Genomic DNA, 115,343 nt, shown 5'->3' with positions numbered 1-115,343 from the left:
CGCCGCAGCGCGCGGCGGGTGCGGACGAGCCGTACAAGGAGCACGACGGCCACCACCAGCGTCGCGACCACCAAGACCGCGGCCACGGCCAGCAGCACCATGACTTCCGTCTTCACCGCACCAGCACTCCGATCAAATTGAAGGGCGCTGCCGGCGCGGCCACCGGCATGATGGCCCCATGAACACCGACAGCCGTCCCGAGCCCGTCGCGGCCACGCCCGCCGGGTCCCTGGACTCCCCGGCTTCAAACGCCGGTACACGTACCCGCACTGTCGACCCCGTGCACGCATTGATCGTGGTGGACATGCAGTCTGCCTTCGTCACCGGTGCGGACAGCGTGCCCCACGCCGCCACCGTCCTCGCCCGCACCGAACAGCTCATCGCCGGGGCCCGCGCGGCCGGTGCCCTCGTCGTGCAGTTGCAGAACGACGGCCCCGAGGGCGCGCCGGACGAGGTGGGCACGCCCAACTGGGAAGTCCGACTGCCGGTGGACACCGAACGCGGTGAGGTACTGCTGCGCAAGACCGTGGACGACGGCTTCGAGGAGACCGGACTCGAGGAACTGCTGCGGGGCAGGGGTGTGACCGCGCTCGCCGTCTGCGGCGTCATGTCGGAGATGTGCGTCAGCGCCACCGCGCGCACGGCCCTCGACCTCGACTTCCGCGTGGTACTCCCGCACGACGCCCATGGCACGTACGACATACCGGCGGCCGCGGGCATCAGCGACGCCGTCCCCGCGGCAACGGTGTCACGCGTCGCCGAGTGGGCACTCGGCGACGAGGTCGAGATCGTGCCGAGCGCCGACGACGTGAGCTTCGTGGTGCCGTAGCGGGGCGGATTCGGCCACTCCTGCTACGGGCGTGACCGGGGCCTTCGCGCCGGGAATCCGCGCGCCGCGCTCCTCACAACGGCAGCGCGCACACCGCGACCGGCGCCTCGAACGGCCTGCCCGCCGGGCTGAGCGCCCCGGTCCGCCCGTCCACGCGGAACACACTCACCGACCCCGAGCGCTGGTTCGCGGTGAACAGGAGCCGGCCCGACGGGGAGAGCGCGAGGTGGCGCGGGAAGTCGCCGTCCACCGGCACCGTGCCGAGCAGCCGCAGGTGTGCGCCGCCACGCTCGACCGCGTACCGGGTCAGGGTGTTGTCCCCGCGGTTGGCGAGGTAGGCGAAGGCTCCGTCGCCGGTCACGACGAGCTGCGCGGGATAGCTCGTGACGCCGGGGCGGGTGCCCGTGGGCTGCGGATCACCCGGCGTGAGCCGCCCGCTCGCCAGGTCGTAGGCGCAGACGACGACCGTGTTGTCCAGCTCGTCGGCGAGGTACGCGAAGCGCCCCGCGGGGTGGAAGGTGAGGTGCCGCGGCCCGGCCCCCGGCCGCACCGTCGCACTGGAGACGCGGCTCAGCTTTCCGGCGGTCGTGTCGAGTCGGTACGTGTAGACCGTGTCGGTGCCGAGGTCGACGGCGAGGACGTGGCGGCCGTCCGGCGCGGTGACGATCTGGTGGGCGTGCGGCCCCTGCTGACCGGGCCCGGGCGGTGGCGTGGAGTGCGTGACGAGATCGGTGCGCTCGCCCAGGGCGCCCGATGCGTCGATGGGGTGCACGGCCACGCTGCCGGAGGTGTAGTGGGCGCTCAGCAGCCAGCGGCCACCGGGGTGCACGGACAGATGGCAGGGTCCGGCACCGCCGCTGTCGCGCGTGCCGAGCACCTGCGGGCTGCCGCCGGGCGGCAGGTCGACCGCCGTCACTCCGCCCTGCTCACGCTCGTTGACGGCGTACAGCGACCGCCCCGAAGGGTGCACCGCGAGATAGGAGGGGTCCGGCACGCCACCGATGGTGCCCGCGGCGGTCACGGTGCCCGTCGCCTCGTCGTAGGTGGCGATCCCGATGCCGGTTCCGCCACCCGGCTGCGAGGTGTACGTGCCGAGGAACAGGCGCCGTTGTCCGCGTGCGCCTCCACCGGCCGGAGCCCCGACCGCCGCCGGAGCCGCGCCGGCCGGAGCCGCGCCGGTCACGGCCGCCGTGGTCACGGCGAGAGACGTACCGATGAACCGCCTTCTGTTCATGACTGCACCTCATGAGACGGGAGTGACGGATATGACAGCCACAGTGGCCCCAGAAGTCCCAACAGACAAGACCCGCAACATGAGTTGCATTCTCTGCAACGCGCTGCCTGCGCCCTGCGGTGGGTCAGCCCTCGGGGGCGATGAGGCCGCGCTCGTATGCCTTGACCAGGCGCTGCGGGACCATCCGGGTGACGCCGTCGACCGTCACCGGCACGAGCTGGGGGGTGGTGGCCTTCCACTGGGCGCGGCGGTGACGCGTGTTGCTGCGGGACATCTTCCGCTTCGGGACGGCCATCGGATCCTCCTGGTGCGAGGGGTGCGGGGACGGCCCGAGGCTATATGAAAATGGATCCCATTAGCAAAAGGTGGCCCGAGCTGACGGCACGGCGCCGTCACGGACGTCCCGACGCCGCGACCTCCTCCCCTTCCGGCACCGGCCCGGGTGCCGTCCCCTCGCCGAACGGGCTGCCGCCGAGCTCCTCGCGGTGATGCGGTGTCAGCCAACCCGCCAGGTCGGGGCCGAGGGGGACGACGGCGGTGGGGTTGATGCCCGTGTGCACTTGGTAGTAGTGGCGCTTGATGTGGTCGAAGTCGACCGTGTCGCCGAAGCCCGGGGTCTGGTAGAGGTCACGGGCGTAGGCCCACAGGACGGGGTCCTCGGTCAGCTTCCTGCGGTTGCACTTGAAGTGGCCGTGGTACACCGCGTCGAAGCGCACGAGCGTCGTGAACAGCCGGATGTCGGCCTCCGTGATGCTGTCGCCCACCAGATAGCGCCGCCCGGCGAGCCGTCGCGACGTCTCCTCCAGGCGCCGGAACACATCCTCGTACGCGGACTCGTACTCGCTCTGGGAGGAGGCGAAGCCCGCGCGGTACACGCCGTTGTTGACGTCGTGGTAGATGCCCTCCATCACCTCGTCGATCTCCGCCCGCAGCGGCTCTGGATACAGATCGGGGGCGCCGGGGCGGTGCAGGTCCTGCCACTCCGTGGCGAGGTCCAGGGTGATCTGCTGGTAGTCGTTCGTGACGAGCTGACCGCTCGGGACGTCCACGATCGCGGGCACGCTCACGCCGCCGGGGTAGTCCGACTCGCGTGCGTCGTAGGCCTCGCTGAGGTGGTGGATGCCGAGGACGGGGTCGCGGCCGTCCGGGTCGAGGGTGAAGCGCCAGCTCCGGTCGTCCTGGATCGGGTCGGTGACGGCGAGGGAGAGCGCGTCCTCCAGGCCGAGCAGTCTGCGGGAGACGAGGGCGCGGCTCGCCCACGGGCAGGCCCTGCTCACCACCAGGCGATAGCGTCCCGCTTCCACGGGCCAGCCGTCCCGGCCGTCCGCCGTCACACGGTCGGCGAAGTGGCTCCGCGAGCGCTTGAACGGCTTCTTGCCCAGCGCGGCGTTGCCGGACGCCTGCGCCACGCCGGACGTCCCGCCGTCCTCGGTCTTCCGCTCGCCACCGCCGCTCATCGCAGGCTCCCCTCGCGGCGCGGGGCCGGAGCGGTCGCGGGGGCCGACGCCGCGTCCGGCCCGATAGGTCGGCGGCCGTCCGGTGACGGTTCGTCGGCGGGGCGGCGGTCGGCGTCGGCGGGCCCCGGTGCCGGGGCGTGCGGTGCGAGATCGTAGATCCTCTCCAGGAGCCAGGCCTCGTTGCCCGCGAGGCCCGCACGCCGCAGCGCCTCGTCGGCGTCCGCGATCGGCACGGCGAGCAGCGCCGCGGTCTGTGCCGTCGCGGGGGCGGACAGGGCGGCGCGTGCGGTGTGCAGCAGCCGCAAGCACGCCTGCGCCGCGGCCAGTTCGGGATACGTCGTGCCGGTCATGTCGGTTGGCTCCTTAACGCGCGGTTCCCATGGTCGAAGGTGCAACCCCCACTCTTGCGCACGGGTCTGACAATTGCCCTTCAACCGCCACGCGAGCCGCCGCCCGGCGCCACGTCACGCGGTCGGCGGCGCCGGGTCACCCGGACCGGCGTACCAGTCCCGATCACCCGGACCGGCGTACCGGCACGGTTCACCCGGACCGGCGTACGAGCCGCAGCCGCAGCCCCTGCGGCATCAGCGTCAGCCGCTCCGCGACCCGCAGCCGGTAGCCCGGGTCCGGCACCAGGTCGTAGCGGCGAAGGAGCAGCGCGAGCACCAGCGTCGCCTCGTGCAGCGCGAACTGACGGCCGATGCAGGCACGCGCGCCGGTGCCGAACGGCTTGAAGACGTGCGCGGGCCGCGACCGCACCGCGGCGGGCGCGAACCGGTCGGGGGTGAACTCCTCCGGCCGCGGACCCCACGCCTCCGGATCCCGGTGCAGGAGCATCGTGAGCACCAGCGCCCACGCGCCACGGCGCATCGGGTGCACCCCGCCGAGCACCGTGTCCGCCAGGGCCTCCCGTGCGAACGCGGGGGCGGTCGGCCACAGGCGCAGCGACTCGTCGAGGACGCGGCGTACGTAACGGAGCTTGGCCACCTGTTCGTACGCGGGCACCTCCGTGGCCCCCCACACCTGGTCGACCTCGTCCCGCGCGCGGGAGAGCACCTCGGGGTGGGTGGCGAGGTAGTGCAGCGCGAACGACAGGGCGCCCGACGTCGTCTCGTGCCCGGCCACCAGGAAGGTGATGACCTGTCGGCGGATGTTCTCCGGAGACAGGCGTTCGCCGGTGTCGGGGTGGGCGACGTCCAGCATCCGGTCCAGAAGGTCGCCGCGGGAGCCCGAGGCGTCGGCGGCACGCCGGGCGGCGATCACCCCGTCGACGGTGTGGTTCAGGTACGCCATGTCGGCGGCGTTGCGCCGCTCGGCCCGGCGCAGCAGCACGGGTGCGAGCGCGGGTGGCAGGACGTTGCGCCGCTGCGCGTGCGAGAGCGTGCCGACCATGGCGCTCACGAAGGGGTGCGGCCTGGCCCGTTCGAAGGAGCCGAAGTCGTGCCCGAACCCGGTGCGGGAGATGGTCTCCAGGGTCAGCTTCGTCATGTCGCCCGGCACGTCCACGGCCCGCCCGGCGGCCGCCGAGGCGTCCCAGCGGGCCATGAGCTGCCCGGCCACGTCCAGCATCAGCGGGTGATAGCCCGCCATCGCCTCCCGGCTGAAGCCGGGCGCCAGTATGTCGTGCGCCAACTGCCAGTTGGGCTCGTGGTTGTACGCCGTGAACAGGCCGTCGCCCGCCACCGGCCGCAGATTGGCCACGCCGAGCCCCACGTGCTTGGCGAACCGCGCCTCGTCGGCGAGCTCGGCCGCGAGCCGTGCGCCCCAGACGAAGACGATCTCCTTGCCGAAGGCCTTGCGGCGGAAGACGGGACCGAGGCGGCGCCCGATGGCCATCGAGTCCTGCACGGGCGTGCGGACGTTCGCGCCGAGCACGTCGCCGATCAGCGGAACACGGCGGGACGGGTGCGGTATCCGGTCGAGCCGTGGCCAGCCGGCCTCCGCGCTGCGAAACCCCTTCGGCAGGCCCTCGGGCGGTGGCCCGGCGCTCCCCGTCGGCTGTGTGGTCTGCGCCATGGCCGCCATCTCCCTTGTGCACAGGGCTCCTTGGCGTGGCCAGAGCCTGTTGTACGTGGATTCAACAAGGGCTTCCAGTCTGGTGCTGTTGTTGAACCGACGTCAAGTAAGGTGCTGCCATGGCCGCGAACCCGCAGCACAGCCCCCGGCGCAGGCTGAGTACCCAGGAGCGCAGGGAGCAACTGCTCACGGTGGGGGCGCGGCTGTTCGCACAGAACCCCTACGACGACGTCTGGATCGAGCGGGTCGCCGAGATCGCGGGTGTCTCCCGCGGGCTGCTGTACCACTACTTCCCGACGAAACGGGACTTCTTCGCCGCGGTCGTCCAGCGCGAGAGCGACCGCATGCTGCGCCTGACGACCGCCGAACCGGGTCTGCCGGTGCGCGAGCAGCTCGGGGTCGGCCTCGACGCCTTCCTGGGCTACGTGGAGGGCCACGCCCAGGGGTTCCGTGCCTTCCACCGCGCCAAGGAGGCGGGCGATCCCACGGTGCGGGCGGTGTACGGCGAAGGGCTCGCCGCGCAGGAGCGGCAGATCCTCGCCGCCCTCACCGCGGACCCCGAGACCGCCCCGCTGGCCGCCGAGCTGCCCGCCCTGAAGCTGGCCGTGCGCGGCTGGCTGGCCTTCATGGTGGCGGTCTGTCTGGAGTGGCTCGATGGGCCGGAACTGACGCGCGCGCAGGTGCGGGACCTGTGCGCGCGGGCCCTCCTCGGAGCGATCCTGCCCTGGCCGGACAGCGGGCCCCAAAGCGGGGCCCTGACCTCGCCGGACATCTTCAGTCGGGCAGGAAGCCGGCGCCGAAGTGCTCCGTGAGGGTGTGCCGGGAGCTGCCGCCTTCGTCCCCGAGCCGCTCGGCGGCCCACAGGAAGAAGTCGTCCGCGACGGTGTCGATCCAGTCGTACGCCGGGTCGAAGGGGCCGGGGTCCGGCGCCGGGTAGCGGAGTTCGAGCTCAGGGCCGCCCGTCCCGAACACCGTGAAAAGACGGTGGCCGTCCCCCTCGGACGCCTGCCGTACGGCCACCCGTGAGCAGTCCCACCGCGTCGGCCCGTACTGCAGCCAGAGCGTGCCCGACCCCGGACCGTCGGCGTACAGGGCGGCGGCCACGGCGACGTCGCCCTGCCGGGAGGCGTCCGTGAGGTGCACGAATCCATGACAGCGCCCGGAGCCGGGGGAGAGCACGCCCGTCGTGATGTCGAGCGACCAGATCCGCCCGTGCCGGTCGTAGTCCTGCAGCACGACCTCGCGGGTCGGGACGGCGGGTTCGTCTATGGCAGGCATCAGCGGCGCCGCTCGAGGCCGGGTTCCCGGTCGACGGCGGCGCTGCTGCGGGTGGCCGCCGCGATCACCGCCGCCCAACTGCCGTACCTGGCGAACTGCTGGTCCGCTGTCGGGCCCAGTGGATTGCCGTACTTCTTCATCTTGCGGGCTTCCAGCTCCTTCACCGCCTCCGGGGACATACCGGCCCGGGTGATGTCCTTGGCCTCGTTGCGCATGTCGACCAGGCGCCGGGCGATCTCCTCGTCGGAGCGCCCGTCGGCGCGCATCTCTTCGGCGACATCCTCCATGGCGTCGAGCAGTTGGTGGTAGCGGATATGGATCTCCCGCGCCTCGGCCCTGTGTTCACCCGGCGCGCTCCCCAGCGCGTGCGCAGGGGCGAGCAGAGTGCCGCTGACCACCGTCATGAGGGGGAGCAGGGCGAGGACGACGATGCGGCGCAGGAGGGGTGCGGAGTGCGCTGAGTGCGCCGGATGTGCTGAACGCGCTGGGTGCGCGGACGGTACGGACGGTGCGGGCAGGGGCACGAAAGCTCACTTTCGGCGGTGCGGTGGGCGCCCCACGCGGCGGGCAGGTGTGGCTCACGGCGGAACGCCCGGGACGAGCCGGACGTTACGGCCGCGCGCACAGGTGAGGGCCCTGTGGCGTCGGCGCGTCAGGGTGACGTACGGGTTCCCTGGGAGCGGTGGGGCACACCAGGACGTTGACCGCCGCCCGCTCCCGACAGCGCCACGAAGCCGAGGGCCGCGAGGATTTCGAAGCCCGCGGCCACGAGGAGCGAGCCGGAGAGGGACCAGGTGGCCAGCGGGCCGCCGAGGCCCGCGCCGATCGCGTAACCGGTGATCTTCAGGCTGGCTCCGGTGGTGAAGATCTGCCCGCGCAGGTGCGCGGGGGCCTCCCGGTGCCGCACCGCGAACAGGGCCGTGAGCTGCGGGCCCGCCCCGGCGCCCGCGACCGCCATGGCCGCGAACAGCCCGAGGGGCGACAGGGTCGCGGCCAGGAGCAGCGCCCCGGCGAGGGTGAGCGTGCTGCCCAGGATCGTCGCGTCGGGCCGCAGCACGCCGGGGTACCGGGCCAGCAGGGCGTTGGCGGCCAGGGAGGCGGCGGCGAGGGCGGCCAGGAGGAAGGTGCCCGAGTCGGTGGTGCCCAGGGCCCGTTCGCCGAGCAGGGGTGTGCAGGTCACCAGGATGCCGACGCCCGCGTAGGAGATGACGGAGGTCAGCGTGGCGCGCGCGAGGGGGCGGATGCGGCCGATGGCTGCGAAGCCCGACCGCAGATCGGCGAGGACGGACGAGCGCGGAGGTGTGGTCGGGGGCGCGGAGGCGGGCGGCGGGGGAGGAGCGGCGGCGTCCGTGCGGGAAGGAGCGGCGTCGGACGTCGGGGAGGGCGCGGGGGTGGACGTGGGGGAGGGCGCGCGAGCAGACGTGAGGGAAGGCGCGGGTGCGGTCGCGGGGGAGCGGTCGGGCAGTGTCCATGCCGCGGGCAGCGCGAGGACTATCAGGGCCAGGGACACCACGACGCCCACCGGAGCCCCCGCCGCCATGGCGACCGCGCCGGCGAGTGCCGGTCCCGCCAAGGCCGCGAAGTTGTAGGTCAGGGCGTCCAGTGCGGTGGCGCGCGGCAGGTTCTCCGGGTCGGTCACCTGCGGCAGTTGCGAGGTCCAGCCACCGGCCAGGGCGGGGCCGAGCAGGCCGCCGCACAGGGCGGTGGCGTGGACGAGCGGCAGCGGCAGACGGCCGAGGCTCAGCAGGATGGCGAGCAGCGCCAGGGAGTACGCGGCCAGCGCGGCGGTGAGCAGCCGCCCCGGCCGTACGGCCCGGTCGAGCAGCGCCCCGAAGACGGGCCCGCCCACGGCAGCGGAGAGCGTGACCGCCGACAGGAGCGCCGAGGCCGTCGACGCCGAACCCGTCACCGAGAGCCCCACCAGGAGCAGGGCGGGACCTGTCATCTCGTCACCGGTGCGCGCGGCGGTGGCACCCGTGAGGTACCGCCCGATGTTGTAACGCTTTGGCATGGCTGCGACGTTACAAGGTAACGGGTGGGCTGGCTATGGGCGTTACTCTGGCTCTCGTGGAGAAGCCGAAGGGTGAAAAGGGTGCGGCCGCACAACCGCGCGACGACGCAGGGGCGTCCGAGGGCGAGTGGTCCACGCGCCATTCCGTCCTGCGCTCGGCGCAGCGCGCCGCAGCACTGGTCAACGTCCTGAGCGCGGACGGACCCGACGCGCCCGGCGTCGCGTCGGTCACCGCGGTGCTGCGCGAGTACGGGGAACAGGGCCCGCTGGACGTGACCGCCCAGGACGTGGCGGACATGCGCACCGTGTCCGACCGCCTCCGCGACGTCTTCGCCGCTCCCGGTGTCGGCGCCGCGGCGGCCCGCCTGAACAAACTCCTCGCCGAGGGGTGCGGACCGGTCCGGCTCACCGCGCACGGCGGCGGCACGCCCTGGCACATCCACCTGGACGGCGACGACTCCGCGCCCTGGGCGGAATGGTTCCTGGCCTCGTCCTGCATGGCCCTGGCCGTGCTGCTCTGGGACCGCCAGCGGGCACCCGGCGGGCTGTGCGCGTCACCGCGGTGCGACTCCGTGTACATCACCGGCGGCAGCGGTACGGCGCGCCGCTACTGTTCGCCGCGGTGCGCGACCCGTGAGCGGGTGGCGAGCCACCGGCGCGCCAAGGAGGGCAGGGACACCGCGGGTTGAGGGGCTCTCGTGCAGTGCTTCTCCGGGTTCCACGAAGTACTTCACCGGGTTCCGGGAGGCGTACACCCGCGCGAACCCTTCCTATGCTGGCCTCATGAGGCGTACTTCCTTTGCGAATTGGCCCTGTTCCATCGCGCGCACGATGGATCTGCTCGGCGACTGGTGGACGCCGCTCGTGCTGCGTGAGGCCTTCTACGGGGTCACGCGGTTCGACGCGTTCCAGCAGCAGCTCGGCATCGCGCGCAACACCCTCGCCGACCGGCTGCGCCGTCTCGTCGACGAAGGCCTCCTGGAGAAGCGCCCGTATCAGAGCGAGCCGGTGCGGCACGACTACGTGCTCACCGAGAAGGGCCGCGACTTCTTCGGCGTGCTCGCCGCCATGAACAGTTGGGGCAACCGCTGGCTCAGCGGCGACGACGGCGCGCCGGTCGTCTTCCGGCACGAGCCGTGCGGCCACGAGAGCACCGCCGAAGTGGTGTGCGGCCACTGCAAGGCGCCGATGACGTCGGAGGACACCAGGCCGCGCATGGGCCCGGGCTTCCCCGCCGGGCTCGCCGAACGGGCCGAGGTGCGCAGGCGGTTCGCCCAGGGCCGGTCCGGCCCTGGGCGATAGGCCACCAGCGACCTGACCCGGCAGTGCCGTTCTCAGACCGCCGGACGCGGTGACTCGCCGACGCGCGGAAACAGTGGCCGTGCCCGCGGGAGTCGCCCGTCGGCGGTGGGTGTGCACTGCGCGGTCACCCGGGACGCCGACTCCGGTACGAACGGGCCGAGTTGGTCCGCGACCGTGCGACACGCGCCGACCAGGGCGGCGAGCACCCCGTCGAGGCGGTCGCCCGCCGCCACATCGCCCGCGCGCTCGGCCTTGGCCAGCTCCCAGGGCCGGGTGCCTTCGACACAGCGGTCGGCCTCCGCGACCACCCGCCAGACGGCGTCCACCGCCCGCCGGAAGTCGAAGCCCGCCAGCGCGTCGTCGACCTGTGCCGGAACCTCCCGGCAGGCGGCCACGAGCCGCTCCGTGCCCACGGCCGGAGCGCCGGGCACCGGCACCCGGCCGTCGCGGAAGCGGTGCGCCATCGTCACGACCCGGTTGACGAGGTTCCCCAGGCCACCCGCGAAGTCGGCGTCCGCCCGGGCGACGAGCCGCTCCCGGGTGAAGTCCGCGTCGCCGACGCGCGGCACGTCACGCAGCAGCCACCACCGCACCGCGTCCGTCCCGAACTCCGCGACGAGTTCCGTCGGATCGACGGTCGCGCCGGCCGACTTGCTGATCTTGCGGCCGTCCACGGTGAGGTAGTCGTGCACCAGGACGTCCGTGGGCAGCGGCAGTCCGGCCGACAGGAGCATGGCAGGCCAGTACACCGCGTGGAAGCGGACGACGCCCTTGCCGACGAGGTGGGTGCGGCGCGTCGCACCGCTCCACCACTGCTCGTACGCGGGGTCGCCGGTGCCGTAACCGAGGCTGGTGACGTAGTTGCCGAGGGCGTCCCACCAGACGTAGACGACCTGCTCGGGGTCGTCGGGCACGGGGATGCCCCAGCCGCGCGCCCGCGTGTGCGAGCGTGACACCGAGAAGTCGTGCAGGCCGCCCTCGATGAGCGCGAGCACCTCGTTGCGGCGCACGGCGGGCTCGATGCGCAGGCGCCCGGACGAGATCAGCTCGTGCAGATGGTCCCCGTACCGGGAGAGCCGGAAGAACCAGTTCTCCTCGGCGACGGGCCGGGGTCGCGTGCCGTGCTCGGCGCAGCGCCCTTCGACGAGTTCGGCCGGTGTGTAGAACTGCTCGCAGCCGACGCAGTACAGGCCCTCGTAGTGCTTGCGGTACAGGTCGCCCGACTCCGCGCACCGCCGCCACAGGCGTTCCACGCCCACCCGGTGGCGCGGGTCGCGGCTGGTGCGGATGAAGTCGTCGAAGGAAAGGGCCAGGGGTCCGCGCAGCGCGGCGAACGCCTCCGCGTTGCGGTCCACCAGTTCCTGTACGGGGACGCCGGCCGCCTCGGCGGCGAGGACGTTCTTCAGCGAGTTGTCGTCCGTGCCGCTGAGGAAGCGGACCCGGTCGCCGCGGTGCCTGCGGTGCCGGGCGAGAACGTCCGCCTGGACGATCTCCAGGGCGAAGCCCAGGTGCGGGCGGGCGTTGACGTAGGGAATGGTCGTGGTCACGTACGTGGTACGCGGGGTGGTCATGGGAGCCTCCAGGATCTCCAGGGGGAGAGGCGGGGCTCCGTGACCGCAACGCGACGAGGCCCCGTCTCGGGGCCTCGGAACACGCGTGCGTCCGAAGTCAGCGGCCCCGTCGGCGGGGCATCATGACGCTACGGAACTCGGGCGTGATCATGCCGGGATGTTAGCACCGGGCCCACGGGCGGGGCCCGGGATTTTCACGCGGGTGCCGGTCCGCGCGGCGGTGGGGCCGCGGGCCGCCGGGTCCTCCACTACGGCGTCGATTACCTGCCAGACCACGGGCCGCGCCCTTGGTGAACTGAGCCGTGCCTCGAACCGGCACCCGTGACCGGCACGCCGCGGACGCCGAGTACCCCGCGGACGCCGAGTACCCCGCGGACGCCGAGTACCCCGCGGACGCCGGGCACCCCGAGTACCGCGCGCACCCCGCGCACCCCCTGATTCCCGCCAGGACGGACCCATGCCCCAGCTCAGAACCGCCACGCCCACCCCGGCCTCCCGCACGCCATTGCGCGGATGGCTCGCCGTAGGCTCGGTGACGGCGGGCCTCTTCGCCATCGTCACCGTGGAGATCCTGCCCATCGGCCTGCTCCCGTCGATCGGGCGGAGCTTCGACGTCACGGACGGCACGGCCGGTCTGACGATGACGATGCCCGGCTTCCTCGCGGCCCTGTCCGCGCCCCTGGTGACCACGGCCACCGCCCGCGTGGACCGGCGCACCATGCTGTGCGCCTTCACGGCCCTGCTCGCGGCGGCGAACCTCCTCGCCGCGGCCGCGCCCGCCTACTGGCTCGTGCTCGTGTCCCGGGTCCTGGTGGGCGTCACCATCGGCGGGTTCTGGTCGATCGGGGCCGGGCTCGCGGTGCGTCTCGTAGCGCCGGACTCGGCCGCGCGGGCGACGGCGGTGATCTTCTCCGCGGTACCGCTCGGATCGGTGCTCGGGGTGCCCGCCGGTACGTTCGTCGGCGAGGCCGCGGGCTGGCGAACCGCCTTCGGGCTCTTGGGAGTTCTGACGCTGTGCGTCTGGGGCGTCATGCTCGCGGTGATCCCGCCGCTGCCGCCGGAACAGGCGCTGCGAGTGGCCGTGCTGCGGAAGGCGGTGCGCGGGCGGGGCGTCCGCGGGGCGCTCTGGATGACCGTCATCGTCGTCCTGGCGCACTTCGGCGCGTACACGTACGTGACGCCCTTCCTCCGGCACGTGACGGAGGTGGGCCCGGACCAGGTCACCGTGTTCCTGCTGGCGTACGGCGCGGCCGGGATCGCCGGGAACTTCGTGGGCGGCGCGGCGGTGGCGCGCAGGCCGCGGGCCGCGTTCGTGACGGCCGCGGGCCTGATCGCCTGTGCCACGCTGCTGCTGCCCGTCCTCGGTGACCGGCCGGGCGGTGCGGTCGTGCTTCTCGTGGTCTGGGGAGTCGCCTACGGGGCCGTGCCGGTGTGTTCGCAGGCCTGGTTCGCGGCGGCGGTGCCGCGCGCACCGGAGGCGGCGTCGGTGCTGTTCACCGCCTCGTTCCAGGCGACGCTCTCGCTCGGGGCGCTGGCGGGCGGCGCCGTGCTCGACCGGACCTCGTCCTCGACGGTGATGGTGCTCGGCGGGCTCACGGCGGTGCTCGCGGTGGCGGTGGGAGCGCGCCGAGGGCCCCGCCCTGCCAACTGACCGCGAAGGCGCCGGTGCGCACCGTCGGGTGAGCACCGGCGCCTTCGCCCCGCGGGACCTGGTGCCCCGCGGGACCTGGTGCCCCGCGGGACCTGGTTCAGACGGCGGCGGCGAGCGCCTCGAACTGGGCGTCGTTCAGGGTGATGCCCGCGGCGGCGACGTTCTGCTCCAGGTGCGCGACGCGCGACGTGCCGGGGATGGGCAGCATGACCGGCGAACGGCGCAACAGCCAGGCGAGGGCGAGCTGGGACGGGCTCGCGCCGTGGTTCTCGGCGGCGGCGTCGAGCGGGCCGCCGGGGCGGGCCAGCTCACCGGTGGCCATCGGGAACCACGGGATGAACGCGATGTTCTCCTGCTCGGCGTACGCGAGCACGTCCTCGGAGCTGCGGTCGACCAGGTTGTACCGGTTCTGCACGGAGACGATCTCGGCGTGCTCGCGGGCCTCCTTGAGCTGCTCGAGGGTCACCTCGGAGACACCGATGTGGCGGATCTTGCCCTCCTTCTGCAGCAGGGCGAGCTCGCCCAACTGGTCGGCGAGCGGGACCTGCTGGTCGATGCGGTGCAACTGGTACAGGTCGATGCGCTCCACACCCAGGTGCCGCAGGCTCAGCTCGGTCTGCTGGCGCAGGTACTCGGGGCGGCCGACCGCGCTCCAGGCGTCGGGCCCGGAGCGGGTGAAACCGCCCTTGGTGGCGATGACGAGGTCGTCGGCATAGGGCTTGAGGGCCTCCTGGATGAGGACCTCGTTGACGAACGGGCCGTAGGAGTCGGCGGTGTCGATGAAGTTCACGCCGAGTTCCACGGCGCGGCGCAGCACACGAACGGCCTCGTCCCGGTCCTTGGGTTCGCCCCACACACCCGGTCCGGTGAGCTGCATGGCCCCGTAACCGAGACGGTTGACGGGCAGGTCGCCGCCGAGGGCGAAGGTGCCCGAGGCGTCGGCGGGGCGCGAGGTGTTCGAGGTGCTCATGGGAGCGGTCCTTTCACGACGTACGTACAACAAGATGTGTGACGGCTACGAACCTATGCGCAAGAACGCCCGAACGGCGGATACGGGCATGCAGCGACAGCCTTGCGGCCGGGCCCGGGCGGGCGGCGCGGCACGACGGTTCCCACGTCACGTCGGACAGGACAGCGCGGAAACGTACGGGGCGGCCTCAGCCCAGCTTCTTGAGGAGCTCGGCGGCCAGCGGTGCCGATGAGGCGGGGTTCTGGCCGGTGACGAGGTTCCGGTCGACGACCACGTGCGGTGCCCACGGCTCGCCCTCCTGGAAGTCGGCGCCCGCCGCGACGAGGCGGTCCTGGAGCAGCCACGCGGCCCGGTCGGCCAGGCCTGCCTGGGCCTCCTCGGTATTGGTGAAGCCGGTGAGCCGGTAGCCCGCGAAGGGGTTCGAGCCGTCGGGACCGGTGGCGGCGAGCAGCGCGGCCGGCGCGTGGCACACGACCCCGAGCGGCTTGCCGGACGCCAGCGCCCGCGTGAGCAGCCGCCCGGACGCGGCATCGGCGGACAGGTCCTCCATCGGGCCGTGACCGCCCGGGTAGTAGACCGCGGCGTAGTCGTCCAGGTCCACGTCCGCCAGGTCGACCGGCGCCCGCAGCTCGGTGAAGGACGCGAGCGCGGCGGCGACCCGGTCGGCGCCGTCCTGCCCGCCGTTCGCCTCCGGCGTCAGGCTGCCTTGGTCCACCGTCGGCACCACGCCGCCCGGCGTCGCGACCACGATCTCGTGTCCGGCGGCGCGGAACGCCTCGTACGGGGCGACGGCCTCCTCGGCCCAGAAGCCCGTGGGGTGCGGTGTGCCGTCCGCGAGCGTCCAGGACGTGGCACCGGTCAGCACAAAGAGAATCTTCGACATGCCCCGAACCTAGGCCGCCACAGCCATCGGAATCCAATAGGCAAACGAGTGACAGCCATGGAATATCCGATGGGAGGAAAGGGAATACCCGACTGCCGAATATTCCCTTGAGCAGGCGGAAATAGCCTCCGCCGGCACCGGGGTTGGAGGCATACATGAGGCAGCGGCACCCGGTCGCGGCACCCCACCGGAGGACTCCATGAAGATCGGCATCATTGGCGCGGGCAACATCGGCGGCAACCTCACCCGGCGCCTGACCGCACTCGGCCACGACGTATCCGTGGCCAACTCCAGAGGCCCGCAGACCCTCACCGCCCTCGCCGATGAGACCGGTGCCACGCCCGTCACCGTCGACGAGGCCGCACGCGGCGCCGAGGTCGTCGTGGTGACCATCCCGCTGAAGAACGTCCCCGACCTGCCGTCCGGTCTGTTCGACGGGGCCGCGGAGGGCTTCGCGGTGATCGACACGGGCAACTACTACCCCCAGCAGCGCGACGGCAGGATCGACGCCATCGAGGCCGGTCTGACGGAGAGCCGCTGGACCGAGCAGCACATCGGGCACCCCGTCATCAAGGCGTTCAACGGCACGTACGCGGACGACATCCTCGACAAGCCGCTCCCCAAGGGCGCCCCCGAGCGGATGGCGCTGCCCGTGGCCGGGGACGACGAGGCCGCCAAGAAGGTGGTCCGCGAGCTGATCGACGAGCTGGGCTTCGACACCGTCGACGCGGGCGGCATCGACGAGTCGTGGCGTCAGCAGCCCGACACCCCTGTGTACGGGCTGCGCGGTGGCGTCGCCGAGGTCACCCGGGCCCTCGCGGACGCGAGCCCGGAACGCCCCGCGGCGTTCCGGGCCTGAGCACCCGGCGGCGCCCGCTTCGGGTGGCCGGTCAGGCTCCGAGGCCGCCCCGCTTCAAGTGGAGCAGGGTGCCGTAGTCGTCGCTCAGCCAGATGCGGGCCTCGTCGGTGTGCATGCCCCCGAGCCGCGGGTTCGAGAACTGGTGCCGGACCGGTCCCTGCGGGTCGACCGCGACACACACCTGCTCCAGGCACCAGCCCGGATCGTCCCCCTCGGCGCGCAGCCGGATGTAGACGGGGTAGAGGTCGAGGTCGTCGGTGTCGAGCTGGGGCCTGCGCGGGTCGTTGTAGTACGCGTTGGCGACGTTGCCGCCCTCGCCGAGGACGAACTGGTTGTCGCCGTTGCGCGCGATCCTGTCCGAGTTCGCCAGCAGGAACTCACGTCCGGCGATGCCCAGGTAGATCCGCCCCTGCGTGGCCGCCCCCGCGACGTCGGCGGTGACGAGGGCGACGGTGATCTGGGTGATGGCGGTCATGGTGCGCTTTCTCCCCGGGGCGATCGTCGGAATGGCCGGTGTGCCGCACGGCGGGCACGCGGGAGGCGGCATGCGGCATGCGGCATGCGGCATGCGGCATGCGGGGCGGGAGGCGCGACGGACTGCGCGCGTACCTTCCGCCAGCACCGTCCTCCCCTGCCCCGTCCGGAATAACCGGGAGCGCGATCACATGCTGGGGGCGCTCGGTGCAATCCGGGGGCCTATGCGGTTGATCGGACTGCTACGCCGTACGATCCCGGTGCTCCCTCGCCCTCCGGGTGGCGGACCGTGGCGTCGCCCCGGATTCCCCGGGCGCGCTCAGGCGGAACGCGCCCTGACGCGTCCTGTCGTGCGTGACCCACTCAGAACCCGTGTTCGACGAACAACCGCAAGTCAAGACAGACCCCGCGGAGGCCGGGCCGCCGCTCTCCGCCCGGGAGACCTGGGCCGTCCTGTACCGCCACTTCCGCCCGCACCGCGGGGTGGTGGCGCTCGGCGCCCTGTTCACCCTGATCGGCGCGGCCACAGGTCTCGCCCAGCCGGTCGCCGTCGAGGCGTTGGTGAACCGGCTCTCCGACGACGAGTCGGTCACCTCGATCCTCGTCTTCCTGACGTGTCTGCTCGTGATCGGCACGGCGGTCGAGTCCGTGGGCAGCTACATCCTCGAACGCACCGCGCAGTCCGTCGTGCTCGACTCGCGGCGCTCCCTCATCGGCCGCCTGCTGCGGCTGAAGGTCACCGAGCTCGAGCGCGTACAGCCCGGCGACCTGATGTCCCGCGTCACCTCGGACACGACCCTGCTCCAGGCCGTCACCACGCAGGCCGTGGTGTCCGCCTTCTCCGGCGGCCTCACCGTCGTCGCCACCATCGTGATGATGGCCTTCATGGACCCGGTGCTGCTCGGTGTCACCCTGGGCGTGATCGTACTCATCGGCGCCGCCACCGCCCTGGTCATGCCGAAGATCTCCAAGGCCACGCGGCAGGCGCAGGAAGCCGTCGGCTCGATCTCGACCGCCCTGGAGCGGGCCTTCGGCGCGTTCCGCACCCTCAAGGCCTCCGGCGCCGAGGAGCGCGAGGTGGCGAAGGTCGAGGAGGCGGCCCGTGAGGCGTGGCGGCACGGCGTGAAGTCGGCCAAGTGGCAGGCCGTGGCGTGGAGTTCCATGGGCTTCGCCATCCAGGTGTCGTTCCTCGCGGTGCTCGGCGTGGGCGGGGCGCGGGTCGCCTCGGAGGCGATCTCGGTCGCGACGCTCGTGGCGTTCCTGATGCTGCTCTTCTACCTGATCGACCCGGTGACCCGCCTCGTCGACGCCGTCACGCAGTACCAGGTCGGCTCCGCCGCGGTGGCCCGCATCGTGCAGGCGGAGCGGATGGAGACGGAGGAATTCGATGCCTCTCCGCCGTGGGGGACGCAGGAGTCCGACGCGACGCCGTCGTCGGGGGAATCGGGGACACCGGGGACACCGGGGACACCGGGGACATCGAGGGCATCGAGGGCATCGGGGGCATCAAGAGCAAAGGATGCCGCCGTGCCGTCGCTCGCGCCGCGGGCGCCCGCCCCCGACGGCGCCCGCCCCGCCTCCGTCACCTTCGACGATGTCACCTTCCGCTACCGGCCCGACCTCCCGTACGTCCATCACGGTGTGAGCTTCACCGTCCCAGGACCCGGCATGACCGCGTTCGTCGGCCCCTCGGGCGCCGGCAAGACCACCGTCTTCGGGCTCATCGAGCGCTTCTACGAGGCCACGGGCGGCCGCGTCCTCGTCGACGGCGAGGACGTGCTCCGCAGGCCCCTCGCCGAACTGCGCGCCGCCATCGGGTACGTCGAGCAGGACGCCCCCGTCCTCGCGGGCACCCTGCGCGAGAACCTGCTGTTCGCCGCGCCCGACGCCACCGCCTCCGACATCCGCGACGTCCTCGTGCGCGCCCGGCTCGACACCCTCGTGGACACGCTGCCCGACGGCCTGGACACCGTGGTCGGGCACCGCGGCTCCAAGCTCTCCGGCGGTGAACGCCAGCGCGTGGCGATCGCCCGCGCGCTGCTGCGCAAGCCCCGGCTGCTGCTGCTCGACGAGGCGACGTCCCAGTTGGACGCCGTCAACGAACTCGCGCTGCGCGACGTCGTCGCCGAGGTGTCCAAGCAGGTCACGGTCCTCGTCGTCGCGCACCGCCTGTCGACGGTCACGCTCGCCGACCGGATCGTCGTCATGGACGCGGGCCGGGTCCGCGCGGTGGGCACGCACGACGAACTGGTGGTGGCGGATCCGCTGTACGGGGAGCTGGCCGCGACGCAGTTCCTGGCGTCGTCGTGAGCCAGGTGCGCCGAGAGGGTGCGCGGCCCCGGGTGGCGGGCCCCGGGCGGGGGCTCCAGGAACGGGGAAAACTCCGTCGAGGGGGCACTGGCACGTCGCCTAATGTGACGTCATGACCTTCATGCCCCTGGATCGGTACGCCGCCCAAATCATCACGCAGACAGGCCGGTTGACGGATCAGATCAAGGGCGCCGACCTCGCCCTGCCGGTGCCGACCTGCCCCGGCTGGAGCCTCGGCGACCTGCTGCGGCACGTGGGCGGTGCGCACCGCTGGGCCGAGGAGATCGTGCGCACCAGGGCGACGGGCCCGGTGTCGGACGACCAGGTGAACGACGTGTCCGGCGACGACCGCGCCGACGCCGCCGCCCTCACGGACTGGCTCCGCGAGGGCGCGGCCCTGCTCGCCGCCGCCCTCCGCGACGCGGGACCGGACGTACAGGTCTGGACGGTGGCGCCGAACGGTACCCCGTTGTTCTGGGCACGCCGCATGATGCACGAGTCGGCGCTCCACCGCGCCGACGCGGCCGTCGCCGTCGGCGGCACGTACACCCTGGACCGGGAGGTCGCCGTGGACGGCCTCCACGAGTGGCGGGGCTTCACCGAACTGCCGCAGGCCTACCCGTCGCCGGAGGCGGTGCGCGCCCTCCTCGCCCCCGGCCGCACGGTGCGCATGGAGGTGAGCGAGGCGGACGCCGCCCCCGGCGCGTCGTGGCTGGTCGACCTCACCGGCGAGGCACCCGTCGCACGGGACGCCGAGGACCCGGAGCAGGCGGGCGAGAGCGCCGCCGTGACCGTACGCGGGTCTGCCGCCGCGCTGCTGCTGCTCATGTACCAGCGGCAGGACGTCCTGGACGAAACAGTGGAGTTCACCGGGGACCGCGAGCTGTTCGCGCGGTGGCGGGAAGCGGTGACGCACTGGCTCCGCAAGTCCTGAGGCGTCAGCCCCCGCTCCGTCCTGCCCGGTACGTCCGGCCGCCGCGGCGCGGAAGCGCTGCCGGTACGTCGTCGGGCGTGGCGGTGGTCTCGACGGCCAGGTGCAGCTCCGCCCTGGTCGTCGCCGACGACAGTTCCAGGTCGAGGGCCTTGCCGCACTCACCGAGCCAGGCGGTGAGGGTGCTGCGGTGCAGGCCGAGTTCGACGGCGGCGGGAGCGGTCCTGCCGCGCTGCCGCAGCCAGCACCGCAGCGCGATCCGCAGCCGGGTGTCCAGCGGTTCGAGGAGCGCGGCCGCCCAGCGCTCCGCGTCCTCGGCGGGTATCAGGTCGGCGGGCAGCGGGGGATCGGGTCGGAGCCGGGCCGTCGCCGCCGCGGGCCGGGGAGCGGCCGGCGCACGCAGGGACAGGAGGAGCTGCGCCTGGACCGTGGGGTGGTCGAGGTCGGCGCCCAGGAGGGTGGCGATGCCGCGCAGCCGCGCCCGGACCGTGCCCTCGGACACGTCAAGGGCCGGCGCGGCGGTCTGCACCGACCCCGACCGCAGCCACGCCTCCAGGGTCCGGCGCCGGTCCCGGTCAAGGGGCCGCAGCACCGTCGCGGCCCAGGCGCGCAGGCGCTCCGCGGGGACGACGCGGAGCAGACCGTGGGCGCCGAGGCCGCCCGCGGCGGACAGACAGCCGACGGTGGCGCCGGTGCGCGCGGTCCCGGCCTCCGCCCACGCGGTGGCGAACATGTCGAGGGGCGCGGGGTCGGCCGCGCCCCCGGAAAGCTCGTGCCGGTCGGCGATGCGGGCGATGAGCGAACGCACCGCGGCATGGTCGCCGTGGGCGGCGCCGTGCAGGGCGACGACCACCAGTTCGGTGCCGTCCAGGCAGACCAGCATGCGGGTGCCGCCGAGCGTGGTGCCCGGCTGCGCCGCCCGCCAGAGGGTCTGGTGGGCGGCGTGCACGGCCCGCCCGGTGAGCCGGTGGACGGTGGCGTGCGTGGCGGCGGCGCCCAGGACGTCGGCGGCCAGCTCGGGCCGGCCCTCCTTGAGCAGGCGGAGGACCGCGGTGTGCAGCCGCTGCTCGGCGCCGCGCACGTCGTCCGCCCGCCGGGCCCGTACCCGCAGCAGGTCCGCGGTGGCCTGGGCGATCAGGGCGGCGGGGGCGACGGGAGCCCTGCCGGGGCCGATGACGAGGACGGTGCCGTCGCTGTCGGCCACCTGGTGGACGGTGAGGTGCGCGGCGGCCCCCGGGTGCGCGGCGGCGCGCTCGGCCTCGCTCCCCGCACCGCGCGGCGTGCTGTGGACCGCGCCGGCCACGGGGTCCACCAGGGCCGCCCAGCCGTCGGCGAGCGCGGCCGCCTCGGCGACGAGGGAGGCGCCGGAGTGGGCCGCGGACCGCGTCAGGCGCCGCACCCAGGGGCACGACACCTCCTGCGCGGCGCCGGGCACGGGCACCGCGGGCCCCGGCGCCTTGCCGGGGGGAACCGCGGACCCCCACAACTGCGCCGGGCGACCCGCGGGACCGCCCGTGGCACCACTGCCGGTCCCGCCGCTGCCCGTCACGCCACTCTCCGCCACGCCACTCTCCGCCACGCCGCTCCCCGTCATGAGATCCGTGCGACGCCGCCCCACCCTGCCCGCTCCGTGACGCGGCCGGTGGTCGCGTCGGGCCGCCAGTCGGGCCAGCAGACATATCCGGGGTCGACGAGTTCGAGGCCGTCGAAGAACGCGACGGTCTGCTCGGGCTCACGGAAGATGTAGGGAATGGCGCCGGAGCTGTTGTACTCCTCCTGGACCTCGCGGTGCTTGTCGTCGGCGGCGGTGGAGTGGCTCAGGGACACATAGCTGCCGGAGGGCAGCCGGTCCACGATCCGGCGTACCAGGGCCAGGGCCTCGTCCCAGTCCACGATGTGGCCGAGCACATCGTTGATCACCAGCGCGACGGGCCGGCTCATGTCGAGGGTCTTGGCGGCGCCCTCCAGGACCGCTTCCGTGTCCCGCATGTCCGCGAGCACATAGTCCATCGCGCCCTCGGGCGTGCTCTTGCGCATCGCGTGCACGTGCAGCAGGACGAGCGGGTCGTGGTCGACGTACACCACCCGGCACTCGGGGGCGATGCGCTGGGCCACCTCGTGGGTGTTGTTGGCCGTGGGCAGACCGGCGCCCACGTCGAGGAACTGACGGATACCGGCCTCCCGAGCCAGCCAGGTGACGCTGCGCACCAGGAAGCCCCGTGACTCCTGGGCCATGGGCTCGATCAGCGGATACTTGTCGCGGTAGGCGTCGCCGGCGGCCTGGTCCGCGGGGAACCAGTCCTTGCCGCCCAGCCAGTAGTTCCACACCCGGGCGCTGTGGGCGACGGAGGTGTCTATCTGCTGGGGGTCTGTCGGCTCGGTCATGCCAAGGCCTCTCTCGACTTGTCGGGATGGAAAGCGGTGGCGCAGGAGTAGTCCAGGAGGAGCCGGTAGTCCGTCACGGTCGCGGTCGCGTCCCACACGTCGGCGGCCCCCGCCGGACCGCACTCGCGGACCACACGGTCGGGGATCTCCGGCGCCTCCACCCGGTACACAGTGATCGCGGGGGTACCGGTCAGGGCGTGCGGCGGCCCGTCCAGGGGATGGATCTGCAGGGTCACGTCGGGACCGTCGACGGCCGCCCGCAACGCCGCCACCTGCTCCGCCATGACCCCCTCACCCCCTACGCGGGTGTGCAGGGCCACGGCCGACATCACCGCCCAGATCCTGGTCTGCTGTGTACGCAACCGCTCTTGACGTGCCATCAGGAGATCCGTACGGGCGTCCTTGTCGGCCGCGGACAGGTCGGGGCGCAGGGCGTCGTCGACGGCACGCGCGTAGGCCCGGGTGCGCAGCAGGGCGGGGACGAGGGCCGGTTCCCAGGCGCGGATCATGCTGGCCGCCGACTCCACGCTCATCAGGTCGAGCTGCCAGGGGTCCATGACGGAACGCCAGGGGTGCCACCAGCCGGGCAGGTTGGCGGTGGCGAGCTTGCCGAGGAACTCCTCTATCTCGGCGGGCGGCGCCCCGTACGCCCGGAGCAGCGCCCGGACCTGGCCCTCGTCGAGGGATGTCTGGGCCTGTTCGATCCGGCGCACGGTGACGGGGTGGGCGCCGAGGTCGTCCGCGGCCTCCTTGCGGGAGAGTCCTGCCGCCTCGCGCAGGATTCTGAGCCGGGTGGCCAGAACGAGATGCGCGAGTGTCGGGCCTGACCGTTCGCGCGCCACGCGCCCTCCTTCCGGCACTCACCTCAACTTGCTGATAGTGCATACCTTGTCGCTTGCAATCTCTGTGCGCAACCCGTTGAGTATGTCCATGGCGGCGGACGGCGGGAAGCCCGCCCAAGTCGCCTCGCACTGCCTGAGCTTGCATCGGCCAGAGGTGATGTGCCGGCGAGCCCGAGGGCGCGCCCCGGCGCACCCCGCGGCCGTGAATGCCGTCGCAGGACAGGACCAACACCTCGGGCAGAAGGGGGAGATGACGTGCTGACGCTGGGCACGCTGGTCGGCAGGGCCGAGTTGGAGCTGGACTTCGCCGCAGGTGTCGACGCTGCCCGGTACGAGGCGGTGGGGGTCGCCACCCTGACGACCCTGACCCTGCCGCAGCTCCTGGAGGGCGAGCCACAACGGCGTCTGGAGCCCGGATCCCTCGTCCTGATCACCGGTCTGGAGTCGCGGCTCCGGGGGCGGGCGGAAGTCGCCCTGGAAACACTCATGGAGCAGCTCGCCCTGGACCGGTGCGCGGGCCTGGTCGTGCACGCGACCCCTGAGGCGCCGCGGTCACTGTCCGCGTCCCGAGGCGCCTACGAGCCGTCCCGAGGCGCCTACGAGCCGTCCCGAAGCGCCCACGGCCTCTCCCGAGTGGCCCACGACCCCTCCCGGGCCGCCCACGGCCTGTCCCGGGCCGTCATCGACCTGTCCCACACGCTCGCCGTCCCGCTCCTGATCACCTCCGCGGCGCCGCCGATGTGGGCCAGGACGCGTCACCTCCTCAGGGACAGCAGGCTCGCCGGCGCGGAGCGCCACGTCACGCAACTCACCACGCTTGTCCAGCAGGTGCCGACCGAGCTGGCCGACCCGCAGGCGATGCAGCGCATCGCGGACTGGCTGGCCCGGTCCCTGCGCGTACAGGTCCTCGTCAGCGATCCGCAACGCGTCCTCGCGGCCTCTCCGGCCACCGCGGCCGAGACCCTGGCACCGGCGATCATCCACCGGTCCATGGCCGAGTCCGCATACCCAGTGAGCCCGCACACCCGGCTCATCACCCTCGCCCCGGCCCGCGGGGCCGACACGGTCCTGGCCGTCGCGCGCAGCTCCGCCCCGTTCGACGACGCCGAGCTGCGGCTGCTCGGCCATGCCGCGAGGCTCCTCGGGCTCCTGGACCAGGCGCGCCGCGAGCACCGCGCGGCCGCCGACGCCTCCCGTGCCGCCCGCAGGGCCGCGATGGAACTCCTCCTGGACGGCGAGGTGGACAAGGCGCGCCGCGTCATGGCGCCGCAGGCCCCCGGTCTGCTGGAGACGGACACGGCCCGCGTCTTCGTGGTCGACGTGCCGCGCACCCACCGGGACACCGCGGTGCGCCGGTGCGAGGCCGCCACGGCAGGCCGCGCCCTGGTGATCGCGGACCCGCGTACGGACCGCCGGATCCTGCTGGTCCAGCCGGTACGGGCGGGACGGCCCACGGACGGCGTGGGCACCGAGCTGACCCGGCTGATCGCGGCCCTGGGAATAGGTTCCGTGGGCGGCAGCGGCGTCTACTCGATCTCCCTGCTCGCCGAAGCGCTGCGGGAGGCGACCGCCGCCCAGGGGTTCGCGCTGCAACAGCCGGACTCCGTCGCCCTCTCGGCCCACCACACCGACCTGATCAGCCTGCTCCCGGCGCGCGAAGCACAACTGTGGGCCAGGCAGTTGCTGTCCCCGCTGATGCGCAACGACGCCCAGTGGGAGCAGATGCGGGAAACGTTGCTCATGGCCCTCGCCCACCCGTACACCGTCGCGGCACGGCGCCTGAACCTGCACCGCAACACCGTCACGCGCCGCGTGGCCCGGGCGGCGGAGGCCCTGCACGTGGACTTCGCCTACGTCTCCGACCGCATCGCCGTCGGCCTTGCCCTCGAACTGGTCACCCACCGGGAGCAGCCCGGCGGCCCCGTGCCGTCCGGTGAACTGCCCCCGACGCTCCGCTCGTTGCTTGCTTCGCCCCAGGTGACGGCCTGGGCCGACACGCTGCTGCTCGCCGCCCGCGGCGACCGCAGGGACCTGCTCACCACGGCGACGGTCTGGCTCACCCACGACGCGCACATCGAACCGACCGCGCGGGCCCTCGGCCTGTCCGAAGCCACCGTGCGCTCCCATCTGCGCGCCCTCGAACAGCATCTGGCCCGTGACCTCGGCTCCCTCGGCGGCCTGCGCGACCTGCAGTTCTCCCTGCACGTCGTGACCGGCGAGGTCGAGGTGGGGGAGCGCTGCGACGCTCTGTGCCCGGCGGCGACCTGACCGGAACCGGTTCGCCGGGCACTTCGCACACTTCGCTGAGTACGTTGTATGCCGTTCTTTTACTGGGTACGCTGTACGCGATTTCTGCCGCAGAGCAGCGCGCCGTACGCAGGGCCAGGGCCGTGCGAGCCACCCAAGGAGCACCCGTGAACGTCACCCCCGCCGACAGCCACACCGTGATCCAGGTCCGTGGAGCGCGTGCGAACAACCTCAAGAACGTCTCGCTCGACCTGCCCAAGCGGCGGCTGACCGTGTTCACCGGCGTCTCCGGATCCGGCAAGTCCTCGCTGGTGTTCGCCACCATCGCCGCGGAGTCGCAGCGCCTGATCAACGAGACGTACACCGCCTTCGTGCAGTCGTTTCTGCCGAGCGTCGGCCGCCCCGACGTCGACGAGCTGCGCAACCTGAGCGCCGCGATCGTCGTCGACCAGGAGCGGATGGGCGCCAACTCCCGTTCCACGGTGGGCACGGCCACGGACGCGTACACGATGCTGCGCATCATCTTCAGCCGCCTCGGCGAGCCGCACATCGGCACCTCCGGCGCCTTCAGCTTCAACCTGCCGGACGGCATGTGCCCCGAGTGTGAGGGCGCCGGCGAGGTCTCCACCGTCGATGTCGACCAGCTCCTGGACCGTGAACTCTCCCTCAACGAAGGCGCTCTCACGCTGCCGTACCACGCGGTGGACTCCTGGAGCTGGCAGGTCGTGGTCAACGCCGGTTTCCACGACCCCGACAAGAAGCTGAGGGACTACACCGAGCAGGAGTGGGCGGATCTGCTGCACAAGGATCCGGTGAAGGTGAAGGCCGGCTCCAACGGCTTCACGTACGAGGGTCTGGTCAGCAAGATGCGGCGCACCTGGCTCGCCAAGGACCGCGAGGGGCTGCAGCCGCACATCAGGGCCTTCGTCGAGCGCGCCGTGGTCTTCGCCCGGTGCCCGCTGTGCGAGGGCACCCGGCTCAACCGGGCGGCACTCTCCTCGAAGATCGACGGCAGGAACATAGCCGAGTGCTCCGCCCTCCAGATCGACGAGCTCGCCGACTTCATCCGCTCCATCGAGGACACCGGCACGGCCCCGCTGCTCGCCAACCTCCTCGACCTCCTCGACTCGCTGACCGAGATCGGCCTCGGCTACCTCAGCCTCGACCGCCCCTCCGGCACCCTGTCCGGCGGTGAGGCGCAGCGCGTGAAGATGGTGCGCCATCTCGGCTCCAGCATCACCGACGTCACCTACGTCTTCGACGAGCCCACCGTCGGGCTGCACCCCCATGACATCCAGCGCATGAACGACTTGCTGCTCCGCCTGCGCGACAAGGGCAACACGGTGCTCGTCGTGGAGCACAAGCCGGAGGTCGTCGCCATCGCCGACCACGTGGTGGACATCGGCCCCGGCGCGGGCGCCGCGGGGGGCGAGATCTGCTACACCGGTGACGTGGCGGGACTGCGCGCCTCCGGCACCCTCACCGGCCGCCACCTCGGCCACCGCGCCAGGCTCCGTGAGCAGCCGCGTACGCCCAGGGGGCAGGTGTCCATCAAGGACGCGGGACTGCACAACCTCAAGGACGTCTCGGTCGACGTGCCGCTCGGCGTCCTCACGGTCGTCACCGGCGTCGCCGGTTCCGGCAAGAGCTCGCTGATCCACGGCCATCTGTCCGGGCAGGACGGCGTCGTTGTCGCCGACCAGTCCCCGATCCGCGGTTCACGCCGCTCGAACCCGGCGACGTACACGAACCTGCTCGGACCGATCCGCAACGCCTTCGCCAAGGCCAACGGTGTCAAGGCGGCCCTGTTCAGCGCCAATTCGGAGGGCGCCTGCCACAAGTGCAACGGCCTCGGCCTGGTCTACACGGACCTGGCGATGATGCAGGGCGTCGCCTCCGTGTGCGAGCAGTGCGACGGCAAACGCTTCACGCCGGAGGTCCTCACCTACCAACTGGACGGCAAGGACATCAGCGAGGTACTCGGCATGTCGATCGCCGAGGCGTACGACTTCTTCCCGACGGGCCGGCCGCACACCATCCTCGGCCGCCTCTCCGACGTCGGCCTCGGCTATCTGCGCCTCGGCCAGCCCCTGAACACCCTCTCCGGTGGCGAGCGCCAGCGCCTCAAGCTCGCCATCCACATGGCCGAGAAGTCCTCCACGTACGTCCTCGACGAGCCGACCACCGGCCTGCACCTCGCCGACGTCGACAAACTCCTCGCGCTCCTCGACCGCCTGGTCGACGACGGCAACTCCGTCGTCGTCATCGAACACCACCAGGCCGTCATGGCCCACGCCGACTGGATCATCGACCTGGGCCCCGGCGGCGGCCACGACGGCGGCGAGATCGTCTTCACGGGTACGCCGAGGGAACTGATCGAGACCGCGGACACGCTGACGGCACGCCACCTGCGCGAGTACGTCGGCTCCTGACCGCTGCGCGGCCTCGTTCGGGGCCGACGTCAAGGCGGCGGTGGGGGTGAGCCGGGACGGTGGTCGGCGTGATCACGCCATTCGCGTCAGCAACTGACGCAAGTGGGCGCACGTGGAGCAGCACACCCTGTGAGGTCGGACGGGGTGACGGCCGCGGGCCGACGTAGCAATTCGGCCACGGCGTCACACTCGGGGCCGACCGTGGCGAAGTTGGCCGAACCGGTCATGGTCCGGCTAGGTGCATGGGGCATGAAGTGAGGAGCGGGACACCGTACGACCCGTACATCCCGTCCGAGCACTTCGGAGGACGCCATGGCGCAATCCGCCCCCTTCCCTCAGGACCGCACCTGCCCCTATCACCCGCCCACCGGATACCGGCCGTTGAACGCACGCGCGCCGCTCAACCGCGTCACCCTCTACGACGACAGTCAGGCCTGGCTCGTCACCGGGCACGCCGAGGCCCAGGCCCTGCTCACCGATCCGAGGCTCTCCGCCGACCGGCAGAATCCCGCCTTCCCGTTGACCGCACCGCGCTTCGAGCTCTCCCGGCACGTGCAGACCGCACTGCTCGGCGTCGACGATCCGCTGCACAACAAGCAGCGCCGCATGCTGATCCCCACGTTCGGGGTGAAGCGGGTGGCGGCGATGCGGCCCCGCATCCAGCGCGTCGTCGACGAACTCCTCGACGCCGTCGTGGCCCAGGGGCCGCCCGTCGAGCTCATCTCCGCGTTCGCCCTGCCCGTGCCGTCCATCGTGATCAGTGAACTGCTCGGTGTTCCGTACGCCGACCACGACTTCTTCGAGGGGGCGTCGCGCAGGCTCCTGCGGTCCGACACCCCGGAGGAGGCGGAGGCGGGCCGCCGGGAACTGATGGACTACCTGGGCCAGTTGGTCGACCGCAAGCGCAAGACGGCCGACGCCGGGGCAGCCCCGAGCGCCAACCCCCTGGCCTCCGAAGGGTTGCGCGAAGCCCGTGAGCCCCGGCACGGCAGCCCCCAGGTCCTGCGAGAAGCCCGCGACGTACAGCGCGACGCCCCCGAAGGCCATCGCGGCACCGATGAGGCACCGCTCGACACCCCCGAAGGCCTGCTCGACGAGCTGATCCGTGATCGCCTCGCGGACGGCTCCCTCGATCGCGACGAACTCGTACGCGTCGCCCTCATCCTGCTCGTCGCCGGGCACGAGACCACCGCCAACATGATCTCGCTCGGCATGTTCACGCTCCTCGAACACCCCGACCAGTTGGCGGCGCTGCGCGCCGAACCGGAACTGACGCGTGACGCCGTCGAGGAACTGCTGCGCTTCCTGTCCATCGCGGACGGACTGCTGCGCGTGGCCACCGAGGACATCGAGGTGGCCGGGCAGACCATCCGCGCCGACGAGGGCGTGGTCCTCGCCGCCTCCACCATCAACCGTGACACCGCCGTCTACGCGGACGCGGACGATCTCGACGTGCGCCGCAGCGCCCGGCACCACCTCGCCTTCGGCTTCGGCATCCACCAGTGCCTCGGCCAGAACCTCGCCCGCCTGGAACTCGACATCGCCTTCCGGACCTTGCTCGCCCGCATCCCCGACCTGCGCCTCGCCGTGCCCGCCGACGCGATCCGGATGAAGCCCGGCGACACCATCCAGGGCCTGATGGAACTGCCGGTCACCTGGGGGCCCCGCTGATGCGCGTCACCATCGACACGGACGTGTGCATCGGCGCGGGTCAGTGTGTCCTGACCGCGCCGAAGGTCTTCACACAGGACGACGACGGCTTCAGTGAGTTGCTTGCCGGGTGCGCGGACGGGGTGGACGATCCGATGCTGCGGGAGGCGGCACGGGCCTGCCCGGTGCGGGCCATCACGTTGCACGAGGAGGGATGACGGGGGGTGTCGGGGCTGCCCGGGGGCTGCCCGGGGAATGCCCGGGGGATGCTGGGGGATGACGCGGCGGCCCCGCGGGTCCGCCCGGGCCTCCCCGCGGCACGTCGGCCCGCCCCCGCGCCGACGTGCCGCAGGGGCCGCGGGACAATGGCCCGATGCGCATCCGACCAGCCCACAGCGACGAGTTGCCGCGTCTTCAGGACATCGAGCGGGCCGCGGGCCACTGCTTCCGGGACATCGGCATGCCGGAGATCGCCGACGACGAGCCGCCCGCCCTGGAGGTGCTCGCACGCCACCTGCGTGCGGGGCTCGCCTGGGTCGCCGTGGACCCGTCTGCCGCCATCGACGTGGCTGCCGTCGCCCCGTCTCCCGCCGTCGACCTGGCTGCCGTCGACTCGTCCGCCGTCGACGTGGCTGCCGTCGACTCGTCCGCCGTCGACTCGTCCGCCCCCGCCCCGGCTGCCGTCGACCCGTCCGCCCCCGCCCCGGCCGCCGTCGACCCGTCCGCCCCCGCCCCGGCTGCCGTCGCCCCCTCCGCCCTCGACCCGTCCACTGCCGACGTGCCGGTGGCCTACCTCATCGCCGACCGCGTCGACGGCAACCTGCACGTCGAGCAGGTGTCCGTGCATCCCGGGTACGCTCGCCGGGGCATCGGCAGGTCCCTCCTCGACCACCTCGCGGACCGGGCCGCGGCCGATGCGGTCCCCGCGCTGACCCTGACGACGTTCAGGGACGTGCCGTGGAACGCGCCGTACTACGCGCGCTGCGGCTTCGCGGTCCTGGGCGACGAAGCCGTGGGCCCGGAGCTGCGGGCCGTCCGCGAGGAGGAGGCCGCGCTCGGCCTGAACCGCTGGCCGCGGGTGTGCATGTGGCGCCCCGTGCGGTGCCGGGCTTCCCCCGGTGCGCCGTCGTCGGCGACCCCGTTGTCGGCCACCCCGGCGGCGGTCCGGCACGACAGGGGGCCCGTCGGCCAGGAGTGAAATCCGGCCTCAGTGTGTCCGACGGGGTCCTGTGTGCGTCGGAGGGGTTCAGTCCGGCGTTGGTCTGGACCTATCATCCGTTGTCATGAGCGGGCCAGCATTCCCCCTCCGCGGTGCCGCCCTCGGGCTCGGGCCGGGGCTTCCGCCCCGGCTCCCGAAGGGCTGCCCCGCGAGGGGGCGGGCCGTAAGCGCTTCCGGGGCCGGGTACGCCCCGTGGCTGCTGGTCGCTCTGCTCTGCCTGGTCACGGCGCTCGGCGCGTCGGCTGCGGTCTTCCCCGAAAGTTCCGCTCACAGGAGTGACGACGCAGCCGCGACGGCTCCGTTCGGACCTCCGGCCGACGCGCTCGCAGCGGGCGGTGAAGCAGGCGACGCAGCGCACAGTGAGGCGGGCGGCGTAGCGCACAGTGCAGCAGGCGGTGCAGCACGCAGCGAAACAGGCGGCGCGGCGGGCAGCCAAGCAGACGGCGAAGCGCCCGGCGGAGGCGGCGGCGGCGGTAGCGGCTGCCACGGTGGCGACGACGGCGACGCCTCCCGCGCCGCCGTGCTCCCCGTACCCGAACAGCCCGGCGGTGGTCAGGGCCAGCGGCCCGCCTCCGTCCGGCACGACTCCGGCCAGGGCCTGGCCCCGCTCGGCCGCACGGCCGCGCCCGACGTCAGCGCGGTCGACCTGTACAGCACCCGGGTGATCAGAACGTAGCGGGACTCTCTCCTCCCGCTCGCGCACGCCGACCCACCCCGGACGGACGCCCGCACGGCGTCCCCCTCACATCCCCACGGCTCAAGGAGAGATCCAGCATGTCCTCCCCCTCCCTTCCCCCGCACTCCGCCGACCCCCAGTTCCCGCCACCGTCCGCCTCCACCCGTACCCAGGCGAATCCCGCCCACCGTCACGCGTCCGCGGCACAGGACCAGCAACTCGCGCTCGACAGTGGTGTGTTGGTGGTGCGTCTCGCGGTCGGGCTCATCATGGCCGCCCACGGTTCGCAGAAGCTCTTCCGCTGGTTCGACGGCTCCGGCCTGAGCGGCACCACCGACTTCTTCGCCTCCGAGGGCTACAAGGCCGCCAGGGCCATGGCGTGGATCGCCGCGCTCACGGAGACCTTCTGCGGTCTCGGCCTCGCCGTCGGCCTCTTCACCCCGCTGGCGGCCGCGGGCGTCCTGGGCGTCATGCTCAACGCCATCGCCGTCACCTGGGACGGGGGCTTCTTCGCCCCCGAAGGCATCGAGTACCAACTCGTGCTGCTTTCCGGCGCGGTGGCGGTCGCCCTGACCGGCCCCGGCCGGCTCGCCGCCGACCAGCTCCTGCCAGGACTCCGCGACCACCGGTTCCCCCGGGGCGTCGCGGCCGTGGCACTGGGAGTGGTCTCCGCCGTGTTCGTCCTCGTGGTGCTGCGGGACTGACGTCCGGGCCCGCTCCGGGCCGCCGGTGCCGACGGGTCCGCCCGCCGGCACCGGCGGCCCGGCGGCTCGACGGCAGGAGAGTGGTCGAGGGCATCCTGCGAGGGGCGTGACCGCTCCGGTCAGGGCACCTGCCGGGGCACCGGCACCTCCGTGGCCCGACCGGAAGCCGCCCTGGCGTGCTGTCCGTCGCCCCGCGCCGTCGACCGGGGGGCGCTGGACTCCCGTACCACGAGGTCCGGCGCGAGCCGCACCGCCCGCTGTGGGCCGTCGTCACCGGCAAGGCGGTGGTTCAGCAACCGCGTGGCCTCCGCGGCCAGTTCGGGCACCGGCTGGCGGACGGTGGTGATGCCGGGGGCGGCGAGGGCCGCCATCGGGATGTCGTCGAAGCCGGTGACGGCGACGTCACCGGGCACGTCCGCGCCGAGTTCCCTGAGCCGCTGCAGCGCGCCCACCGCGATGAGGTCGTTGGCGCACACCAGGGCGTCGGGCCGCGCCTCCCACACCAGGTCGACGGCCGCGCGGCCCCAGGCCACGGAGAAGTCACCGAGCGCGATCCGCCCCGCCGCCCCCTCGTCGAGCGCGGCGGCCCCGGCCGCGTACGCCGCGCGGCGCTCGGCCGCGGTCGACGCCGTCCCGTCGGCTCCGACGAACCAGACGCGCCGACGGCCGGTGGCGGCGAGATGGCCGAGTACGAGGGCCATGCCCGCGGAGTTGTCGACGGCCACGGAGTCCGCGACGCCCGGGCCGCAGTCGCGGTCCATCAGGACGAGCGGCACCTGTGCGGCGGCCGCGGCGACCGCGTCCCGGCTGCGGCGCTCGTCGGCCGGAATGACCAGGAGGGCGTCGACGCGCCGGGCAAGGAGATCGTCGATGTACTCGGCCTCGGCCACCGGGTCGTCGTCGCAGTCGGCGAGGAGCACGGCGCGGCCCTCGGCGTGCAGGGCGTGGGTGAGCTCGCGTACGAGGGCCGGGTAGAAGGGGTTGGTGATCTGCGGCAGGACCAGGCCGACGGTGCCGGTGGCGCGGCCGCGCAGGGCGCGGGCGGCGTGGTTGGGCCGGTAGCCGAGCTTTTCGGCGGCCGCGCGGACCCGGCGGGCGGTGTCCGCGCCGACCGGGCGGGTGCCGGCCAGGACCCGCGAGACGGTGGCGACGGAACAGCCGGAGGCACGGGCCACATCCCGCAGAGTCACATCAGCCACGCCTGAGCCCACCCCTCCGGTGCATTTCGGCAAACGTTATCAACGGGCATGTTCCCCGAACAGAGCCGTGCACAGAGTCGTGCGCAGAGCCGTGAACAGCGCTGTGACGAGGAACGCACAGCTCGGGCGTGGTGCAGGTCATTGACAGAATTCACCCTCCTGCACAATGTCCTCGGAGAACGTTTTCCCGAGCGTCACCCGGCGGTGGCGGCTCGCCGAACAAAGAGGTTCCGCGATGGCCAAGAAGATCATCCTCGACTGCGACCCCGGGCATGACGACGCGATCGCCATGCTCCTGGCGCACGGCAATCCCGACGTCGAGCTGGTCGCGGTCACCACGGTCGTCGGCAACCAGACCCTGGAGAAGGTCACCCGCAACGCCCTCTCCGTGGCCCGGATCGCGGACATCACCGGGGTGCCCTTCGCCGCCGGTTGCCCCCGCCCGCTGGTCCGTACCGTCGAGACGGCCCCCGAGATCCACGGCGAGAGCGGCATCGACGGCCCGGTCATGCCCGAGCCGGTCCTCGCCCTCGACGACCGCCACGCCGTCGACCTCATCATCGACACGGTCATGGCCCACGAGCCCGGCGAGATCACCATCGTGCCCACGGCGGGCCTGACCAACATCGCCCTCGCCGCGCGCAAGGAGCCCCGCATCGTCGAGCGCGTACGCGAGGTCGTCCTGATGGGCGGCGGCTACCACACGGGCAACTGGAGTCCGGTCGCCGAGTTCAACATCAAGATCGACCCCGAGGCCGCGCACATCGTCTTCAACGCGGGCTGGCCCGTCACCATGGTCGGCCTCGACCTGACGCACCAGGCCCTCGCCACCCCCGAGGTCGTGGAGCGCATCGCCCGGGTCGGCACGAGGCCCGCCGTCTTCGTGAACGAGCTCCTCGACTTCTTCGGCGCCATGTACCTCCAGGCCCAGGGCTTCCAGGCGCCGCCGGTGCACGACCCGTGCGCCGTCGCGTACGTCATCGACCCGAGCGTCATGACCGTACGCAAGGCCCCCGTGGACATCGAGCTCACCGGCACGCTCACCCTCGGCATGACCGTCACCGACTTCCGCGCGCCCGCCCCCGCCGACTGCCGCACCCAGGTGGCCGTCGACCTGGATCACGGACGATTCTGGGACCTGGTCGTGGATGCCCTCGAGCGGATCGGTGACGTGGCCGCGTGAACACCTCCATCGCTGAACCCGCACACCCCGCCGCATCGCCGGGCGGCCGCCCCGTCCGCGTATGGGTCCTTGTCACCGCCCTCCTGGTGGCCTGCTTCGCCTTCCAGTTGAACGCGAGCATGCTCAGCCCCGCCCTCAAGAGCGTCGAGGACTCCCTCGACGCGACCTCCGCCGAGGTCGGCCTGACCCAGACGGCGTTCTTCACCTCCGCCGCCCTCTTCTCGCTGTTCCTGCCGCGCCTCGGCGACCTCGTCGGACGCCGCCGCGTCCTCGCCGCGATGATGGCGCTCATGGCCGTCGGCTGCGTCGTGGCCGCGCTCGCGCAGAGCGTGCCCATGCTGTTCGCGGGACGCGTCATCCAGGGCGTGTCAGGGCCCACCGTGCCGCTGTGCCTGATCATGCTGCGCAACGAGGTGCACGAGCCGAAGCGGTACGGCACCCTGCTCGGCGTCATCACCGCCGTCAACGGCGGCATCGCGGGCGTCGACTCCATCGCGGGCGGCTCCCTCGCCGACCACTACGGCTTCCAGTCGGTGTTCTGGGTGATGGCCGTGGTCGCCGGACTCGCCATGGTCCTGGTCGCCACGCTCACCCCGGAGTCCACCGCCCGCGCCACCGGCTCCGACAACCGCATGGACTGGCCCGGCGTGGCGCTTCTCGTCGTCTCCGTCGGCGCGGCCCTCATCGCCCTGAACGAGGCCGGCAAGCTCGGCGCCGCGAACTGGCCGCTCGTCGCCGGGCTCGCCGTCGTCTCCGCCCTCGCCTTCGCCGCCTTCTGGCGTGCCGAGGACCGCAGCAAGCACCCCTTGGTCGCCACCCGGCACCTGCGGCAGCGCTCCACCTGGGCGCTGCTCCTCACCACCGTCCTGACCATGACGGGCGTCTTCGCCGTCATGAACGGCATGATCCCGGCGTTCGCCCAGAACGCGGACGCGGGCTTCGGAATGAGCGCCGAGCAGTCGGCCTGGTGGACCCTCACCCCGTACGCCCTCGCGGGCCTGGCCATGGGCCCGATCGCGGGCCGGCTCGCCGCCACGCACGGCTACGGCCGCATCCTGCGCCTCGGCCTCGTCGGCTCCGCCGTCACCGTCGCCCTGATGCTGTTCACCCTCCAGGCCGACTCGCGCCCGCTCCTGCTCGTCTCGTCGGTCCTCATCGGCGTCACCTACGCGGGCGTCGGCAACATCGTTCTGAACGGCCTCGGCATCGTGCTGTCCCCGAAGGAGAACCCCGGCTTCCTGCCGGGCCTGAACGCGGGCGCCTTCAACCTCGGCGCGGGCCTGAGCTTCGCCCTCCTGTACGCGGTCCAGACCGCGGCGGAACCGGCGGACAAGACCTCGGCCGCGGGCTACTCGGCAGGCATGATCGCCGGCGTGGTCCTCATCGCGGCCGCCTTCGTCACGTCCTTCCTCATCCCGAAGCCGGTGGCGGCGGAGGCTCAGGAGTAAGGGCAGGCCGGACCCGTCCCGATGAGGTGGGCGCCCCTTCCGCACGGCGGGCGGGGCGCCCCCGCGCGTGCGGGGGAGCGGGCACGCTCAGCGCTCCTTGCGGTGCGCGCCCCGGCCGACGGCGGCGGCCGCCACGGCGACCAGCGGCACGAGCGCCGGCGCCGCCCCGGCACCTCCGGTGACCGCGGCCTGGGCGAACAGCGCCGCCCCCGCCGCACCCCCGGCCAGGTCGCAGGTGTTCAGCCACGACATCGTCTCGGTGAGGCGGCCCTCGGGTGCGAGGTCGCCGCCCGCCGTCCGCAGCGCCGCGAACACGGACCCGACGGCGAACCCCGCCACCGGGCAGAGGAGCAGCACCGCCGTCGGTGAGAGCGGCACCGTGCAGGCGAGCACGCAGGCCCCGGCCGCGAACGCGCACAGGAGCAGCGGGACCCGGTGCCACCGCGCGGACACGACCGTCAGGGCCGTCAGGGCGGGCACGGTGCCCAGGGCGAGACTGCCCAGGACGCTGCCGAGGGACAGCGCGCCGAGGTACAAGCCCGCGTACGCGGCGACGCCGTGTTCCTGTGCGTACCGCGGCAGCACCACGTCCATGCCGGTCACGGCGCACACGAACAGGGCGTCCGCGGCGAGGAGCCGGCGCAGCGGCCCGCTCCGTGCCTGCCGCGCACGCCGGAACAGCCGAGGCCGGGGCCCGCCGGAGGCCGCGGGGCCGAGCGTGGTCGGCAGCCCGGCCAGGAGCCATACGGACCCGGTCGAGAGCACCGCGACGGCCAGGAACGGCGCGAGCGGCGAGACCGACACGCCGAGCCGGCCCGCGAGCGCCGGACCGACGACCAGCGCGGCACCCGTCATCGCCGAGTCGAGTGCCATGGCCGGTCCCAGAGCGGCGGGCCCCGCGGCCCGGTGCCAGACCGCGCGCATCATGACGGCGACCGGTGGGGCGACGGCCCCCGAGAGCGCCGCGAGTGCGAGCAGTCAGGGCCAGCGCGTTCCCGGGGCGCGGGCGGTGACGACGAGGAGCGCCAGGGCAGGCACGTACGCGCCGAGACAGCACAGCAGCACCGGCCGGTGCGCGTACCGGTCGACAAGCCGCCCCCGCGCCGGAGCCGTGAGCCCCTGCCCGATCGCCGCGCAGCTCACCGCGAGCCCCGCCGTGCCGTACGAGTGATGACGGCTGATCAGGAGCAGGAGGGCGAGGCCTGTCATGCTCGACGGCAGTTTCGAGACAAGCCCCGTCACCGCGACGCGCCAGAACCCGGGCACCGCCCCGAGCGCGCGGTATCCGGACGGCGGCGGGTGCTCCGGAGCGCCGGTCAGCTCCTCGGGCCGCACGGTCATCGGGCGCGGAGCGCGGCGACGACCCAGTCGAGGGCCGGCGCGAGGCGGTCCGGCGGCGGCCAGCCGTTGACCACGGCGAGCAGTTCCAGATACCGGTCGCGCCGCGGGTCTTTCATGGACTCCAGGCGGGACAGCAGTCGGGGGCGCGAGGCGGACGTGTCGGAGCCTTCGCCGAGGATGCGCGCGTAGTGGGCGGCGAGGTCGTCGACGACGCGCCCTGCTTCGGGCGACGCCGGGGCGACGCCCGCCGCCAGGGCCGGTGTGACACGGGCGCGCACGGCCTCGGCGAGGATACGGGGGAGCCCCGAGGGGCCGTCGGGGGCCCGGTCGGCCGCCATGTCGTGGGCCATCCCGTGCATGCTGGAGCAGAAGTCCGGGTCCCGGAACAGCTCCGCCAACTCCACCCAGGCCACGATCTGTTCGGGGCTCGGATCGCGGGGCAGCTCCGGCGTCATCGAGCGCATGACGCCCGCGAACGCGGGGTGGCCGTGCAGACCGTCGAAGACGGCGGCGAGGAAGTCGTCGACGAGGCGGCGCCGTTGCGTACCGGAGAGCTTCGCGAGCCGGTGCACGAGCTCCAGGTCCGCGGGCGTCGAGTTCCGCCCGGACACCGCCGTCAGCACCGCCCGGCGCAGCCGCAGGGCACGGATCTGCACGTCAAGCGCCTCGGCATGGGCCGCCGTGACCTCGGCGAGCGAGACCTCCCGCGTCACCACCTTGCGGATCGTGTCCAGGTCGAGACCGAGGTCCCGCAGGGTCCGCACCAGTTCCACGCGGGCGACCGCCTCGGTGCCGTAGCGGCGGTACCCGGCCGGGGTGCGGTCCGTCGGCTCGACGAGGCCCCGGTCCGAGTAGAACCGGATCGTCTTGACCGTCAGCCCGGTACGCCGGGCCAGCTCACCGATCGAGCAGAGGGTGTCGTCGTTCATGGGCACACCCTGACGTCTCCCCTCACGGGAGACACAAGCGGTACCGCCCCCTGCGGAAGGCCGCCGTCAGCCCGGCTACGCCGACACTCCACCAACGGGCGAACAGCCCCATTCTCCGGGCATTGGTGGATGTACTGGCCTCTTCTGGTCAACCGAACGTTTCGTACCGGAGTGACAGTCGACGCCAATGTGGGCTCCCTCGTCGGCCTGGTCAACATCGCCGCCCAGGACATCCCGATCCAGGCTGACCGGGTCGCTCTGGTCGCCGGGCACCGAGACGACGATCGCACTCAGCTCCTTGCCGGTGTCGGCGTCGGTGGTCTTGGGGTTCACCCCGGCGTAGGCGGTGGCGGCACCGCTCAGCTCCACCGGCTCACCGACGGACTGCTCCGCCGGACTCGCCTCGGTGCCGTCCGAGCCGAACGCCACTGACGGGAGTCCGGCGGGGAGCGTGCAGGTGATGCCGGCCCTCGCCTTCACCGAGATGAGGATGTAGCCCCCGGCCTGGGTCTCGGAACTGGCACTCCACGCCAGGTCGTTGGTGCCGCAGACCTGCCCGTAGCCCTCCGTTCCCGTCGGCTCGGCGCCAAGCAGCCGCCCCGTCCGGCGGGAACGAGGTTTCCGGGGAGCGCCCCGACTCCGCAACGATCTACGCGGAAGACGGGACGCTGGAACAGCAGAGCAGGCCCTGACCTGTGAAGACCCCATCCCCTTGGGACAGCGGCCTGGGACGGCGAGACGGGACCCCGGCCCTGTCGCCGGGGTCCCGGGAGCTCAGCGTTTGAGCGTGAAGGTGAAGTCGCCGGTGAGCTTGCCGCTCAGGCGGACCGCCGAGACGAGGTGCCCCTCGGCCAGCAGTCTTTCGACCTCGGCGCGCGAAAGGCCGAGACCCTCAGCGATCAGCCGCACCGGGCGGACAGGGATGCGCGCCGCGAAGCGGACCGACACCTCGATCGCCTCGCCCTCCGGCCGGTCCGGCTCGCCGGTGGCCAGGCGCCAGGCGTCGTCCCAGTCGAGGGCTATGTGATTACGGCGCCGCACAACCGGGTCCTGGAGCAGTTCGGCTGCCAGGCCGGGGTCGTTGCCGTGCATCAGGTCCAGGACCTCGGGACGTACGGAGCGCACGTTCACCCGTTCCAGGACGGTGATCTTGGTGGTCTCCCCGCACCTGGTGCACAGCGCGAGAAGCCAGGCGTCGATGAGCTTGTGGTGGGCGTTGACGCGGAATTTGCCGTGTGCCCGGAAGCGCTCGGAGGCGCAGGTGTGGCAACGGCGGAGGACGAGAGGCAGGCAGGTGGGAACGACCACCCAGGTTTCGGACACAGTGATGCACCGGTTCCAGTGAGAAGTCCGCAGCGAAAAGGGGCACGTCGCACAGGTGCGACGCGCGACAGATCAGCGCTCAGGAGGTCTCACTTGGTGTACAACGGCACGTCCTAGGCAGGGCGACAGGGGCGGGAGCACGGTAACGGCCCACCGAACTGCGGTTCCACTGGTTTTCCGGTGGGCGGCGGTGCCCGGACGGCCGGGCCGACAGGGTCTATTGGCTGTCGGTGGGGATGCCGAGGCGGGTGGCCACGGTGGTGAGGGCCGCGCCCAGGGGGAGTGCGACCCGGGTGCGGGCGTGCTGGTCGCCCCGGGTCGGGTCCCGGTTGACGATCAGTACGGGCTTTCCGGCCCGGGCGGCCTGGCGGACGAACCGGAGCCCGGACATCACCGTCAGCGAGGAGCCGAGGACCAGCAGCGAGGCCGCTTCGCGGACGAGTCGGCGGCAGTGCTCGACCCGCTGCGGCGGCACGGTCTCACCGAAGAACACCACGTCCGGTTTGAGGATGCCGCCGCAGTTCGCGCAGGGCAGCACGCGGAAGTCCGCGACCTGTTCGTCGGAGAGGTCGGCGTCACCGTCCGGGTTGATTCCGGCGGCCACCGGCTCGAAGCCCGGGTTGGCGGCATCGAGGCGCCGGGCGAGCTCGCGGCGCGGGCTGAGGGTGCCGCAGGAAAGACAGCGAACCCGGTCCAGGCTTCCGTGGAGTTCCACGACGCCCTCGCTGCCCGCGGCCTGGTGCAGGCCGTCGACGTTCTGGGTGATCACACCCGAGAGCAGGCCGTGCTCCCCGAAAGCGGCCACGGCCCGGTGCCCGGCGTTGGGCAGGGCACGGCCGAAGGTGCGCCAGCCGAGGTGGCTGCGCGCCCAGTACCGGCGCCGGGCGGCGGCGTCCGCGGTGAAGTCCTGGTACGTCATCGGGGTGTGCCGGCTCAGGCTGCCGCCCTCGCCCCGGTAGTCGGGGATGCCCGACTCCGTGGAGAGGCCCGCTCCGCTGAGCACAAGGACACCGCCGGTGCCCAGGGCGTCGGCGACCGGCTTGAGGTCCGTGGTGCCCGGCGGGAGGTCCCCGGTGGGGGACCAGCTCAGGGTGGGGCGCGTGCGCATGCCGCCAGGGTACGGAAACAGGCCGCGACACGTCGTTGTACGGGTCAGCCCTTCCGGTCGGCCCTACCGGTCGGCCCTACCGGTCAGCTCTGCCGGTCGGCCCTACCGGTTCAGCGGGGTGGCCGTGAGCAGGAAGCCGACGGCACCCGCTTGTGCCCTACAGCGGCATCCTGATCGCCGTAAATCGTCTTTCCTGCACGCTCTGTCGACCATCGTATGATCGTGATCATCGACACGGCCGCCGTGCCCTGCTGACCCCGGGGCGCCGCACAGCAGAGACGGAACGGGGACCCTGCCATGGCCACCGCACTGATCATCGGCGACATCCAGCAGGGCATCACGAGCAACTACCCGTTCGCCAAGCGGGTCGTGCCGCCGCTCACCGAACTGATCCCGCGCGCCCGCGCGGCCGGGGCCCTCGTGGTGTTCGTGCACTTCGCCCTCCGCGGCAACGGCACCGACCTGCCCCGGGACAACCCACTGTTCCAGGCCTTCCACGAAGCCGGGGACACCTTCCACGAGGGCTCGGCAGGCACCGAGATCGCCCTGCCGGTCGCCGACGAGGACGTCGTCGTGGTGAAACGCCGGGCCAGCGCGTTCGCCGGCACGGATCTCGACCTGGTGCTCCGCGCACGCGGCGTCAGCAAGATCGCGGTCGCCGGGGTCGCGACCAGCGCCATGGTGGCGGCGACGTGCTACGACGCGGCAGACCGTGACTACCGGCTGACCGTGCTGCGTGACGGCTGCGCCGACGGCGACGAGGCCATGCACGACTTCTTCATGGACGCCGTCTTCCCCAGCCGGGGCATCGAGGTCGTGTCCTGCGCGGACGCCCTCGCTCTCGTCGGCAGTGCGGGGAACGCCGCCGCCATCGGTGACGACTCGGGCACCAGCAGTACCAGCGGCAACGGCTGACGGCTCGCGCCCTCCGAATCCGCGCACCCCACGGACCGGGGTCTGTGACAAAAGGGTCGGAGGGCACCGCCGGATGTGCGCACTTCAGCCGACACACCGCATATGACCGCCGTACGAGGGCACCCGGGGTGAGTACTGGTGGGTACCGAATCCCCCGACAAGCCCGCGCGCCCGCCGCCACGCGAGGGGGGGCGAGCACGCGGCCACCCCGCCAAGGAGCCGACGGTCATGACTGACGTGTCCAGCATGGGTTCATCCGCGGACGACCCCCGGCCGGTCCTCACCGACCGGCAGGGTCACCCTGTCCACGACAACCAGAACCAGCGGACGGTCGGGGCGCGAGGCCCCGCCACGCTGGAGAACTACCACTTCCTGGAGAAGATCAGCCACTTCGACCGGGAACGCATCCCCGAGCGCGTCGTCCACGCACGCGGCGTCACCGCCTTCGGCTACTTCGAGGCGTACGGAGCCTGGGGCGACGAGCCGATCGACCGCTACACGCGCGCCAAACTGTTCCAGGAGCGCGGCAAACGCACCGACGTCGCCCTGCGCTTCTCCACGGTCATCGGAGGCCGTGACTCCTCCGAAGCCGCCCGCGACCCGCGCGGCTTCGCCGTGAAGTTCTACACCGAGGACGGCAACTGGGACCTGGTCGGCAACAACCTCGGCGTCTTCTTCATCCGGGACGCCGTGAAGTTCCCCGACGTCATCCACGCCCTGAAGCCGGACCCCGTCTCGCACGAGCAGAAGCCCGCCCGCATCTTCGACTTCATGTCGCAGACGCCCGAGAGCATGCACATGCTCGTCAACCTCTTCAGCCCCCGGGGCATCCCCGCGGACTACCGGCACATGCAGGGCTTCGGCGTGAACACCTACAAGTGGGTCAACGGCGAGGGCCGCACCGTCCTGGTCAAGTACCACTGGATGCCCGAGCGGGGCGTACGCAGCATGACCGAGGAGGACGCGGCGAACGTACAGGCCGACGAGCTCGGTCATGCCACCAAGGACCTGTACGAGGCCATCCGCCGCGGCGAGTTCCCGCAGTGGGAACTGCTCGTACAGATGATGGAGGACGGCGAGCACCCGGAGCTGGACTTCGATCCGCTGGACGACACCAAGACCTGGCCGGAGCAGGATTTCCCGCCCAAGGCGGTCGGCCGCCTGGTCCTTGACCGCACCGTCGACAACTACTTCGCCGAGAACGAGCAGATCGCCTTCGGAACCGGCGTCCTGGTGGACGGACTCGACTTCTCCGACGACAAGATGCTGGTCGGGCGGACCTTCTCCTACAGCGACACCCAGCGCTACCGCGTCGGCCCGAACTACCTGCAGCTCCCGGTCAACCAGGCCAAGAACGCGGAGGTGCGCACCAACCAGCGCGACGGTTTCATGGCCTACGACAACCGTGCGGCCAACGAGAACCCTGAAGTCAACTACGAGCCGTCCATCACCGGCGGTCTCCGTGAAGCCCAGTATCCGCACCACGACGAGCAGGGGCCGCAGATCCAGGGACGGCTGACCCGCAAGCGGATCCCGCGCACCAACGACTACCTCCAGGCCGGGCAGCGCTATCTGCTGATGGAGGACTGGGAACGCGACGACCTGGTGCACAACTTCGTGCAGTTGATCTCCCAGTGCGAGCGATCGGTCCAGGAGCGCATGGTCTGGCACTTCCTGCTGGTCGAGAACGACCTCGGCCTGCGGGTCGGCGAGGGCCTCGGCATCGCGGCGTCCGACGTCGCGCACCTGGCACCGCTGGCAGGCCAGACACTGACGGAGGAGGACCGCAAGCGCCTGGAGCACCTGGGCGACAACCCGCCGCGCGACGTCTCGGGTCTGACCATGACGCACTGCGTGCCCAACGAGCGCCACGTGGTGACCCACTGATTCGCTGTGCCGCTGATTCGCTGAGCCGCTGAGCGACTACGCCGACGGGATCGCCCCGGTGAACCGGCTGCCAGTGCCCAGGGGCGCCTCGCCCCTGGGCACACTGGCAGCGGTCAGCAATGGGCCCCGGGTGACCTGAGCGCAACCGCGAGGCGGTTGATGCCTGCGATCAGGACACCGTGGCCCCGCGCTTCGGGTACTCCAGTGGTGTGCCGCCGAAGCGCCTGACGACTTCCTCGTAGTCACTCTCGCAAAGGAATCGGAATCCGAGCTTCTCGAACGTCTCGATCTCCTGGGGAGTCGGCTTGCTGTGGTAGTGCCGTTGGGCTCGGTCCTGTGGCTGCGCCGGAGGCCTCTTGCCTTTCGCCAAGCCGGGCAGCTCCTGGAGGAACAGTTCGACGCCGAGCTCGTACAGGCGCGTCAGGTGCCAGAACAGCGAGCGGCCGCGGTCGAGCGGAAGCTCATCACTGGCGATCACCGGGCCCGTGTCGATGCCGCGGTCGATCACGTGCAGGGTGCTCGTGAGCTTCTGCTCACCAGCGATCAGGGTGCGCATGGGCGCGGCCAGCCCGGCGTACTCCGGGAGTGCTCCGGGGTGGATGTTGAGGATCCCCAGGGAGGGCAGCGACAGGACCGGCTCCTTGAAGATCAGGTCGAACCGCACGGACAGGATCAGGTCCGGCTGGAACGCCTGGGCGAACGCAAGGCCGTCACCGGTGTTGACGTGCTCGACGTCGCGGAACTCGATGCCGTGCCTGCGCGAGAGGTGGTGGAAGGTCAGCAGTTCGCCGACGGGGTGCGGGAGGGAGTCCAAGGGCGGAAAGACGACTTCGTCGATGAGGCCCCGCTCGAACCACCGCTGACGCCGCAGAGGGTCCGCGGCGGCCGGGTCGCCCGGTGACGGCCTGTTCAGTGCGACTGCCACCTCGTGATCGCCGAGTTCCGGCAGCAGACGGTTCAACGCGACGCACACCACAAGGTCGCGCTGGGCACAAACAAGGACACGCACAGGTTTCCTCCTCCTTACGGGTGAAGTTCCGCGCCGGGCGAGGCAGGCGGCACGAGCCCGGCAGGCGGCACGAACCCGGCGGGGAACACGCCCCCCGGCACTCCACGGGCGACCTCGTCAGGGCGCGACGCCCCGGACAACCTCAGCAGACGCACACCCACGCCACTGGGAACGGCGCGCGGTGAGACATCGGTGATCGTGGCCTTCACCGTCACGGCACTGGTCGCGGTCGGCCCTCTCCCGCTGCTGTACTGGGGGCTGCCCGACCGAGTTCGTCCCGAGCGGGCGAGCCCCGGCCGGTGAGCCAGTGCGACCCGTACCAGGGACAGGTGGCCCATGCCCGACGACGCGTCATGTTCCGTGCCCGCCGGACACGACCCGGAGGTGACAAGAGCCGTCCACCGGGCCTGCGTCGACCTCGGTGTGAGCAGCAAGGTCCGGCTGGCCGCTTTCGAGGCCGGCTGGGTGGAGTCACACATGAACAACCTCCCCTGCGGGGACCAGGACTCGGTCGGCGTCTTCCAGCAGCGCCCCAGCCAGGGCTGGGGCACGGTCGAGCAGTGCGGGGACGTGCGGCACGCCGCCGCGTCCTTCCTCCGGCGCGCCATCGACGTGGACCGGCGCAACCCCGACTACACGGCGGGCCAGCTCGCCCAGGCCGTGCAACGCTCCGGCTTTCCGGAACGCTACGAACAGGCGGAGGCCAAAGCGCGGTCGCTGATCGAGGAGGCGGAGGACTCGTAGGCGCACGCCCCGCCGGGAATCATGTGCGGTGGAACGCGTCGTAGCGCGTTCGAAGGAGCGGGCGGGCACGTGATGCGCTCCCTTGATCCTGCACGCCCGCACATCACGCTTTCGGGGAACGGACGCGGCGTACGGATCTCTGCGACCGTTGATCTGTCAGCGGCGTTCTCGGCTTCTGCCGTGCGGCTCGCGGAGGGGTCTTACAGCCGCGGGTTCACTCGTACACCTGCCGCTGACCAGGAACTCGCTCAACGGAGAGGATGTTCTCGTGCGCCCACCGAGGACCGGACCGGCCGGTGTCTGCGCGGCCATCGCGTTCACCGGACTGCTCGCCGGAGCAACGGTCGGGGTCACCGCGCCGACGGCGGCCGCCGCGGTCGTCGACTACGACTGCGGCAACTTACCCGTGCCCACCCCAGTGGACCGCACGCCGGGAAAGCTGGTCACGCTCCACGCCGACCAGTGCCACCGTGTGCCGGGAGACGCCGCGGCGGCTGCACTCGTCTTCTCCGAGCACCACGACGCGTACTGGCTGTGCGAGCGCGTGGAGGAAAAGGGCAGCCCTCACACGGTCATCGGCTACAACTGTGTCCCGCACCCGGGCGGCCGGAACTGACGCGTGCGACAGGCGGGGCTGCCCCACCCGGCGGGGCAGCCCCGCCCGTTGTGCCGGGGTGTCAATCGCACCCGGCGCTGCCCACGCTCCCCATGCCCTCTACCCGAAGGGCCGCACCCATGCCGGCCACCACCACCTCATGTGCCCCCTCGTCCTCGCCCTCGGCCTCGCCCTCGAACGATCGCGCCGTCGCCGTCACCGGTATCGGCATGCTCACCCCCGCCGGTGCCGACACCGACACCACCTGGGCGACCATGGGCCACGGGCGAGGGCTGGCCCGGCGCCTCGACCCCCTTGCCGGGCTGCCGGTCGAATTCGGCTGCGCGGTGTCCGGCTTCGACCCTGTCGCCGAACTCGGCCACCGCCGCGCGCGCCGCCTGGACCGCTTCACCCATCTCGCCCTGGCTGCCGCCCGCCGTGCCGTCGCCGATGCCGTACTCGACACCGACGCCTGGAACAGTCCGCGTGTCGGCGTCATCCTCGGCGTCGGCAGCAACAGCCTCAGTGGCTACGTCCGCGAGTTCACCCTGCTCGGTCAGCAAGACCCCGACCGCGTCTCCCCGCTGGCGCTGCCCCGCAGCATCCCCAACATGGCTGCCGCGGAGGTCGCCATCGACCTCTCGGTCGGCGGCCCCAGTTTCACCGTCGCCAGCGCCTGTGCCTCCGGCGCCACCGCCATCGGCATCGCACAGGACCTGGTGACCGCGGGTACCTGCGACATCGTCCTGGCCGGCGGGGCCGAGTCCGGGCTCGCCCCCATGACCGCGACCTGCTTCGCCCGCATGCGAGCCCTGTCCCGGCGTCCGGGCGACCCGAGCACCGCGTCACGGCCCTTCGACACCGACCGGGACGGCTTCGTCCTGTCTGAGGGCGCAGCCGTGCTCGTCCTCGAACACCCCCGCCACGCCCGCCGCCGCGGTGCCCCCACCCGCGCACTCCTCCAAGGCCACGCCTCGACCAGCGACGCCCACCACTTCGTCGCCCCGCACCCCGACGGCGCCGGTGCCGAAGCCGCCGTCCGGGCCGCCCTCGCCGCCTCGGGGCACCGCCCCCGCGACATCGGCCACATCAACGCCCACGGCACCTCCACCCGAGCCGGGGACACCGCCGAAGCGCTGGCCCTGCTACGGGTGTTCGGCACCGACCCACCCCCGGTCACCGCGCCCAAGAGCGTCCTGGGCCACGCCCTCGGCGCGTCCGGCGCCATCGAAGCAGCCCTGACCGTCCTCACGCTCCAGCACCAACTCATCCCCCCGACCGCCAACTTGACCAGGCAGGACCCGGAACTGTCCTTGAACATCGTCACCGACAAGGCCGAACCCGCGCCCATGACCTCAGCCATCACCAATGCCTTCGGCTTCGGCGGCCACAACACCGTCCTGGTCTTCAGCACACCCTGAACCACAAGAACCCGTTGACCGTGTCTCGCGGCTCCCGGACCCCGGCCTGCTTTTGGGGCAGGACGGCCGAAGGCGGCAGGCCGTGCCCGCGCCGGTGGCCGTCAGCGGGAGTGGGGGGGGAGCCGCTGTCAGCCCCCGCGGCGGACCCGGGCCGCCTTCCTGGCCTCCGCCAGCTTGCGGGCCTCGCCCGTCTTGCGGGACTTGCCGCCCGCGCCGCGGGAGGTGTCCTTGCTGGTGCCAAGGCCGCGGAAGGGAGTGTTCGTGTTCTTGGGGCGGGCCGCCGGGGGGCCGCCGTCGAGCGGGGTGCCGGAGGGGGCCTTGGCCCCGGTGATGCGGCTGAGCTCCGCCTCGCCCGAGCGCACCTTGGTGACCGTCGGCTCGATGCCGGCCTCGGCCATCAGACGGCTCGTCTCGCGGCGCTGACCGGAGAGGACCAGGGTGACCACCCGGCCGGACTCACCGGCACGGGCGGTGCGGCCCGCGCGGTGGAGATAGTCCTTGGGGTCGGTCGGCGGGTCGACGTTGACCACCAGGTCCAGGTTGTCGACGTGCAGGCCGCGGGCCGCGACATTGGTCGCCACCAGTACGGTGACCTGCCCGTCCTTGAACTGGGCCAGGGTGCGCGTACGCTGCGGCTGGGACTTGCCGCTGTGCAGGGCCGCGGCGCGCACACCGCTGGCCCGCAGATGCCGGGTGAGCTGGTCGACTGCGTGCTTGGTGTCGAGGAACAGCAGGACACGGCTGTCGCGGGCGGCGATCTCCGTGGTCACGGCGTACCGGTCGGGTCCGTGGACCACCAGCACATGGTGCTCCATCGTCGTGACCGCCCCCGCGGACGGGTCGACCGAGTGGACGACGGGGTCATGGAGATAGTCGGCGACGAGCTGGTCGACGTCGCGGTCCAGGGTGGCCGAGAACAGCATCCGCTGGCCGTCGGGGTGCACCAGGTCGAGCACCTCGGTGACCTGCGGCAGGAAGCCCATGTCGCACATCTGGTCGGCCTCGTCGAGGACGGTGATCCGAACCTTGCCCAGGCGCACGGCCTTGCGCTCGACGAGGTCGTGCAGGCGGCCGGGGGTGGCGACGACGACCTCGGCCCCGTCGCGCAGCAGGGCGATCTGGCGGCCGATCGACATGCCGCCGACGACCGTGGCGAGCCGCAGCCCCACCGCGGCGGCGTACGGCGTGAGCGCCTCGGTGACCTGCTGCGCCAGCTCCCGGGTAGGCACCAGGACCAGGGCCAGCGGCTGCTTCGGCTCGGCGCGGCGCCCGGACGTGCGGGCGAGCAGGGGCAGGCCGAAGGCGAGCGTCTTGCCGGACCCGGTACGTCCGCGCCCCAGTACATGGCGTCCCGCGAGGGCGCTCGGCACCGTGGCGGCCTGGATCGGGAAGGGCTCGCGTACGCCGAGCCCGTCGAGCGTCCGCAGCAGTGCGGGGGGCAGGTCCAGATCGGCGAAGGAGGCGGCCGGAGGCGCCTCCGCGGCGGGGGCGCGCTCGGCCGAGCGCGGCGCGTCGGTCCCGGTGTCCCGCTCGGCCGGGCGCGCGGGGCCCTCGTCGTGCGAGGCGGTGCCGGGGCGGTGATCCTGGTGCGTCATGAAGAGCCTTCCTCATGGGGTACGTGCCGAGGAAGGCCCGGCAGATACCGACCCACGGGCGCGGGCCGGAGCAGATGTCCGCACCGGCGGAGCCGGAACGGGTGTGGCAGACGAGCCGGGTAAAACGCAGGGGAGCATCATCACGCCCTACCACCTGCGCAAACACGCCCGCCGACCGACTCGGTGACCACCTGGACGGCTACTCGCCCATGCCCTCCGGCCGTACACCCGCCGCGTCGACGCTGCCTCGAACAGACTACCAACGAGGTGCCTGGCCCCGCAGTGACCGAGAAGCGGGGGGCGGCCCCCCCGCGTACGCACAGTCTCGGGGCAGGCCCGTCACCGCGCGTCGCGCAACTGGAGAAGGTATGCCGCGGTCAGCGCGACGGCACGGTCCTTTTCATGTGACAGGTCCGCGAGGGCATGTGCGGCCGTCGGCCCCGGGACGGATGCGGATGCCAGGGCCTGGCCTGGGTCAGCCGTCCGCGCGCCGGGGCTTCAGTGGCGACGTGGGCGAGGCGGTCGAGGAGTACGGTCGCGATGTGCTCCGCCGTCGCGGTGTCGCCTGCCGGCATGCTCAGCGCATCGGCTGCGTCGGTGTCGTTCCTTCCCTCCGCGACCATGACGACCTGAAGGACGTCCTCCCATTCCGCGGGTTCCGCGGCATCGATCCGGCGCAGCCGCGTGAGCGGTTCGGTCTCGGCCTCGACGCGTTCGCGGGTCCGGCGGATGAGGTCCTCGACGAGCGCCGACGGCGTGAAGCCGGGCTCGTCGAGCGTGCGCCCGACCTCCCGCAGCGAAAGGCCCAACGACCGCAGGCTCTCGATGTGGAAGATCCGCCGGATGTCCTCGTCCGCGTACTCCCGGTACCCCGAGCCCGTATGGCCCGAAGGCTCCTCGGTGGGTCAGGTGCCGTACCGACCGCCAGAGCGGCCCGCAGTCGCACGGACGAACTGTCGTCCTTCAGCGACTGGAGCGCTCGCATCACATCCGTTGCCGGTCTTGTCATGGTCATCGGGACCACCTCCTCGGCAAGCAGTACAAGCGTTGACACCGTGGCAAGGTCAAACGGAGCCCAGCGAAGCGGCCGCGTTTGCGGCGGGGCCGTTCTCCGCCCCGAGCCGGAGACGCTGGGGGCGGAGGATGACCTCGCTCCCCAGTGGTGCGAAACCGGCGGCCAGAAAGGCCCGGAGGGAGCGGGCGTTCCCCGGGGCGACGGCGGCGAACACCGGCTCGCCCGCGGGGACCGAGGTGAGCGCGTCACGCAACAGAGCCCGGCCGTGCCCCGTACCGGCGTCGTCGGGGTGTTCGAGTTCGATACTGATCTCGCGGCGTCCCGCGAGGCCGTCGGCCAAGGTGACGAAACCACGTGCGTCCCCGAAAACCCGCACGTTCTCGCGCAGCTCCCGGGCGTGACGGACGCGCGGGTGATTGTCGACGTCCGAGCGTTCGAACAGGCAGGGAGGGGCCGATATGCCGCGCGCGACGAGCACGACGTCCGTGGTGCCGACGGTACCTTCGCGGCCGGCGAGGTAGCGCAGGAAGTCGGGTGCCATGGAGCCCCCGTATCCGTCGGGCCCTTGAGCGAGGACCTCGGGAGCGGGCAGAGCGGTGGCGACGACCGCGTGCGCCGTGAAGGCGACTGAGCACTCCAGCCCCGGTGACAGTGGGGGAAGGACCGTCACCCGGCCGTCCGCGGGCGGGAAGCGTGACTCGGCGGCGTGCAGAAAGAGTGCAAGGAGGGGGTGTGGGTCGTCCATGGGGTCAATCATGTCCTGCCTGGTCCCGGCCGGGCAGGACCAAGAACAGGACCAGGAACAGGACCAGGCTCCCGCGGCTCCCGCGGTCCGCTCAGGTGAGGAGTTTCGCGAGCCGGGCCATCTCGGTGGGTGGGTCGATCACCGGCTGGATGAGGAGTTCGTCGACGCCGGCCTGTTCCAGGGTGGTGATGCGGGCGAGGAGGTCGTCGCGGGTGCCGACCAGGGCCAGGGTGTCCATCAGCGAGGGCAGAACCAGGTCCCGGTCCTGCGGTGCGACGCGTTCGAGGTAGTTGGGGTAGAGCTTGGTGTGCCGGTCCGGCGCGGTGGCGGTGGTGCCGCGCCGGTCGAGGAGCCGCCGCACCGCCTCGCGTTCCTCGGGGGCGAGTTGCTCGGCGAGGGCGGGTGTGTCGGCGGCGGTGTCGGCGGCGAAGGTCAGCAGCGACAGGACGAGGTGGCCAGTGGCGTCCCGGGCCGCGACACCGTGGGGGTCCTCGTGCTCGTCGAGCAGGTGGAGCGGGGTGACCACATAGGAGTTCACCCGGGAGTCCGGGGAGTTCACCCGGGAGTCCGGGGAGTTCACCGGGGAGTCCGTGGTGTCCGCCTTGGAGCCCGCGTAGTCCGCCCGAGAGTCCGTCGAGTCCGCCCGGGAGCCCGTGGGGGAGTCGGGGCCGCGGGATGTGCCCTGGGCGGCATCGCGGCGGGTCTCGTGCAGCGCGTGCCACGCGGTGGGGTCGAGGAGGCCGACGGAGATGAGGCCGGTGCCGCGGCGTCCTGCGACGGCGGCGGCCTTCGGTCCGTGCAGCGCGGCCACGACGAACTCGATCGGGTCGGCGGTGTTCACGTGCGCTCCGGCGTGCAGGAACCGGATGTCGCGGACCCGGTCACCTTCGCGGTACTCGGTCGAGCGTCCGGCGCACAGGTCCTGTAGCGCGGCGGTGAAGTTCTCCAGCCTGGCCACCGTGGTCGGCGGCATGCCCAGGGTGCGCCGTGCGGTGTTCCCGGTGCCGACGCCGCAGATGATCCGGCCCGGTGCCAGGGCGTTGAGGCTGGCGAGCCCGCTCGCGGTGGCCGGTGCCGAGCGCAGCGCCGGTGAGGTCACGCCGATGCCGAGCCTGATGCGTCTCGTGGCCTTCGCGCACAGGCTCAAGGCGACGAAGGGATCGCCGTTGACCATCGGGGTGTCGTAGACCCAGAAGCTGTGCAGACCCAACTCCTCGGCCCGCACGGCGAGTTCCTCCACACCGGGCTGCGCGCTGATCACGACGCCTGCACGCATCACAACCTCCAAGAAGTGCGGATCGATCCGGGCTCGCTCAGCATGGCAGGTGCCGTCGCAGGGCGCGGGGACGACGGCCTGTCAGTACCCCTCGGCCTGTCAGTACCCCTCCCGGCCCCCGCGAGCCATCCCCAATGCTGGGGTTGGAGCCGCTCACAGCGCGCATGCCGTTCTCATCGCATCAGGCGCCCACACATGGCGCAGTGCACTCTGTGACGGCACTACGCACCCGCCGCCGCCCGGCTGCTCGGAATGGACCTCGGAACCCTCACCGTCGACGCCACCGGCACGGCCGCCGCCGCCGTATCCGGCGGCGATCGGAAGGAAGTTCACGCCACCATCGAGGTAAACAAAAGCAGAAATTGACAGAGGGGATGACTTCATGCCCCGCCGAATTGTGCAAAGCATTTCTCTTGATGGTCGCTCGGCAATTGACAGACGGCGTGGTACGTGCCCCCTGTGTTGCGGGGAAACAGCAATCCATAAACGGTCGTTCGGGAATTGACAGAGGCGTGGCGATTGCCTACGGTCCCATCGCGTCAGGTTTTCACCGACCGTATCCGAAGGTATTCATGACCACGTCGCCAACGCTGCCGAAGTCCAGGCAGCAGTTGATTCTTGCCGTTCTCATGCTGTGCTCACTGCTGATCTGGCTGGACAACACCGTCCTGAGTACCGCCCTTGAGACCCTCGCGGACCCCGTCCGTGGACTGGACGCCGACCCGGCCGAACTCCAGTGGGCCACCGGCGCGTACACACTGGCCTTCGCCACTTTGATGTTCACCGCCGGGGCGCTGGGCGACCGCTACGGTCACCGGACGGTGCTCGTCACGGGACTGCTGTTCTTCGCCGGATCCTCGATATGGGCGGCGTACGCGAACGACCCGGGCCAACTGATCGCCGCCCGCGTGGCGATGGGAGTGGGCAGCGCGCTGATCATGCCTGCCAATCTGGCCATCCTCATGTGGACCTTCACCGGTCCGGCGCGGGCGACCGCCATCGCCATTTCCTCGACTTCCGCCGGTGCCGGAATGGCCGCGGGCCCGGTCCTTGCCGGGCTGCTTCTCGACCATTTCTGGTGGGGCTCGGTCTTTCTGGTCAATGTCCCGGTCGTGGTGCTCGCGGTGGCCGGGATGGCCTTGCTGGTCCCGAATTTCCGCAGCCCCACCCCGCGCCCGCTGGACCCCGCCGGAATGCTGCTGTCGATCAGCGGGCTCGCGGCGCTGGCCTACGGGCTGATCCGGGCGGGGCAGGTGGCCGCCTGGAGCCGTACGGATGTCTGGGTGCCGATCGCCGTCGGCCTTGTCCTGCTGGCCGCCTTCGTATGCGTCGAACTGCGGAGCAAGATGCCAAGCTTCGACCCCAGGCTGCTCGCGCACCGTACGTTCGGCGGCGGCAACGTGGCGCTGGGCCTGCTCCTCTTCGCCACGGCCGCCGTCACCTTCTACAACGCGTTCTATCTCCAGGGTGCGCGGGGCTACTCGCCGATGGACGCGGGCCTGGCCAGTCTCCCGACCGCACTCGGTGCGATCCTGGGAGCGCCCCTCGGGGCGCGCCTGGTCCGCCGCTGGTCGCTGCGCGCCGTCAGCACACCGGCGTTCACCGCGGCGGCGCTGACCATGGGCGCGTACGGGTTCTTCGGACTGCACACCCCGCTTTTCTGGATCGAAGCCTTGTTGCTGGTCCAGGGCCTGGCCATCGGCATGGTCCTCGGCCCGGTGACGGCAGCGTTGATCAGTACCCTGCCGCTGGAGCGGGCCGGTGCCGGTTCGGCCGTCACCAACACCGTGCGACAGACCGGCAGCGTGATCGGGATCGCAGTCGGCGGCACGATCATGTCGATCGCGTACCGGCACGCGATCGAACCCTCGCTGAGCGAGGTGCCGGCGGCCGCGCAGGACCGGGCGCGGCTCTCCGCCGAACAGGCCCGGCATGTCGCCACCGTGACCGAAAGGCCCTCTCTCGCGCACGCCGCCGACGAGGCGTTCGTCCATGCCATGCACGTCGGCGCGGTCTGGATCATGCTCGTCGCACTCGCTGGAGCGGCGGTGCTGATGGCCGCTCTGCGCCCGGCTGGTAAGCCCGCGGGGCCGGTACAGGAGCCCGACCACGACCTGGGAGACAGCCGCTCCGCGCCCGGGGCGACCTCCCGCCCAGGTGGGTGAGTACGCCCCGGCCAGGGGATTCAAGGTTCCCGCGAGGTTTCCGGCAACCCTGCCGCGAGGCTCTGTTCCCGCCCCTGCGGGAGGCCGCGGCGCCGGCAGGCTGGCGGCGGATCGCCGAGCGCGCCTGGGTGTACTACCAGCCACCCGGCGTCCACCTCCCGGCCCAGGGCTGGAAGGTCCACGTCTCGGCCGCCTTCTCGCCGGGATCGGCCGCGCCGGCCACCGCCTTTCTCGCCGGACAGATGTCAGGCCCGCCCGTCGTGCCGCCCGAGACGCACCGCCAGGCGCTGCGCGCCAGGATCCAGGCGTTCATCGAGCACAACCTCTGCGACCCCGATCTCGGCCCCACGACCGTCGCGGCGCACCACCACATCTCCGTACGGCTGCTGCACCAGCTCTTCCAGGGGCATCCGGAGACGGTGAGCGCCACGATCCGTCGACGCCGCCTGGAACGCGGTCGCGCCGACCTCACCGACCTCAGGCTCGGCCACCGCGGCATCGGTGAGACAGCCGCCCGGTGGGGCTTCCGCCACCAGGCGGACTTCGCCCGCGCCTTCCGCCTCGCCTACGCAATGTCTCCCAGCGAATTCCGGCAGGAGCGGAGGGCACTCACCGTTGGTCCTCCCGGGGCACACGGCACCGGGCCACGGGCGCGCCGTCGATGAACTCCTCCGCCGGCGGGATCCGCGTCACGGTGGAACTCCCCGTGAGGGGGCGGGATGGGGGTCAGTCAGCCTCTGTGGTGTCCGTGACGCTCACGGTGGGCTCGGGGCGATGGGCGCCGCGGGTGTCCTGGCGGGGCCTCGGCACGGCGTGGCTCTCGCTAGCCGTCCCGGTGTGCCGGGGCCGGGAGGCGGTGGCGGGTGAGAGCGCGGCGGCGACGAGTACGAGCAGCAGGACCGGGACCATGGCGGTGCGCAGCCCGTGGTGTTCGCCGATGAGGCCCAGCGCCGGTGGTCCAGCCAGCAGTGCGACGTAGCCGATCCGGGAGGTGAGGGCGACGCGGCCGGTGGTGTCACGGCCGGATTCGCCTGCGGCGGAGAGCGCCAGCGGGAAGCCGAGGGAGGTGCCGAGCCCCCAGAGCAGCACGGCGCACCCGGCCGCTGCCGGGGAGTCCACGAAGGACACCAGGGCGATACCGACGGCCGTCAGGAGCGCGCCGCCGCCGAGCACCGCGGGCCGGCCGACCCGGGCCACCACGGGACCACCGGCGAAACGGCCGACCGCCATGGCGGCGGCGAAGCCCGCGTACACCGACGACCCGAGGCCGGATGGCATGTCGTGGCCGTCGACCATCAGCAGCGGCAGCCAGTCGGTGGCGGCGCCCTCGGCCAGTGTCATACCGAACACGACACCGCCGATCAGCAGCAGCCGCGGGTCGAGGTACAGCCGCCGCTCCCGGCCCCCGGCGGGGGCCTCCTCACCGGGGGCCGGGGCCGTGTCCTGTGGGCGGCCCGTGCCGGGGCGCAGTCCGGCCACCGCGACGGCGAAAAGACCGCCCACCAGGAGCAGTACGAGCGCCATGTGCCAGGGCACCGGGAAGCCGACCGCGGCACCGGCCACCCCGAGGCCCGCTCCGACCACGGTGCCGAGGCTGTAGCAACCGTGCAGGGCGGGCAGCACGGGCCGGCCGAGTTCCCGCTCCACGCCGGCACCGTCGACGTTGCTCGCAACCTCCGACAGGCCCACACCGGCGCCGAGGAGCAGCAGGCCGAAGGCCACCGACGGCGCCGAGGACACCGCCGTACCCAGGGCCGTCATGCCCACACTGGCCAGCACCAGGCACATCCCGGCGACGATGACGGGGCGCGTGGAGAACCGCGTCACCAGGGCGGCGGCCACCAGGATGCCGAGCATCGAGCCGATCGACATGCCGAAGAGCACCAGGCCCATCTCGGCAGTGGAGGCGCCGAGGCGGTCCCGGACGTCGGGGGTGCGGGTCACCCAGGTGGCGAGCGCCAGGCCGGGTATCGCGAAGCACAGTCGCAGGGCGGTGCGGTGACGGCGCATCAGCGGGTCCACCGGTACGGGATCCATCGGGGCGCGGGCCTCCGGAGGCGGGACGGCGGGCGTACCCACGTACCCTAACCAGGCTAACCAGGCATACCATCCGCAGCCCCAAGACGAACGCGAGCCATAATTCGGTTGCCCTGGCCCCGGGTCGACGTTGCACTGGTGCCGGGCACCACGAAGCGTGGTGCCCGGATTTCGAGGAGGCAGTGGCGGCAATGGAGATTCGTTCCACGGCGGGTGGGGACCTTGACGTCTTCGTCGACACCGTCCATGCGGCGTTCGGGCGCTTCCCGGAAACCTGGGGCGAGGGCGGCAGGTCGTGGTGGTTGGCGCTCGAAGCGGAACGCTGTCTGCTGGCTCTGACGGCGGCCGGGCGACCGGTCGGTACCGCCGCCGCGCACGCCTTCGAACTCACCCTGCCCGGTGAGATCATCGTCCCGGCCGCCGGAGTGACCGCCGTCGGCGTCCTGCCCTCGCACCGGCGGCAGGGCGTACTCAGCGCGATGATGCGCCATCAGCTCGCCGAGCTGCGGGACCGCGGGGAGTTCCTCTCCGTGCTGCTGGCCACCGAGGCCCCGATCTACGGCAGGTTCGGCTACGGCACTGCGACCTACACGTCGCGGCTGACGGTGCCGCGCCACAAGGTCGCTCCCGCCGTTCCCCGAGCGCGCGGAGCGGCCGCCGCAGCAGCGGCCGGTCCGGAGACCGGTGCGATCGAGGTGCTGCGTCGTGCCGAGTGCGGGGACATTCTGGAGGAGGTCTACGACCGGTATCGCCGCGCCCAACCCGGCGCGCTGTCCCGGCCGCACCGCTGGTGGGCCCTGGGCGCGGGGCAGCCGCCGGTCTCGTCGGCGCCGCGTTATGTCGCCGTCCACCGGGATGCCGACGGCGTGCCGGACGGGTACGCCAGCTACTCCATCGGCGAGTCAGCGACCCTGACGGTCGACGAGACCATCGCCACGGACGACGCCGTCTTCACAGCGCTCGCCCGGTTCGTACTCGAACACGACCTGGTCTCACAGGTCGTGTTCAAGCACGTACCGCCCGGGCACCCGCTGCGCTGGCAGCTCGCGGACTTCCGCGCCGGCGAGGTGAGCGGCGACACCGACTGGCTCTGGGTACGTCTCCTCGACGTCCCGCGAGCCCTGACCGCGCGCGGCTGGTTCATGGACGGCGAGCTCGTCCTCGACGTCGACGACCCGTTCCTCGGCGAGCACCGCCGCTATCTGCTGACCGTCCGGGACCACAAGGCCGACTGCGTCCCCACGGACCGGGAGCCCGACCTGTCCCTCGACATCAGAGACCTCGGCGCGGTCTACCTCGGCGGCACCACCCCGAGCACGCTCGTGCGTGCCGGACACATCAGGGCCCACCACCCGGGCGCTGCCGCCCTCGCGGACGCCCTGTTCCGCGCCGAGCGCTCCCCGCACTGCCTGCACTGGTTCTGACCACGCGATACGACCACGTGTTCCGACCACGCGATACGAGCATCCCTTCTGCACACGCGCTCGCCGATCCCGCTCGGGTCGTCACACGTCGCATGGCAGGTCGGCGATGCCGCGGCTGACGGCTTCCACGTACGCGTAGAAGGCGGCAGTCCGGTTCGCCGGGTCCTGGATCGTCGACCGCAGCAGGTCGGGGGTGAAGAACTGCCGCCGCTGGGCGCGGGAGATCTCCAACTGCACACCACAGGACCGCAGCCCGATGTTGCAGATGTTCCCCGGGCTCATGCCGCCCAGGTCGCCCGGCGGGTCCTCGCACCGGTACCCGGCCTCGGTCAGCCGGGCGCGGATCAGTGAACCCAGCTCCGAGTCCAGGCCGCCGACGTAGGTGACGGCTTCGCCCGCCTCCCCGGCGGAGCCGTGCCACGACACGATGCGCGTGGCTCGCCGCGCGAGATCTACGGCCCGCGGCTCGTCGAAACGCGTCGACGTGATGTGCAGCGACGCGTTGTCGCTGCTCTTCGTCCCGGCGAACGTGTAGAACGGGCAGCCGGAAGAGGCGTGGTCGGCCAGTTGCTCGGGCGGCGCCTCGATGGCGCCGCCGTGGATCGCGATGTGCAGCAGGTACACCCCCGATCCGGGACGGAGCTTGACGTACCAGTCCCGGCCCTCGACGTTGACGAGCTCGCCGGTGTCCGGGTCCCTGTCGGTGACCAGCGCGTTCCAGTCGGCGTACTTGTCAGCCACAACCGTTCACCCTACGTCTGCGGGTTCGCCGGGTGAGGCCCGCCCGCGCCACCAGGAACAGCGCCAACGCGAACGGTGAGAGCAGGATCGCGAGGACCAGCAGCGGCCCCGTCACCAGCGGGCGCACACCGAGGCGTCGCGCCTCACGGAATGAGCGCCAGTGGGAGCAGTTGCAGTGCGTGCATACCGAAGAAGTGGGGGATCCGCAGATCGCCGCCGGTGGTCGACCAGCCGGTCAGCGGCATCGAGGGGCCACCGTCCGGCACCCCCACGCCCGACGGCGCCACGCCTATCGTCAGCCGTCAGCCGGTTTTCCCGGCTCGTAAAGCCACACCTCGAAAAGTTCCGAGAGGTCTTTACGGGTGTGCTTCTGGCAGAAGTCGATGAATTGCCGGGTGTCCGCATGGCCGTGACGGTGCTGCTCGGTCCAGCGTTTGACCATGGTGAAGAACGTCTTGTCGCCGACGGCCTCGCGCAGTTTGTGCAGGGTCATGGCGCCTCGGCCATAGACGGGTGAGTCGGACACTTTGCCGGCTGTGGGTGGATCGGCTGGAGGAAAGTCCCAGATGCCTTCGCTCTCCGGGTGGGTGCCGGCGTAGAAGGACTCGAAGGTCTCCTGGGCGCTCATGCCCCCGTGGTCCTCCTGCCAGAGCCATTCCGCGTATGTGGCGAAGCCCTCGTTCAGCCACATGTCCCGCCACTGGCGCGGAGTCACGGAGTTGCCGAACCACTGGTGCGCGAGTTCATGGACCATCAGGGATTCATCGGGTGCCGAGTCGAAGTAGGGCTTGGTCTGGGTCTCCAACGCGTACCCGAGGTCGGGAAGGTGGTCCACGACGGCACCGACGGACGAGAAGGGGTACGGACCAAAGCGCTCACTGGCCCAGGCGGTGATCTCGGGGACCATGTCCTTGACCTTTTTGGAGTCCTTGGCCTCGTCCGGATCGACGGCGATGTAGACGGGCAGGCCATCGGGCGTCCGGCTTGTGTGGGTCTCGAAGTAGCCGACGGTGATGTTGGCTACGTAGCTCGCCATGGGCTCATCGGTCTGCCATCTTCTGGTGAAGCGCCGGCCCGAGTCCTTCTCCGTCTTCAACTTCCCGTTGCTGACGGCGTCGTAGGGATCGCCGTCCTCGTCCTTGGGCACACTGACCGTGATGTCGTACGTGGCTTTGTCGGACGGGTGATGATTACCCGGGAACCAGGTCATGGAGCCGATCGGCTGGCCGAGGGCAGTCGCGCCGTCGTCCGTCTCGATCCAGCCCTCCACCGCTCCGTCAGGACCCTCGATCATTTTGGGCATGCCGTCGTATCTAATAGCGGCCTTGAATGTCTCGCCGCGTTCGATCGTTGCTTTCGGCGTCAGGGTCAGCTCGTTCTTCTCGCGCGTGAAGCGAGCTTCCGTACCGTTCACTCTGGCGGTGCGCACCGTGAGTCCGGCGAGATCGAGATTGAACCTGCTGAGTTCCTGTGTGGCGCGCGCGGTGATGATCGCGGTGCCTTTCAGTCGGTTGCTCTCGGGAACGTAGTCGACGCTGAGGTCGTAGTGGGAGACGTCGTAACCGCCGTTTCCCAGCGTAGGGAACAGGCGGTCACCGACACCGGCGGCTCCGGGCTTCGCGGCTGCCGCCGAATGGGACGCTGAGCCGGCACAGGCCGTACTCATGGCCACGAGGCACAAGGTGGCCAGCGCCCGGTGAGCGGTCCGGGGAACAGTTTTCTTGGTCCCGTATGGGCTCATCCCGTGCGCTCCCGTCGATTCCGTAACCCGATGAGGTAGAGCCCTCCGGATTTCAACAGGTTGCCTCACGGAAGCTGGAGATTCGCGAGGCGCGAGCGAGGGACGGGCGCCGACTTGACCTCAAGTGCACTTCAAGTAGCAGGATCGGAACCGTCCTGCGAAAGGGGATGGGGCATGACGATGTACTCGGCGCCACTCGGCCCGTGCGCGGCACCACAGGAAACCGGGACGCGCCGACCGCGCGAAGCCGCGCCGGAGGACGCTTACGGCCGTGAGGCGATGCGCCGCGGGCTCGCCCTCGTGGCGGCCTACGCGCGTGCGGAACCCGCCGCGGTGGACGCGGCCCTGGAAGGGGCGGGCCGTGCGGTGGTCCGGCGGCTGCCGTCCGTCACGGGGGACATCCTGCGGCTCGTCGTCGGCATTGTGATGTCGGCGCCACGCGCCCTCACGCCGGCGGACGTGGCACGCACGGCCACCACGCTCGCCGCCGCCGGGCCGCCGCACCACGAACTCGCCGTCTCCGAAGCCGTGCGCGCCTGGGCCGCCGGGGACGGCACACCGGCGCGCACCTGGTGGCAGGACGGCGTGTCGGGGGCCCACGGCGCCGCGGTCCTCGCGGCCGCCCTCGCGGTGAGGGCGTGGGGGATGGCACCGTTCCTCGGCCTCATCGAGACGTTCGAGGTCCTCCTTGAGGCGCCCGACGAGGTGGTGGACGCCGGCGACTGACCCGCCGCCGGAGCGGACGTGCCGCTACACGCCGGGCTTGCGCAGCAGCATCAGGTGGTACTCCACATGGTTCGTGCAGAACGAGCGGTAGGGGCCCATCAGGGGATCGGTGCGGGCCAGTAGCTCCTTGCCGTAGCGCGCCTCGATCTCCGCACGCCGGTCCTGGTACAGCGCCGTCATCAGCTCCGAGGAGAGCACCGCGTTGGCGGTCATGTCCTGCACGCGCACGACCTGGAAACCGGCACCCTCGACATCACCGACGAGGGTCGTGAAGGAACGCAGCGGCGGAGAGGCCCACAGCTCCCGGTACGCCGTGGTCTCCGTATCGGTCGGGGTGCCGCGCAGGGTGAACTCGGTGCACAGGAGCTGCCCGCCCGGCTTGAGCACCCGCAGGGCCTCGCGCAGGGCCAGGGGCCGGTCGGACAGATGCGGAAGGCAGTCGATCGACCAGGCGGCGTCGAAGGACGCGTCGGCGTGTCCGAGCGCCATGGCGTTGCCGTATGCGAAGTCCACGCGGCCCGCCGCCTGATGGCCGGTGCGCCGCTCCTCGCACTGGGCCAACTGGCGCTTGCTGACGGTGATGCCGGAGACCCGGGTGCCGGTGCGTTCCGCCAGGCGCAGCGCGGGGCCGCCGGTGCCGCAGCCGATGTCCAGGACGTGTGCCCCCGGCTTCGGATGGAGCGCGTCGATGAGGAACTCGGTCTGCCGGTCCTGGGCGAGGTCGGCGAGACCGACGAGGGTCGTGACGGGCGTGCGCTCGCCGTGCGGCACCAGCATGCCGATGTGCACGGCCGCCGAGCCCAGGGTCATCGCGAGCAGGTCGCCGAACTGGTCGTACATCGCCCCGACTTCGTCCGGGCCGGGGACCGGTGTGCCGCTCGTGTCGTGATCGTTCGCCGCCAAGGTGCGTCTCCTTCCGACGGGTGCGGGCCGCGGGGGGCGCCCGCACGAACGGGTCCTTTTCCTCGCACCCGTCCATTGCACCTGCCACGGCGCCTCCCGTGACGGCTGAGACAGGCCATGCCTGCCGCAGCCTTCACAGGAGCGGACCGGAACCGGAATGACCTTCGAATTGCCGCACCGATGCAGTGCCGATGCGGTGCCGATGCGGTGCCGATCCCGCGCCGAGGCAGCGCCGATGCAGTGCCGATGCCGCGCTGCGCCGACGCGGACGCAGCGCGGAAAACTCGTACCCCGGCACCGCGCCGCATGATTTACGATTGTCCAGCTTCTGTCACAGTGCCGCGTGACTTGATGGCTCATTTGTTTCCCCGCGTCGCTCTCGTGCTAGGAATACGGGGCGCCGCACGGCGACGTGAGTCGTTCCGCGGAATCGCACCGCATTGTGCTGTCAGTTCGGCCCCACCCGGGGGCCGCAGGGGGAGAGGTATCACCGAGTGAACCGCATGCGTACGACCGCCGCAGTCCTGGCCACGGCCGGGGCGCTCACCGCCACCCAGCTTGGACTGGCCGGTTCCGCATCCGCTTCGACGCCGACGCCGTCCGCGACGGCTTCGAAGGTCGCGCCGCGCAGCGCGGCCTGCCCGATCGACATCATCTACACGTCGAGGTTCTACATCGGCTCCGGCGGCTGGGTGACCGGCGACGGGCTGTACTTCGGGCTGAAGAACAAGAGCAACAAGAGCTTCAAGAAGGTCACCTTCACGGTCACCAACGTGAAGAACGTCCGCTTCGGCACGGCGAAGGCGAAGGGCGGAAAGGTCACGCGCAAGACCTCGAAGACCGTCTCCGTCCACACCAAGACGCTCAAGAAGAAGGCGAGCCTTGGCGTCCGGGTCGAGTCGCGTCTGCTGAACACCCGCTCGTACAAGGTGAAGTTCAGCGTCCGCGGCTCCGGCTGGAACTGCGCGGTGAACCAGGGCACCTGGGGCAACTGAGCAGCGACACCGCATGAGGCCGGGGGCACCGCCCCCGAGCTCTCGCTGACGCACCGGAGCCCGGTCGACCTCGGTCGACCGGGCTCCGGCCGTTTGCCCGCCGGGTACGGGACTCAGTCGCCCGAGCTGTCCTGGAGGAATCGCTCCACTTCGCTGGCGACCCCGGTCTTCGCCGACGACGCGCGCCCGTCGGTACGGGTGGAAGCCTCGTGGACGCCGAGACCGCCGCTCCACACATAGCCGAAGGCCGGTTCGTCGTGGACCTGCGGGCTGATCTGGATGTCGAGCTGTTTGAGCTTCCCCGCGGGCGCCGCGGCATAGAGCGTCGCCGTCACGCGGCGCTGGGGATACAGGTTGTAGTCCCGGATCACGGAGGCGCCGAACTCGTCGACGAACGCGCCGTACCCGCCCCGCCCGACCCGCACGTCGTAGTGGCGGGGGTGGTCGAAGAGGTCGATGGTGAAGTAGGTGGAGCCGCGGTTGTCGAAGGTGACGTCGAAGGCCACGTACGTCAGGCCCTTGGCGTCCTCGTCGCGCCCGCGCCGCGGTGTGGCCCTGCGGAGATGGTGCACGCGGACGCGCAACCCCGCCCATTCCTCGGATTGGTACTCCTGCCAGTCCCCGACGACGTTTGGTATGTCCATCATTCCCACCTTTCCAGGCGTAAGCCTAGGAGCAACGGGGCCGGGGGGAGCAGGGTCCGTGGAGTGACGACGGCCACGCGTCCGCGAGGTGTCCGCTACGGCTTGCCGGACTTGCGCACCTTGCAGACGGCCGTCGCGGTCTTGCCGGGGTCGCTCTCCGAGCGGGCGGTGAGCAGGACCCGGTTCTGCCGCTCGGCCTTGGGCCCGGCCTTCACGGCCACGTCGACCTCGACCGAGCCGCCGGCCCGGGCGGTGGCGAGCCGGTTGGGCAGCCACGCCGACCAGTTGCGCCCGTACGACGTGGCGGTGAGCCGGTAGACGTCCGAGCCGAGGTAGCGGTCCACGTTCTCCGGGTGCCCGGCCTGCCCGGGCCCGGCGCGCCCGGTGTTGGCCAGGTCGAAGGAGCACACCGCCCGGCGGGCGGGGTCGCCCTTGGCGTGGCCGCGGCGCAACTGGACTCCGCGGCGCTGCTCGCCGTCACCGTCGAGGGACTTCACCGCGACGGTGTACGAGAGGACTCCGGCGCGGCCGCGCCGCAGGTCCAGTACGTAGAAGTGCAGCCGGTTGGCGCGGTCGACGTACTCGTACTCGCTGCCGGAGTCGGCGCCCGCGTGCAGCAGGGCGTCGCTGAGCTGCCGGTAGTCGCCCATGGTGATCTTCTGCGGGGTGCCGTCGGGGCGCGTGTAGTCCACCATGTCGATGTCCTCGGGGTGGGAGTCGATCACCCAGGCGAACGGGGCCCTGTCCTCGTTCTTGGTCTTGTTGAGGAGCACGCCGTGGTCGGGCGTGAAGGAGTCCATGCCCATGCGGTCGACGACCTCGACGGTGTAGTTCTCGTAGCCGCCGCCGTCGCACAGCGGGTCGGCCTCCGGCTTGCAGGCCGGTGACAGATCGCGGTTCATGGCGATGTTGACGCCGCTGAGCTCCTTGGCGCCCGGCGGTGCGGAGCGCGCGGTGACCCGGGCGACGACCGTGCCGGAGTCATCGAGCGCGTCGCGGTCGAGGCGGAGCACGTTCTTCTCGTCGACGATCCCGAGCTTGAGCTTGTCCCGCAGGATGTGCTGGGCGCCCATGGACGCGCCGTTGGTGGCCGGGATCTGCCAGCGGGTGTGCGGGCCGCCGGGGCCGTTGAAGGAGCCGCGCGAGAGCATGCTCCAGATGCCCGTGTAGGCGCGGCGCAGGGGCTTGCCGTAGGGGTTGTTGTAGTTGTCGCCGATGCCCATGATGTGGCTGAGCTCATGGGCGTACACGCCCATGCCGGAGCTCTCGGCCTGGGTGGAGGAGCCGTTGGAGGCGTTGGGCCAGATACGGGCCGCGGCCGCCCAGGACGTCCACGGGACGTAGCGGGTGCTTGCGGAGTTGCCGCCGGTGGAGATGGGGGCGGGCGGCCCCCACTTCGCCGGTACGCCCCGCGGGGACGCGAACTTCATCTGGCCGAACTCCTGCCACACGGACGACTCGTCCTGCCCCGCGGTGAGGTAGAAGACGAAGTCGAACTTGGCGGTCTCGGCCTCGCCGACGTCCGCGATCCACGCGGCCTTGCCGTCGGTGCGGATGTTCTTGCCGCAGGTGGTGTTCCGCGGGCAGGCGCCGGGGTTCATCTGGGGTTCGATGCCGTACTGGAACGACTTGTGCGGCATGCGGTAGACGCCGAAGGCCGTCAGGTCGACGCCGATGCGGCCCCCGGAGTCCTCCATCCAGTACTCGTTGATGGTGTGGCCGCGGTTGAGCGCGCCCGGCTTGTTGAGGAAGTCGCGGTAGAAACCGGGCACCTGCGCGCGCGGAATGCCCGCGGCGCCGGTCTGCGGGTTGCCGAACAGGGTCGACCCTGCCGGTTTGCTGACCGTGAACTCCTCGTCCGGGTAGTCGAGAAGGACCAGGGCGCCCTTGAAGGTGCGCTGGGTCGGCTTCCGGCCGGGGTCGGCCCAGTCCGTTCCGGGCACGGACCGATAGTCGGCCCAGGTCATGTCGTCGGGGTTCTGCCAGCGCTGCGGGTCGATCGGCTGGACGAGCGGAGGCCCGCCTGCGGGCTCGGGGTTCGCCCGTGCGGGTCCGACGGCGAGCGGGGAGAGGAGCAGGCCCAGGAGCGCGGTGAGGACGGCCGCACGGCGGGTTCTGCCCCTTGGCGGTCCTGCGCGGTGTATTCGGGTACTGGCGCGGCGGAGGAACAAGGCTCACCTCTTGCCTTGGGGGTGTGGACAAGAACATGACAAGCCGGTCAGCGGTACCTTCCGCCGGGTGCCACCGGGGAGTCAACAGCCTTTTGGGACGGGTTCGGCTGCTGGGGCGCCGCTGTCCGGAGGGGCGCCGCTGTCCGGAGGGGAGCCGCTGTCCGGAGGGGAGCCGCGCGAGCCGCGAGAAGCCGCCGAGCCGCCACGAAAATCCCGTGCGCCGCTCCTGCCACGGCCGCTACCGTCCTGGGATGCCAGATGAGGACGGATACTTCGGAGAAGACATCGCCACCGACTACGACGAGTCGTCCGCCGCGATGTTCAGGCCCGAGGCCGTGGACCCGGTCGTCGACGTACTGGCCGGACTTGCGGGTGCGGGACCGGCCCTGGAGTTCGGCGTCGGCACCGGCCGGATCGCGCTGCCCCTGGCCGCCCGCGGGACACCGGTGCACGGCATCGAGCTGTCCCGCGCCATGGCGGACCGGCTGCGGGCGAAGCCGGGTGGCGACGCCGTCGACGTGACGATCGGCGACTTCGCCACGACCACGGCCCCGGGCGGCCCGTTCGCGGTCGTCTACCTCGTCTTCAACACCATCAACAACCTGACCACCCAGAACGCCCAGGTCGACTGCTTCCGCAACGCCGCCGCCCAACTGCGGCCCGGCGGCACCCTCGTGATCGAGGTGGGGGTGCCGGACCTGCGCCGCCTGCCGCCCGGACAGACAGCCGTGCCGTTCCGCGTCGACGCCGAAGGGTGGGCCTTCGACACGTACGATGTCGCCACCCAGGCGATGAGTTCGCACTACGTGACCATCGACGACGGCAAGGCCGAGCACTGGTCCATCCCGTTCCGCTACGTCTGGCCCGCCGAGCTCGACCTGATGGCGCGCCTTGCCGGACTGCGGCTGCGCGACCGGTGGGAGGGGTGGTCGCGGGCTCCGTTCACCGGTGAGAGCACCGGGCACGTGTCCGTCTGGGAGAAACCGGCGGCCTGACGCGGGCGCGCCGCTTCGCCGGGCGGGAGGCAGGCCCTAGGTCAGCAGTGCCGTCGCCGCCCGCCCGAACATCCAGGAGGCCGTCCGCGCCACCACCGGGTCCGCGAACCCGGGCACCCCGCGGACCCGCAGCTCCTCACGCCACACCACACGTGCGCCCCGCCCCCGCGCATGCACCTCGATCTCCGCCCACCCCGTCACCACGGAACCCCGCTTGACGAGGCGGCACAGCCCGTACCGCGTGGGCTCCGGCGGTTGCCAGACGACCACCTCCATCGGATCGTCGAACGCGAACCGGCCGATGCCCGACCGAGGCGTGAACACGGTGCCCTCGCCGTACGGCGGCGAGCCGGACACGGTGACGCTGGTCAGCGGCACCACCTGTCCGTGCCGTTCCCAGTCCGTCAGACGGAGCCAGGCATCGGCCGGGCTGAGCGGGGTGGCGCGTTCGACGCGGAAGAAGGCCATGGGGCGATCGTAGGACCAGAAAAGATCTTGCTGGTGCACCCGGGCGCAGGGCCGGGCCAAGGCTCTGCGTGACCCGGCGGCCCCGCGCGAGCCACGGGCCTGGCTGTGCGACGCCGGTTCCGCTGTGGGCGGACGGAGCAGGGGGCCTACTGGCCGGTGCCGCAGGGGTGGCTGAGTGTCGGGCAGCTCACGCTCCTGACCGTCTCCCTCATCGCCACCTTCGGTCGTACGGAGTTCGATCGTGAGGAGCCGGTGAAGGCCGATGACCCTGACGCGTCTCTTACCGGGGGTCCCACGACAATGGAGCGGACCATCCGGACGCCCCGGCCGGCCGTCGACGCCCAGCGCGTCGCACCCGGCTGCGGCTCCGGCGCGACGCTGCCCGAACCGGAAGAACCCCGAGGAGCCCGACGATGACCGAGTCCCTGGCCCGCACCCCCGAACAGCCCTCCACTGAGGGAGAAGTGAGCAGCGCGCGCTTCTGGAACGCGGCCCAGGGCGGCAAGGACAACTACGAACGGGACCGGGCCGCCGTCGAGGCGGTGGAGAAGATCGCGCCCGGCATCACGGCCGACGCCCGCTCCGCCCGCCAGTTCTTGCGCCGGACCGTGCGCTGGGCCGCCGCGGAGGCCGGAGTCACCCAGTACCTGGACCTCGGCGCGGGCCTGCCGCTCGAACCGGACATCCACCAGATCGTCCGCAGGCACCAACCCGGCGCACGCGTACTCTACGTGGACAACGACCCCGTCGTCCTGGCCCACCAGAGCGCCTACCAGGACCCGCCCCTGAGCAGCTACATCGACGCCGACATGCGCGACACCGACGTCATCATGCAGCACGTCGCCGACCGCTTCGACCTGACCAAGCCCGTGATGCTCACCTTCAGCAGCGTCCTCGGCCACTTCTCTGACGAGGAGGCCCACGGCGTGACCGGACGCCTCCTCGCCCACCTCGCCCCCGGCAGTTGTCTCATGCTCAGCCACGACATCCCCACGCCGTCCATCATCGCCGCGTGCGAGGTCTACTCCGCGGCACCCGGCGCCCTGCCCTACCAGCCCCGCACCACCGAGCAACTGCTGCGCTTCTTCGAGGGCATGGACATAGTCGACCCCGGCCTCGTGCCGCTCTTCGCATGGCGCCCTGACGACGAAACGGAGATCACCGAGGTCATGGGCTACGGCGCGATCGGCCGCACCCGAGCCTGACAGGGCCTCGCACCCGAGCCTGAAAGGGTCCCGCTCCCTCGCCCACGTTCACAGTGTGACGGCGCCCGCCACCACCCCCGCCACACCGGCGATCGCCATGAGGATGATCACTCCGATGCTCCTCTCGTTGTCCCTGCGGTCGGCGGCCGGGTCGGGTGTGTAGACCGCCGGGTCGGAAGGGGCGTAGTGGATGGTGAGGTTCCGACCGAGGGAGCGGCCAAGGTCGGCGATGCCCTCCCGGCACAGGACGGTGACGTCGACTCCCTCGCGGGTGGTGAACGTGACGACGGGGGCGTGGTTGACGATTTCGTCGCCCTCTCCGTCGGTGAAGACGTCCTTGGTGACGGACACGACGCGTGCCGGGACGGCGACGGCCGATGCGAGCAGGGCGTCACGGGTCCGTGCGAGGCGGATGTCGGGGCTCGCCGCCGCGAACGCGATGAGGAGGACACCGAAGCCGAGGAGCGCCCACGGGAAGCCCCGGGCGACAGCCGCGTGGATCACCACGCCGACGAGGAGCAGTATGAGCGCGCAGTTCGGCCCTGTCCGGCCCTTCTTCTCATCGGGGTCGAGCACGACACGGAACCGGTGGGGGCGGCCGCGCGGATAGCGCACCTCCAGCGCACGGCCCACCCATGCCTCCTCGACCGCCGCTCCGTGCCTGCCGGTGTTCGCCAGGGTCAACTCCCGCCCGGTGGCGGGGTCGTGGAACGTGAGCGTCACCGGTATGCCCGGCCGTTTGGAGGTGCCGTGCGCGGGCAGCTCCACGCGCACGATGCGGGCGGGCACCCACACCGCCCGCTGGGCCCGGCTGAGCCCGGCCCACGACAGGGCGTAGCCGAGCACCGTCCACGCCGCGGGCACCACCCACCACAGCTCAAGCACCTCAGGGCCCCCGTCTCTCGGGAACGCTCCGTGCCGGCACCTCCGCCAGCTCCTTGAGGACCCGGACGTCGAACGTGAGCAGGACGAGGTCCGACGCCGCCGCTTCGTGAACGGGTGCCGCGGTCACGGGGTCACACCGTCCCCGGCGTAGAGGTAGGCGCCGGGCCTGCCGGGGTCGGTGATCAGGAGCACCTGGTCGCCGGAGCGCGGGATCCGCAGTTTGGAGACGATGGTCCGCAGGGCTACGTGCTCGGTGGCGCCGGGCACCTGGAGGACCAGGTCGACGACCGGATCGAAGTTGACCAGTTGGCCGGTGTCACCGACGGACACGACGACGGCGGGTACCGTCGGCGCGCCTGCCGCGAGCAACTGCCGTACGTCGCTCCCGGATCGGTAGGCGCCGATGGACTGCTGTACGCGGGCGAAGTCCTGGCCGCCGAGGAACGCACGCGTGGTGCGGCCGTAGAAGCCCTTGCCGGACGCCACCTTGCCGGCGATCTCGGCGGCCCGCTCCTCACGGCTCTTGCGCCGTCCGAAGATTCCCATGGTGCTCTTCCCTTCTGGTCGTTCCCGGTCGGGGACGAGGGGAACGCTAGGAGGCCCGGTGCCGCTACCGATCCCAGGTTCGAGCGCCGCGACCGCACGGCGTACTCTCCTGCCATGCCGTCCCCGAGACAGCCGACAGGCGAGCGCCGGCCGCGCGCCCTGGTCATCGACCGCGCCTGGCGTGACCTCGGCCCCGGCCTCGCGTCCCTGAGCGGCCCCGACGGCGCGCCGCTGACCCGGACGGTCAAGCTGATCGTGCTGCCGCTGATCGTCAGGCCCGCCCACCGTCCCGAACTGGCCGCCGACTTCCTCGAAGCGACGGCCGCCGCCCGCCTCGAGGGGTTGATACGCGGGTCCGGTCCGCCGCTCATGGCGACGGCACAGTGGTTCACCCTGCTCAAGAAGGTCCGGCGGGCGCTCGGCGTGGTGGCGGGCAACCCCCAGGACCTGTACTTCCAGCGCTGCTTCGAGCTCGCCGTCGAGCACGGCGTCCCCCGGGCGGGCGCGGACGTCACCGCGAGAGCCGTGGTCCAGGACGTCGCCGACACGACCGGCGGACGCACCGTCGAAGCCCTCAAGAGCCATCTCGCCGACACCGCACGGCGTTCCCTCATCGAGGTGGAGCTGGCCGCCGCCTGGGAGAGCCGCCCGCCGCCCGCCGACGCCGGTGCGGCCGTCGCGCTGGCCGCCGAAGCCCTGGAGGCCTGCGGCACACCGGAGGGGGCCGCGCACTCGCCCGCCTACGCGGCCATGGTCGAAGCGGACCACGGCGGCCTGTTCGGCAGAGCGCTGTGGGCGGCGCCGAGAGGTGTGTGGGCGGCGGGCGACGACCTCCCGGACCATCTGGGCCTTAGCGCGCGACGGCTGCCGCCACGGCCGGAAGTGGGCCGGGGGGCGTCGACGGCCACGCTGCCCGCCCCGCTGGACCGCACGCTCTTCGAGCGGCTCTTCGTCGTCCTCCAGTCGTCGTCCCGGCGGGAGGAACTGCCGACAGTGCCGGAGCTCGTCGCGCGCGAGACCGGCCGAAGCTGTGCTCCGCTCGGCCTGTACGACGCGAGCCTGCGCGTCGCCGTCGTCCTCGGCGGCGGGCTCGCGTGCGGCCTCGACCCGCTGGGCACCGGACAGCACGCGCCCGGCCGGACGGCGGCGCACCGCACGGTCAACAGCCGCTGGCGGCGGGAGGCTTCGGTGCTGCGCGCCCGCAGGATGACCGTCTCCCCGCGACCCGACCCCGGCGGTGGCGTCCTGGACGCGCTCGCCCAGGATCTCCGTACCCCGTGGGCGGCCTACATGCGGAGGCTGTGGGTGCGGCTGCACGGGCGGGACGCCCACGACGCGCCCCTGAAGGACCTGGCGTCGGCGTGGGCGGTGCTCGACGGGGTCGCCCGCTCGGTGATGATGGACCACCGTGCCAAGGTCAGGGCGGCGCTGCGGAGCCTGGCGGCCGCTCCGGTGGTGGCTCCGTCGGCGGCCCCGGCAGCCGCTCCGGACGCTGCCCCTGACCCGGTCCTCGCGGCCGAGCGGAGCGGAGCGTGACGGGGGCGGGGGGCGCCGCCGACGTCCCGGTACCGGCCCCTGCCCCTTCCTCGGTGGATGTCCCGGTGGATGTCTCGGCGGGGGAGTGCGGCACGATCCTGGTCGCCCCCGCTGCCGACGACGCGGCCACCGAGGGCCCCGACTTCACCCGGGCCGTGCTCGATGTCGCGGGTGCCGTCCTGACCTGGCCGGTCCTCGGCGCACCCGGGCCTCCCTCGGCGTGGTTGCACGACGCGGGACGGGCACAGCAGTGGCTGTGGGCGCTGTACGGCGAACGCGTCGCCCTCGCCGTGCACGAGCGGGCGTCCGGCAGGCCGACCGGGCGGCAGGACCGGGCCCGCGTGCCGGCGGACCCGACCGCGCTCGCGGGCGACGCGGCCCGCCTGGCCCTCGGGCACTGGACGGCCAGGTGGTGGCCCGCCTCGTACCCGGACGGCATCCCGGTGCTCGAACCGGACGTGCTCGGCGTGGAGACGGCCGCGCTCACCCACCGTTGCCAGCAACTGTTCGACGACGGCGGTGACCAGCCCGACGACTGCGCCGCCGAACTCATCGAGGACCACCAGGCCGCTCTCGCCCCGCTGATCCAGTGGTGGCACGCGGCGCCCCGGTCCACGCACACGGCCCGCCACCTGGAAACCGTCCTGTCCCTCGTCGACGCCGCGGCGGACGGCGCGGGACTCGACGGACCCGCCCTGCGGCACCTCCGCGCAGCCCTCGGCGAGCGGCGTCGGGCCGGGGCGCCCGCCGACCCCGGCACGCTGTTCGCACGGCACGGCGGCTACGCTCTCGCGGCGGGCGCACCGACCGCCACGGGCGCCCGGATGATCGCCCGGGGCGCGGGAACCAACGACTGGCGCCGCTACCCGCCCGGCTTCGTCGACGCGGCGGAGGACGCCGTGTCCTGGACCGTTAGGGCCCTCGGCGCACGGCGGCGGATCGAGGTCGAGGTCGTCGCGCACGGCGCGGCCCCCACCGCCGGCGCACCCCTCGTCGCTGAGGTGCGCGTGAACGGCGGCCACCGGAACCGGGTGTCTCTCGCGCGGCGGGACGACCTGTGGGCAGGCCACGCCGACCTGGACCTGAACACGGGTCCGCCGACGGGCGCACAGCCGCCGCGCGTCGAGGTCGCCGTCCTGCTGCCGGGCTTCGACCCCGGACCCGCCCCCGCGCCCCCCACCGGGCCCGGCGCGACGCCCGGAGCCGGGACCAGTCCGGCGAACGACCGTGCCGCCCGGGACGCGATCCGCGCGCTGGCCCGGCGCCGCCTGGCCACTGCGGCACCGAACCTCCCGTACGACGTGCCGCCGCACGCCGCCACCGCGGTGCCGTTCCTCGCCGAGACCGCCGCCGCTGCCACCGCCGCGGACGAGGACTACTGACCCATGCCAGGCCCGGACGGACAGACGGACGACAGGGAGGGGAACGCCGCGGTGACGCAGTTGTACGGGGAGCCGTTCGACGGCGGCTTCGCCCGCGCGGAGCAGTACCAGTTGGCCGGCGAGCACACGGCCGCGGCCGCGGTCTACGAAGAGCTGCTGACCGTCGCGGAGACCATCGAGGACTCGCCCGACGTCCAGTTCCTGCGGGCGCACCTGCTGTCCGACCTCGCGAGCGTCCGCCTCACCGCCACGGACCTCGCCGGGGCCGGGTACGCCGTCGACCGGTCCCGTCGGCTGCTCGACGGCGTCGCGACCGCACCGATGGGGCCGCGCGGCCGCCAACTGTGGCTGGAGGTGCGGCTGAAGACGCTGATCGCCGGTGCCGACCTGCTGCGCGGCACCGGCCGCCTCGACGAGGCCCTCGCGGCTCTCGACGACGCGGCCCGCACGCTGCCCGAGTTCGACGACCCCGAGGGGCTGCGCGCGGCCGAACTCGGCCTCAACCGGGTGCATCTGCTGATGGAGCGGGGCGAGTGGGGAGCGGCCGAGGAGCAGGCCACGGCGCTCCTGGCGACCACACCCCCGACCGCCGTGGAGGCCCTGCCGCGGCTCCTCACCGCCCTCGGCCTGATCTGCGCGTCGACCGGCAGGTACGACCCGGCCGACGACTACCTCGCCCGCGCGTCGGACGGGTTCGTGGCGATCGGTGACACCGGTGAACAGCAGTCGCTGCTCGCGCACCGGGCCCACGTCGCGATGCGGCGGGGCGATCCGGAGCTCGCGGAGCGGCTGTTCACGCGGGCGTCCGCGTTCTTCGAGGCGCAGGGCAGGCCCGGTGACCTGGCGGTCTGCGAACAGGCCCGCGCGTTCCTCGCCGGACAGCGCGGCGACGACGCGGGCGCGAGCGGCCTGGCGGCGGCGAGCCTGGCCCGCTTCGAAGAGATCGGTGCCTCGATCGCCGCCGCCGACACCATGCTCCTCGGCGCCCAGCACGCCTACGGGCGCGGCGACATCCCGGAGATGCGGCGTCTCGCCCAGCGGGCCCGCGACGTGTACCAGGAGCGGGCGGTGTACGAGCGGTGCGCGCAGGTCGACCTGATGCTCGCCCGCGCCCTCGACGACCACCTGAGCCGCACCGAGCACGGCGAGCACGGCGAGCACGAGCGGCGGTCCGTCGACACCGCGCTCTCCCTGGCCGTGCCGGCGGCACTGGCCCTGGAGGCGGCGCGCTACGACTTCGTCACCGCGCACGCCCGCAGCCAGTGGCTCGCCCTCGCGGACGACGCCGTGCGCCTCGTCTTCCGTCTCGCCGTACGCCGACAGGACCAGGGGCTGCTCTTCGAAATGGTGGAACACCGTTGTGCGGGCGCCTCCCTGGTCCTGGAGCGCACGCCGCGCCAGGGCGACGTGCCCGTCTTCCCGGCCGCGGCCATGAAGGCGCACCGGGAGGCGGAGGGGCCGGACGTGCTCGGTGGTGTGGCCGCGGAGGCCGCCGCTTCCGCCGGGCTGCGGGTCGCGCCGCCGCCGAAGGTACGGATGGCGCCGGAGTCCGGCCGCGTCGCACTCCAGGAGTACATCGCGGCGGCCGAGTACCGCTACCGGCGCCGGATCGTGGACGAGCACGAGGTGCCGTTCTGGGCCACCGACGGCCTGACGAGCCGTCCGGTGGTCCAGGTCCGCCTCGTCGACGCCGGTGATCTGTTCATGACCTGGACCTGGGCTGGCGGGGTGCAGGGGTTCGGCACGGGCCACGGGCCCGCTGCCCAGGTCGACGGCGCGGTGCGGGAGCTCGCCGCCGCGCTGCCCGGAGCGGCGGGCGGGCCCCACGGGGGAGCGGAGGGTGTGCGGCGCGCGTTCGTGTCCGGGGCGCTGGCCGACCGTGCGGCCGAGCAGCGCCTGGCACGGCTCCTCGCCGAACAGCTCTGGCCGCGGGGACTGACCGAGCAGATCCGCCAGGTGTCGGCACGCGCGGGCCGCCCGCTGGTGCGGGTCCAGCCCTCTCCGCGGGTCGCCCAGGTCCCCTGGGAACTACTCGCCGTGGACGGCGACGTCCGGCTCGTCGAACTGGCGGACGTCGTCACCACGGCACCCGCTTCGCTGCGACGGCGGGGGGAGGGTTCGGCGAGCGGGTGGGCGGAGTCTGGCGCGGGGGCCCAGGGGTACGCGCGCTCCGGACCGAGCCCTGCTCCCGCAGGCCCCGCTTCCGACGCGGGTCCCGCCCCCGGTGCGGGCCCTGTTCCCGATGCGAGCGCCGCCTCCGGCGTGGGCGCTGCTTCCGGTGCGGGCGCTGCTCCTGGTGCGGCCCCCGCTTTTGGTGCGGGCCCTGTTCCCGGTGCGGGCACTGCTCCTGGCGCGGGCCCCGATCCCGGTGCGGACCCTGCTCCCGGCGCAGGCCTCGCTCCCGGCGCGGGTTCTGCCCCCGGTGTGGGTCCCGATCCCGGTGCGGACCCCGCTTCTGGTGCGGACCCCGCTCCCGGCACGGGTCCCGCTCCCGGCACGGCCTCTGCTCCCGGCACGGGCCCCGCTCCCGGCGCCAGCCCCGACCCCGGCGCCAGCCCCGACCCCGGCCCCGTCGTCCTCGTCCTAGACCCCCGGGTCCCCGGCTTCCGGGCGGACTCCCCGCTCGGTTCGGTGCTGGGGCCGCCCGGGTCGGACCCGGAGCTTCTGGCCTTTGTCCGGCGGCGGCTGGCGGTGGGCGCCGTGGTGCCGCGTGTCGCCACCCCCGCGGAAGCGTTGCGCCGTACCGACCTGGACCGGGACTGGCTGAGTGGAGTGCTCCGCGCCGGTGCGCGGCGGCTCATGTACGTCGGGCATGTGAGCGGCGCGCCCCTCGACGGCGGGCAGAGCGAGGACGGCGCGCTGCATCTGTGCTGCGGCCCCGGGACCAGCGGCCTCGCCGAACCGCTGCGGACCCATCGCCCGCTGTCCGCCAAGGACTTACTGCTGGGCTCGCTTCCCCTGCGGGCCGACGGAGAGCCGGGGGCACGAAGGTGGCCCGCGCCGCCGCGGGTGGCCCTCATCGGCTGCGAGAGCGGCGGCGACCTACGGTTCGCCGAGTCGTTCGGCCTGGCGACGGCGATGCTGCACAACGGCGCCGAACTGGTCACCGCCACCCGCTGGGTGCTGCCGACCAGCTTCGCGTTCCACCGCCTCGCCGGACTCCCCGCGTCCGTGCGCCCCCTGACGGAGGCGATCGTCGCCGTCGACACCGCCCATGAGCATCCCGACCCCGTCCACCGCCTCGGCCGCTGGCAGCGCGAGCAGTTGGCCCGCTGGCGCGCGGACGGCCGGATCGAGCACTCGCCCCTGCTGTGGGCGGCCCTCACGTCCATCGTCGTGTGACCGCCGCTCAGGAGGCGGGTGCGCCGCGAAGGCCTCGGTCGAGCGGGACCGCGAGGCGGTGTTACCGTCCCGGCATGTCCAAGGCTGAGATCGACACGCTGACCGCCGAGTTCTTCGGCTCCTTCGACAATCGGGGCGGAAAGGCCGCGGACGTGGCCCGACTGCGTCGGTTGATGCTGCCGGGCGGAGTGATCGTCGTGACCGAACCGGAGTACGCGGCGTACACGGTGGAGGAGTTCATCGGGCCGCGCGAGCGCCTGCTGGCCGACGGCCGGCTCGTCGAGTTCTCCGAATGGGAGACGTCGGAACGGACCGACATCGTCGGCAGCATCGCGTCGCGCTCCGGTGAGTACCGCAAGGCCGGAATCCTGGACGGCGAGCCCCTGGAGGGCGGCGGCGCCAAGACCATCCAGTTCGTCCGCACCCCGGCAGGCTGGCGGATCGCGGCGTTCTCCTGGTTCGACCGGCCCTGACTCCCGGCACGGTGTCCGGTTGCCGTGCCGCGCCCTAAGGTGAGACGCATGAGCCTGGCCGCCGTGCCCCTGACTCCCCTGGACCCGCACGGGCGGGACCACCACGGAGAGGGCGCCCGCTTGCGGGCCCAGGGCGCGGTGGTCGCCGTGGAGCTGCCGGGCGGGGTCGCGGCGTGGCTGGTGACGCGTCAGGAGACCGGCAGGCAGGTGCTCGCGGACGACCGCTTCACCAAGGATCCCGCCCGGTGGGGTGCCTGGCAGCGCGGCGACGTCCCCGCCGACTGGCCACTGGCGGCCATGCTGACCCTGCGGAACATGACCAACGTGTCGGGCGCCGACCACCGCCGGCTGCGCGCCCCACTGGCGCGTGCCTTCACCGCGCGCCGGGTACGGGCTCTCGAACCCCGCGTCGCCGCCCTCACCGGTGAACTCCTCGACGCGCTGGCGCGGTTGCCCGCCCGCGCCGCGGGGGAGCCAGTGGACCTGCGGGCGCACTTCGCCCACCCGCTGCCCATCCGGGTCATCTGCGAACTGTTCGGGGTGCCCGGCCACCGGGTTCCGCGCGTACGCGAGTTGTGCGCCGGACTGTTCGACAGCACGGCCACCCCCGAGGAGGCCGTGGCCACGCACACCGCGCTGCGCCAGGAACTCGCCGAGCTGATCGAGGAACGGCGCACCCACCCCGGGGACGACCTGACGACGCCGCTCGTCGAGGCGGGCGACGAGACCCCCGCGGCCCTCGCGGCTCCCGAGATCTCCGAGGGCCCCGAGACCCACCCGGCCCCCGGCGCAGCGGCGACCCCCGCGGCCCCCCGCCCGGCGAACACCCCCGCACCACCCCGACTGAGCGCGCCCGAACTCGTCGACACCCTGATGCTGATGATCGTCGCGGGCCACGAGACCACGGTGAGCCTGCTGGTGAACGCGGTACGCGCCCTGCTCACCCACCCCGCGCAGCTCGAACTGCTGCGCCGCGGGCAGCAGCCGTGGTCGGCGGCAGTCGAGGAGACCCTGCGCTGGGATCCGCCCGTAGCCAACCTGCCCTTCCGCTACGCCCGCAGCGACCTGGAGCTCTGCGGGCGGGCCGTGTGCGAGGGCGAACCCGTGCTCCTCGGCTTCACCGCCTTCGGGCGTGACGCCGAGCAACACGGCCCGGACGCCGACGTGTTCGACCTCACCAGCGATACCGCCCGGGGGCACATCACCTTCGGCTACGGCATCCATCACTGTCTGGGCGCACCCCTGGCCCGCCTGGAGGCAGCCGTCGCCCTGCCGGCGCTCTTCGCCCGCTTCCCCGGCCTGTCACTGGCGCAGGGCGACCCCGTACCGCTGTCGTCCCTGATCTTCAACAGCCTGAGCCGCCTCCCGGTGGTCCTGGAAGGGGCGCGGCCGCACAGGTGACCGTGGGTCAGGCGACGCCCGATGCCGGAATCCGCCGGTGCACGTCCTCGTAGAGGTTCCGCATCGCCATGCGGTAGAGCTCGGCCTGGTGGACGCCGAGGAACCCGGTGTGCCCGAACACTTCGAGGACGACCATGCCGTGCACGTACCCCCATACGCTCAGGAGCAGGGCGATGGCCGGGGGCGGCAGGGCGAGGTCGCTCGACGGTGACATGTGCTCCAGATGTCCCAGGAACTCCGAGGACAGCGAGCGGACGTCGGCCGCGGCGAGTTGAGCCCGCGTGAAACCGCCGAACAGCTCCCGCTCGAAGACCGCGCTCATCCTGCGGTTCGCCTCCGTGGTGGGGCCGTCGACGGGCGCGTGATAGTGCCGCAGGGGCGTGCCGTACAGGAGCTGGAACCGCTCGGGATGGTCGATGGCCCAGCGGCGGTAGCCCTCGGCCGCGACGACAAGACCCGGCAGGTCCGGGTCGTCAGGCGGGGTCTCGGTGGCCTTCTGCACGGCGTCGGCCAGGTCGCCGTACGCCTTGGTGATGAGCGCGGTGACCAGATCGTCCCGGCTCGGGAAATAGTGGTACAGCGCCTGCACGGTCATGCCGAGGCTCCGGGCAACCGCGCGCAGCGACAGACCGTGCGGACCGTCCTCGGCGATATGGGACTCGGCGGCGCTCACGATCTCCTGGACGGCGACGGCCCGGCGCCGCTCACGCAGGGTCGGTCGGGCGGTCTGCACTTTGTCTGGGGACATGAGGCGACCGTACGACGACTTTTCCTTGCACGGTACCAGGAAACTTTCGTCTGTGAAAAAAATCTAACACTGCTCAATCAAGTTGAACCCCGCTAGCGTCATCGACGGAGACGGGGAGCGCAAGACCGCGTTCCGGGCCTGGCCCGCGTCGTCTCTCGCGTCGGCAGCAGAGCGCACGCGTTTCCGCCCTCATGTCACCCCGGCCGCTGCATGTCCTTTTCCCCGGCAACACCTGAAGGAGAAAGCGCGTGTTCGAACGCATAGCGGAACTGGCGATCCGCCGGTCCCGGCTGGTCCTCATCGTGGCCGCCGTGGCCGTGGTCCTCATGGGCGCCTTGGGCGCCGGTGCGTTCGGGAAGCTGCTGGGGGGCGGCTTCGACGACCCGGCCTCCCAGTCGTCCCGCGCCAGGGAGGTCATCGACGACAAGTTCGGCGGCGAGACGAACCTGGTCCTCCTCGTCCGTTCCGACGACGGCCGGGTCGGCTCCGGGGCCGCCGAGCAGAGCGGCAAGGCCCTGGTGTCCGAGCTCAAGAAGGAGAAGGACCTCGGCAACGTGGTCTCCTTCTGGGACACCAACAGCCCCGACCTGCGCTCCAAGGACGGCCGCGAGGCCGTGGTGCTCGCCCGTGTGGAGGGCAAGGACGCGGAGCTGCAGGAGAACGCCAAGGCGGTCATCGACGACTACGCCGGAACGTACAAGGACACGCTCACGGTCAAGGCCGGAGGCAGTGCGGGCGTGAGCAATGAGATGGGGCCGCAGACCACGGAGGACCTCATCCTCGCCGAGTCCATCGCCGTGCCGCTGATCCTGCTGCTGCTCCTGGTCGTCTTCGGCACCGTGGTCTCCGCGCTGCTGCCCCTCGCCATCGCGCTCGTCTCCATCGTGAGCGTCTTCGCGCAGCTCTTCGTCGTCGGCAGCGTCACCGACGTCTCCATCTTCGCGATCAACCTCACCACCGCGCTCGGCCTCGGCCTCGGCGTCGACTACGCCCTGCTGATGATCAGCCGCTTCCGGGAGCAGTTGGCGGCGGGTGCGAGCGTGGAGGACGCCGTCCGCAAGACGATGAGCACCGCGGGCCGTACGGTCGCCTTCTCCGCCGCGACCGTGGCGGCGGCGCTCGCCGCGCTCATGGTGTTCCCGCAGTACTTCCTGCGCTCGTTCGGCTACTCCGGGGTCGGTGTCGTCCTCATCGCGGCCCTCGCCACCCTTTTCGTGATGCCCGCCCTGTTGAACGTCCTGGGGCACCGGGTCAACAAGGGGCGGATGCCGTGGGTGAGGACGGGACGTACCGCCCCTTCCGGGTCCTCGGTGTGGGGACGCCTCGCCCGCACCGTCATGCGGCGGCCCGCGCTCACCGCGCTGCCCGTGCTCGCCGTCCTGCTGCTCGCGGCGAGCCCGCTGCTCGGCATCACCTTCGGCACGGCCGACGAACGGGTGCTGCCCGAGGACGCCGAGAGCCGCCAGGTCTCGGCGTCCCTGCGGGAGAACTTCAACGGCAACGACGCCGCCGCGCTCCACGTCGTCATCGACGAGGCCGTGGACAAGGCCCCGCTGGCGTCGTACGCGACCAAGCTCTCCGGCCTCGACGGCGTCGCCCGCGTCGAGACCAGCGCGGGGGTCTACGCCGGCGGGCAGCCCAAGGCGACAGGTCCCGGCAACACGGCGCTCGGCCGCGACGACGGTCAGCAGGTCAACGTGGTGAGCAAGCTGACGCCGAAGTCGGACGCGGCCAAGGACCTGGTCGAGAAGGTCAGGTCGGCCGCCCCGCCCGCCGGCACGGACCCACTGGTCGGCGGAGGCGACGCCGAACTGGTCGACTCCAACGACTCCATCGGCAGCAGGCTCCCGCTCGCCATCGGCCTGATCGCCGTCACCACCTTCGTGCTGCTCTTCCTCTTCACCGGCAGCATCGTGCAGCCGCTGCGGGCGCTTGTCCTCAACCTGATCAGCCTGGGAGCGACCCTCGGCGTCATGACCTGGATCTTCCAGGACGGCAACCTCTCCGGCCTGCTCGGCTTCACCGCGCAGCCGATGGAGACCTCGATGTCCGTGCTGATGTTCTGCGTGGCCTTCGGTCTCTCGATGGACTACGAGGTGTTCGTCACCAGCCGGATCAAGGAACTCCACGAGCAGGGTGAGGACAACGAGTCCGCCGTGGCCGACGGCCTCGGGCACACCGGACGCATCGTCAGCGCGGCGGCCGTACTGCTCGCGGTGAGCTTCTTCGCCTTCGGCACGGCCAAGATCAGCTTCCTGCAGATGTTCGGCCTCGGCAGCGGTCTCGCCATCCTCATCGACGCCCTCGCCGTACGCGGAGTCCTGGTACCGGCGGCGATGCGGCTCCTCGGCCGCTCCGCCTGGTACGCGCCCGGTCCGCTGCGCAAGTTCCACAACCGGTTCGGGCTCAGCGAGAACGGCCCCGAGGCCGCGCCCGCACCGCGGCCCGTGCCCCTGCACCCGCAGGAGAAGAACTCGGCGGGCGTCTGACCCCCGCGGTCGCGGCTGCCCGCCCGCGACCGCGCTCCGAGCCCGTGCCCGCTTCCGCACCGCGGAGGCGGGCACGGGCGTGTCCGGGGGAGGGCGGCTCAGTTCAGCAGGGCAGGGGCGAGCTCCCGCCACTCCCGGTCGGGGAGCCCGTCGGCGGTCAGCACTTGCAGACAGACGTGGTCGGCCCCCGCGTCGAGGTCCGCGGAGGCGAGTGACGACCGAGTGTTCTCGGTCTTCGTGAAAACAGTGGGCGTTCGGTGGACATGGATGCCGGAACAGGGGGCACCCGGCGCTGACTCTGTTCTCCACCCTTACTTTTTAAGGCGGCAACGTGACCTACTCCGTCCACGTCCCCGAAGCGGCTGCATCCCGCACGGCACCAGCCGGGGCCACCGATGACCTGCCGTGGATCGAGGACGGTGCCGGGGTCGCTCCCCGGGACGCGCGCGAGCTGACGAAACTCTTCCTGGACCAACTGCAGTCCCTCGAAGAGGGCACGCGGGAGTACCAGTACGCCCGCAACACGCTGATCGAGATGAACCTCTCCCTGGTCAACTTCGCCGCCCGCCGCTTCAGGAACCGGGGCAGCGGCGACATGGAGGACATCGTCCAGGTCGGCACGATCGGTCTGATCAAGGCCATCGACCGGTTCGACCTGTCCCGCGAGGTCGAGTTCACGTCGTTCGCGATCCCCTACATCGTCGGCGAGATCAAACGCTTCTTCCGTGACGCGACCTGGGCCGTCCACGTCCCCCGACGCCTACAGGAGCTGCGCGTCTCCCTCGCGAGGGCGAAGGAGAGCCTCTCCACCACGCTGGGGCACCCGCCCACGGTGAAGGAGTTGGCCGCCCACCTGGATCTGTCCGACGAAGAAGTCATCGAGGGCCTGATCGCCTCGAACGGCTACGTCGCCGGGTCCATCGACACCCCCGGCAGCGAGGACGACTCCGGCGACGGCGGGATGACGTACGCGGACACCATGGGCGAGACCGACCCGGCCCTGGACCTGTTCGAGAACCTGCACGCGCTCGGCCCCGCGATACAGCAGTTGGACGAGCGCGAACGAGCCATCATCGAGATGCGCTTCGGCCAGGAGATGACACAGGCTCAGATCGGCCGCGAACTGAACGTGTCCCAGATGCAGGTCTCCCGGCTGCTCACCCGCATCCTCGGCAAACTCCGCACCGGGCTCCTGAGCGCATGAGGCGCCCGCGCCCGCGGACCGGACGGGCCGCCCTCCGGTCCGCGGGAGCGCACCGACGGTTGCCCATTCCGCGCGAGTACGGTCATCAATTCCGCCGAAGCGCCCTGCCCGGCTGATGCGAACGACGCATCCGCACCGTGGCGGACACCCGGCACATTGACCTCCCGGGTCCGCCCGGTGTTCGCTCCCTTACGGTGCACCTGGCCATGACCGATCGCTGGAGCGGCTGACGGCCGGGGCGTTCGGCGCCGGTGTGCGACATACGGAGACCGTTGTCGACACAGGAGGAACCGATGCCCCTTCACCAGCTTCACCAGCTTCATCAGCGCACCGCGGCCGCCGGCGCCGCGCTCGCCGCCCTCTGCGCCGTGACCGTCCTGTCTCCCGCGGGCGCGTCCGCCTCACCCGGGGGCGCGTCCGCCTCATCCACGGGCGCGTCCGCCGCCCACACCTCCGCGCCGCGCACCGAGCGGGTGAGCGTCGGCCCGGACGGCGCCCAGGGCAACGCCGCCTCCACGAACCCCGCCATCAGTGCCGACGGCCGCCACGTCGCGTTCGTCTCGGAGTCCCGGAACCTCGTCGCGAACGACACCAACGGCACCCCCGACGCCTTCGTCCGCGACCTGAGCACCGGCACGACGGAACGCGTCAGCGTCAAGAGCAACGGAAAGGCGAGCCACGGAGTCGTACGTGAGGTGTCCCTCAGCCCCGACGGGCGGTACGTGGTCTTCACCTCCACCGCCGACGATCTCGTACGCGGTGACCCCAACGACCTCGACGACGTCTTCCTGCACGACCGGCGCACCGGCAGAACCGAACGGATCAGCCCCACCGGCGCCTCCTACGACGGGCTGCGCAGCCGGCTGACGTACGACCCCGCCGTCAGCAGCGACGGCCGTTACGTCGCGTACGCCTCGGGCGCCGAGGACCTCGTCGCGGGGGACGCCAACGAACGGGACGACGTCTTCCTCTACGACCGCAAGAAGAAGACCACGGAGCTCGCGCAGCTCGACAACGACGGCAAGCAGGGCCAGGGCGACGCGTTCGCCCCCGCGTTCGCGGGCGAAGCGGGACGGTACCTCGCCTTCACCTCCAACGCCTCCGGCCTCGCCGGGGTGGAGGACCACTACTCCGCGACGGACATCTTCCTGCGCGACCGCGACAAGGGCACCACGGAACTCATCAGCATCCCGCAGGCCTACAACCGCAAGACCCCGTCCTGGGGGGCCGCCCTCAGCGGCGACGCCCGCCAGGTGGCGTTCACCTCGGCGTCCAGGGTGCTCCGCCCCGAGGGACCGGTCCCGACCGGCACGCGCAACGTCTTCCTCTACGACCGCGAGTCCAAGCGCATGCGCCTGATCAGCGCCGCGCAGGACGGCACACCGGCCAACGGCGAGAGCGACCACGTCTCCCTGAGCCGGGACGGGCGCTACGCGGCGTTCACCTCCGCCGCCTCCAATCTCACCCCCGACGCCGACGACAGCGGCACCGACGTCTTCCTGCGGGACATGCTGACCGGCGAGGTGCGCCTCATCAGCGTCGAGAGCGAGCCGGTGGCCGAGGACACCGCACCGGGGCCGCGGACCGGCGTCAGCGGGGACGGCGGCGCCGTCGTGTACGACTCCCCGGCCGGGAACCTCGTGCCCGGCGACACCAACAACGCGGCCGACGTCTTCCTGCGACGCCTCGGCTGACCGGGGGTGCCCCTTTCAGGGCGCTCCCCTTCAGGGCGCTCTACAGAACCGGCAGGTTCCTGCGGAGCCCCCCCGCATGTCACCGCAGTCGCCGGATGTCCCCTCGGACCCGGTAGAAACCTCCGGCGGCCGCATGCAGGGCGTCCACCACATAGCGCGCCCCCGGCTGCCGTATCGCGTGGGGGAACTGCACGTTCCAGGAGCCGTCGTAGCCCTCGGACACCACGTGCACCCGCAGGCGGCTGCCGTCCTGGACGCATTCGAGGACGACCGCGCCCGCGGGGGCGTGGGCGACGGTGGCCACCGCGGCCGCGGCCGTCGCCGGCGCGTAGGTCGGCAGGGCCGCGGCCAGCTTGACGTCCCGCGCCGCAGGCACCGTGCCCCGCTCCGCCGCGGTGATGGCGGCCTCGCTCGCGTCCACGCACACCAGCGCGCCGTCCGTCGTCACCAGATACAGCTTCTCGTCGCGGTACTGCATCGAGAGCGCGGAGCCTCCGCCCGTGCCGAGCTTCCACAGCCGCGTGCCGTCCCGGTCGAAGCAGTAGACGGACGACGCCGCGTCACCGGCGAAGACGAACCGCCCGCCCGGCGAGGTCGCGCACGAGTACACCGCGCTGTCACAGGCGTACGTGGCCTCGACCGCGCCGCTCGCCTTCGCGAGGCGCTGCACCACGCGGTGCGCCGTCCCCGCGTACACGGCGCTGTCCTCCTGCCAGCCGAACAGCACGTCGCCGCGGGTCTTCGTGTGCCACAACTCGCCGCCCCCGTCGGGTGCGTAGGCGGTGACGCCGCCGCTGTGACCGTGGTACACGGCCCTGTCGTCGGCGCGGACCATCCAGGCGCGCTCGCCGGGGCTGCGGCGCGCCCACTGGTGTTCGTCCTCGTGGTCGATGACGGTCAGACGGCCGTCGTGGTCCGAGACGTTGAGGATGCCCTCGTGGATGTCCAGCCAGAAGATGTCGACGTCGGCGGCGATGTCGTACGCCGCGAACGGGAGTTTCGACGACAGGTCGTAGACACTGCCGTCGTCACAGCCCGCGTAGATCCAGAAGTCGTCGGCGACCAGGCACTTGACGCCGTCGGGCAGGGAGAAGCGGGCGAGGACGCCGCCGTTGTGGTCCAGGGTGTACACGTCCCCCGCCTGGTTGCCGACCCAGCAGTGCTCGTCGTCGACGTGGATGCCGAACGCCGAGGAGCCGGTGCGGAAGCGCCACAGGACCGGCGCCACGGCGCGGGCGGTCGACGGCGCCGACGTCACCTGCCGCCGGGTCACCGCGCGCGGCGCGCGCTGCCCCTGCACGGCCGGGGCATACCCCTTGCCGACCTTCCCCGCGACCTTCTTCGCGGCCGCCGCCCGCGCCTTCGCCGCCGAGGCGAACGTCGTCGTCTGCGTCTGCCCGGCGGCGCCGATCCGCCCGTACCGCACCGTCACCGTCGTGCCGTCGACGGTCACTTCGTAGAACTTGTGCGCACCCGCGCCCTCTTGCGAAAGCTCCAGATACGTCGTCGTCACCGTGGACCCCGCAGACATGACAGACCCCTCCCCAGGGCGGACCCGCGGCGACTCCGGCGGGTCTCGATGGGGGAACCATAGGAGTAGCCACTGACAACGGGACGCGCCCGAAGCCATCCGCGTGCGGGCCAGATCCTCGGCCGTGACATGGATCCTCAAGGTCACGCGCGCGAGTCTCGTCCGTGTGGCCGGTCGCGGTCAGTGCTCCCGCAAGGCGAGTGCGTACTGCTCCTCTTCGCATCACAGGTTGGCTGGGAACAGATATCAGGGATGGCTGATATGGGCCGTACCCGAGCCCCTTCGGTCCGCATCTCTCCCCGTGGAGTGAGGGCGGTGTGACTCAACCGGCCCGGTACCGGGGCGAGTCGGCGAACTGGAACGAAGTGCCCCGGATCCGACTGCCGAACCTTCCGTCCGGACTGGCCTGAACGTTAGGGTCCTTGGTGTAGCCAACTACCACAGTGGCCACAGAAGGAGCGTGCCTAACATGGCTGTCCCGAGGACATCGTCCACCCCACTGGTCACACCGGACACGACTGTCGCGGCCCGGTTCGAGCAGTGGGCGGACGCCGCCCCGGACGCGGCCGCCGTGGTCGCAGGAGCCGACGCGCCCCTGACCTACGGGGAGTTGGACGCGGCCGCCAACCGCCTCGCACGCGTCCTGCACGCACACGGAATCGGCCAGGAGTCCGTCGTCGCCGTGGCGCTCCCGCGCTCGTCCGCGTACGTGGTCACCGTCCTCGCCGTCCTGAAGGCGGGCGGCCTCTACCTCCCCCTCGACCCCGAACACCCCGGCGAGCGGCTCCGGTTCCTGCTCGACGACGCCGCGCCCGCCCTGCTCGTCACCGACGCCCGCACCACGGCCGACCTGCCGGAACACGCCACCCCCCGCCTCGTCCTCGACGCGCCCGACACGGCGGCGGACCTCGCCGCGGCCACCGCGGAACGCCTGCGCGCGGCACGCCGCACGGAGCCGGACCAGCTCGCGTACGTGATGTACACCTCCGGCTCCACGGGACTGCCCAAGGGGGTCGCCATCACCCACCGGGGCGTGGTGGGCCTCGCCGCCGACCCCGGCTTCGCGGCCGGGCACCACGAGCGGCTCCTGATGCACAACACCCTGGCCTTCGACGCCTCCACCTATGACCTGTGGATACCGCTCCTCGGGGGCGGCACGGTCGTGCTCGCCCCGCCAGGACGCCTCGACGCCACCGTGCTCGCGGCGGCGATCGCCGAACACGGCGTGACCACCGTGACCCTGACGGCGGCCCTGTTCGCACTGATCGCCGACGACGACCCCGCGGCCTTCGCCGGTCTTCGCGAGGTGTGCCCCGCCGGTGAGGCGCTGTCCCCGGCCGCGGTGACCCGCGTCCTGCGCGCCTGCCCCGGCCTGACCGTGGTGAACGGATACGGGCCCACCGAGGCGACCGTGGCAGCCACCCTGTACCCGATCACCGATGCCGACAGTGTCGGCGACGTGGTGCCGATCGGCGAGCCGCTCGCCGCCCTGCGCGCCCACGTCCTGGACGAGGCGCTCGCCCCGGTGCCCGACGGCGGGACCGGCGAGCTGTACCTGGAGGGCGAGGGCCTGGCCCGCGGCTACCCCGGCCGCCACGCCCTGACCGCCGAGCGCTTCCTGGCCTGCCCTTTCGGTGACCGCCCCGGCGCCCGCATGTACCGCACGGGCGACGTGGTCTCCCGCGCGCCGGACAACTGCCTCACCTTCCACGGCCGCACCGACGACCAGGTCAAGGTCCGCGGCTTCCGCATCGAGCCCGGCGAGGTCGAGGCCGCCATCGCCACGCACCCCGGCGTGGCCCGCGCCGCGGTGGTCCTGCGGCAGGACCGCGTGGGCGAACGGCATCTGGTGGCGTACGTCGTGCCTGAGCCCTCCGCGGCGGCCGCGGACGGTGGCCCTGAGCCCCGTGTGGAGGCCGAGCGGCGGGTCGTCGAGGAGCGGGAGCGGGTCTACGACGAGGTCTATGCCACGCCCGACACCACGCCCGACACCACCTGGGGCGAGGACTTCACCGGCTGGAACTCCCACACCACCGGCGAGCCCATCGACCTCGACGAGATGCGGGAGTGGCGTGCCGCGGCGGTGCGGCACATCATGTCCTGGCAGCCGCGCAGGGTCCTCGAAATCGGCGCGGGGTCCGGCCTGCTGGCGTCCCGCCTGCTGCCCCACGTCGAGGAGTACTGGGCCACGGACCTCTCCGCACGAGCCGTCGCCCACCTCGCCCGCGAGGCCGAGCGGGCCGGGTTCGGCGACCGGGCCACGCTGCGCCACCGACACGCCGACGACGTACAGGGCCTCCCGGTGGGCCACTTCGACACGGTGGTCCTCAACTCGGTCGCCCAGTACTTCCCGCACGCCGCCCATCTGGACCGGGTGCTCGTCGGGGCCTTCACCCTGCTCGCACCGGGCGGGCGCATCGTGGTCGGTGACGTGCGCAACGCGGCCACGCTGCCGCTGTTCCACGCCGGGGCCCGGCACGCCCAGGAACCGGAAGGTCCTGGCGCCGAGCCGTCCGCGGTGCGGGTGGCGGTGGCCCGCGCGCTCCTGACGGACACCGAACTCGCCCTGCGCCCCGACTGGTTCACGCGGTGGGCCGAGCGCCACGGAGCCGCCGGGGTGGACGTCCGGCTCAAGGACGGCGCGGCCCACAACGAACTGACCCGTCACCGCTACGAGGTCGTCCTGCACAAGCCCGGCGGCACGGGGGCCGAGGACGTCAGCGCCGTTCCCGCGGTGGTGTGGGGCCGCGACGTCACCGACCTGCGCGAGCTCGAAGAGCAGGTGCGGAGCGGCCAGCCGGTGCGGGGGAGTGGCGAGCCGGTGCGGGGGAGTGCTGGGCACGTCCTGCGCGTGACCGGCGTCCCCAACGCCCGGCTGCGTGCCGAGGCCGCCCTGGCCGTCGGCGCCCGCCTCGTCGAAAGCTCCGCGACCGACGCGGCGGCGCTCGACCCGCGGCAGATCGCGGACTGGGCCGAGGCACGGGGCTGGGGCGCCGTGGTGACCTGGTCGCGGGCCATCGAGTGCTTCGACGTACTGGTCTTCACCGAAGGACCCGTCACGGGCCGCGTCCTCACCGGCACCTGCCTCCCGCCGGACCGCCCCGACACGCCTCGCGCCAACGACCCGGCCGCCGCCGCCCGGATCGGCGACCTGGTCGGCTCGCTCCGCGACCACCTCAAGGAGCGGCTGCCCGCCCACCTGGTCCCCGCCGCCGTCCTCGCCGTCGCCGAGCTGCCCCTGAACGCCAACGGCAAGCTGGACCGCCACGCCCTGCCCGCCCCTGACTTCGCAGCCCAGACCACGGGGCGCGCACCGCGCACCCCCCGGGAGGCGCTGCTGTGCGGCCTGTTCGCCGAGGTCCTCGGCCTTGACCGGGTCGGTGTCGACGACGACTTCTTCGCCCTGGGCGGCCACTCGCTGCTCGCGACGAAGCTCGTCAGCCGGCTGCGTGCCACCCTCGGCGCCGAGGTCGACCTGCGCACCGTCTTCGCCCACCCCACCGCCGCCGGACTCGCCCCCCGCCTGGACGGCTCCGCCCGCGCCAGGAACCCGCTCACCCGCCGCTCCGAGCGCCCCGAACGGCTCCCGCTCTCCGCCGCCCAGCGGCGCCTGTGGTTCCTCCACCAGTACGAGGCCTCGCCCACGTACAACATGCCGTTCACCCTCCACCTGACCGGGGAGCTCGACGCCGAGGCGCTGGAGTCGGCCCTCCACGACGTGATCGCCCGGCACGAGACCCTGCGTACCGTGTTCCCGCAGGCCGACGACGGGCCCTACCAGCGCGTCCTGGACGTCGACGAGGTCAACCGGGACCACCGGATCGCGCTTTCGGTACGACGGGCGGAGGGCGGGCCCGAAGACGGCGGGCCCGAAGACCGCGGGACCGCGCTCGCCGAGTGCCTCACCGCTGCCGCCCGCCGCCCGTTCGACCTGGCGGCCGAGCTCCCCGTACGGGCGAGCCTGTTCCGCACCGCGAGCGACCCCGGCTCCGATGGCGCCGACGCCCACGTCCTCGCCCTGGTGATCCACCACATAGCGGGCGACGGCTGGTCCCTGGCCCCGCTGGCCCGTGACCTGGCCGCCGCCTACCGCGCCCGCGTGGCGCACGCGGCACCGGACTGGGAGCCGTTGCCGGTGAGTTACGCGGACTACACGCTGTGGCAGCGCGACCTGCTCGGCGAGGAGGCGGACCCGCAGAGCCTGTTCGGCGAGCAGTATGCCTACTGGGCGGAGCAGCTCGCCGGTCTTCCGGAGACGTCGACACTCCCCGGTGACCGGCCGCGCCCTGCCGATCTCGACTACAGCGGCGACCGGATGCGGCGCACCTTCCCGCCCGAACTCCACCGCGGCATCACGGAGGTGGCGTACGCATCGGGAGCGACGCCGTTCATGGTGCTCCAGGCCAGCATGGCCGCCCTGCTGTCCCGCCTCGGCGTGGGCGACGACATCGCGATCGGCAGCGGCATCGCGGGCCGCACCGACGAGAGCCTGAGGGACCTGGTCGGTCTGTTCGTGAACATGCTCGTGCTGCGTACGGACACCTCCGGCGACCCCACCTTCGCCGACCTCCTCGCCCAGGTGCGCGAGACCAGCCTCGCCGCCTACACCCACCAGGACATCCCGTTCGACGCCCTGGTGGAGAAGCTCAACCCGCAGCGCTCCACCTCCCACCACCCCCTGTTCCAGATCGCCCTCGTCCTCCAGAACAACGAGGAGGCCGTCTACGAACTGCCGGGCCTGCGCGCCCGCGTCGACGACCGGGGCACAGGGACGGCCCGCTACGACCTGATGCTCAGCCTCACCGAGACCTTCGGGGACCGCTCCGCGCCCACGGGCATCGCCGTCACGGCCGAGTACTCCACCGAACTGTTCGACGCCGGCACGATCGAGGCCCTGATCACCCGCTGGCAGCGCCTCCTCGTCGCCGCCGTCGCCGACCCCGCCCTGCGCATCGGCCGCGTCGACCTCCTCACCGCCGAGGAACGCCGCGAACTGACCGCGCCCACCGGCCCCGCCGGGCCCACCGTCGCGGAAACCACCTTCCCCGAACTGTTCGCGGCCCGGGTGCGGCAGGCTCCCGACGCGCTCGCGGTGGAGTCCGCCGACGCGGCGTGGACGTACGCCGATCTGGACGCGCGGGCCAACCGGATCGCGCACTGGCTCATCGCCCGTGGCATCGGCCCCGAGAGCCTGGTGGCCGTGGCGATGCCGCGCCGCGCCGACCAGGTGGCCCTGTCCCTGGGCGTGCTCAAGGCGGGCGCCGCACATCTGCCCCTGGACCTGGAGTATCCGGCGGAGCGGATCGCGTACATGGTCGAGGACGCGGCTCCGGCGGCGATCCTGACGACCGCGGACTCCCTCGCCGAGCTGCCGCGAGGGCTCGCCGTGGACCCGGTCGCCGTCGACACCGATGACGTCCAGGGAGCCTGGCAGCAGGCCCCGGACACCGAACCGGACGTCGCCCTCACCCCCGCCCACCCGGCCTATGTGATCTACACGTCAGGATCGACGGGCCGCCCCAAGGGTGTCACCGTCACCCACACCGGGCTCGCCGCGCTCGCCGCCACGACCCGTGAACGCCTTGCCGTCGAGTCCACGTCCCGGATCCTGCAAGTGGCGTCGCCGAGCTTCGACGCGGCGTTCTGGGAGCTGGTGCAGACCCTGGCCAACGGGGCGGCCCTCGTCGTCCCGCGCATGCGGCGCCTGGTCGGCGACGACCTCCACGAGGTCCTTGCCGAGCGGGAGATCACGCATGTGATGCTGCCGCCGAGCGTCGTGGCCACCCTCCCCGACGAGGCCCCGCGGACCCTGCGCGCGCTGCGGGTCCTCACCGTCGGCGGTGAGGCCTGCCCACCGGGGTTCGCCGTGAAGTGGGGTGCGGGGCGGCAGGTCGTCAACGCCTACGGCCCGACCGAGACCACCGTCTGCGCCACGATCAGCGCACCCCTGACGGGTGACTCGGTTCCCATCGGCACCGCAGTGGCCGACGGCAGGGTCCGCGTCCTCGACGACCGGCTCGCCCCGGTGCCGCCGGGCGCCGCAGGCGAGGCCTACGTCGCGGGCCCCTCGCTGGCCCGCGGCTACCACGACCGCCAGGACCTGACCGCCGAACGCTTCGTCGCCGACCCCTACGGCCCGCCAGGCACCCGCATGTACCGCACCGGGGACCTCGTACGCCAGGGCGCGGACGGCCAGTTGGAGTACCTGGGGCGCGCCGACGACCAGGTCAAGATCAACGGTCTGCGCGTCGAACCCGGCGAGATCGAGACGGTGCTCGCGGACCACCCGTCCGTGGCGCGGGCCGTCGTCACGGCCCACGAGACGAACGGCGCCAAGCGGCTTGTGGCGTACGTCGTGCCGGATCTGGACGGCGCGCAGCAGGTCGCGGAGTCCGAGCAGCAGGTCGACGAGTGGGAGCAGATCTACGACGACGTCTACTCCACGGCGGGGACGCGGTGGGGCGAGGACTTCAACGGCTGGAACTCCAGTTACACCGGTGCGCCCATCGACCTGGACGCGATGCGTGACTGGCGGGACGCGGCGGTGCGGCAGATCACATGCCGGCAGCCGCGGCGGGTCCTCGAACTTGGCGTGGGCTCGGGCCTGTTGATGGCGCATGTCCTGCCCCACGTCGAGGAGTACTGGGCAACCGATCTGTCCTCGCAGGTGATCGGGCGGTTGACGAGGGAGGTGGCCGAGGCCGGGTACGCGGACAAGGTCACGCTGTGCCACCGGCACGCCGACGATGTGAGCGGCCTCCCGGTCGGACACTTCGACACGGTGGTCCTGAACTCGGTGATCCAGTACTTCCCGCACGCCGCCTATCTGGACCAGGTACTCGCCCAGGCCTTCACACTGCTCGGGCCGGGCGGCCGGATCCTGGTGGGGGACGTGCGCAACGCCGGGTCGCTGCACCTGTTCGCCTCCGGGGTGCACCACGCCCGGAGCGGCCCGGACGCGGCCACCACGCCGTCGGCGGCGCGGGCCGCGATCGAGCGGGCCATGCTCACCGAGCCCGAACTGGTCCTCGATCCGGAGTGGTTCGCGCAGTGGGGCTCGCGCCACGGCGCGGCGGGCGTCGACATCCGCCTGAAGACCGGGACGGCGCACAACGAACTCACCCGCCACCGCTACGAGATCGTCCTGCACAAGCCCGGCACCCCGGTCGAGGACGTCAGCGAAGCCCCGAGCGTGGCCTGGGGCCGCCAGGTCACCGACCTGCCCGGCCTCGAAGACCTCGTGCGCGCCCGGCAAGGGCACGTACTGCGTGTGACCGGCATCCCCAACGCCCGTGTGGAGGGCGAGGTGGCCCTGGCCGTCGACGCCCGGCTGATGGCGGCACGGGCAGGGTACCCGGCGCTGGACCCGCAGCAGGTGTGGGACTGGGCCGCAGCGCACGGCCTCGGCGCGGTACTGACCTGGGCGGACGGGGGCGACTGCTTCGACGCGCTGGTCTTCACCGATGCCGGAGTGACCGCCCGCGCCCTGACCGGGGTGTATCTGCCCTCCGGTCGCGGGGACAAACAGCTCGCCAGTGACCCGGCGGCAGCCACCGGGATCGGCGTCCTCGTCGGCTCGCTGCGCGGCTACCTCCAGGAACGCCTGCCCGCGCATCTGGTGCCCGCGTCGGTGGTCGCGATCGCCGCCGTGCCGCTGACCGCCAACGGCAAACTGGACCGGCAGGCGCTGCCCGTGCCCGACCTCGGCCCGCAGTTGGGCAGCCGGGGGCCGCGCACGCTGCGCGAAGAGCTGTTGTGCGACCTGTTCGCCGAGGTCCTCGATGTGCGGCGGGTCGGGATCGACGACGACTTCTTCGAGCTTGGCGGGCACTCGCTGCTCGCGACGAAGCTGATCAGCCGCATCCGTACCGAGCTCGGGGCAGAGGTGGAGCTGCGGGTGTTCTTCGCGCACCCGAGCGTGGCCGCCCTCGCCCCGCACCTGGACGTCGGCGGACGCACCCGGGCCCCGCTGACCCGCCGCCAGCCGCGCCCCGACCATCTGCCGCTCTCCTTCGCCCAGCAGCGCCTGTGGTTCCTCCACCAGTACGAGGGCCCCTCACCCACGTACAACATGGCGTTCGTGCTCCGCATGGACGGCGAACTGGACGTCGACGCCCTGGAGTCGGCCCTCCACGACGTGATCGCCCGCCACGAGACCCTGCGCACCGTGTTCCCCGAGGGCGCCGACGGCAGGCCCCGCCAGCACGTCCTCGCGCCGGAGCGGGCACGGCCGCCGCTCACCGTGCGGGCGGTGCCCGGCGCGGACGAGGCCGCCCGTGCCGTCGCCGAGGGCGCCCGGCACACCTTCGACCTGGCGGCCGACGTCCCCGTGCGCCCGAGCCTGCTCCGCACCGGTGACGACACGCACATCCTCGCCCTGGTGATCCACCACATAGCGGGCGACGGCTGGTCCGTGGCCCCGCTGGCCCGCGACCTGGCCACGGCCTACACGGCCCGCACCGGCGGCGCCGCACCCGCGTGGGAGCCGCTGCCGGTGAGCTACGCGGACTACACGCTGTGGCAGCGCGAGCTGCTCGGCGAGCCCGGCGACCCCGACAGCCTGTTCAGCGAGCAGTACGCCTACTGGGCGGAGCAGCTCGCCGGTCTTCCGGAGACCACGACCCTGCCCGGCGACCGGCCGCGCCCGGCCGTCCTCGACTACAGCGGCGACGTCCTCACCGGCTCCTTCGGACCCGAGATCCACCGGGGCGTCGTCGCGTTGGCACGGTCGGCGGACGCCACGCCGTTCATGGTCCTCCAGGCCACCATGGCCGCCCTCCTGACCCGCCTCGGCGTGGGCGACGACATCGCGATCGGCAGCGGCATCGCGGGCCGCACCGACGAGAGCCTGACGGACCTCGTCGGCCTGTTCGTGAACACGCTCGTGCTGCGCACGGACACCTCCGGCGACCCCACCTTCGCCGAGCTGCTCACCCAGGTCCGCACATCGAGCCTGGCCGCCTACACCCACCAGGACGTCCCCTTCGAGGCCCTGGTGGAAAGGCTCAACCCGCAGCGGTCCACCTCCTACCACCCGCTGTTCCAGATCGCCCTCGTCCTCCAGAACAACGAGGAGGGCCGGTTCGACCTGCCGGGACTCCGCGTGGGCGTCGAGTTCGCGGGCACCGGCACGGCCCGCTACGACATGCTCTTCAGCCTCAGCGAGACCTTTGACGACCGGACGGAGCCGGCCGGGATCCAGGTCGCGGTGGAGTACTCGACCGAGCTGTACGACGCGGCCACGATCGCGACCCTGATCGCCCGCTGGGAGCGCCTCCTCGCCACCGCCGTCACCCACCCCACGCACCGCATCAGCTACGCAGGGCTCCTCACCGAACAGGAACGGGGCGAACTCCTCGCCGCCGAGCGCGCACAGACCCCCCTCCAGGTCGAACAGGGCACGTTCCCCGAGCTGTTCGCGGCACGGGTACGGCGGGCGCCGGACGCCCTCGCGGTGGAGTCCGACGACACGGTGTGGTCGTACGCGGACCTCGACGCGCGGGCCAACCGGATCGCGCACTGGCTGACCGGCCGGGGCGCGGGGCCGGAGACCCTGGTGGGCGTGGCGATGCCTCGCTGCGCCGACCAGGTCGCGGTGGCCCTCGGCGTGCTGAAGGCAGGGGCCGCCTACCTCCCCGTCGACCTGGAGTACCCGGCGGACCGGATCGCGTACATGGTCGAGGACGCCGCACCGACGGCGATCCTCACCACCGCGGACTGCCTCGCGGAACTGCCCCCGGGGCTCCCCGTGGACGTCGTCGCCGTCGACGCCGAAGAGACCCGGGCCGCCTGGCGGCAAGCCCCCGACACCGCGCCACAGGTCCCCGTGGCCCTGGCCCACCCGGCATACGTGATCTACACGTCAGGCTCGACAGGACGGCCCAAGGGCGTGACCGTCACCCACGCCGGTCTCGCCGCCCTGGGGGCCACCAAGCGCGAGCGCCTGGCCATCGAGCCCGCGTCGCGGGTCCTGCAAGTGGCGTCGCCGAGCTTCGACGCGGCGTTCGGAGAGCTGGTGCAGGCCTTCACCAGCGGGGCCGCCCTGATCGTGCCCCGGCAGCGGCGCCTGGTGGGGGACGACCTCTACCAGACCCTCGCCGAGCGGAAGGTCTCCCACGCGACACTGCCGCCCAGCGTCGTCGCCACCCTGCCGGAAACCGCCCCGGGGACCCTGACCTCGCTGACGGCGCTGACCCTCGCGGGCGAGTCCTGCCCGCCGGACCTCGTCGACGCGTGGGCGAGGGGCCGCCGCGTCGTCAACGCCTACGGCCCGACCGAGACCACCGTCTGCGCCACCCTCAGCGACCCGCTGACGACAGGACCCGCCCCCATCGGCACGGCGGCCGCCGACGTCCGCGTCCGCGTCCTCGACGAGCGTCTCGCCCCCGTACCGGCGGGCACCCCGGGCGAGCTGTACGTGGCAGGGCCCAGCCTGGCACGCGGGTACCGCAACCGCCCCGCCCTGACCGCCGAACGCTTCGTCGCCGACCCCTACGGGCCCGAGGGTGACCGCATGTACCGCACCGGAGACGTCGTACGCCGCCTGCCCGACGGCCAGTTGGAGTACCTGGGCCGCGGCGACGACCAGGTCAAGGTCCGCGGACTGCGCATCGAGCCCGCCGAGATCGAGGCCGTCCTCACCCGGCACCCCCGCGTCGCCCGCGCCGTCGTCGTGGTGCGCGAGAACCGGGGGAGCGCGCAGCTCGTCGGCTACGTGGTGGCCACCGCGGCCGGGGTCCGGGTCAAGGAGCTGCGCAGGTTCGCCGCCGCGCGCCTGCCCGACTTCATGGTGCCCGCCGCGTTCGTCGTCCTCGACGCGCTGCCCCTGACCCCCAACGGCAAGCTCGACAAGGCCGCCCTGCCCCGCCCCGACAGCTCCGACGGCACCGCCCACCGCGAACCCGGCACCGCCGCCGAGCAGCTCCTGGCCACCGTCGTCGCCGAGGTGCTCGGCCTCGAACGCGTCGGCGTGGACGACGACTTCTTCGCCATCGGCGGCGACAGCATCCGCTCCGTCCAGGTCGTCTCCCGCGCCCGCGCCCACGGCATCGCCCTCACCCCCCGGCAGATCTTCGAACACCGCACCGTCGCCCACCTCGCCGCCCTCGCGAGCGGCCCGGCGCAGGACGCGAGCCCCGGCTCCGGGGCCGGGAGCACCGACGGGCCACTGGTCGCCGTGGCACCCAAGGACCGGGAGGCGTGGCAGCGGTCCTACCCCGGGCTCGCCGAGGTGTGGCCCGTGACGGCGGCGCAGTCCGGCCTGCTCTTCGAGAGCAGCCTCGCCGACGTCTCCCACGACGCCTACCACGTGCACTTCGTGCTGCGCCTCGGCGGCACCGTCGAGCCCGAGCGGATGCGGACGGCGGCGCAGGCGCTGCTCGACCGGCACGCCGCCCTGCGCACCGCCTTCACGACCGGCGCGAAGGGCGACCAGGTCCAGCTCGTCGTCGACGGCGTCCGGCTGCCCTGGCAGGTCGTGGACCTGCGCGACCTCGACGCCTCCGGGCGGGACGCGGCCCTTGACCGGCTCATCGCCGAGGACCGCGCCGTCCCCTTCGACCCGGCCGTGCCGCCGCTGCTGCGGATGACCCTCGCCCACACCGGCCCCGACCGCGCCGAACTGCTGCTCTCCGTCCACCACGTCCTGTTCGACGGCTGGTCCATGCCGCTGATGGTGGCGGACCTGCTGCACCTGTACGCCGCCGAAGGGGACGCCTCACAACTGCCGCCCGTGCGCCCCTACCGGGCGTTCCTCGGCTGGCTGGCGGAGCAGGACCCGGAAGCCGCCGCCAAGGCCTGGGCGCGTGAACTCCACGGCGTCACCGGGCCCACGCTCCTGGCCGGGCCCCCCGCCGCGGGCGCCGTCGAGCGGAGCGAGCCCGGCCACGTCGAGCTGCGCGTGCCGCCCCGCACGGTCCGCGCGCTCCAGGACCAGGCCGCCGACCTCGGCATCACCCTCAATACGGTCCTGCAAGGCGCCTGGGGACTGCTCATCGGCCATCTGACCGGACGTCAGGACGTGGTGTTCGGCACCACGGTCTCCGGGCGGCCGCCACAGGTGGCGGACGTCGACGAGATGGTCGGCCTGTTCGTCAACGGCCTGCCCGTACGCGTGCGGTACGCGCCCGACGACACGCTCGCCCAGGTCCTCACCGCCCTCCAGGAACGCCAGGCGGTCCTCCTGGACCACCATCACCACGGCCTCAGCGAGATCCAGAAGGCGACCGGAATCGGCACCCTCTTCGACACGATGCTCGTCTTCGAGTCCATACCGGTCGACCGGCCCAGGCTCGGCGCCGCCCTCGCGAAGTCCGGGCTCACCGTCACGGGCACGCGGGCGATCTCCGGCACCCACTACCCGCTGACCGTGATCGCGGAGCCGGACCTGCGGATGGACTTCCAGTACCGGGACGGTACCTTCGACCGGGCCGCCGTCGAGGCGATCGTCGCCCGCCTCGCCCGGATCCTGGAGCAGGTGGCCGCGGACCCCGACACCCCGCTCGCCCGCCTCGACCTGCTTGCCGACGACGAACGCGGCCTGCTCGACCAGGTCAACGACACCACCGTCGACGTACCCCCGTGGACGGTCACCCGTCTCATCGCCGAACGCGCCGCCCTGTGCCCGGACGCCACCGCGGTGACGGGGGACGACACCCGTCTGACGTACGCGGAACTGCGCGCGCGGACCGCACGGCTCGCCCGCGAACTGCGCGCCCGGGGCGCGGGCCCCGAGACCGTGGTGGGCCTGGCGCTGCCCCGCACCACGGACCTCGTCGTGGGCATGCTCGCCGTCCTGGAGGCGGGCGCGGCCTATCTGCCCATCGACCCCGCCTACCCCAGCGCGCGCCTCGACCACATCCTGGCCGACGCCCGCCCCGCCCTCGTCCTGACCTCCACGACCACCGCCCACGTACTGCCCGCCACCCACGACGTCCCCCGGCTGTGCGTCGAGCACGTCGACTTCGCAGACTTCGCAGCCTTCGCGGCCCCGGCGGCTCCGGGACCCGATGAGGATCTCCCGGAGGCACGGCCCGACAACGCCGCGTACGTGATGTACACCTCCGGCTCCACCGGCACCCCCAAGGGCGTCACCCTCACCCACCGCTCCCTGGTCAACGGCGCGCTGCTGCTCGCCGACGCCACCGGGATCACCGCGGAGACCCGCACCCTGACCGCGACCTCCGTCAACTTCGACGTGTCCGTCTTCGAGATCCTCACCACCCTCGCCGCGGGCGGCACCGTCGAGGTCGTCCGCGACATCCTCGCGGTGGGCGAGCGCGGCGGCTGGAGCGGCGGGCTGCTCAGCGCCGTGCCGTCCGTCCTCGCGGAAGTCCTCGACCAGCTCGACGACGGCGCGCTGCACGCCGACTCCGTCGTCCTCGCCGGCGAGGCCCTGCCCGCGGCACTCGTCCAGCGGCTGCGCCGGGCCGTCCCCGGCGCCCGCGTCGTCAACGCCTACGGCCAGACCGAGGTGTTCTACGCCACCACGTTCACCGCCGACGAGCACCTCCCCGACACGGGCGCCGTCCCGATCGGCACCCCCCTCGGCAACATGCGCGCCCACGTCCTCAGCCCCGCCCTCACCCCGCTGCCGCCCGGCGCGATCGGCGAGGTGTATGTGGCGGGCCACCTCGCCCGCGGCTACCACGGCCGTTCCGCCCTGACCGCCGAGCGCTTCGTCGCCGACCCCTACGGGCCGCCCGGCGCCCGCATGTACCGCACCGGCGACCTCGCCCGCTGGACCCCCGAAGGGCAGCTCGTGTACGCGGGCCGCGCCGACGACCAGACCAAGATCCGCGGCATCCGCGTCGAGCCCGCCGAGATCGAGGCGGCCCTGACCCGGCACCCGAGCGTCGCCAAGGCCGCCGTCGTGGTCAGCGAGGAACACGGCGCCCCGCACCTGCTCGCCTGCCTGGTCCCCGTCGACCCGGCCGTCGGCGGACCCTCCGACGGACAACTGCGCGCCTTCCTCGGCGAGCACCTGCCCACGTACCTCGTGCCCTCGCTCTTCCTGACCCTGGACCGCCTCCCGCTCACCCCGAACGGCAAGCTCGACCGGGCCGCCCTCGTCGAGCGGGCGAGTGCCGACCGCCCCGCCCAGGTCAACCGGGCCAACCCGCGCGACCACGCCGAATGGGCCCTCTACCAACTGTGGCGGCGGGTCCTGCTCACCGCCGACATCGGCATCAGGGACAGCTTCTTCGACGTCGGCGGTACCTCCATCTCGGCCATCAAGCTCGCCCACGCCATCCGCGAGGAGCTCGGCGAGGACATCTCGGTCCGCGACCTGCTGCTCCACCCCACCATCGAGGAGCTGGCCGAACGGCTGCGCCACGGCGCGTCCGACGCGCCGCCCAGCGACCTCATCGCCTTCCGCGAGGGCGAAGGACACGCGCGCGTGCTCTGCGTCCACCCGGCGGGCGGCACCGCGTTCTGCTATCTCTCCCTGGCCAAGGAACTCCCCGACACCGTAGGCGTGTACGGCATCCAGGCGCCGGGCCTGCACCAGGGCGGGACGTTCCTGTCGACGGTCGAAGCCATGGCCGAGGCCTACGAGGAGCTGGCGGCCCCGCTCCTTGACGGCGCCCCGCTGGTCGTCGTCGGGCTCTCCTTCGGCGGTCTGGTCGCCCACGAGCTCGGCCGCCGTCTCGCCGCCGCGGGGCACAACCGGCTGAGCGTCGTGCTCCTGGACGCGCCAGGGTCGGAGGACGCCGACGCGCGCGCCGCGGTCGGCCCCGTCGACATGGCCGAGTTCCGCGACAAGCTCGTCAAGTTCAACGGCATGTACCCCGGTATCGAGGACCAGCAGATAGAACGCTATTTCCAGGTCTACAACAACAACCGGCGCGCCATCGCCGCCTACGCCGCGCCGCCCTCCGCGGCCAGGACCGTCTTCGTGCAGGCCGTCGAGGAGGAGATGCCCGAGGCCTACCGCACGCAGGTCCGGGAGTTCTGGGAGCGGCGCGCAGGCGGCGGCTACCACGTGGAGCCGCTCGCCTGCGACCACTGGGAGATGCTCGAGAGCGACGAGGTGCGCCAGGTCGCCGCGCTCGTACGCTCCGAGCTGGCCCGCGCCCTCGGTGCGGACGGCAGGCCCTAGCCGGGGTGGGTCAGAACCGGGTGTCGTCGACCACGGGAACGGGGGCGGGAGCGGGGGCGGGCGAGCGCTTGAACTTGGCGGCCGCCGGGGGCTTGGTGCCGCAGAAGGCCGGTTCGAGGGTGTTGGTCAGGGCCTGTGTGACCCCGCTGTTGTTGGAGGCGTTGGCGAAGGCCACGACCGTGCGGCGGCCGTCGGGGGTGGCGAAGGACTGGGTCTGATAGCCCTGGACGATGCCGCCGTGGCCGTACACCTTCCCGCAGGACAGGGTCATCTCGCGCAGTCCGAGCCCGTAGGAGACCTTCGCCGTCGGGGTGGGCAGCGCGGTCGTCATCTGCCGTACCGACTCGTCGGAGACAAGACGGCCGGCGTCGCCCGCGAGCAGCGCCGAGAGGAAGGTGTCCAGGTCGGCTGCCGAGGAGATGACGGCACCCGCGCTGCCCACCCAGGAGCCGTTCTGCTCGGTGGAGTCCAGGAGCGGCTTGGTGCGGTCGTCGTTCGTCAGATAGCCGGTGACGTGCGCCCCCGCGATGGTCTTGCGGGGGACCACGTAGGACGTCGTGCGCAGACCGAGCGGCTTGATGATCTGCGTGCGCAGGGCCTGGGCGTAGGACGTGCCGGTGATGTGCTCGACGGCCATGCCGAGGAGGACGTAGTTGGTGTTCGAGTACGAGTAGCGCGATCCCGGCGTGAACTGCTTGCCGTGCTTCACCGAAAGCGCCACCAGCTCGGCGGGCTCGTACACGGTGTTGCGGATGCGCTGCTCGAACGCGCTGGTGGTCTCCTCGCCGGGCTGTTCCAGGAGGTCGTTGGTGTGGTCGAAGATGCCGGAGCGGTGCTGGAGGACCTGGCGGCCCGTCATGTCCCAGTCAGCGGGCAGGGTGTCGGCCGGGAGGTAGTCGCGCAGCGGCTTGTCCAGGTCGATGCGTCCCTGCTCGGCGAGGCGCAGCACGAGGACGGACGTGAACATCTTGGTGTTGCTGCCCACCCGGAACCGCCGGTCGGTGCTCATCGGCGTGCCGTTCAGATCCGACTTGCCGACGGCGACGCCCAGGTCGCGGCCCGCGTCGTCACGGTCGTGCACCACGGCGAAGGCGCCGGGCGCGCCCGCGGCGACGGTGCGCTCCAGGGCGGCGCGCACCGGCGCCGGATCGGCCTTCGTGCCGCTCGCGGGCTCGGCCACGGCTGTCGTCACGCCGAGCGCGGCGAACACCGCACCGGTCACGGCCACCGTCGCGGCACGGGTGAACTTGGTTCTTGTCATCAGGTGTTGCCCCCACCTTTTGTGCGTTTCATGAGGGCGGGCATCGGTCCGCGCCCGCCTGGTCGTGATCGTATAGGCAGGTGGCGGAGGGTCGGCTTCCGGCGCGTGCGTGGCGGGCGTACGGACTCTCAGCGGGACGCTTTGTCCGGCCGGGACTCGGCGTTGACGGTGGCGGCCACCGCCCGTACCTGCGGGGCCCTGACGATGCCGTAGTGCGTGGCGTCGAGGACGTCGCAGGAGCTCAGCCGCGGCAACTCCGCACGCCAGGATCGCTCCTGTTCGTCCGGCGGGCCCAGGGCCGCGAGACCGGCCACCGGGCGGCCCGCCAGCCACACCCGCGCGGGGGTGCCGGTGAGCCGGGGCAGCTCGTGGTGCGCCATGCCCGCCACGTTGGCGCGGCAGCAGCGGGCGAGGCGCTCCGCGTACGCGGTGGCCGCGTCGACGGGCGGGCCCGCGCCCTCCACAGCATCGCCCTGCCCCAGTTCGTGCGCGAAGACCGCCTCGAACTGCGACTCGTCGTACGCCCGGAAGTGCCCCGCGGCACCCGGAGGCGGCGGGTCGAGCAGATAGAGCCCGGCGGCAGGGTGCCCCGACGCCTCCGCGTCGGCGGCCATGGCGTGCGCCACCCAGGCGCCGAACGACCAGCCCGCCAGGCGCCAACGCCACTCGCCGTGCGGGAAGCGTGCCTGGAGTGCCGCGTGATAGTGGCGGGCCCGTTCGGCGACCGACCAGCGGGGCAGGTCCGGCCGCCGCAGCGCAGGGTCGGCGATCAGGCAGACCGTGAGGCTAGGGTCCAGTTCGGAGACCAGGGCGCGGTACGCCTGGATGTCGCCGCCGACCGGGTGCACCAGACAGACCAGGTCCCGGCTCGTCCCCTCCTGCCACACCTCCACGGACACGAGCTGCTCCCGCCCGGCACCGGTGACGCGGGAACACACCTCGTCGATGCTGACCCGGTGGCTCAGCTCGGAGAGTTCCACGTCGATCCCGTAGTGCTGTTCCACCTTGGCGATCAGGTCGAGCAGTGTCAGGGAATCGGCGCCGTGGTCGTACAAGGAGGCGTCCGGGGCGAGGTCGTCCACGTCGAGGAGGGACCGCACCCAGTCACCCAGTTGCGCGGCGACCTCACCCGTGGCTTCGTACCGGGTCGCGGGCCGGGCGTCGGTGTCCGTGGGCGGCACGTAGAAGTCGCGTGCCCGCTCGATGTCGGTGGTGGAGACCAGGAGCTGCGGCAGACCGAGGCGCAGCGCCCTGGCGAAAAGGCGTTGCCCCTCCTTCACCGTGAGGCCCACCGAGAGGTGCGCCTGGTGCCGGGTGTCGGACCGCGGGGCGTCGCGGGCCATGCCGACCTCGCTCCAGATGTCCCAGCCGATGCCGAGGCGCACCGTGGCCTCCGCGTCATCGGGGCAGTGCCGGGCGAAGCCGTCGAGGAGACCGCCCGCGGCGGCGTAGTCGAACTGGCCGACGCCTCCGAACTGTGCCGCCATCGACGAGCAGTACACGGCGAAGCCGGGCCGGTGGCGCTCGACGATCCGCTCAGCCAGGAGTGCGCCCCGCAGCTTGGCCGCGGTGACCTGGCGCATGGCGGCGGCGTCGCGGCGCGCGACAAGGCCGCCGCCCGCCTCGCCCACGGCGTGCACCACGCCGTCGACACGGGGGGCGCACGCCTCGATCCGCTTCAGGACCACGTCGAGCGGTTCCGTCGCCAGGTCGGCCTCGATCAGCTCGACGCGGTCCGCCCACGGCGCCAGGTCGGCGGGGAGCCGTGGCCGCCGGGAGGTGAGGACGACCCGGCAGTCCGAGCGTGCGAGCAGCCAGGCCGCGAGTGCGCTGCCGATCCCGCCGGTGCCGCCGAGGACCACATGGGTTCCGGCCTCCGCACCGGGCGCGCCGGGCGCCGCCACGTCGAGTCCTTCGGGCGCGTCCACCGTGGGCACGGGGAGCAGGGCCTGCCGCCACCAGTACCCCTTCCGCAGCGCGAGCCGCCGGGGCAGGGCCGTCGAGGCATCGGCATCGGCATCGGCATCGGCGGGCAGCGCGGCCAGGGCGGCCAGGGCGGCCGCCCAGTCGCAGGGGTCGGGAGAGGGCAGGTCCAGCCAGCGGCCGTCGACGGCACACTCCTGCGGCAGCACCTCCGCGGCGCCCGCGAGCAGCCCCAACTCCGGTCGCAGCACGTCGCCTTCGACCGGCTGGGCGCGGTGCGACAGCCACCAGGGCCGCAGACGCAGCACATCCCGCAGGTCGGCCGCCGCCCGGACCAGGGCCGCCGGGGTGTCCAGGCAGGCCCACCGGGCACGGTCGACGCTGTCCTCACCGACAGGACCGGCCACCGCGAGCGGCAGCGCGTGCAGCCAGTCGACGTCCGTCGGCCCTGAGGGCTCCACTGCGGTCAGCGCGTCCAGCAGCTCCCGCAGCGAGCCGGGGTCTGCGGGATCCACCTCGTAGACGTCGTCCGCGAGGCGCGCGAAGGCGGGGCCCGCACTGACCCGCACCACCCGCTCGTACGCCGCCTCGAAGGGGCGCAGTGCCTCGGGCGGCAGCGGGGCGGCGGTCATCGCCACGAGCAGCGCGGGCGTGCGCGGACCGGCCGGGACGCGGGCGCGGCTGAGGCGCACCCAGTGCGGCTGGTGCAGCCAGTCGGCCTCGGGCAGCCGCTGCGGCCGGTCGGCCTCGGGCTTGTGCTGATCGGCTCCCGGCTTGTGCCGCCGGCCGGCCGGGGACTCGTCCTGGTCGGCGGCCGGGTCCGTGGGGGCGGCGCGCCGGAAGTCGTACTCGCTGAGGTGGAAGGCCGGTGGGGGGAAGTCCCAGGGCGCCTGGGCCGGTCCCGGCGGCCAGGGGACGGTCCGGCCCGCCAGCCAGGCGTCGACGAGCTCCGCGGCCGCCGCGCGGCTCGTGGCGGTGTACGGGTCCCCTCCGGCGTACGGGTTCCCTCCGGCATACGGGCCCCCTCCGGCGTACGGGCCCCCGTCAACCGCCGTGTCGATGCCGGGTGCCTCGGAATCGGACAGCGTACGCAGCCAGACCACGGCAGCCTCGACGTCGGCGCAGACCGCCGCGGCCCGCAGGCGCCTCGCCGGTCGCCCGGCCTGGAGATGACGCAGGACCCGGTCGTACGCCTCGGGCCGGGCCACCAGATAGTCGGCGATGCGGGCGGCGTCGGCGCGAAGCCCCGCGCGACTGCTGCTGGACAGCACCAGGCAGGGCTCCGGCTCAGGCCCTGGCTTCGGCTCCGCGGCCGGGTCCGCTTCGAGCACGAGGTGGGCGTTGGTGCCGCCGATGCCGAAGCTGCTCACGGCCGCGACCCGGGGCCGCCCGGCGGGCCAGGGATGTGCCTCGGCGGGGATGTGGAAGGGGGCCGCGTCGGAGCCGAGCCGCGGATTGAGCCGCTGGAAGTCGACGTTGGGCGGGATCACGCCGTGGTGCACGGCGAGCGCGGCCCGTACGAGACCGACGACGCCCGCCGCGGCGCCGAGATGGCCGATCTGGCTCTTCACCGACGTCAGCGCACAGCCGCCCGCGCCGTCCGCGCCCGCGTCCGGGACCCCGAAGGCCTGGCGCAGGGCACCGACCTCGACCGGGTCGCCCAGTTGGGTGCCGGTGCCGTGGGCCTCGACGTAGCCGATGTCGGCGCCCGTACGGCCACTGCGGCGCAGCGCCGTACGGATCACCTCACGCTGCCCGGCGAGCGACGGCGCGCTGTAACTGAGCTTGCCCGCGCCGTCGTTGTTGAGGGCCGAGCCGGTGATCACCGCGTACACGGTGTCACCGTCCCGGCGCGCGCTCCGCAGCGGCTTCAGGACGACCACGCCGACGCCGCTCGCCCCGATGGTCCCGTCGGCGTCGTCGCTGAACGGGCGGCAGTGCCCGTCCCTGGAGAAGATGTGCTGCGGACGGTAGGCGTAGCCGCCGGTCAGGAGGGTGTCGACGAGCACCCCGCCCGCGAGCATCACATCGGCGTCGCCCTGGCGCAGCAGCCCCGCCGCGACGTGCACCGCCACCAGCGAACTCGCGCACGCCGCCTGGACGGTGAAGGCGGGGCCCGACAGATCGAGGTGGTAGGCCACCTTGGTGGTGAGGAAGTCCTTGTCGTGGTGGAGCGCCATCTGGAAGCTGTCGGGCAGTTGCTCGGGGTCGCCGTCGCGGAGCAGCGACTGGAAGTAGGTGTTCTCGCCGCACCCGGCGACGAGCCCGACGCACCGGGCGGCCGGGTCGGTGACACCGGCGTGCGCGAGCGCCTGGACGGAACTCATCAGCAGGTGCCGCTGCTGCGGGTCCATCAGCCGGGCCTCCTGGCGGCTGATGCCGAAGTGCTCCGGGTCGAAGGAGAGCAGCCCGGACATCTGGCTGCGCGCGCCCACCAGGCCGTCGGCGGCGTCGAAGTGCTCGATGCCGCGGGCGCCGGTGCGCACCAGGTCCCAGAAGGCCGCGAGGTCGTCGGCGCCGGGCAGCCGGACCGCCATGCCGATGACGGCGACGGGTTCTTCGGCGGGTACGGGTTCCTGGGCGTCCCGGGTGTTCTCGGTGCCCCGGGCGGTTGCCGCGGTGGGCGCCGTCGCCGTTTCCAGGAACGCCGCGAGCCGTCGCACCGTCACGTGCTCGAACAGATCGGGGATGGTGAACCGCAGGTCGGGCTCGGCGGTGCAGCGCAGATGGAAACGCATCAGATCGAGGCTGGACGCACCGGCGTCGAAGAAGCGCTCATCGGGCCCGACGGGCAGCCCGACGACCTCCCTGAACAGCGCGCTCAGCCGGGCCTCGCACGCCGAAAGGCCAGAACCGGCACCGCCTGCGCTGTCGCGGTGGTGCAGCTCGTCGCCGGGAGCGGTCAGCGCCGCCCGCCGGTCCAGTTTGCCGCTGGGGGTGAGCGGCAGCGCTTCGAGGCGCCGGAAGCGGTCGACGCGTATGTAGGGGGGCAGCAGGGGCGCCACATGACGGGACAGGACGGCCGGGGTGAGGGCGTGCGGGGCGGCTCCGTCGCGGACCTGCACGCAGGCGACGAGCCGGTCGGTGTCGTCCCGTACGACCACGGCGTTGGCGACGTCCGGGTGCCGGAGGAGCGCCGCCTCGACCTGGCCCAGTTCGAGGCGGTGACCGCTCACCTTGATCTGCTGGTCGTCGCGGCCCAGATAGTGCAGCAGGCCGTCCGCGTCGAAGCGGGCCACGTCACCGCTGCGATAGAAGGTGCCGAGGCCCGGCAGGTCGACGAAGCGTTCCGCGTCCAGTGCGGGGTCGTCCAGGTAGCAGGGTGCCGCCATGGGGCCGCCGATGAGGAGGCGGCCGGGGCGTCCCGGCGGTACGGCCTCGTCGACGTCGTCGACGACCCGCAGCCAGGCGCCCGCGACCGGACGTCCGATGGCAGGACGCTCCGGCCAGTTCGCAGGGTCCCCCTCCAGACACAGGGCGCTGACCACATGGGTCTCGGTCGGGCCGTAGTGGTTGAACAGGCGCGCGCCGGGCAGCCCGGCGAACCAGCGGCGGATGGCGTCCGTGCACAGCAACTGCTCGCCCGCGGTGATGACCTCGCGCAGTTGTGAGGGGTGACGGCCGAGTCGGACGCCATGCTCGGCGAGGACCTGGAGTGCCACGTACGGCAGGTGGAGGCGCTCGACCCCGGCGGCTTCGAGCCGGTCGAGGAGCGCGGGCGCGTCCTGGCGCAGACCGGGACGGACGAGATGGAGCAGGCCGCCCCCGCACAGCGTGCCGAAGATCTCCTGGAAGGAGACGTCGAAGGACAGCATGGCGAACTGCTGGGTGACGGCGGGCGCCGCGAGCCCGCCGGACTCGCGCTGCCACTGGAGCAGATTGCACAGGGTACGGTCGGGCACCCGCACGCCCTTGGGCACGCCGGTGGAGCCGGAGGTGAACAGGGTGTACAGCGGCCGCCGTCCGTCGTGCGGGGGCAGGGGGTCTGCCGCCGCTTCGGCCGTCGCTCCGGTCACCGGCGCGGCGTCCGGGAGCACGACGGGACGGCGCGAAAGCCCGGCCGGGGCGAACGCGTCGAGCCCGTCCGCTCCGTCTGCTCCGTCCGTCCCGTCCGCTCCATCTGCTCTGTCCGCTCTGTCCGTGTACGGCGGCACCAGGACGCACAGGGGCCGCACCTGGTCCAAAATCTGCCGCAGCAGCGCGGGCGGATAGGACGGGTCGAGGGACACGATGGTCAGGTTCAGCCGGGCGAGGGCGAGCAGCGCCACCACGTGCTCGGGCGAGGCCTGGAGGTACAGGGCCACGTGGCGGGGGCCGTCGTCGTCCGGGGGCAGCGGGTGCTCGTGGCGCAGTTCGGCGGCCAGGGCGGCGGCGTACGCGTCGAGTTCGGCGTAGGAGAACGTACGGTCCGCCGAGGCGAGCGCCGGGGCGTCGGGGGTCAGCAGGACCTGGCGGGCGAAGCCTTCGGCGACGGTCATGAAGGCCGGGAGTGTCGCGGGGGCGCGGCCGGGCTCGGGCAGGGCACGCCGGTGGGGCGCCACAAGGTCGGCGAGGGTGGGGTCCGCGCCCGCGGCCAGCAGGTCGAGGGCGCGGCGGAAGAGTCCGTCGAGCGCGGTCGCCTCACCGGCGTCGAAGTACCGGGCGTCGTACTCCCACAGGCAGTCGATGTCCGTGCCGTGCTCCACCACCGACAGGGTCAGCGGGCACTTCGCCTCGCTCGGCGTCGGCCACTCGGGCCGTACCGTGCAGTTGGGCAGGGTGAGGGCGCCGAAGTCGGTGTTCTCCAGGACGAAGAGGAAGTCGAACGGCGTCCGGTCGGCGCTCGGCTCCCGGTCGGCGAGGACGTCGGCGAGAGCGACGTCCTGCCGGTCGAGGACCGCCTGCGCGGCGTCGGCGTGCCGCCGCAACTGGGTGCTCAGCCGCTCGCGCGGCGACAGTTCCAGGGGCAGCAGCAGCGTGTTCGCGAACATGCCGACGCTCGCCTCGAACTCCTGCACCGGCCTTCCGGCGACCGGGGCCGCGACGCGTGGCGCGGTGCTTCCTGTCACCCCGTACAGGCTCCAGGCGTACACGCCGAGCAGGAGCTGGAAGCGGGTGCGGCCGAGGTCGGCGCAGAGCCGGTCGAGCGCGGCCCTGCGGCCCGCGTCGAGCGTGGTGCGCAGCAGCCTGCCGTGGGCGTCGGACCCCCGTCCGGCCACTCCGCGTACGGCCGTGTGGACCGGCTCCAGGGGCGCCGAGTCCCGTGCCGACCCGTCGTAGTGCTCGCGCAGTCCGGTCCGCTGGTCCTGGTACGCGGCGTATGTGAACCACTCGGCCTGCCAGGCCGCGTGGTCGAGCGGGGTCGGGGCCGGCGGGGCGGCCGTGGGCGCGGCCGCGCCCGGGCGGGGTCCCGGCGCCCGCGTGTATGCGGCGTACGCCGCCGACAGCTCACCGAACAGGACGTTCAGCGACCAGCCGTCGACCGCTATGTGGTGCAGGAGCAGCAGGAGTTCACCGCCGCCGGGGCGCGGCAGCCAGCATGCGCGCAGGAGCCGGGGTTCGGCCAGGTCGAAGGGTGCGGCGAAGAAGTCGTCGACGGAGTCGCGACGGCCGCCGTAGGGTTCATCGCCGTCGGAACGGAGCGCTCCGTCCGGGGGAGCGGTCCACGGGTCGTAGGCCTCGCCCACCACCTGCCGCAGCCCGGCGGGCGTGGACACGAAGGCGGTGCGCAGCGCCGGGTGCCGCACCACGAGGGTGCGCAGGGCGTGCCGGAGCGCGGCGGTGTCGACGGCGCCGTCCAGGTGGAAGGACAGCGGGACGTGGTAGGCGCGGGAGTCCGGTCGGCGCTGCTGGAACAGCCACAGCCGCTGCTGTTCGGAAGTGGCCGGGGCGGTGGAGGCCCCGGCGGGGGCGGTCACCGGGGGGTAGGGCACGTCGGCACCGGCGCGACCCGCCTCGACCGCGGCGGCCAGCTCGGCGAAGTCCGCGCGCAGGATCAGGGCCTGGGGCACGTCGCAGGCCCAGCGCCGCCGGATCTCGAAGCGCAGGCGCAGTGCCTTCAGGGAGTCACCGCCACTGGCGACCCAGCGGTCACCGGGGCGGAGGTCGCCCACGCCGAGGACCTGTCCCGCCAGGGCGAGCACCGCACGCTCCCGGTCGGTGAGGGCCGCCGCGTCCTCAGGGGTCTGTCCGGCACCGGTGGCGGCAGTCCAGGGCGGGTCGGACCGGCGCAGCAGGGCCGGCTTGTCGACCTTGCCGTTGGCGTTGAGCGGTAATCCCGCCACCCGGTAGACGCGATGGGGGCGCATGTACGCGGGCAGGCTCGCGGCGAGATGCCGGTCGAAGTCGTCGTACGACAGTTCCGCGCCGAGCACCAGATAGGCCAGCAGCTCATGGACGCCGTCGGGGTCGCGGCGGGTGCAGACATAGGCCTGGCGCACGGCGGGATGGGCCACGATCCGGCGTTCCAGCTCACCCGGTTCGATGCGGAAGCCCCGCACCTTGACCTGCCGGTCGGCGCGCTCGACGTATTCCACGCGGCCCTCGGTGTCGACGCGTACGAGGTCGCCGGTGCGGTAGTGACAACTGGGCGCGCCGCCGTCCTCGCCACCGTCCTCGCCGTCGTTCTCACTGTCGTGCCAGGGGAGCCCGACGAAGCGGCGCGCTGTCTCCTCGGGCAGATTGCGGTATCCGGCAGCCAGCGCATCGCCGGACAGATACAGCTCGCCCACTTCGCCGGGTGCCGCCGCGCGGGTGCCGTCGACGATCACGAGCGCCCCGGTGCCCGGCAGCGGGCGCCCGATCGGGATCACCTCGCTGTCCAGATCGCGGGGGATGGGGTGGCACAGGGCGAACGTGGTGGCTTCGGTGGGGCCGTAGACGTTGTGGAGCCGGGTGCGGCTTTCGGGGTTGTCGCGGAACCAGCGGCGGATCAGGCGGGCGTTGAGCTGCTCGCCGCCCACCAGGACCTGACCGATCCCGGAGAAGCAGTGCGGCACCTTGTCGACGATCGCGTTGAACAGCGCCACGGTGATGAACAGGACGTCGATCCGAAGGCGCAGCAGTTCGGCCGCGAGGACGTCGGGCGTCTGCACCGTCTCGTCGCGAAGGATCACACAGCGGCCGCCCGTAAGGAGCGGCACCCACACCTCGAAGCTGATCGCGTCGAAGGCGGGGTTGGACAGACAGGCGAAGCGCGCGCCCTCGCCAAGCTGGAGGTAGCCGGGGCGCGCCAGACGCAGGATCCCGGCGTCCCGCACCTCGACACCCTTGGGGTGCCCGGTGCTGCCGGAGGTGTAGAAGACGAAGGAGACGCCGGGGCGGGCGGCGATGGCATCGTTGTCGCCGGGGGAGCCGGTGTCGCCGAGGGACCTCTTGTCGGCAGGGGGACTGCTGCCGCCGGGGTAGCCCTGAAGCAGCGGATCCACAGCGAGCGGACGCACCCCCTCGGGCACCGCGCCGAGGGCGTCGGCACCGTGCACCACCGCCGTGCAGGCCGAGTCGGCCAGGATGTGGCGCTGCCGCTCGGGCGGGCTCTGGGCGTCGAGCGGGACGACGGTCGCACCCAGGCGCAGGGCGCCGAGCATGGCGCAGACGAGCTGCCAGGAGCGCGGCAGACAGACGGCCACGGACTGTCCCGGACGCAGGCCGTGGCGGCGCAGGTTGTCGGCCACCGCCGCGCTGACCGCGTCGAGTTCGGCGTACGTGAGGGTCCGCGCACCGTCGACGAGCGCGACGGCGTCGGGGCGGCGGCTGGCCTGCGCGAGCACGGCCGCGGCGAGCCCGCCCCGCGGGAGGTTCTGCCCTGGCGGTGAGTGCTGCTCTGTCCGCCGGTCCTCGAGACCGGGGTCTTGGTTCGCGAACAAAGCTGACTCTTCCACTCGCGGCGCATACAGCGCGCCGGTCGTTTCAACGGCCAATGTGGCCGCCCGTGGTGATGATTGATCAGCCCGTATGCGTCTGTCAATGGCGGACCGTCCGCGCCTCCCCAAGGCGCGGCGAAGGAATTTCGGTTCCTGGGAATGCCGCCGGAGCCGAATCGTCTCGTCGAAGCCGGCGGTGGCCGGGTGTGGCGACACGCCGCCGAGCGGGGTAGCTGTTCGTACGGACTCAGGGTGACCCAGCCAGGCTTAAATCACGCATTCAGTAAAAATCACCTTTCATACTGCTACGCTCCGTCACGGTCAGCAATCTTGAGCAACGTGTGCGACGTGTAGAGGTGTACGTGAAGGTCGTCTGCGTCGGAGGCGGACCCGCGGGTCTGTACCTCTCGATCCTGCTGAAGCGTCAGGACCCGGCCACCGAGGTCACCGTGTACGAGCGCAACCCGGAGGGGTCGACCTACGGGTGGGGCGTCACCTACTGGCGTGGGCTGCTCGACAAGCTGGAGGAGCACGATCCGGAGTCGGCGCGAGCTGTCGCGGGCCACTCGGTGCGCTGGAGCGACGGAGTGGCCCATGTACGGGACGGTGTACGGGACCTGACGACACGGCACCGCGGCGACGAGGGCTTCGGCATCGGCCGCCACCGGCTCCTGGAGATCCTCGCCGGGCGGGCCAGGGAGCTCGGTGTACGCCTGGAGTTCGCGCGGGAGGCCGCCCCCGGCGCACTGCCCGCCGACGCCGACCTGATCGTCGCGGGCGACGGCCTGCACAGCTCCCTGCGGACCCGCGACGCCGACCACTTCGGCACCGAGGTCAGGGCGGGGCGCAACCACTACACCTGGCTCGGCACCACCAAGGTCTTCGACGCCTTCACCTTCTCCTTCGTGCAGACCGAGCACGGTTGGGTCTGGTGCTACGCGTACGGCTACGGCGCCGAGGGCAGCACCTGCGTCGTCGAGTGCGCCCCCGAGACCTGGGCGGGCCTAGGGCTCGACCGTGCCGACGAGGCGGACGGGCTCGCCCTCCTGGAGAAGCTCTTCGCCGACCTGCTCGAAGGGCACCCCCTCATCGGCCGCGCCGACGCCGACGGCAGGCCCCAGTGGCTGACCTTCCGCACCCTCACCAACCAGCGCTGGTACCGCGACAACGTGGTCCTGGTCGGCGACGCCGCCCACACCACGCACTACTCCATCGGCGCCGGCACGACCCTCGCCCTGGAGGACGCCATGGCACTCGCCGGCGCACTGCGCGAGCACCCGGACCTGCCCACGGCGCTCGCCGCCTACGAACAGCGGCGCAAGTCCGAACTCCTGTCGATCCAGAGCGCCGCCCGCTTCAGCGCCCAGTGGTACGAGCACCTGCCCCGCTACATCGGCCTCCCGCCGCACCGGATGTTCGCCCTCCTCGGTCAGCGCCACTCGCCCCTGCTGCCGCACGTACCGCCTGGGCTGTACTACGGCATCGACAAGGCCGTCGGCCGCCTCGACGCCCTGCGGCGGCTCAAACGCTGGCTGGGGCCGAAGGTGGCACGGGCCGCCATGTCCTGACCGGACGGCGAGAGGGCCAAGGCAGGGGACACGCACCGGTGGAGCCGACATCGATGGCAACGCCCACGTCCCCACGCACGCACACGCCCGCGCCCTCGGCGTCCGCGCCCTGGGTGTGGGACCGCCCCGAGGACGGGGTGCTCTACCAGGAAGCCGTCCGCGGACTGCCCACCGGCGACGACGCGGAGTTCCACACGCGCCCGGTGGTGGAGCGCGTCCTCACCGCGGGATTCGGCGAGTACTACGACTACCAGGACGCCGTGGAGCGGCACGACATCGCCACCGCGGAAAATGAAGGGGCACGGTCGCCCGGCAGGCGCCTGCTCCTGCGGGTGTGGCTCGCGACCCTGCGGCTGCAAGTGGCGTTCATGCGCCGCCAGTGGCGCAAGTCGCTCCCCGCGGCCTTGTCATCGCTGGTCCCGGCGTCCGGGGCTGCCCGCGGCGACACATGACTCGGGGCCACGCGGTCGTCCGCCGCGCGGCCCCGGGCCGGATTCGTCGGCGTGGCCGTCACACCACGGCCCGACGCCCTCGACGGGGTATCAGATGTCCTCGGGCCGGATCCGGCCGCGCCAGCTTCCCGTCTCCAGGGACCGGCTCTCGATGAACTCCTTGAAGCGCTGCATGTCGCCCTTCACCCGGCGGTCGATGAAGCCCATCGTGTCGGCGGCCTTCTCCGTCATGCCGCCGGGCTCGATGTCCATCACGAGCTCCACGCGGGTGTGCGTGGCGTCCAGGGCCTGGAAGCGGACCATGCCCATCTGCTTGATGTCCCCGCTCGTCGTGCGCCAGGCGATGCGCTCGTCCGGAAGCTGGTCGACGATCTCGGTGTCGAACTCGCGCCGGACCCCGCTGATCTTCGTGGTCCAGTGGTTGCGCCGCTCGTCCAGTTGGACGACTTCCTCGACGCCCTCCATGAAGTGGGGGAACTCCTCGAACTGCGTCCACTGGTTGTAGGCAGTGCGAGCGGGAACCTCGACGTCCACAGATTCCGTGACCGTGCTCATCAGCGTGCCTCCTCTTCGTCCGTCGCCGCGGACGTGATCGGTTCTCGTGCCTTCTTGCGTCCTGCTTGGTTACGTAGCCCCGGGTACCCCGTGCGCGCCGGACAACCACCCCGAGTTGGGATTCGGCGCCGGGAATCAGCCCGGTATCAGCCGAAGGCGTCCCGGAGCGCCGGAAGCAGCGTCTGCGCCGACCACTTCAGGTACGGCTCCTGGGAGTCGCCGCCGACCTGCACCAGCGCCACCTCCGTGAACCCGGCCTCGACGTAGGGCCGTACCGCGGCGACGAAGTCATCGGGGTTGTCCCCGCAGGGGATGGACTCGGCGACGTCGTCGCGCGTCACGAACTGGGTGGCACCGGCGAAGGAGTCCGGGTGCGGCAGCTCCGCGTTCACCTTCCAGCCCCCGGCGAACCAGCGGAACTGGTCGTGCGCCCGCGCGATCGCCGCGTCGCGGTCGGTGTCGAAGCAGATGGGCAACTGCCCCACCCGCGGCTTCCCCGAGCCGCCGTGCCGGTCGAACGCGCTGATCAGCTCCGACTTGGGCTCCGTGGCGATCACCAGGTCGGCGAGGCGCCCCGCCAGCTTGCAGGACCGCTCGCCGGACACCGCGATCCCGATGGGCGGCGGCGCGTCCGGCAGGTCCCACAGTCGTGCCGAATCCACGTCGTAGTGCTTGCCGTGGTGAGTGACGTGACCGCCGTCGAACAGCGCTCGGATGATGCCGACGGCCTCCTCGAACATCTCGTGGCGCACGTCCACGGCAGGCCAGCCGCGGCCCACCACGTGCTCGTTGAGGTTCTCGCCGGAGCCGAGGCCGAGACGGAACCTGCCCTCCGAGAGCAGTTGGAGCGTCGCGGCCTTCTGCGCCACCACCGCGGGGTGGTAGCGGAAGGTCGGGCACGTCACGTACGTCATCAGCGGGATGCGCGAGGTGGCCTGGGCCGCCGCGCCCAGTACGGTCCACGCGTACGGCGAGTGCCCCTGCGAACGCAGCCAGGGGAAGTAGTGGTCGCTCGTCACCGAGAAGTCGAACCCGGCCTCTTCGGCACCGACCACGTGCTGGACGAGCGCTCGCGGCCCGGCCTGCTCAGTCATCATCGTGTATCCGATTTGCACCATGGTGACCGCGTCCCCGCGGTTCATCGGATGAAACAGCGCGTTCCGCCGTTTGCAGCAACGAAGGTACGGCACGCTCCGGGCCGCGTGCGGGGTCCCGCCACCGCCGCCGCGGGGACGCTGCGATGATGCTGCCGACGGCAACGACGGAGGGGACCCATGGGCACATACGTGCAGCTCGGTGACGTGAAGACCTGGTACGACGAGCACGGCGAAGGCGAGCCGCTGGTGCTGATGCACGGCGGACTCGTGGACGCCCGGTTCTTCGAGCCGAACCTCGCACCGCTGGCCGCGCACTTCCACGTCTACACGCCCGAGCGCCGAGGGCACGGTCACACCCCGGACGTCGAGGGGCCGATCACCTATCAGCTCATGGCCGACGACACCGTGGCGTTCCTCGAACAGGTCGTGGGCGAGC

General features: G+C 72.4%; 81 protein-coding genes and 6 pseudogenes (2 of these 87 only partly in view). 42 read left to right on the top strand and 45 right to left on the bottom strand.

The features are described from left to right. A protein-coding gene (locus IG78_RS41495; RefSeq protein ID WP_037684675.1) for a YkvA family protein crosses the window boundary here: on the bottom strand, nucleotides 1-101 show its beginning. Its footprint begins 238 nt before the window's first position; only the first 101 of its 339 coding nucleotides appear in the window; it begins with the start codon at nucleotides 99-101; the stop codon falls past the left edge of the window. A gap of 77 nt (nucleotides 102-178) precedes the next feature. Here IG78_RS41495 and IG78_RS0100960 point away from each other — a divergent pair, with 77 nt between their 5' ends. Next, nucleotides 179-829 carry an isochorismatase family protein gene (locus IG78_RS0100960; RefSeq protein WP_078964676.1) on the top strand — a complete coding sequence of 217 codons (651 nt, stop codon included), beginning with the start codon at nucleotides 179-181 and terminating at the stop codon, nucleotides 827-829. 73 nt (nucleotides 830-902) lie between these two features. Here the strand turns inward: IG78_RS0100960 and IG78_RS0100955 are convergent, their stop codons facing one another. The 5 genes from IG78_RS0100955 to IG78_RS0100935 form a co-directional block, all read right to left on the bottom strand. Beyond that, a complete protein-coding gene (locus tag IG78_RS0100955) occupies nucleotides 903-2,063 on the bottom strand; it encodes a lactonase family protein (protein ID WP_030558961.1) in 1,161 nt (386 codons plus the stop codon). A 124-nt stretch (nucleotides 2,064-2,187) separates the two neighbouring features. Next, nucleotides 2,188-2,358: a 50S ribosomal protein L32 gene (rpmF, locus tag IG78_RS0100950; protein ID WP_030558959.1), complete on the bottom strand. Its 171-nt coding sequence runs from the start codon at nucleotides 2,356-2,358 to the stop codon at nucleotides 2,188-2,190. 97 nt (nucleotides 2,359-2,455) lie between these two features. Beyond that, a complete protein-coding gene (locus IG78_RS0100945; protein WP_225881889.1) occupies nucleotides 2,456-3,520 on the bottom strand; it encodes a glutathione S-transferase family protein in 1,065 nt (354 codons plus the stop codon). After that, complete coding sequence (locus tag IG78_RS52540) at nucleotides 3,517-3,870, bottom strand: hypothetical protein (protein WP_037684673.1); 354 nt, start codon at nucleotides 3,868-3,870, stop codon at nucleotides 3,517-3,519. Before IG78_RS52540 ends, IG78_RS0100945 begins: the two co-directional genes overlap by 4 nt. Nucleotides 3,871-4,060: 190 nt before the next feature. Beyond that, entirely contained in the window at nucleotides 4,061-5,536 is a 1,476-nt protein-coding gene (locus IG78_RS0100935; protein ID WP_030558955.1) for a cytochrome P450, read from the bottom strand. Between the two features lie 119 nt (nucleotides 5,537-5,655). Between IG78_RS0100935 and IG78_RS0100930 the strand changes: the two genes are divergently transcribed. Next, nucleotides 5,656-6,348 (top strand): TetR/AcrR family transcriptional regulator, encoded by a 693-nt coding sequence (locus tag IG78_RS0100930; protein ID WP_078964675.1) that lies wholly within the window; start codon nucleotides 5,656-5,658, stop codon nucleotides 6,346-6,348. Here IG78_RS0100930 and IG78_RS0100925 read toward each other — a convergent pair. The 3 genes from IG78_RS0100925 to IG78_RS0100915 form a co-directional block, all read right to left on the bottom strand. Then, the gene (locus IG78_RS0100925) at nucleotides 6,311-6,814 is read right to left on the bottom strand and encodes a hypothetical protein (protein WP_030558952.1); all 504 of its coding nucleotides are present in this window, start codon (nucleotides 6,812-6,814) and stop codon (nucleotides 6,311-6,313) included. The genes IG78_RS0100930 and IG78_RS0100925 overlap by 38 nt on opposite strands. Next, the gene (locus IG78_RS0100920; RefSeq protein ID WP_051852257.1) at nucleotides 6,814-7,338 is read right to left on the bottom strand and encodes a hypothetical protein; all 525 of its coding nucleotides are present in this window, start codon (nucleotides 7,336-7,338) and stop codon (nucleotides 6,814-6,816) included. The genes IG78_RS0100925 and IG78_RS0100920 overlap by 1 nt, the downstream gene beginning before the upstream one ends. 128 nt (nucleotides 7,339-7,466) lie before the next feature. Beyond that, nucleotides 7,467-8,825, bottom strand: a complete 1,359-nt coding sequence (locus IG78_RS0100915) for an MFS transporter (protein ID WP_063760682.1) — start codon at nucleotides 8,823-8,825, stop codon at nucleotides 7,467-7,469. Between the two features lie 56 nt (nucleotides 8,826-8,881). Between IG78_RS0100915 and IG78_RS0100910 the strand changes: the two genes are divergently transcribed. Both IG78_RS0100910 and IG78_RS0100905 read left to right on the top strand, forming a co-directional pair. Next, entirely contained in the window at nucleotides 8,882-9,514 is a 633-nt protein-coding gene (locus IG78_RS0100910; protein ID WP_051852292.1) for a CGNR zinc finger domain-containing protein, read from the top strand. A 94-nt stretch (nucleotides 9,515-9,608) separates the two neighbouring features. Further along, a complete protein-coding gene (locus IG78_RS0100905) occupies nucleotides 9,609-10,127 on the top strand; it encodes a winged helix-turn-helix transcriptional regulator (protein ID WP_030558944.1) in 519 nt (172 codons plus the stop codon). A 32-nt stretch (nucleotides 10,128-10,159) separates the two neighbouring features. Here IG78_RS0100905 and IG78_RS0100900 read toward each other — a convergent pair whose 3' ends face one another. Then, nucleotides 10,160-11,698, bottom strand: a complete 1,539-nt coding sequence (locus tag IG78_RS0100900; RefSeq protein ID WP_030558943.1) for a methionine--tRNA ligase — start codon at nucleotides 11,696-11,698, stop codon at nucleotides 10,160-10,162. A 457-nt stretch (nucleotides 11,699-12,155) separates the two neighbouring features. On the opposite strand from IG78_RS0100900, the gene IG78_RS0100895 reads away from it, so the two are divergent. Beyond that, entirely contained in the window at nucleotides 12,156-13,349 is a 1,194-nt protein-coding gene (locus IG78_RS0100895; RefSeq protein ID WP_030558941.1) for an MFS transporter, read from the top strand. Nucleotides 13,350-13,446: 97 nt separating this feature from the next. On the opposite strand, the gene IG78_RS0100890 is transcribed toward IG78_RS0100895, so the two are convergent. Beyond that, the gene (locus IG78_RS0100890; protein WP_030558940.1) at nucleotides 13,447-14,319 is read right to left on the bottom strand and encodes an aldo/keto reductase; all 873 of its coding nucleotides are present in this window, start codon (nucleotides 14,317-14,319) and stop codon (nucleotides 13,447-13,449) included. A gap of 187 nt (nucleotides 14,320-14,506) precedes the next feature. Then, nucleotides 14,507-15,202, bottom strand: a complete 696-nt coding sequence (locus tag IG78_RS0100885) for a type 1 glutamine amidotransferase domain-containing protein (RefSeq protein WP_030558938.1) — start codon at nucleotides 15,200-15,202, stop codon at nucleotides 14,507-14,509. A gap of 199 nt (nucleotides 15,203-15,401) precedes the next feature. Here IG78_RS0100885 and IG78_RS0100880 point away from each other — a divergent pair, with 199 nt between their 5' ends. Then, the gene (locus IG78_RS0100880; protein ID WP_030558937.1) at nucleotides 15,402-16,061 is read left to right on the top strand and encodes an NADPH-dependent F420 reductase; all 660 of its coding nucleotides are present in this window, start codon (nucleotides 15,402-15,404) and stop codon (nucleotides 16,059-16,061) included. Nucleotides 16,062-16,092: 31 nt separating this feature from the next. On the opposite strand, the gene IG78_RS0100875 is transcribed toward IG78_RS0100880, so the two are convergent. Beyond that, entirely contained in the window at nucleotides 16,093-16,536 is a 444-nt protein-coding gene (locus tag IG78_RS0100875) for a hypothetical protein (RefSeq protein WP_030558936.1), read from the bottom strand. Nucleotides 16,537-16,907: 371 nt separating this feature from the next. On the opposite strand from IG78_RS0100875, the gene IG78_RS0100870 reads away from it, so the two are divergent. Together IG78_RS0100870 and IG78_RS0100865 are read left to right on the top strand one after the other, a co-directional pair. Next, a complete protein-coding gene (locus IG78_RS0100870; protein WP_030558934.1) occupies nucleotides 16,908-18,845 on the top strand; it encodes an ABC transporter ATP-binding protein in 1,938 nt (645 codons plus the stop codon). Between the two features lie 112 nt (nucleotides 18,846-18,957). Beyond that, on the top strand, nucleotides 18,958-19,779 hold the full coding sequence (locus IG78_RS0100865) for a maleylpyruvate isomerase family mycothiol-dependent enzyme (protein ID WP_030558933.1): 822 nt from the start codon (nucleotides 18,958-18,960) through the stop codon (nucleotides 19,777-19,779). Nucleotides 19,780-19,783: 4 nt separating this feature from the next. On the opposite strand, the gene IG78_RS0100860 is transcribed toward IG78_RS0100865, so the two are convergent. The 3 genes from IG78_RS0100860 to IG78_RS0100850 are packed head-to-tail and all read right to left on the bottom strand — an operon-like array spanning nucleotide 19,784 to nucleotide 23,003. Then, a complete protein-coding gene (locus IG78_RS0100860) occupies nucleotides 19,784-21,340 on the bottom strand; it encodes a helix-turn-helix domain-containing protein (RefSeq protein WP_225881888.1) in 1,557 nt (518 codons plus the stop codon). 26 nt (nucleotides 21,341-21,366) lie between these two features. Further along, nucleotides 21,367-22,161 carry an SAM-dependent methyltransferase gene (locus IG78_RS0100855; RefSeq protein WP_030558930.1) on the bottom strand — a complete coding sequence of 265 codons (795 nt, stop codon included), beginning with the start codon at nucleotides 22,159-22,161 and terminating at the stop codon, nucleotides 21,367-21,369. After that, nucleotides 22,158-23,003, bottom strand: a complete 846-nt coding sequence (locus tag IG78_RS0100850; protein WP_030558929.1) for a helix-turn-helix domain-containing protein — start codon at nucleotides 23,001-23,003, stop codon at nucleotides 22,158-22,160. The genes IG78_RS0100855 and IG78_RS0100850 overlap by 4 nt, the downstream gene beginning before the upstream one ends. Before the next feature lie 255 nt (nucleotides 23,004-23,258). Here IG78_RS0100850 and IG78_RS0100845 point away from each other — a divergent pair, with 255 nt between their 5' ends. From IG78_RS0100845 to IG78_RS0100810, 8 genes and pseudogenes are all read left to right on the top strand, one after another. After that, nucleotides 23,259-25,271 carry a helix-turn-helix domain-containing protein gene (locus IG78_RS0100845; protein ID WP_030558928.1) on the top strand — a complete coding sequence of 671 codons (2,013 nt, stop codon included), beginning with the start codon at nucleotides 23,259-23,261 and terminating at the stop codon, nucleotides 25,269-25,271. Between the two features lie 146 nt (nucleotides 25,272-25,417). Next, nucleotides 25,418-27,682 (top strand): ATP-binding cassette domain-containing protein, encoded by a 2,265-nt coding sequence (locus tag IG78_RS0100840; protein ID WP_030558926.1) that lies wholly within the window; start codon nucleotides 25,418-25,420, stop codon nucleotides 27,680-27,682. A 312-nt stretch (nucleotides 27,683-27,994) separates the two neighbouring features. Further along, a complete protein-coding gene (locus IG78_RS0100835) occupies nucleotides 27,995-29,353 on the top strand; it encodes a cytochrome P450 (protein ID WP_030558924.1) in 1,359 nt (452 codons plus the stop codon). After that, on the top strand, nucleotides 29,353-29,550 hold the full coding sequence (locus IG78_RS0100830; RefSeq protein ID WP_030558923.1) for a ferredoxin: 198 nt from the start codon (nucleotides 29,353-29,355) through the stop codon (nucleotides 29,548-29,550). The genes IG78_RS0100835 and IG78_RS0100830 overlap by 1 nt, the downstream gene beginning before the upstream one ends. A 155-nt stretch (nucleotides 29,551-29,705) precedes the next feature. Beyond that, nucleotides 29,706-29,879, top strand: a pseudogene (locus IG78_RS50440) (GNAT family N-acetyltransferase); the annotation flags it as partial. A 51-nt stretch (nucleotides 29,880-29,930) separates the two neighbouring features. Then, a pseudogene (locus tag IG78_RS52535) lies at nucleotides 29,931-30,425 on the top strand (GNAT family N-acetyltransferase); the annotation flags it as partial. A gap of 190 nt (nucleotides 30,426-30,615) precedes the next feature. After that, complete coding sequence (locus tag IG78_RS48995; protein WP_078964672.1) at nucleotides 30,616-31,227, top strand: hypothetical protein; 612 nt, start codon at nucleotides 30,616-30,618, stop codon at nucleotides 31,225-31,227. Between the two features lie 98 nt (nucleotides 31,228-31,325). After that, nucleotides 31,326-31,931, top strand: coding sequence for a DoxX family protein (locus IG78_RS0100810; protein WP_030558920.1), 606 nt, complete (start codon nucleotides 31,326-31,328; stop codon nucleotides 31,929-31,931). A gap of 119 nt (nucleotides 31,932-32,050) precedes the next feature. On the opposite strand, the gene IG78_RS0100805 is transcribed toward IG78_RS0100810, so the two are convergent. Further along, nucleotides 32,051-33,130 (bottom strand): LacI family DNA-binding transcriptional regulator, encoded by a 1,080-nt coding sequence (locus tag IG78_RS0100805; RefSeq protein WP_078964671.1) that lies wholly within the window; start codon nucleotides 33,128-33,130, stop codon nucleotides 32,051-32,053. Between the two features lie 235 nt (nucleotides 33,131-33,365). Here IG78_RS0100805 and uriH point away from each other — a divergent pair, with 235 nt between their 5' ends. Together uriH and uriT are read left to right on the top strand one after the other, a co-directional pair. Continuing rightward, the gene (gene uriH / locus IG78_RS0100800) at nucleotides 33,366-34,313 is read left to right on the top strand and encodes a uridine-preferring nucleoside hydrolase UriH (protein ID WP_030558918.1); all 948 of its coding nucleotides are present in this window, start codon (nucleotides 33,366-33,368) and stop codon (nucleotides 34,311-34,313) included. Further along, nucleotides 34,310-35,761 carry a uridine transporter UriT gene (gene uriT, locus IG78_RS0100795; protein ID WP_078964670.1) on the top strand — a complete coding sequence of 484 codons (1,452 nt, stop codon included), beginning with the start codon at nucleotides 34,310-34,312 and terminating at the stop codon, nucleotides 35,759-35,761. The genes uriH and uriT overlap by 4 nt, the downstream gene beginning before the upstream one ends. Nucleotides 35,762-35,848: 87 nt before the next feature. Here the strand turns inward: uriT and IG78_RS41485 are convergent. From IG78_RS41485 to IG78_RS0100770, 5 genes and pseudogenes are all read right to left on the bottom strand, one after another. Continuing rightward, nucleotides 35,849-37,102: pseudogene (locus IG78_RS41485) on the bottom strand (MFS transporter). Next, a complete protein-coding gene (locus IG78_RS0100785) occupies nucleotides 37,099-38,031 on the bottom strand; it encodes a helix-turn-helix domain-containing protein (RefSeq protein ID WP_030558915.1) in 933 nt (310 codons plus the stop codon). Before IG78_RS0100785 ends, IG78_RS41485 begins: the two are co-directional and overlap by 4 nt. Before the next feature lie 75 nt (nucleotides 38,032-38,106). Continuing rightward, nucleotides 38,107-38,739, bottom strand: a complete 633-nt coding sequence (locus IG78_RS52530) for a DUF4232 domain-containing protein (protein WP_078964669.1) — start codon at nucleotides 38,737-38,739, stop codon at nucleotides 38,107-38,109. A gap of 66 nt (nucleotides 38,740-38,805) precedes the next feature. Beyond that, entirely contained in the window at nucleotides 38,806-39,354 is a 549-nt protein-coding gene (locus IG78_RS0100775; RefSeq protein ID WP_030558912.1) for a DUF1062 domain-containing protein, read from the bottom strand. Nucleotides 39,355-39,571: 217 nt separating this feature from the next. Continuing rightward, nucleotides 39,572-40,462, bottom strand: coding sequence for an NAD-dependent protein deacetylase (locus IG78_RS0100770; protein ID WP_030558911.1), 891 nt, complete (start codon nucleotides 40,460-40,462; stop codon nucleotides 39,572-39,574). Between the two features lie 297 nt (nucleotides 40,463-40,759). Between IG78_RS0100770 and IG78_RS0100765 the strand changes: the two genes are divergently transcribed. Both IG78_RS0100765 and IG78_RS0100760 read left to right on the top strand, forming a co-directional pair. Beyond that, nucleotides 40,760-41,377: a cysteine hydrolase family protein gene (locus IG78_RS0100765; RefSeq protein WP_078964668.1), complete on the top strand. Its 618-nt coding sequence runs from the start codon at nucleotides 40,760-40,762 to the stop codon at nucleotides 41,375-41,377. 228 nt (nucleotides 41,378-41,605) lie between these two features. After that, on the top strand, nucleotides 41,606-43,264 hold the full coding sequence (locus IG78_RS0100760) for a catalase (protein ID WP_030558908.1): 1,659 nt from the start codon (nucleotides 41,606-41,608) through the stop codon (nucleotides 43,262-43,264). 169 nt (nucleotides 43,265-43,433) lie between these two features. Here the strand turns inward: IG78_RS0100760 and IG78_RS0100755 are convergent, their stop codons facing one another. Further along, nucleotides 43,434-44,273, bottom strand: a complete 840-nt coding sequence (locus tag IG78_RS0100755; RefSeq protein WP_051852255.1) for a formyl transferase — start codon at nucleotides 44,271-44,273, stop codon at nucleotides 43,434-43,436. A gap of 336 nt (nucleotides 44,274-44,609) precedes the next feature. Between IG78_RS0100755 and IG78_RS0100750 the strand changes: the two genes are divergently transcribed. The 3 genes from IG78_RS0100750 to IG78_RS0100740 all read left to right on the top strand — a co-directional run bounded on the left by IG78_RS0100750 (nucleotide 44,610) and on the right by IG78_RS0100740 (nucleotide 47,033). After that, the gene (locus IG78_RS0100750; protein ID WP_051852254.1) at nucleotides 44,610-45,017 is read left to right on the top strand and encodes a hypothetical protein; all 408 of its coding nucleotides are present in this window, start codon (nucleotides 44,610-44,612) and stop codon (nucleotides 45,015-45,017) included. 268 nt (nucleotides 45,018-45,285) lie between these two features. Beyond that, entirely contained in the window at nucleotides 45,286-45,633 is a 348-nt protein-coding gene (locus IG78_RS0100745) for a hypothetical protein (protein WP_030558904.1), read from the top strand. A 119-nt stretch (nucleotides 45,634-45,752) separates the two neighbouring features. Next, complete coding sequence (locus tag IG78_RS0100740) at nucleotides 45,753-47,033, top strand: beta-ketoacyl-[acyl-carrier-protein] synthase family protein (protein WP_051852253.1); 1,281 nt, start codon at nucleotides 45,753-45,755, stop codon at nucleotides 47,031-47,033. A gap of 128 nt (nucleotides 47,034-47,161) precedes the next feature. Here IG78_RS0100740 and IG78_RS0100735 read toward each other — a convergent pair whose 3' ends face one another. The 5 genes and pseudogenes from IG78_RS0100735 to IG78_RS41470 form a co-directional block, all read right to left on the bottom strand. Next, the gene (locus IG78_RS0100735; protein ID WP_030558901.1) at nucleotides 47,162-48,628 is read right to left on the bottom strand and encodes a DEAD/DEAH box helicase; all 1,467 of its coding nucleotides are present in this window, start codon (nucleotides 48,626-48,628) and stop codon (nucleotides 47,162-47,164) included. A gap of 339 nt (nucleotides 48,629-48,967) precedes the next feature. Continuing rightward, nucleotides 48,968-49,521: pseudogene (locus tag IG78_RS41475) on the bottom strand (MerR family transcriptional regulator); the annotation flags it as partial. An 8-nt stretch (nucleotides 49,522-49,529) separates the two neighbouring features. Next, nucleotides 49,530-49,682: pseudogene (locus IG78_RS50890) on the bottom strand (HEAT repeat domain-containing protein); the annotation flags it as partial. Nucleotides 49,683-49,692: 10 nt separating this feature from the next. Further along, the gene (locus tag IG78_RS0100725) at nucleotides 49,693-50,388 is read right to left on the bottom strand and encodes a hypothetical protein (protein WP_051852251.1); all 696 of its coding nucleotides are present in this window, start codon (nucleotides 50,386-50,388) and stop codon (nucleotides 49,693-49,695) included. A 91-nt stretch (nucleotides 50,389-50,479) separates the two neighbouring features. Beyond that, nucleotides 50,480-51,664, bottom strand: a complete 1,185-nt coding sequence (locus IG78_RS41470; RefSeq protein WP_037684670.1) for an LLM class flavin-dependent oxidoreductase — start codon at nucleotides 51,662-51,664, stop codon at nucleotides 50,480-50,482. 572 nt (nucleotides 51,665-52,236) lie between these two features. On the opposite strand from IG78_RS41470, the gene IG78_RS0100710 reads away from it, so the two are divergent. Both IG78_RS0100710 and IG78_RS47495 read left to right on the top strand, forming a co-directional pair. Next, nucleotides 52,237-53,829: an MFS transporter gene (locus tag IG78_RS0100710; protein ID WP_037684667.1), complete on the top strand. Its 1,593-nt coding sequence runs from the start codon at nucleotides 52,237-52,239 to the stop codon at nucleotides 53,827-53,829. Continuing rightward, the gene (locus IG78_RS47495) at nucleotides 53,826-54,494 is read left to right on the top strand and encodes a helix-turn-helix domain-containing protein (protein WP_455430819.1); all 669 of its coding nucleotides are present in this window, start codon (nucleotides 53,826-53,828) and stop codon (nucleotides 54,492-54,494) included. Before IG78_RS0100710 ends, IG78_RS47495 begins: the two co-directional genes overlap by 4 nt. 61 nt (nucleotides 54,495-54,555) lie before the next feature. Here IG78_RS47495 and IG78_RS0100700 read toward each other — a convergent pair whose 3' ends face one another. Then, nucleotides 54,556-55,866, bottom strand: a complete 1,311-nt coding sequence (locus tag IG78_RS0100700) for an MFS transporter (protein ID WP_051852249.1) — start codon at nucleotides 55,864-55,866, stop codon at nucleotides 54,556-54,558. 191 nt (nucleotides 55,867-56,057) lie between these two features. Here IG78_RS0100700 and IG78_RS0100695 point away from each other — a divergent pair, with 191 nt between their 5' ends. Then, nucleotides 56,058-57,290 (top strand): GNAT family N-acetyltransferase, encoded by a 1,233-nt coding sequence (locus IG78_RS0100695; RefSeq protein WP_030558895.1) that lies wholly within the window; start codon nucleotides 56,058-56,060, stop codon nucleotides 57,288-57,290. 81 nt (nucleotides 57,291-57,371) lie between these two features. Here IG78_RS0100695 and IG78_RS0100690 read toward each other — a convergent pair whose 3' ends face one another. From IG78_RS0100690 to IG78_RS0100680, 3 genes are all read right to left on the bottom strand, one after another. Beyond that, nucleotides 57,372-58,031 (bottom strand): poly-gamma-glutamate hydrolase family protein, encoded by a 660-nt coding sequence (locus IG78_RS0100690; protein ID WP_051852248.1) that lies wholly within the window; start codon nucleotides 58,029-58,031, stop codon nucleotides 57,372-57,374. 143 nt (nucleotides 58,032-58,174) lie between these two features. Beyond that, nucleotides 58,175-58,318 (bottom strand): hypothetical protein, encoded by a 144-nt coding sequence (locus IG78_RS48990; protein ID WP_157855731.1) that lies wholly within the window; start codon nucleotides 58,316-58,318, stop codon nucleotides 58,175-58,177. A gap of 8 nt (nucleotides 58,319-58,326) precedes the next feature. Next, complete coding sequence (locus IG78_RS0100680; RefSeq protein ID WP_249926073.1) at nucleotides 58,327-59,703, bottom strand: M1 family metallopeptidase; 1,377 nt, start codon at nucleotides 59,701-59,703, stop codon at nucleotides 58,327-58,329. Nucleotides 59,704-59,946: 243 nt separating this feature from the next. On the opposite strand from IG78_RS0100680, the gene IG78_RS43750 reads away from it, so the two are divergent. Further along, entirely contained in the window at nucleotides 59,947-60,498 is a 552-nt protein-coding gene (locus tag IG78_RS43750; RefSeq protein WP_051915514.1) for a hypothetical protein, read from the top strand. A gap of 24 nt (nucleotides 60,499-60,522) precedes the next feature. On the opposite strand, the gene IG78_RS0100670 is transcribed toward IG78_RS43750, so the two are convergent. Next, nucleotides 60,523-61,401, bottom strand: coding sequence for a class I SAM-dependent methyltransferase (locus tag IG78_RS0100670; RefSeq protein ID WP_030558890.1), 879 nt, complete (start codon nucleotides 61,399-61,401; stop codon nucleotides 60,523-60,525). Between the two features lie 503 nt (nucleotides 61,402-61,904). On the opposite strand from IG78_RS0100670, the gene IG78_RS0100665 reads away from it, so the two are divergent. Further along, on the top strand, nucleotides 61,905-62,396 hold the full coding sequence (locus IG78_RS0100665) for a hypothetical protein (RefSeq protein ID WP_225881885.1): 492 nt from the start codon (nucleotides 61,905-61,907) through the stop codon (nucleotides 62,394-62,396). Nucleotides 62,397-62,509: 113 nt separating this feature from the next. Here IG78_RS0100665 and IG78_RS0100660 read toward each other — a convergent pair whose 3' ends face one another. Beyond that, nucleotides 62,510-63,040, bottom strand: a complete 531-nt coding sequence (locus tag IG78_RS0100660; RefSeq protein ID WP_030558887.1) for a hypothetical protein — start codon at nucleotides 63,038-63,040, stop codon at nucleotides 62,510-62,512. Nucleotides 63,041-63,135: 95 nt separating this feature from the next. After that, nucleotides 63,136-65,211 (bottom strand): M6 family metalloprotease domain-containing protein, encoded by a 2,076-nt coding sequence (locus IG78_RS0100655; protein WP_225881884.1) that lies wholly within the window; start codon nucleotides 65,209-65,211, stop codon nucleotides 63,136-63,138. 251 nt (nucleotides 65,212-65,462) lie between these two features. Here IG78_RS0100655 and IG78_RS0100650 point away from each other — a divergent pair, with 251 nt between their 5' ends. Beyond that, nucleotides 65,463-66,206: a class I SAM-dependent DNA methyltransferase gene (locus tag IG78_RS0100650; protein WP_030558884.1), complete on the top strand. Its 744-nt coding sequence runs from the start codon at nucleotides 65,463-65,465 to the stop codon at nucleotides 66,204-66,206. Nucleotides 66,207-66,242: 36 nt separating this feature from the next. Here the strand turns inward: IG78_RS0100650 and IG78_RS0100640 are convergent, their stop codons facing one another. Beyond that, nucleotides 66,243-66,674: an SRPBCC family protein gene (locus tag IG78_RS0100640; protein WP_030558882.1), complete on the bottom strand. Its 432-nt coding sequence runs from the start codon at nucleotides 66,672-66,674 to the stop codon at nucleotides 66,243-66,245. Nucleotides 66,675-67,087: 413 nt separating this feature from the next. Between IG78_RS0100640 and IG78_RS0100630 the strand changes: the two genes are divergently transcribed. Continuing rightward, nucleotides 67,088-67,879: an SAM-dependent methyltransferase gene (locus IG78_RS0100630; RefSeq protein ID WP_030558880.1), complete on the top strand. Its 792-nt coding sequence runs from the start codon at nucleotides 67,088-67,090 to the stop codon at nucleotides 67,877-67,879. A gap of 48 nt (nucleotides 67,880-67,927) precedes the next feature. Here IG78_RS0100630 and IG78_RS0100625 read toward each other — a convergent pair whose 3' ends face one another. Next, nucleotides 67,928-68,764, bottom strand: a complete 837-nt coding sequence (locus tag IG78_RS0100625) for a DUF3592 domain-containing protein (protein WP_037684665.1) — start codon at nucleotides 68,762-68,764, stop codon at nucleotides 67,928-67,930. 123 nt (nucleotides 68,765-68,887) lie between these two features. Next, nucleotides 68,888-69,310, bottom strand: coding sequence for a hypothetical protein (locus tag IG78_RS0100615; protein ID WP_030558876.1), 423 nt, complete (start codon nucleotides 69,308-69,310; stop codon nucleotides 68,888-68,890). A 114-nt stretch (nucleotides 69,311-69,424) separates the two neighbouring features. On the opposite strand from IG78_RS0100615, the gene IG78_RS0100610 reads away from it, so the two are divergent. From IG78_RS0100610 to IG78_RS41455, 5 genes are all read left to right on the top strand, one after another. Continuing rightward, entirely contained in the window at nucleotides 69,425-70,846 is a 1,422-nt protein-coding gene (locus IG78_RS0100610) for a hypothetical protein (protein ID WP_051852245.1), read from the top strand. Next, complete coding sequence (locus tag IG78_RS0100605; protein ID WP_225881883.1) at nucleotides 70,843-72,228, top strand: hypothetical protein; 1,386 nt, start codon at nucleotides 70,843-70,845, stop codon at nucleotides 72,226-72,228. Before IG78_RS0100610 ends, IG78_RS0100605 begins: the two co-directional genes overlap by 4 nt. A 3-nt stretch (nucleotides 72,229-72,231) precedes the next feature. Beyond that, nucleotides 72,232-75,570: a hypothetical protein gene (locus IG78_RS50885; protein WP_030558871.1), complete on the top strand. Its 3,339-nt coding sequence runs from the start codon at nucleotides 72,232-72,234 to the stop codon at nucleotides 75,568-75,570. Nucleotides 75,571-75,644: 74 nt separating this feature from the next. Then, nucleotides 75,645-76,043 (top strand): DUF4440 domain-containing protein, encoded by a 399-nt coding sequence (locus tag IG78_RS0100595; protein ID WP_030558870.1) that lies wholly within the window; start codon nucleotides 75,645-75,647, stop codon nucleotides 76,041-76,043. A gap of 48 nt (nucleotides 76,044-76,091) precedes the next feature. Further along, nucleotides 76,092-77,444 carry a cytochrome P450 family protein gene (locus tag IG78_RS41455; RefSeq protein WP_037684664.1) on the top strand — a complete coding sequence of 451 codons (1,353 nt, stop codon included), beginning with the start codon at nucleotides 76,092-76,094 and terminating at the stop codon, nucleotides 77,442-77,444. A gap of 7 nt (nucleotides 77,445-77,451) precedes the next feature. Here the strand turns inward: IG78_RS41455 and IG78_RS0100580 are convergent, their stop codons facing one another. Beyond that, a complete protein-coding gene (locus IG78_RS0100580; RefSeq protein WP_030558868.1) occupies nucleotides 77,452-78,192 on the bottom strand; it encodes a TetR/AcrR family transcriptional regulator in 741 nt (246 codons plus the stop codon). Nucleotides 78,193-78,440: 248 nt separating this feature from the next. On the opposite strand from IG78_RS0100580, the gene IG78_RS0100575 reads away from it, so the two are divergent. Further along, nucleotides 78,441-80,681 (top strand): MMPL family transporter, encoded by a 2,241-nt coding sequence (locus IG78_RS0100575; RefSeq protein WP_030558867.1) that lies wholly within the window; start codon nucleotides 78,441-78,443, stop codon nucleotides 80,679-80,681. 98 nt (nucleotides 80,682-80,779) lie between these two features. Here the strand turns inward: IG78_RS0100575 and IG78_RS50880 are convergent. Next, a pseudogene (locus tag IG78_RS50880) lies at nucleotides 80,780-80,878 on the bottom strand (TIGR03620 family F420-dependent LLM class oxidoreductase); the annotation flags it as partial. Between the two features lie 134 nt (nucleotides 80,879-81,012). On the opposite strand from IG78_RS50880, the gene IG78_RS0100570 reads away from it, so the two are divergent. Both IG78_RS0100570 and IG78_RS0100565 read left to right on the top strand, forming a co-directional pair. Beyond that, nucleotides 81,013-81,885 (top strand): RNA polymerase sigma factor SigF, encoded by an 873-nt coding sequence (locus IG78_RS0100570; protein ID WP_030558866.1) that lies wholly within the window; start codon nucleotides 81,013-81,015, stop codon nucleotides 81,883-81,885. Between the two features lie 293 nt (nucleotides 81,886-82,178). Beyond that, on the top strand, nucleotides 82,179-83,579 hold the full coding sequence (locus tag IG78_RS0100565; protein ID WP_051852244.1) for a TolB family protein: 1,401 nt from the start codon (nucleotides 82,179-82,181) through the stop codon (nucleotides 83,577-83,579). Nucleotides 83,580-83,658: 79 nt separating this feature from the next. Here the strand turns inward: IG78_RS0100565 and IG78_RS0100560 are convergent, their stop codons facing one another. Then, nucleotides 83,659-85,110, bottom strand: a complete 1,452-nt coding sequence (locus IG78_RS0100560) for a WGR domain-containing protein (protein WP_030558863.1) — start codon at nucleotides 85,108-85,110, stop codon at nucleotides 83,659-83,661. A 469-nt stretch (nucleotides 85,111-85,579) separates the two neighbouring features. Here IG78_RS0100560 and IG78_RS41450 point away from each other — a divergent pair, with 469 nt between their 5' ends. Continuing rightward, the gene (locus IG78_RS41450; RefSeq protein ID WP_051852243.1) at nucleotides 85,580-100,210 is read left to right on the top strand and encodes a non-ribosomal peptide synthetase; all 14,631 of its coding nucleotides are present in this window, start codon (nucleotides 85,580-85,582) and stop codon (nucleotides 100,208-100,210) included. A 10-nt stretch (nucleotides 100,211-100,220) separates the two neighbouring features. On the opposite strand, the gene IG78_RS0100550 is transcribed toward IG78_RS41450, so the two are convergent. Further along, on the bottom strand, nucleotides 100,221-101,471 hold the full coding sequence (locus IG78_RS0100550) for a serine hydrolase domain-containing protein (RefSeq protein ID WP_051852242.1): 1,251 nt from the start codon (nucleotides 101,469-101,471) through the stop codon (nucleotides 100,221-100,223). Nucleotides 101,472-101,599: 128 nt separating this feature from the next. Next, a complete protein-coding gene (locus IG78_RS0100545; protein WP_051852289.1) occupies nucleotides 101,600-111,142 on the bottom strand; it encodes a non-ribosomal peptide synthetase in 9,543 nt (3,180 codons plus the stop codon). A gap of 449 nt (nucleotides 111,143-111,591) precedes the next feature. Between IG78_RS0100545 and IG78_RS0100540 the strand changes: the two genes are divergently transcribed. Together IG78_RS0100540 and IG78_RS0100535 are read left to right on the top strand one after the other, a co-directional pair. Further along, the gene (locus tag IG78_RS0100540; protein WP_030558857.1) at nucleotides 111,592-112,803 is read left to right on the top strand and encodes an FAD-dependent monooxygenase; all 1,212 of its coding nucleotides are present in this window, start codon (nucleotides 111,592-111,594) and stop codon (nucleotides 112,801-112,803) included. 53 nt (nucleotides 112,804-112,856) lie between these two features. Then, entirely contained in the window at nucleotides 112,857-113,255 is a 399-nt protein-coding gene (locus IG78_RS0100535) for a hypothetical protein (RefSeq protein WP_030558856.1), read from the top strand. A gap of 90 nt (nucleotides 113,256-113,345) precedes the next feature. Here the strand turns inward: IG78_RS0100535 and IG78_RS0100530 are convergent, their stop codons facing one another. Then, nucleotides 113,346-113,810: an SRPBCC family protein gene (locus IG78_RS0100530; protein WP_030558854.1), complete on the bottom strand. Its 465-nt coding sequence runs from the start codon at nucleotides 113,808-113,810 to the stop codon at nucleotides 113,346-113,348. A gap of 146 nt (nucleotides 113,811-113,956) precedes the next feature. Then, on the bottom strand, nucleotides 113,957-114,928 hold the full coding sequence (locus tag IG78_RS0100525; RefSeq protein WP_030558853.1) for an LLM class F420-dependent oxidoreductase: 972 nt from the start codon (nucleotides 114,926-114,928) through the stop codon (nucleotides 113,957-113,959). Nucleotides 114,929-115,084: 156 nt separating this feature from the next. Here IG78_RS0100525 and IG78_RS0100520 point away from each other — a divergent pair, with 156 nt between their 5' ends. Next, nucleotides 115,085-115,343, top strand: partial view of an alpha/beta fold hydrolase gene (locus IG78_RS0100520; RefSeq protein WP_030558851.1) — the beginning only. 509 nt of this gene lie beyond the right edge of the window; the window shows 259 of its 768 coding nt (coding positions 1-259); it begins with the start codon at nucleotides 115,085-115,087; the stop codon falls past the right edge of the window.

Source organism: Streptomyces aureocirculatus (assembly GCF_000720475.1).
In the GTDB taxonomy this organism is placed as follows: Bacteria; Actinomycetota; Actinomycetes; order Streptomycetales; family Streptomycetaceae; genus Streptomyces; species Streptomyces aureocirculatus.
Note: the sequence above shows the minus strand (reverse complement) of the source record. Positions and strands in the feature narration are given on the sequence as shown.

Coding starts and splice junctions, on each gene's coding strand:
- IG78_RS0100960 (WP_078964676.1), top strand. CDS start 179: ATGAACACCGACAGCCGTCCCGAGCCCGTCGCGGCCACGCCCGCCGGG.
- IG78_RS0100955 (WP_030558961.1), bottom strand. CDS start 2,063: ATGAACAGAAGGCGGTTCATCGGTACGTCTCTCGCCGTGACCACGGCG.
- rpmF (WP_030558959.1), bottom strand. CDS start 2,358: ATGGCCGTCCCGAAGCGGAAGATGTCCCGCAGCAACACGCGTCACCGC.
- IG78_RS0100945 (WP_225881889.1), bottom strand. CDS start 3,520: ATGAGCGGCGGTGGCGAGCGGAAGACCGAGGACGGCGGGACGTCCGGC.
- IG78_RS52540 (WP_037684673.1), bottom strand. CDS start 3,870: ATGACCGGCACGACGTATCCCGAACTGGCCGCGGCGCAGGCGTGCTTG.
- IG78_RS0100935 (WP_030558955.1), bottom strand. CDS start 5,536: ATGGCGCAGACCACACAGCCGACGGGGAGCGCCGGGCCACCGCCCGAG.
- IG78_RS0100930 (WP_078964675.1), top strand. CDS start 5,656: ATGGCCGCGAACCCGCAGCACAGCCCCCGGCGCAGGCTGAGTACCCAG.
- IG78_RS0100925 (WP_030558952.1), bottom strand. CDS start 6,814: ATGCCTGCCATAGACGAACCCGCCGTCCCGACCCGCGAGGTCGTGCTG.
- IG78_RS0100915 (WP_063760682.1), bottom strand. CDS start 8,825: ATGCCAAAGCGTTACAACATCGGGCGGTACCTCACGGGTGCCACCGCC.
- IG78_RS0100905 (WP_030558944.1), top strand. CDS start 9,609: ATGAGGCGTACTTCCTTTGCGAATTGGCCCTGTTCCATCGCGCGCACG.
- IG78_RS0100900 (WP_030558943.1), bottom strand. CDS start 11,698: ATGACCACCCCGCGTACCACGTACGTGACCACGACCATTCCCTACGTC.
- IG78_RS0100895 (WP_030558941.1), top strand. CDS start 12,156: ATGCCCCAGCTCAGAACCGCCACGCCCACCCCGGCCTCCCGCACGCCA.
- IG78_RS0100890 (WP_030558940.1), bottom strand. CDS start 14,319: ATGAGCACCTCGAACACCTCGCGCCCCGCCGACGCCTCGGGCACCTTC.
- IG78_RS0100885 (WP_030558938.1), bottom strand. CDS start 15,202: ATGTCGAAGATTCTCTTTGTGCTGACCGGTGCCACGTCCTGGACGCTC.
- IG78_RS0100880 (WP_030558937.1), top strand. CDS start 15,402: ATGAAGATCGGCATCATTGGCGCGGGCAACATCGGCGGCAACCTCACC.
- IG78_RS0100875 (WP_030558936.1), bottom strand. CDS start 16,536: ATGACCGCCATCACCCAGATCACCGTCGCCCTCGTCACCGCCGACGTC.
- IG78_RS0100865 (WP_030558933.1), top strand. CDS start 18,958: ATGACCTTCATGCCCCTGGATCGGTACGCCGCCCAAATCATCACGCAG.
- IG78_RS0100855 (WP_030558930.1), bottom strand. CDS start 22,161: ATGACCGAGCCGACAGACCCCCAGCAGATAGACACCTCCGTCGCCCAC.
- IG78_RS0100835 (WP_030558924.1), top strand. CDS start 27,995: ATGGCGCAATCCGCCCCCTTCCCTCAGGACCGCACCTGCCCCTATCAC.
- IG78_RS0100830 (WP_030558923.1), top strand. CDS start 29,353: ATGCGCGTCACCATCGACACGGACGTGTGCATCGGCGCGGGTCAGTGT.
- IG78_RS48995 (WP_078964672.1), top strand. CDS start 30,616: ATGAGCGGGCCAGCATTCCCCCTCCGCGGTGCCGCCCTCGGGCTCGGG.
- IG78_RS0100810 (WP_030558920.1), top strand. CDS start 31,326: ATGTCCTCCCCCTCCCTTCCCCCGCACTCCGCCGACCCCCAGTTCCCG.
- uriH (WP_030558918.1), top strand. CDS start 33,366: ATGGCCAAGAAGATCATCCTCGACTGCGACCCCGGGCATGACGACGCG.
- IG78_RS0100785 (WP_030558915.1), bottom strand. CDS start 38,031: ATGAACGACGACACCCTCTGCTCGATCGGTGAGCTGGCCCGGCGTACC.
- IG78_RS52530 (WP_078964669.1), bottom strand. CDS start 38,739: ATGGGGTCTTCACAGGTCAGGGCCTGCTCTGCTGTTCCAGCGTCCCGT.
- IG78_RS0100770 (WP_030558911.1), bottom strand. CDS start 40,462: ATGCGCACGCGCCCCACCCTGAGCTGGTCCCCCACCGGGGACCTCCCG.
- IG78_RS0100765 (WP_078964668.1), top strand. CDS start 40,760: ATGGCCACCGCACTGATCATCGGCGACATCCAGCAGGGCATCACGAGC.
- IG78_RS0100760 (WP_030558908.1), top strand. CDS start 41,606: ATGACTGACGTGTCCAGCATGGGTTCATCCGCGGACGACCCCCGGCCG.
- IG78_RS0100750 (WP_051852254.1), top strand. CDS start 44,610: ATGCCCGACGACGCGTCATGTTCCGTGCCCGCCGGACACGACCCGGAG.
- IG78_RS0100740 (WP_051852253.1), top strand. CDS start 45,753: ATGCCGGCCACCACCACCTCATGTGCCCCCTCGTCCTCGCCCTCGGCC.
- IG78_RS0100735 (WP_030558901.1), bottom strand. CDS start 48,628: ATGACGCACCAGGATCACCGCCCCGGCACCGCCTCGCACGACGAGGGC.
- IG78_RS0100725 (WP_051852251.1), bottom strand. CDS start 50,388: ATGGACGACCCACACCCCCTCCTTGCACTCTTTCTGCACGCCGCCGAG.
- IG78_RS41470 (WP_037684670.1), bottom strand. CDS start 51,664: ATGCGTGCAGGCGTCGTGATCAGCGCGCAGCCCGGTGTGGAGGAACTC.
- IG78_RS0100710 (WP_037684667.1), top strand. CDS start 52,237: ATGACCACGTCGCCAACGCTGCCGAAGTCCAGGCAGCAGTTGATTCTT.
- IG78_RS0100700 (WP_051852249.1), bottom strand. CDS start 55,866: ATGGATCCCGTACCGGTGGACCCGCTGATGCGCCGTCACCGCACCGCC.
- IG78_RS0100695 (WP_030558895.1), top strand. CDS start 56,058: ATGGAGATTCGTTCCACGGCGGGTGGGGACCTTGACGTCTTCGTCGAC.
- IG78_RS43750 (WP_051915514.1), top strand. CDS start 59,947: ATGACGATGTACTCGGCGCCACTCGGCCCGTGCGCGGCACCACAGGAA.
- IG78_RS0100665 (WP_225881885.1), top strand. CDS start 61,905: ATGCGTACGACCGCCGCAGTCCTGGCCACGGCCGGGGCGCTCACCGCC.
- IG78_RS0100660 (WP_030558887.1), bottom strand. CDS start 63,040: ATGGACATACCAAACGTCGTCGGGGACTGGCAGGAGTACCAATCCGAG.
- IG78_RS0100650 (WP_030558884.1), top strand. CDS start 65,463: ATGCCAGATGAGGACGGATACTTCGGAGAAGACATCGCCACCGACTAC.
- IG78_RS0100640 (WP_030558882.1), bottom strand. CDS start 66,674: ATGGCCTTCTTCCGCGTCGAACGCGCCACCCCGCTCAGCCCGGCCGAT.
- IG78_RS0100630 (WP_030558880.1), top strand. CDS start 67,088: ATGACCGAGTCCCTGGCCCGCACCCCCGAACAGCCCTCCACTGAGGGA.
- IG78_RS0100615 (WP_030558876.1), bottom strand. CDS start 69,310: ATGGGAATCTTCGGACGGCGCAAGAGCCGTGAGGAGCGGGCCGCCGAG.
- IG78_RS0100610 (WP_051852245.1), top strand. CDS start 69,425: ATGCCGTCCCCGAGACAGCCGACAGGCGAGCGCCGGCCGCGCGCCCTG.
- IG78_RS50885 (WP_030558871.1), top strand. CDS start 72,232: ATGCCAGGCCCGGACGGACAGACGGACGACAGGGAGGGGAACGCCGCG.
- IG78_RS0100595 (WP_030558870.1), top strand. CDS start 75,645: ATGTCCAAGGCTGAGATCGACACGCTGACCGCCGAGTTCTTCGGCTCC.
- IG78_RS41455 (WP_037684664.1), top strand. CDS start 76,092: ATGAGCCTGGCCGCCGTGCCCCTGACTCCCCTGGACCCGCACGGGCGG.
- IG78_RS0100580 (WP_030558868.1), bottom strand. CDS start 78,192: ATGTCCCCAGACAAAGTGCAGACCGCCCGACCGACCCTGCGTGAGCGG.
- IG78_RS0100565 (WP_051852244.1), top strand. CDS start 82,179: ATGCCCCTTCACCAGCTTCACCAGCTTCATCAGCGCACCGCGGCCGCC.
- IG78_RS0100560 (WP_030558863.1), bottom strand. CDS start 85,110: ATGTCTGCGGGGTCCACGGTGACGACGACGTATCTGGAGCTTTCGCAA.
- IG78_RS41450 (WP_051852243.1), top strand. CDS start 85,580: ATGGCTGTCCCGAGGACATCGTCCACCCCACTGGTCACACCGGACACG.
- IG78_RS0100550 (WP_051852242.1), bottom strand. CDS start 101,471: ATGACAAGAACCAAGTTCACCCGTGCCGCGACGGTGGCCGTGACCGGT.
- IG78_RS0100535 (WP_030558856.1), top strand. CDS start 112,857: ATGGCAACGCCCACGTCCCCACGCACGCACACGCCCGCGCCCTCGGCG.
- IG78_RS0100530 (WP_030558854.1), bottom strand. CDS start 113,810: ATGAGCACGGTCACGGAATCTGTGGACGTCGAGGTTCCCGCTCGCACT.
- IG78_RS0100525 (WP_030558853.1), bottom strand. CDS start 114,928: ATGGTGCAAATCGGATACACGATGATGACTGAGCAGGCCGGGCCGCGA.